At 27.5% G+C, this 115,343-nt stretch carries 117 protein-coding genes (2 of these 117 cut by a window edge); 13 read left to right on the top strand and 104 right to left on the bottom strand.

The window, feature by feature from the left end; translation table 4 throughout:
- The 14 genes from E7Y35_RS00840 to E7Y35_RS00775 form a co-directional block, all read right to left on the bottom strand.
- A protein-coding gene (locus tag E7Y35_RS00840) for a protein translocase SecDF, variant type (protein ID WP_283272460.1) crosses the window boundary here: on the bottom strand, positions 1–917 show its start. 2,230 nt of this gene lie to the left of the window's left edge; the window shows 917 of its 3,147 coding nt (coding positions 1–917); the start codon lies at positions 915–917; its stop codon lies beyond the left edge, outside the window.
- A 68-nt stretch (positions 918–985) separates the two neighbouring features.
- The gene (locus tag E7Y35_RS00835) at positions 986–1,276 is read right to left on the bottom strand and encodes a hypothetical protein (protein WP_283272459.1); all 291 of its coding nucleotides are present in this window, start codon (positions 1,274–1,276) and stop codon (positions 986–988) included.
- A 62-nt stretch (positions 1,277–1,338) separates the two neighbouring features.
- Positions 1,339–2,283, bottom strand: coding sequence for a Holliday junction branch migration DNA helicase RuvB (gene ruvB, locus E7Y35_RS00830; protein WP_283272458.1), 945 nt, complete (start codon positions 2,281–2,283; stop codon positions 1,339–1,341).
- Positions 2,270–2,839, bottom strand: coding sequence for a Holliday junction branch migration protein RuvA (gene ruvA, locus E7Y35_RS00825; protein WP_283272457.1), 570 nt, complete (start codon positions 2,837–2,839; stop codon positions 2,270–2,272). The genes ruvB and ruvA overlap by 14 nt, the downstream gene beginning before the upstream one ends.
- Before the next feature lie 108 nt (positions 2,840–2,947).
- A complete protein-coding gene (locus tag E7Y35_RS00820) occupies positions 2,948–4,291 on the bottom strand; it encodes a hypothetical protein (RefSeq protein WP_283272456.1) in 1,344 nt (447 codons plus the stop codon).
- A gap of 297 nt (positions 4,292–4,588) precedes the next feature.
- Positions 4,589–5,284 carry a spiralin lipoprotein gene (locus tag E7Y35_RS00815; protein ID WP_283272455.1) on the bottom strand — a complete coding sequence of 232 codons (696 nt, stop codon included), beginning with the start codon at positions 5,282–5,284 and terminating at the stop codon, positions 4,589–4,591.
- 339 nt (positions 5,285–5,623) lie between these two features.
- Positions 5,624–7,498: a DEAD/DEAH box helicase gene (locus tag E7Y35_RS00810; protein WP_283272980.1), complete on the bottom strand. Its 1,875-nt coding sequence runs from the start codon at positions 7,496–7,498 to the stop codon at positions 5,624–5,626.
- A 44-nt stretch (positions 7,499–7,542) separates the two neighbouring features.
- Positions 7,543–8,919 carry an SNF2 helicase associated domain-containing protein gene (locus tag E7Y35_RS00805; RefSeq protein WP_283272454.1) on the bottom strand — a complete coding sequence of 459 codons (1,377 nt, stop codon included), beginning with the start codon at positions 8,917–8,919 and terminating at the stop codon, positions 7,543–7,545.
- A 169-nt stretch (positions 8,920–9,088) separates the two neighbouring features.
- The gene (locus E7Y35_RS00800) at positions 9,089–11,818 is read right to left on the bottom strand and encodes a DEAD/DEAH box helicase family protein (RefSeq protein WP_283272453.1); all 2,730 of its coding nucleotides are present in this window, start codon (positions 11,816–11,818) and stop codon (positions 9,089–9,091) included.
- Positions 11,819–11,871: 53 nt separating this feature from the next.
- Positions 11,872–12,120, bottom strand: a complete 249-nt coding sequence (locus E7Y35_RS00795; RefSeq protein ID WP_283272452.1) for a hypothetical protein — start codon at positions 12,118–12,120, stop codon at positions 11,872–11,874.
- Positions 12,121–12,297: 177 nt separating this feature from the next.
- A complete protein-coding gene (locus E7Y35_RS00790) occupies positions 12,298–12,894 on the bottom strand; it encodes a hypothetical protein (RefSeq protein WP_283272451.1) in 597 nt (198 codons plus the stop codon).
- Positions 12,895–12,929: 35 nt separating this feature from the next.
- Positions 12,930–14,222, bottom strand: a complete 1,293-nt coding sequence (locus tag E7Y35_RS00785) for a spiralin repeat-containing protein (RefSeq protein WP_283272450.1) — start codon at positions 14,220–14,222, stop codon at positions 12,930–12,932.
- A 321-nt stretch (positions 14,223–14,543) separates the two neighbouring features.
- A complete protein-coding gene (locus E7Y35_RS00780) occupies positions 14,544–16,199 on the bottom strand; it encodes a lipoprotein (protein WP_283272449.1) in 1,656 nt (551 codons plus the stop codon).
- 383 nt (positions 16,200–16,582) lie between these two features.
- Positions 16,583–17,134: a DJ-1 family glyoxalase III gene (locus E7Y35_RS00775; RefSeq protein ID WP_283272448.1), complete on the bottom strand. Its 552-nt coding sequence runs from the start codon at positions 17,132–17,134 to the stop codon at positions 16,583–16,585.
- 75 nt (positions 17,135–17,209) lie between these two features.
- On the opposite strand from E7Y35_RS00775, the gene E7Y35_RS00770 reads away from it, so the two are divergent.
- Together E7Y35_RS00770 and E7Y35_RS00765 are read left to right on the top strand one after the other, a co-directional pair.
- Entirely contained in the window at positions 17,210–17,629 is a 420-nt protein-coding gene (locus E7Y35_RS00770; RefSeq protein ID WP_283272447.1) for a hypothetical protein, read from the top strand.
- 67 nt (positions 17,630–17,696) lie between these two features.
- On the top strand, positions 17,697–18,140 hold the full coding sequence (locus E7Y35_RS00765) for a hypothetical protein (protein WP_283272446.1): 444 nt from the start codon (positions 17,697–17,699) through the stop codon (positions 18,138–18,140).
- A 62-nt stretch (positions 18,141–18,202) separates the two neighbouring features.
- Here the strand turns inward: E7Y35_RS00765 and hpf are convergent, their stop codons facing one another.
- The 42 genes from hpf to E7Y35_RS00555 form a co-directional block, all read right to left on the bottom strand.
- Positions 18,203–18,583: a ribosome hibernation-promoting factor, HPF/YfiA family gene (gene hpf, locus E7Y35_RS00760; protein WP_283272445.1), complete on the bottom strand. Its 381-nt coding sequence runs from the start codon at positions 18,581–18,583 to the stop codon at positions 18,203–18,205.
- 93 nt (positions 18,584–18,676) lie between these two features.
- Positions 18,677–19,255: a hypothetical protein gene (locus E7Y35_RS00755; RefSeq protein WP_283272444.1), complete on the bottom strand. Its 579-nt coding sequence runs from the start codon at positions 19,253–19,255 to the stop codon at positions 18,677–18,679.
- 151 nt (positions 19,256–19,406) lie between these two features.
- The gene (nadE, locus tag E7Y35_RS00750) at positions 19,407–20,156 is read right to left on the bottom strand and encodes an NAD(+) synthase (protein WP_283272443.1); all 750 of its coding nucleotides are present in this window, start codon (positions 20,154–20,156) and stop codon (positions 19,407–19,409) included.
- Positions 20,157–20,158: 2 nt separating this feature from the next.
- Complete coding sequence (obgE, locus tag E7Y35_RS00745) at positions 20,159–21,463, bottom strand: GTPase ObgE (protein ID WP_283272442.1); 1,305 nt, start codon at positions 21,461–21,463, stop codon at positions 20,159–20,161.
- 70 nt (positions 21,464–21,533) lie between these two features.
- On the bottom strand, positions 21,534–21,782 hold the full coding sequence (locus E7Y35_RS00740; RefSeq protein ID WP_283272441.1) for a hypothetical protein: 249 nt from the start codon (positions 21,780–21,782) through the stop codon (positions 21,534–21,536).
- A gap of 67 nt (positions 21,783–21,849) precedes the next feature.
- A complete protein-coding gene (locus tag E7Y35_RS00735) occupies positions 21,850–22,458 on the bottom strand; it encodes a DnaJ domain-containing protein (protein ID WP_283272440.1) in 609 nt (202 codons plus the stop codon).
- A 137-nt stretch (positions 22,459–22,595) separates the two neighbouring features.
- A complete protein-coding gene (locus E7Y35_RS00730; protein WP_283272439.1) occupies positions 22,596–23,243 on the bottom strand; it encodes a chromate transporter in 648 nt (215 codons plus the stop codon).
- Entirely contained in the window at positions 23,243–24,199 is a 957-nt protein-coding gene (locus E7Y35_RS00725) for a chromate transporter (RefSeq protein WP_283272438.1), read from the bottom strand. The genes E7Y35_RS00730 and E7Y35_RS00725 overlap by 1 nt, the downstream gene beginning before the upstream one ends.
- A gap of 10 nt (positions 24,200–24,209) precedes the next feature.
- Positions 24,210–25,145: a tRNA (adenosine(37)-N6)-dimethylallyltransferase MiaA gene (miaA, locus tag E7Y35_RS00720; protein ID WP_283272437.1), complete on the bottom strand. Its 936-nt coding sequence runs from the start codon at positions 25,143–25,145 to the stop codon at positions 24,210–24,212.
- A gap of 244 nt (positions 25,146–25,389) precedes the next feature.
- Positions 25,390–26,271 (bottom strand): phosphate ABC transporter ATP-binding protein PstB, encoded by an 882-nt coding sequence (gene pstB, locus E7Y35_RS00715; RefSeq protein WP_283272436.1) that lies wholly within the window; start codon positions 26,269–26,271, stop codon positions 25,390–25,392.
- 3 nt (positions 26,272–26,274) lie between these two features.
- Positions 26,275–28,506, bottom strand: a complete 2,232-nt coding sequence (locus tag E7Y35_RS00710) for a phosphate ABC transporter permease (protein ID WP_283272435.1) — start codon at positions 28,504–28,506, stop codon at positions 26,275–26,277.
- Positions 28,507–28,509: 3 nt separating this feature from the next.
- Positions 28,510–29,220 carry a PstS family phosphate ABC transporter substrate-binding protein gene (locus E7Y35_RS00705; RefSeq protein ID WP_283272434.1) on the bottom strand — a complete coding sequence of 237 codons (711 nt, stop codon included), beginning with the start codon at positions 29,218–29,220 and terminating at the stop codon, positions 28,510–28,512.
- Positions 29,198–29,413 (bottom strand): lipoprotein, encoded by a 216-nt coding sequence (locus E7Y35_RS00700; RefSeq protein WP_283272433.1) that lies wholly within the window; start codon positions 29,411–29,413, stop codon positions 29,198–29,200. The genes E7Y35_RS00705 and E7Y35_RS00700 overlap by 23 nt, the downstream gene beginning before the upstream one ends.
- Positions 29,414–29,646: 233 nt before the next feature.
- A complete protein-coding gene (locus E7Y35_RS00695; protein ID WP_283272432.1) occupies positions 29,647–30,321 on the bottom strand; it encodes a hypothetical protein in 675 nt (224 codons plus the stop codon).
- A 725-nt stretch (positions 30,322–31,046) separates the two neighbouring features.
- Positions 31,047–32,051 (bottom strand): hypothetical protein, encoded by a 1,005-nt coding sequence (locus E7Y35_RS00690; protein ID WP_283272431.1) that lies wholly within the window; start codon positions 32,049–32,051, stop codon positions 31,047–31,049.
- 85 nt (positions 32,052–32,136) lie between these two features.
- Positions 32,137–32,547 (bottom strand): hypothetical protein, encoded by a 411-nt coding sequence (locus tag E7Y35_RS00685; protein WP_283272430.1) that lies wholly within the window; start codon positions 32,545–32,547, stop codon positions 32,137–32,139.
- A 184-nt stretch (positions 32,548–32,731) separates the two neighbouring features.
- Positions 32,732–34,183, bottom strand: coding sequence for an MFS transporter (locus E7Y35_RS00680; RefSeq protein ID WP_283272429.1), 1,452 nt, complete (start codon positions 34,181–34,183; stop codon positions 32,732–32,734).
- 419 nt (positions 34,184–34,602) lie between these two features.
- Positions 34,603–35,694: a hypothetical protein gene (locus E7Y35_RS00675; protein ID WP_283272428.1), complete on the bottom strand. Its 1,092-nt coding sequence runs from the start codon at positions 35,692–35,694 to the stop codon at positions 34,603–34,605.
- 92 nt (positions 35,695–35,786) lie between these two features.
- Entirely contained in the window at positions 35,787–36,221 is a 435-nt protein-coding gene (locus E7Y35_RS00670; protein WP_283272427.1) for a helix-turn-helix domain-containing protein, read from the bottom strand.
- A 24-nt stretch (positions 36,222–36,245) separates the two neighbouring features.
- Positions 36,246–37,670: a hypothetical protein gene (locus E7Y35_RS00665; RefSeq protein ID WP_283272426.1), complete on the bottom strand. Its 1,425-nt coding sequence runs from the start codon at positions 37,668–37,670 to the stop codon at positions 36,246–36,248.
- Entirely contained in the window at positions 37,627–38,622 is a 996-nt protein-coding gene (locus tag E7Y35_RS00660; RefSeq protein ID WP_283272425.1) for an ATP-binding cassette domain-containing protein, read from the bottom strand. The genes E7Y35_RS00665 and E7Y35_RS00660 overlap by 44 nt, the downstream gene beginning before the upstream one ends.
- 15 nt (positions 38,623–38,637) lie before the next feature.
- The gene (locus E7Y35_RS00655) at positions 38,638–39,039 is read right to left on the bottom strand and encodes a hypothetical protein (protein ID WP_283272424.1); all 402 of its coding nucleotides are present in this window, start codon (positions 39,037–39,039) and stop codon (positions 38,638–38,640) included.
- A 20-nt stretch (positions 39,040–39,059) separates the two neighbouring features.
- Positions 39,060–39,746: a hypothetical protein gene (locus E7Y35_RS00650; protein WP_283272423.1), complete on the bottom strand. Its 687-nt coding sequence runs from the start codon at positions 39,744–39,746 to the stop codon at positions 39,060–39,062.
- A 68-nt stretch (positions 39,747–39,814) separates the two neighbouring features.
- Positions 39,815–40,462, bottom strand: a complete 648-nt coding sequence (locus tag E7Y35_RS00645; protein ID WP_283272422.1) for a hypothetical protein — start codon at positions 40,460–40,462, stop codon at positions 39,815–39,817.
- An 11-nt stretch (positions 40,463–40,473) separates the two neighbouring features.
- The gene (locus E7Y35_RS00640; RefSeq protein WP_283272421.1) at positions 40,474–42,294 is read right to left on the bottom strand and encodes a lipoprotein; all 1,821 of its coding nucleotides are present in this window, start codon (positions 42,292–42,294) and stop codon (positions 40,474–40,476) included.
- 21 nt (positions 42,295–42,315) lie between these two features.
- Positions 42,316–44,121, bottom strand: coding sequence for a hypothetical protein (locus E7Y35_RS00635; protein WP_283272420.1), 1,806 nt, complete (start codon positions 44,119–44,121; stop codon positions 42,316–42,318).
- A gap of 110 nt (positions 44,122–44,231) precedes the next feature.
- Complete coding sequence (locus tag E7Y35_RS00630) at positions 44,232–45,863, bottom strand: beta propeller repeat protein (protein ID WP_283272419.1); 1,632 nt, start codon at positions 45,861–45,863, stop codon at positions 44,232–44,234.
- Positions 45,864–46,127: 264 nt separating this feature from the next.
- Entirely contained in the window at positions 46,128–46,760 is a 633-nt protein-coding gene (locus E7Y35_RS00625) for a hypothetical protein (protein ID WP_283272418.1), read from the bottom strand.
- Between the two features lie 41 nt (positions 46,761–46,801).
- Positions 46,802–47,299 (bottom strand): hypothetical protein, encoded by a 498-nt coding sequence (locus E7Y35_RS00620; RefSeq protein WP_283272417.1) that lies wholly within the window; start codon positions 47,297–47,299, stop codon positions 46,802–46,804.
- 5 nt (positions 47,300–47,304) lie between these two features.
- On the bottom strand, positions 47,305–48,147 hold the full coding sequence (locus tag E7Y35_RS00615; RefSeq protein ID WP_283272416.1) for an ETX/MTX2 family pore-forming toxin: 843 nt from the start codon (positions 48,145–48,147) through the stop codon (positions 47,305–47,307).
- Positions 48,148–48,164: 17 nt separating this feature from the next.
- Complete coding sequence (locus tag E7Y35_RS00610) at positions 48,165–48,998, bottom strand: ETX/MTX2 family pore-forming toxin (RefSeq protein ID WP_283272415.1); 834 nt, start codon at positions 48,996–48,998, stop codon at positions 48,165–48,167.
- Positions 48,999–49,153: 155 nt separating this feature from the next.
- On the bottom strand, positions 49,154–50,479 hold the full coding sequence (locus E7Y35_RS00605; RefSeq protein ID WP_283272414.1) for a DEAD/DEAH box helicase: 1,326 nt from the start codon (positions 50,477–50,479) through the stop codon (positions 49,154–49,156).
- Positions 50,480–50,782: 303 nt separating this feature from the next.
- Entirely contained in the window at positions 50,783–52,060 is a 1,278-nt protein-coding gene (locus tag E7Y35_RS00600; RefSeq protein WP_283272413.1) for a spiralin lipoprotein, read from the bottom strand.
- A gap of 135 nt (positions 52,061–52,195) precedes the next feature.
- Entirely contained in the window at positions 52,196–52,462 is a 267-nt protein-coding gene (gene rpsO / locus E7Y35_RS00595) for a 30S ribosomal protein S15 (RefSeq protein ID WP_283272412.1), read from the bottom strand.
- A gap of 98 nt (positions 52,463–52,560) precedes the next feature.
- Positions 52,561–53,448, bottom strand: coding sequence for a riboflavin kinase (locus E7Y35_RS00590; RefSeq protein ID WP_283272411.1), 888 nt, complete (start codon positions 53,446–53,448; stop codon positions 52,561–52,563).
- A complete protein-coding gene (gene truB, locus E7Y35_RS00585) occupies positions 53,448–54,359 on the bottom strand; it encodes a tRNA pseudouridine(55) synthase TruB (protein ID WP_283272410.1) in 912 nt (303 codons plus the stop codon). Before truB ends, E7Y35_RS00590 begins: the two co-directional genes overlap by 1 nt.
- Positions 54,360–54,934: 575 nt before the next feature.
- Positions 54,935–55,699 carry a type III pantothenate kinase gene (locus E7Y35_RS00580; protein ID WP_283272409.1) on the bottom strand — a complete coding sequence of 255 codons (765 nt, stop codon included), beginning with the start codon at positions 55,697–55,699 and terminating at the stop codon, positions 54,935–54,937.
- A 2-nt stretch (positions 55,700–55,701) separates the two neighbouring features.
- Positions 55,702–56,868: a bifunctional phosphopantothenoylcysteine decarboxylase/phosphopantothenate--cysteine ligase CoaBC gene (coaBC, locus tag E7Y35_RS00575; RefSeq protein ID WP_283272408.1), complete on the bottom strand. Its 1,167-nt coding sequence runs from the start codon at positions 56,866–56,868 to the stop codon at positions 55,702–55,704.
- A gap of 89 nt (positions 56,869–56,957) precedes the next feature.
- Positions 56,958–57,443 carry a hypothetical protein gene (locus E7Y35_RS00570; RefSeq protein ID WP_283272407.1) on the bottom strand — a complete coding sequence of 162 codons (486 nt, stop codon included), beginning with the start codon at positions 57,441–57,443 and terminating at the stop codon, positions 56,958–56,960.
- A 127-nt stretch (positions 57,444–57,570) separates the two neighbouring features.
- Positions 57,571–58,914: a hypothetical protein gene (locus E7Y35_RS00565; protein ID WP_283272406.1), complete on the bottom strand. Its 1,344-nt coding sequence runs from the start codon at positions 58,912–58,914 to the stop codon at positions 57,571–57,573.
- 43 nt (positions 58,915–58,957) lie between these two features.
- The gene (locus tag E7Y35_RS00560) at positions 58,958–60,565 is read right to left on the bottom strand and encodes a formate--tetrahydrofolate ligase (protein ID WP_283272405.1); all 1,608 of its coding nucleotides are present in this window, start codon (positions 60,563–60,565) and stop codon (positions 58,958–58,960) included.
- A 15-nt stretch (positions 60,566–60,580) separates the two neighbouring features.
- Positions 60,581–61,033, bottom strand: coding sequence for a GNAT family N-acetyltransferase (locus tag E7Y35_RS00555; RefSeq protein WP_283272404.1), 453 nt, complete (start codon positions 61,031–61,033; stop codon positions 60,581–60,583).
- Positions 61,034–61,104: 71 nt separating this feature from the next.
- Between E7Y35_RS00555 and E7Y35_RS00550 the strand changes: the two genes are divergently transcribed.
- Positions 61,105–61,965 (top strand): bifunctional 5,10-methylenetetrahydrofolate dehydrogenase/5,10-methenyltetrahydrofolate cyclohydrolase, encoded by an 861-nt coding sequence (locus tag E7Y35_RS00550; RefSeq protein WP_283272403.1) that lies wholly within the window; start codon positions 61,105–61,107, stop codon positions 61,963–61,965.
- Between the two features lie 43 nt (positions 61,966–62,008).
- On the opposite strand, the gene rbfA is transcribed toward E7Y35_RS00550, so the two are convergent.
- On the bottom strand, positions 62,009–62,347 hold the full coding sequence (gene rbfA, locus E7Y35_RS00545; RefSeq protein ID WP_283272402.1) for a 30S ribosome-binding factor RbfA: 339 nt from the start codon (positions 62,345–62,347) through the stop codon (positions 62,009–62,011).
- Positions 62,348–62,417: 70 nt separating this feature from the next.
- Entirely contained in the window at positions 62,418–64,535 is a 2,118-nt protein-coding gene (locus tag E7Y35_RS00540) for a hypothetical protein (RefSeq protein WP_283272400.1), read from the bottom strand.
- Between the two features lie 400 nt (positions 64,536–64,935).
- Here E7Y35_RS00540 and E7Y35_RS00535 point away from each other — a divergent pair, with 400 nt between their 5' ends.
- Complete coding sequence (locus E7Y35_RS00535; protein ID WP_283272399.1) at positions 64,936–65,775, top strand: Pr6Pr family membrane protein; 840 nt, start codon at positions 64,936–64,938, stop codon at positions 65,773–65,775.
- Positions 65,776–65,816: 41 nt separating this feature from the next.
- Here E7Y35_RS00535 and E7Y35_RS00530 read toward each other — a convergent pair whose 3' ends face one another.
- From E7Y35_RS00530 to E7Y35_RS00485, 10 genes are all read right to left on the bottom strand, one after another.
- Positions 65,817–66,902 (bottom strand): alpha/beta hydrolase, encoded by a 1,086-nt coding sequence (locus tag E7Y35_RS00530; RefSeq protein ID WP_283272398.1) that lies wholly within the window; start codon positions 66,900–66,902, stop codon positions 65,817–65,819.
- 4 nt (positions 66,903–66,906) lie between these two features.
- Entirely contained in the window at positions 66,907–67,302 is a 396-nt protein-coding gene (gene cdd, locus E7Y35_RS00525; protein WP_283272397.1) for a cytidine deaminase, read from the bottom strand.
- Between the two features lie 14 nt (positions 67,303–67,316).
- Positions 67,317–67,745 (bottom strand): diacylglycerol kinase family protein, encoded by a 429-nt coding sequence (locus tag E7Y35_RS00520; RefSeq protein WP_283272396.1) that lies wholly within the window; start codon positions 67,743–67,745, stop codon positions 67,317–67,319.
- Between the two features lie 27 nt (positions 67,746–67,772).
- Positions 67,773–68,249: an rRNA maturation RNase YbeY gene (gene ybeY / locus E7Y35_RS00515; RefSeq protein WP_283272395.1), complete on the bottom strand. Its 477-nt coding sequence runs from the start codon at positions 68,247–68,249 to the stop codon at positions 67,773–67,775.
- Between the two features lie 45 nt (positions 68,250–68,294).
- Positions 68,295–68,669 (bottom strand): hypothetical protein, encoded by a 375-nt coding sequence (locus E7Y35_RS00510; protein ID WP_283272394.1) that lies wholly within the window; start codon positions 68,667–68,669, stop codon positions 68,295–68,297.
- The gene (locus E7Y35_RS00505) at positions 68,662–70,722 is read right to left on the bottom strand and encodes a cysteine peptidase family C39 domain-containing protein (protein ID WP_349306595.1); all 2,061 of its coding nucleotides are present in this window, start codon (positions 70,720–70,722) and stop codon (positions 68,662–68,664) included. The genes E7Y35_RS00510 and E7Y35_RS00505 overlap by 8 nt, the downstream gene beginning before the upstream one ends.
- 59 nt (positions 70,723–70,781) lie before the next feature.
- The gene (gene mgtA, locus E7Y35_RS00500) at positions 70,782–73,493 is read right to left on the bottom strand and encodes a magnesium-translocating P-type ATPase (RefSeq protein WP_283272391.1); all 2,712 of its coding nucleotides are present in this window, start codon (positions 73,491–73,493) and stop codon (positions 70,782–70,784) included.
- A 102-nt stretch (positions 73,494–73,595) separates the two neighbouring features.
- A complete protein-coding gene (locus tag E7Y35_RS00495; protein WP_283272389.1) occupies positions 73,596–75,551 on the bottom strand; it encodes an ABC transporter ATP-binding protein in 1,956 nt (651 codons plus the stop codon).
- A gap of 106 nt (positions 75,552–75,657) precedes the next feature.
- Positions 75,658–76,137, bottom strand: a complete 480-nt coding sequence (locus E7Y35_RS00490) for a MarR family winged helix-turn-helix transcriptional regulator (RefSeq protein ID WP_283272388.1) — start codon at positions 76,135–76,137, stop codon at positions 75,658–75,660.
- A 128-nt stretch (positions 76,138–76,265) separates the two neighbouring features.
- Positions 76,266–77,597 (bottom strand): hemolysin family protein, encoded by a 1,332-nt coding sequence (locus E7Y35_RS00485; protein ID WP_283272385.1) that lies wholly within the window; start codon positions 77,595–77,597, stop codon positions 76,266–76,268.
- A gap of 180 nt (positions 77,598–77,777) precedes the next feature.
- Between E7Y35_RS00485 and E7Y35_RS00480 the strand changes: the two genes are divergently transcribed.
- The gene (locus E7Y35_RS00480) at positions 77,778–78,422 is read left to right on the top strand and encodes a hypothetical protein (protein WP_283272383.1); all 645 of its coding nucleotides are present in this window, start codon (positions 77,778–77,780) and stop codon (positions 78,420–78,422) included.
- Positions 78,423–78,458: 36 nt separating this feature from the next.
- On the opposite strand, the gene E7Y35_RS00475 is transcribed toward E7Y35_RS00480, so the two are convergent.
- From E7Y35_RS00475 to E7Y35_RS00440, 8 genes are all read right to left on the bottom strand, one after another.
- Entirely contained in the window at positions 78,459–79,244 is a 786-nt protein-coding gene (locus E7Y35_RS00475; RefSeq protein ID WP_283272382.1) for a MurR/RpiR family transcriptional regulator, read from the bottom strand.
- Positions 79,245–79,346: 102 nt separating this feature from the next.
- Complete coding sequence (locus E7Y35_RS00470; protein WP_283272381.1) at positions 79,347–79,469, bottom strand: hypothetical protein; 123 nt, start codon at positions 79,467–79,469, stop codon at positions 79,347–79,349.
- An 82-nt stretch (positions 79,470–79,551) separates the two neighbouring features.
- Entirely contained in the window at positions 79,552–80,304 is a 753-nt protein-coding gene (locus tag E7Y35_RS00465) for a DeoR/GlpR family DNA-binding transcription regulator (protein ID WP_283272379.1), read from the bottom strand.
- A gap of 61 nt (positions 80,305–80,365) precedes the next feature.
- Positions 80,366–82,147, bottom strand: coding sequence for an excinuclease ABC subunit UvrC (uvrC, locus tag E7Y35_RS00460; protein ID WP_283272378.1), 1,782 nt, complete (start codon positions 82,145–82,147; stop codon positions 80,366–80,368).
- Positions 82,148–82,270: 123 nt separating this feature from the next.
- Positions 82,271–82,621: a 50S ribosomal protein L20 gene (gene rplT, locus E7Y35_RS00455; RefSeq protein ID WP_283272377.1), complete on the bottom strand. Its 351-nt coding sequence runs from the start codon at positions 82,619–82,621 to the stop codon at positions 82,271–82,273.
- Positions 82,622–82,648: 27 nt separating this feature from the next.
- Entirely contained in the window at positions 82,649–82,843 is a 195-nt protein-coding gene (gene rpmI / locus E7Y35_RS00450; protein WP_283272376.1) for a 50S ribosomal protein L35, read from the bottom strand.
- 43 nt (positions 82,844–82,886) lie between these two features.
- Positions 82,887–83,417, bottom strand: a complete 531-nt coding sequence (gene infC, locus E7Y35_RS00445; protein WP_283272375.1) for a translation initiation factor IF-3 — start codon at positions 83,415–83,417, stop codon at positions 82,887–82,889.
- 403 nt (positions 83,418–83,820) lie between these two features.
- A complete protein-coding gene (locus E7Y35_RS00440) occupies positions 83,821–85,260 on the bottom strand; it encodes an Mbov_0401 family ICE element transposase-like protein (protein ID WP_283272374.1) in 1,440 nt (479 codons plus the stop codon).
- Positions 85,261–85,383: 123 nt separating this feature from the next.
- Between E7Y35_RS00440 and E7Y35_RS00435 the strand changes: the two genes are divergently transcribed.
- Positions 85,384–85,806, top strand: a complete 423-nt coding sequence (locus E7Y35_RS00435; RefSeq protein ID WP_283272373.1) for a hypothetical protein — start codon at positions 85,384–85,386, stop codon at positions 85,804–85,806.
- 6 nt (positions 85,807–85,812) lie between these two features.
- On the opposite strand, the gene E7Y35_RS00430 is transcribed toward E7Y35_RS00435, so the two are convergent.
- The 5 genes from E7Y35_RS00430 to E7Y35_RS00410 all read right to left on the bottom strand — a co-directional run bounded on the left by E7Y35_RS00430 (position 85,813) and on the right by E7Y35_RS00410 (position 91,459).
- On the bottom strand, positions 85,813–88,680 hold the full coding sequence (locus E7Y35_RS00430; RefSeq protein WP_283272372.1) for an Mbov_0399 family ICE element protein: 2,868 nt from the start codon (positions 88,678–88,680) through the stop codon (positions 85,813–85,815).
- A gap of 3 nt (positions 88,681–88,683) precedes the next feature.
- Positions 88,684–90,015 (bottom strand): hypothetical protein, encoded by a 1,332-nt coding sequence (locus tag E7Y35_RS00425; RefSeq protein ID WP_283272371.1) that lies wholly within the window; start codon positions 90,013–90,015, stop codon positions 88,684–88,686.
- On the bottom strand, positions 90,002–90,544 hold the full coding sequence (locus E7Y35_RS00420; RefSeq protein WP_283272979.1) for a toprim domain-containing protein: 543 nt from the start codon (positions 90,542–90,544) through the stop codon (positions 90,002–90,004). Before E7Y35_RS00420 ends, E7Y35_RS00425 begins: the two co-directional genes overlap by 14 nt.
- A gap of 41 nt (positions 90,545–90,585) precedes the next feature.
- A complete protein-coding gene (locus E7Y35_RS00415) occupies positions 90,586–91,041 on the bottom strand; it encodes a CHC2 zinc finger domain-containing protein (RefSeq protein ID WP_283272370.1) in 456 nt (151 codons plus the stop codon).
- A 193-nt stretch (positions 91,042–91,234) separates the two neighbouring features.
- Positions 91,235–91,459 carry a hypothetical protein gene (locus E7Y35_RS00410; protein WP_283272368.1) on the bottom strand — a complete coding sequence of 75 codons (225 nt, stop codon included), beginning with the start codon at positions 91,457–91,459 and terminating at the stop codon, positions 91,235–91,237.
- A 607-nt stretch (positions 91,460–92,066) separates the two neighbouring features.
- Between E7Y35_RS00410 and E7Y35_RS00405 the strand changes: the two genes are divergently transcribed.
- The 4 genes from E7Y35_RS00405 to E7Y35_RS00395 all read left to right on the top strand — a co-directional run bounded on the left by E7Y35_RS00405 (position 92,067) and on the right by E7Y35_RS00395 (position 93,554).
- Positions 92,067–92,387 carry a transposase gene (locus tag E7Y35_RS00405; RefSeq protein ID WP_283272367.1) on the top strand — a complete coding sequence of 107 codons (321 nt, stop codon included), beginning with the start codon at positions 92,067–92,069 and terminating at the stop codon, positions 92,385–92,387.
- Positions 92,333–92,545 (top strand): transposase, encoded by a 213-nt coding sequence (locus tag E7Y35_RS07100; protein ID WP_502957528.1) that lies wholly within the window; start codon positions 92,333–92,335, stop codon positions 92,543–92,545. The genes E7Y35_RS00405 and E7Y35_RS07100 overlap by 55 nt, the downstream gene beginning before the upstream one ends.
- Before the next feature lie 85 nt (positions 92,546–92,630).
- A complete protein-coding gene (locus E7Y35_RS00400) occupies positions 92,631–92,963 on the top strand; it encodes a hypothetical protein (protein WP_283272366.1) in 333 nt (110 codons plus the stop codon).
- The gene (locus E7Y35_RS00395; RefSeq protein ID WP_283272365.1) at positions 92,964–93,554 is read left to right on the top strand and encodes a hypothetical protein; all 591 of its coding nucleotides are present in this window, start codon (positions 92,964–92,966) and stop codon (positions 93,552–93,554) included.
- Positions 93,555–93,725: 171 nt separating this feature from the next.
- Here the strand turns inward: E7Y35_RS00395 and E7Y35_RS00390 are convergent, their stop codons facing one another.
- The 8 genes from E7Y35_RS00390 to E7Y35_RS00355 form a co-directional block, all read right to left on the bottom strand.
- Complete coding sequence (locus E7Y35_RS00390) at positions 93,726–94,304, bottom strand: hypothetical protein (RefSeq protein WP_283272364.1); 579 nt, start codon at positions 94,302–94,304, stop codon at positions 93,726–93,728.
- Positions 94,305–95,027, bottom strand: a complete 723-nt coding sequence (locus E7Y35_RS00385; protein ID WP_283272363.1) for a hypothetical protein — start codon at positions 95,025–95,027, stop codon at positions 94,305–94,307.
- A gap of 122 nt (positions 95,028–95,149) precedes the next feature.
- Complete coding sequence (locus tag E7Y35_RS00380; RefSeq protein ID WP_283271753.1) at positions 95,150–95,638, bottom strand: hypothetical protein; 489 nt, start codon at positions 95,636–95,638, stop codon at positions 95,150–95,152.
- Between the two features lie 409 nt (positions 95,639–96,047).
- Positions 96,048–96,614, bottom strand: a complete 567-nt coding sequence (locus E7Y35_RS00375) for a hypothetical protein (protein WP_283272362.1) — start codon at positions 96,612–96,614, stop codon at positions 96,048–96,050.
- Positions 96,615–96,618: 4 nt separating this feature from the next.
- Entirely contained in the window at positions 96,619–97,725 is a 1,107-nt protein-coding gene (locus E7Y35_RS00370) for a hypothetical protein (protein WP_283272361.1), read from the bottom strand.
- A gap of 100 nt (positions 97,726–97,825) precedes the next feature.
- A complete protein-coding gene (locus E7Y35_RS00365; RefSeq protein ID WP_283272360.1) occupies positions 97,826–99,913 on the bottom strand; it encodes a type IV secretory system conjugative DNA transfer family protein in 2,088 nt (695 codons plus the stop codon).
- A gap of 166 nt (positions 99,914–100,079) precedes the next feature.
- Complete coding sequence (locus tag E7Y35_RS00360; RefSeq protein WP_283272359.1) at positions 100,080–100,373, bottom strand: hypothetical protein; 294 nt, start codon at positions 100,371–100,373, stop codon at positions 100,080–100,082.
- A gap of 129 nt (positions 100,374–100,502) precedes the next feature.
- A complete protein-coding gene (locus E7Y35_RS00355; protein ID WP_283272358.1) occupies positions 100,503–102,041 on the bottom strand; it encodes a two-component regulator propeller domain-containing protein in 1,539 nt (512 codons plus the stop codon).
- Between the two features lie 257 nt (positions 102,042–102,298).
- Here E7Y35_RS00355 and E7Y35_RS00350 point away from each other — a divergent pair, with 257 nt between their 5' ends.
- Positions 102,299–102,517 carry a hypothetical protein gene (locus tag E7Y35_RS00350; RefSeq protein ID WP_283272357.1) on the top strand — a complete coding sequence of 73 codons (219 nt, stop codon included), beginning with the start codon at positions 102,299–102,301 and terminating at the stop codon, positions 102,515–102,517.
- Here the strand turns inward: E7Y35_RS00350 and E7Y35_RS00345 are convergent.
- The 11 genes from E7Y35_RS00345 to topA form a co-directional block, all read right to left on the bottom strand.
- Positions 102,514–102,774, bottom strand: coding sequence for a hypothetical protein (locus tag E7Y35_RS00345; RefSeq protein WP_283272356.1), 261 nt, complete (start codon positions 102,772–102,774; stop codon positions 102,514–102,516). The genes E7Y35_RS00350 and E7Y35_RS00345 overlap by 4 nt on opposite strands.
- A gap of 3 nt (positions 102,775–102,777) precedes the next feature.
- Positions 102,778–103,071: a nucleoside triphosphate pyrophosphohydrolase family protein gene (locus E7Y35_RS00340; RefSeq protein ID WP_283272355.1), complete on the bottom strand. Its 294-nt coding sequence runs from the start codon at positions 103,069–103,071 to the stop codon at positions 102,778–102,780.
- A gap of 21 nt (positions 103,072–103,092) precedes the next feature.
- A complete protein-coding gene (locus tag E7Y35_RS00335; protein ID WP_283272354.1) occupies positions 103,093–103,419 on the bottom strand; it encodes a hypothetical protein in 327 nt (108 codons plus the stop codon).
- 257 nt (positions 103,420–103,676) lie between these two features.
- Entirely contained in the window at positions 103,677–104,135 is a 459-nt protein-coding gene (locus tag E7Y35_RS00330) for a hypothetical protein (protein ID WP_283272353.1), read from the bottom strand.
- A 15-nt stretch (positions 104,136–104,150) separates the two neighbouring features.
- Complete coding sequence (locus tag E7Y35_RS00325; protein WP_283272352.1) at positions 104,151–105,926, bottom strand: DNA cytosine methyltransferase; 1,776 nt, start codon at positions 105,924–105,926, stop codon at positions 104,151–104,153.
- Positions 105,917–106,453 carry a hypothetical protein gene (locus E7Y35_RS00320; protein ID WP_283272351.1) on the bottom strand — a complete coding sequence of 179 codons (537 nt, stop codon included), beginning with the start codon at positions 106,451–106,453 and terminating at the stop codon, positions 105,917–105,919. Before E7Y35_RS00320 ends, E7Y35_RS00325 begins: the two co-directional genes overlap by 10 nt.
- Complete coding sequence (locus tag E7Y35_RS00315; protein WP_283272350.1) at positions 106,443–107,747, bottom strand: DNA-methyltransferase; 1,305 nt, start codon at positions 107,745–107,747, stop codon at positions 106,443–106,445. The genes E7Y35_RS00320 and E7Y35_RS00315 overlap by 11 nt, the downstream gene beginning before the upstream one ends.
- Positions 107,748–107,761: 14 nt before the next feature.
- Positions 107,762–108,544 carry a DNA adenine methylase gene (locus E7Y35_RS00310; protein ID WP_283272349.1) on the bottom strand — a complete coding sequence of 261 codons (783 nt, stop codon included), beginning with the start codon at positions 108,542–108,544 and terminating at the stop codon, positions 107,762–107,764.
- 11 nt (positions 108,545–108,555) lie between these two features.
- Positions 108,556–108,732 carry a hypothetical protein gene (locus E7Y35_RS00305; protein ID WP_283272348.1) on the bottom strand — a complete coding sequence of 59 codons (177 nt, stop codon included), beginning with the start codon at positions 108,730–108,732 and terminating at the stop codon, positions 108,556–108,558.
- 411 nt (positions 108,733–109,143) lie between these two features.
- Positions 109,144–109,281, bottom strand: a complete 138-nt coding sequence (locus E7Y35_RS00300) for a hypothetical protein (RefSeq protein WP_283272347.1) — start codon at positions 109,279–109,281, stop codon at positions 109,144–109,146.
- Between the two features lie 157 nt (positions 109,282–109,438).
- On the bottom strand, positions 109,439–111,229 hold the full coding sequence (gene topA / locus E7Y35_RS00295; RefSeq protein WP_283272346.1) for a type I DNA topoisomerase: 1,791 nt from the start codon (positions 111,227–111,229) through the stop codon (positions 109,439–109,441).
- Positions 111,230–111,285: 56 nt separating this feature from the next.
- On the opposite strand from topA, the gene E7Y35_RS00290 reads away from it, so the two are divergent.
- Complete coding sequence (locus E7Y35_RS00290; RefSeq protein WP_283272345.1) at positions 111,286–111,519, top strand: hypothetical protein; 234 nt, start codon at positions 111,286–111,288, stop codon at positions 111,517–111,519.
- A 49-nt stretch (positions 111,520–111,568) separates the two neighbouring features.
- Entirely contained in the window at positions 111,569–111,760 is a 192-nt protein-coding gene (locus tag E7Y35_RS00285; RefSeq protein ID WP_283272344.1) for a hypothetical protein, read from the top strand.
- A 201-nt stretch (positions 111,761–111,961) separates the two neighbouring features.
- Here the strand turns inward: E7Y35_RS00285 and E7Y35_RS00280 are convergent, their stop codons facing one another.
- The 4 genes from E7Y35_RS00280 to pyrE form a co-directional block, all read right to left on the bottom strand.
- Positions 111,962–112,411, bottom strand: coding sequence for a hypothetical protein (locus tag E7Y35_RS00280; protein WP_283272978.1), 450 nt, complete (start codon positions 112,409–112,411; stop codon positions 111,962–111,964).
- The gene (locus E7Y35_RS00275; RefSeq protein WP_283272343.1) at positions 112,368–112,823 is read right to left on the bottom strand and encodes a hypothetical protein; all 456 of its coding nucleotides are present in this window, start codon (positions 112,821–112,823) and stop codon (positions 112,368–112,370) included. Before E7Y35_RS00275 ends, E7Y35_RS00280 begins: the two co-directional genes overlap by 44 nt.
- A gap of 110 nt (positions 112,824–112,933) precedes the next feature.
- Entirely contained in the window at positions 112,934–113,464 is a 531-nt protein-coding gene (locus tag E7Y35_RS00270; protein ID WP_283272342.1) for a hypothetical protein, read from the bottom strand.
- 1,340 nt (positions 113,465–114,804) lie between these two features.
- Positions 114,805–115,343: the 3' portion of an orotate phosphoribosyltransferase gene (gene pyrE / locus E7Y35_RS00265; RefSeq protein ID WP_283272341.1), read on the bottom strand. 70 nt of this gene lie beyond the right edge of the window; the window shows 539 of its 609 coding nt (coding positions 71–609); its start codon lies off the right edge, out of view — the gene reads right to left on this strand; it ends in the stop codon at positions 114,805–114,807.

The following is a 115,343-nucleotide window of genomic DNA, read 5'->3' as shown; positions in this document are numbered from 1 at the left end:
AACAATCTATCAGTTGGCACAGAAGTAAAACGAAAACGAGCATCTTCCATTCATGTTCGCACCTGAGAAATTGGATAACTTAATGCTAAATCTAATAAGTTACCAGTACGAAGTTGCGAAGTTCCGGCATCATAATATTCAACATTAAAAATTTGATAAATATTAGTTCAATCAGTTGACGAAACTTTACTACGAATTTCAGCGTTAAAAAGAGTCGCAATTGCTTGAATATTATCAGTATCATGACGTAAATCATCAATAAATTGACCAATATCAGTTCAAATATATAGAGGTTGTGCTTGTCCGCCTCCTTCTGATGGTTTTAAACCATTAATAATACTATCTCATTTTGATTGATCTTTAATTTTTAAGGTAATAATTGGGCGACGACTTTGATCAACGCCTGTTGTTGAACCTGAAATAACATCACTTAATGGTGTTCGTTCTTTTGTCCCGTTATTATCGCTAACTAATAAGTCTTTTCCTTTACTATCAGTTAAATAAATTGCCCCTAAACGTTGAATTGTCTTACTTAACGCACTATAAGATTTAAACATATCTTTTCCAACAACAACTTCGACTGCATTACGACCTAATGTTTGTAAATATAAATTTTGATTTGACAATGGATCTAATTTATTACGTAATAATTCTAATCCTTTTTTACTATCACCATTTGGTATATCTGGTGAAAAATTAGGATCACTTTTATCTAAAACATTAACCTGAACTTGATAACCACCCGAATAAGCAATTCCTGTTTTATATGAATAACGAAAACTATCCGCTGAAAAATAAGCGCCAACAATCATTGCAGCAATTAAAACAAGCAAAGTACCAATACGAATAATTAATTTGCTAATTGCCTTTTTGCTTTTTGGTTCTTTAATTGTTTTAATTTGTTCGTTTTTCTTCACGTTTTACACCACTGTTCTATTTTAAAACTTTTCTTTATATATTGTACACTATTCTCTATTTAATTTTATTATTTAATAAACATATCTTTAAAATCCTCTAATGATAAATCAGCAGCGGTAATTTTTTGATTATTCATAAATTCAATCATCCGATTAATCTTTATATTAAAGATATAATAAGCTACTTCACTAACATCAACAATTGTTCTATCCACTAAAATCATTTTTATTAAATAATCTGCCACATCTTGTTCCGTAATATTTGGATTAGATAATTTTAAATCAACTGCTTTTAGACTAATCATTTTCCAGGCATAATTTGCAATTTGTTCTTGTTCCTTTTTATAATTATGGTTCATCTTTACACCTTACCTTAGTTCCAATTATTATTATAACCGACTTCTTAAAAAAATTAAGTAAATTATGCAATATTTTTTAAAAATTCTATTGTTTTACTTGTTAAAACTCGCCCACGAGATGTTTTTATTAAGTACCCCTTTTTTATTAAAAAAGGCTCTAAATTATTTGTGATTGTTAACAATGGCTCATCTAAAATTTGACTTAAAGTGCTTAACCCAACTGGTTGGGTTTCAAAAAGAGCATAAATTTTTTTTAAGTAATTTACTTCTCTTGAATCTAATCCATCTTGATAAATTTTCAAATTAATTAAAATTTCTTGTAAAAAATTTAAATTAACTGGTTGTGATGTAACTAATAAATAATCATATATTCGATAAAATAATTTCAGTGCTGCGCGGGGATTGTTACGACTATAACAAGCTAAAAAATTTAGTTCTGCTGACTGTAGTTTTATTCCTACTTTTAGAAATAAGTTATTTAAAATTTGTTGCATATCATCATTAGTATATTCATCAAAATGAAAAACTGTTGTAAAACAATTTAATAATGGTTGTGGCACTTGGTATAGTAATGTTGTTGCGGCTAATAAAGTAAAGAATGGTAAAGGTAAAACAACATTTTTTGTGTTATAGTCTTTTCCTAATAATAAATTTAAGCAATTATCATCTAAAACAGGATATAAAATTTCAGCAACCTCCCGACTAATAGCATGAATTTCATCAATAAAAACTAAATTAAACGCTTTTACTTGCATTAAACAACTAATTAAATCACTTGGTTTTTGTAAATTTGGACCATGTAACAGCAATAACTTTTGTTGCAGAACTGTTTTAATTAAATGTGCTAAACTAGTTTTCCCAACCCCCGTTGGGCCAACAAATAACATATGTTTTAATGGCTGGTGTTGCTTTTGACTAGCTGCTAACATAACTTTTAAATTCATTTTAATATTTGTTTGACCAATATAACTTTCAAAATTAACTGGGCGAACATTAAACTGCATCATTTTGACTAATTTTAAGCAAAACGATTTTTAGATATTGGTCAAGTTTAGTTGGCACTGGCATAATAGTATTAATTGTAGAATATATCATAGACAACGGATAACCTAATTCTTTTAAACAACTAATTACTTTATTTTGAAGATTATTATAATTCTTTTTAAAATAAATTTTTTGTAAAGTATGTAATAATAACCGAACACTATGGGTTTTTAATCCCTGTAATTTTTCAATTTCAGTAATATTATTTTGTTGCACAAGCATTAGTAAATCTTCAACACTAATTTGTTGTAATACTTTCACAGCCGTTTTAACCCCAATTGTTGGAACAGTTAATAAATCACAAAAAATTTTCTTAGTTGCTAAATCCAAAAAACCAAATCACTGAAAAAAAACATCATTGTCATACTTTAAAAAGGTATACATTTTAATTTGGACTGCTTTTTTAAATGTAAACCTTTTATTTGTAACTAAATAAATTTCATACCCATAATTATTTTGTTCTAAAGAAAGCATATTATCATTAAATTGATAAATAGTTCCATAAATAAAATCATACATATTATCATCCCCTCCATTTTAAGTTAACTTTGTTAGAAAGAAAAATCCTTTCGTAAAATAAAAAAACTCATAATAAATGAGTTTTAATAATAGTTAATGCCTTGTTGGTTATGTTCATTTTACTGTTAAGTTAAAAGTTGCTATATATTTGTAAAGATTAGAACCACTACTTATAACAACTAAATCAACAGCCGTTGGTGTTCCACCTGGACTAACACTCCCATTAATTCATAATGCTAGTCGATTATTTGGGTCTTTTGCATCTTCTAATAATTTTCTCTGTTTAGCATTCAGCGTAATCGCTCCGTTTGCTAAAACAGCTTCTAAAATTTTACGAGAATTATCACTAGTAATTGTTACTTCTGTTCCTCTTAAATCTTGTGACAATTTATTGATATCAATTCGTTTTGATTTTGCTTGGAGGGCAATATTAGTTGTTCCAGTAAAACGGGCTGCTTTCTTAGCATTAATCGTAATTGTTGCTGCATAAGCTTCTTGGTTTTCTTGGAAATTAGGAGATGAAAATGTTATTACTGTATTAGGATCTTTAATTGCTTCTAATAATTTTGGTTCTAATTTACCATCTTTTTTTGAACCAACCTCTAATGTTAATAAAGCGTTATATAACTCACCAGAATTATCTTTATCATCAATTGTAATGACCTGTTGACTTAAATCACCACCTAATAAAGTAATATCAGTTCGACTAATGTCTCCCCCGTTATTTGTCCCTCCATTATTTATATAACGATATAATTGTCAACCACCAATACCAAATCCTGTTAATGAAATAACTAAAATAGCAATCAGGGTTCATATTTTTCATTGGAATTTCCGATTAATCACTTCAACCATTTTCCGCATTGTCATTAATTGGTTTTTTTGCATTTGTTTTACTAAAGCAACTGTTTCTCCATCAGCTGGCTCTGCAGCAACAACTAAACCATTCGATTCTTTATCATTATTAGCATCATTTGTTGTTTCAATTTCAGCAGAAAATGATTGTTCTGGTACATTATTTTGTTGTTCAAGTGGTACAAACGGTGAAGCAACAAGTGTTGCACCATCAACTGGTTCTTCATTAGTAACTGAAGAATTATCACCCGGAAGATTTGTTGTTGAAGGACGTCGACGTAAAAGAATTTTATTAATTGTCTCTTGTGATAACTCAATTGTATGCTTAATAATTGGAACTTTTGGACTGCCTTTATGATCTAATAAATTAGTTTTTCAAAAGAAGGCATATTTGTTCGTAGTACAATTAATTATGGCAATTGGCATTACACCATGATCATCTTGACTTTTTAAATTTGGATTTATTTCACATAAAAACAATGCTAAATTATTAACATCCTTTGTGCGATCATTACGAATTGCTAAAATAATTTTTTTAAAAGTTATTTTACATTTGTCGCACATTTCATCATATATATAGCGAATATGGTTTTGCATAATTTTTTATACCTTCTTTTTTGTCCCAAATATTGTATTATTTTTTTAAATTCTTTATAATTATATCACATTTTTAATAAAAATATTATTTCCTATCTTATTGGAAATTACATGATAATAAGAAATAAAAAAATAAGAGTTCCTCTAAGGATATTTATTTTTATGAATGTTATTTTAAATTTAATATTATATAAAGTTATTTTTTATACTTATTATCGTCTAAAAAAATAAACTTTTATTGCTAATTTTTGCAAATAAAAACATTATTTAAAAATAGTGTTTTTATTGATTTAATTACTATTTTAGAGTAATAGTAAAATTAAATGTTCCAGTAATTTTATTACCTGTAGCAGTTACTGTAATTTTAACAGCTCCAGCCGCTTGTGCAGCATCAGTTGCTTTATCACTTGTTAAAGTGAAATCTGTTGTCACTGCTGTATCAAGACCAGTTTTTGTTTTAATTCCAGCCACAACTGCATCAATTAACGTTTGATCTTTTAACAAATCAGAATATTTCTTACCTGTATCTGCTGTTAATCCTGGATCAGTTACTGTTGTCCCCGCAATATCTTGTTTAACTACTGTTCCCTCTTTTGGCAACGTTACCTTAATATATCCTGTTGAATTAATAACAGTTTTTTTATCTTTCGCTGCTGTAATTTTCACATAAACATCTGCTGTTCCTGTTTTTAAATTAACATTACTATATGCCGTTCCTTTGTTATCTTTAAAAACATCATATGTAAAATCATCTGCTTTTGCTGTTTTTGCAATTCCTTGCACTGCTGCTAAAACATTCGCTGCTAAAGCTGTTTTAACCTCCTCTTTTGTCACACTTTCTGAATTAACAGCAGTAACTGCTGCTGGTGCAGTAATTGATTTAATTTTTGCTAAATCATTATCTGCAACTTTTTTATTGTTACATGCAACTACTGTTGTTGCACCAGTTGCTGTTAATCCAAATGCTCCTAAGATTGCTAATAATCGTTTCATTGTCTACTTCCTTTCCTCATTTTTTAAGGATATTAAATATAATTTTATATTTAATGTTCTCATTATAAAAAAAAAAAAAAAAAAAAAAAGGCAAGTAATTTAAGATAACTTCTTGAAAAACTATTACAGGAGCAGTAATCGCCCTAAAGCGAATAACATAATTTATAATTTTTGATAATAAGATATAATTAAAAATATAAATATACTAAATGCTTTACTATTTCAATTATTTATAATATCACCTTTTATTAAAGTTTTATTGTCGTTTATTTATATATAAAAAGAATTAGGACATAATTTTCTAACTTAATAACTGTAAGGAACGATATACATTAGGCTTTATAATTCTAAAATATCCCGTAATTCTGCTTCGGAAAATTTTGTAAAATTAGCATTTTCCAAATTATTATTTAACACTGCCTCAATTACTGCTTGCTTATCATTTTGAATTGCCAAAATTTTTTCTTCAATGGTTCCTTTTGCAATTAACTTAATTACTTGTACTGTACTTTGTTGGCCAATCCGGTGGGCACGATCAGTTGCTTGATTTTCAATCGAAGGATTTCACCAAGGATCAAAATGAATAACAACATCAGCAGCTGTTAAATTCAAACCAACCCCGCCTGCTCTTAAAGAAATTAGAAAAACATTAATTGTCTTATCTTCATTAAATTTTTGTGTCATCATTACCCGACTTTCTGATCGTGTTTTGCCATCTAAATACAAGTATTTTAAATTTAATTCTTGCGCAAGAATTTCAATTCGTTTTAAAACAGTTGTGAATTGTGAAAAAATTAAGATTTTATGTCCACTACCGGTTAAGTCAGAAAAAATGTCTCGTAAAGCATCTAATTTACCACTTTCATTATGATATTTTTCATCTAAAATACTAGGGTCACAACAAATTTGTCTTAATTTAGTTAACGTTGCAAAAATTTTCAAGCGATTTTGTTGATAGTGTCCAGCTTTTAAAATTTTATTAATTTCATCACGTGCTGCTGTTGCAAAAGCAGCATAAATTTTCTTTTGACGATCAGTCATTTCCACTAAAATTTTGTGTTCAATTTTTGGTGGTAATTCACTCATCACATCTTTCTTTAAACGACGTAAAATAAACGGTGCAATTTTTTGCAATAGTTCTTTTTTAACTATTTCATTTTGTTCACGTATAATTGGGATTTCATATCGTTTTTGAAAATAATGATGATGAAACAAAAATCCTGGCAAAATAAAATTAAAAATTGATCATAATTCTGTTAAATTATTTTCAATTGGCGTTCCTGTTAATACAAAACGAATTGCTATATTTAAACTTCCAACAGTTTTAGCATTAATTGACTGGGGATTTTTAATATGTTGTGCTTCATCTAAAAAGCAATATTGAAATTGAAATTGTTGATAATAGCCAATATCACGACGAAGTAATGGATAAGAAGTAATAATAACTTGTACTTCGTTAATTTTTGCAAATAATAGTTCTCTTGTTTTTCGTTCTCCTGCAATCACTAATGTTTTTAAAACAGGAGCAAACTGATTAATTTCATTCTTTCAATTATAAATTAACGAAGCAGGAACTACAATTAAGACTGGGGTCATTTTTGGATTCAACTCATATTCTTTTAAAATAAAACTAATTGTTTGTAATGTTTTTCCTAATCCCATTTCATCAGCTAAAATCCCACCAAATCCTAATGAAGCAAGTGTCTTTAATCAAAAATAACCTTTCTTTTGAAAATCACACATTACTGTCTCTAGTGAGACAGGGACACTAAACTTATTTTCTTTTAAATGTTTAATTTTAGTAATTAGATGATTAAAATCAAAATTAAAAGAGCAATTAAATTCTGTCCATAAATCCAAATTGTTATAAACTGTTAACGCATGATATTTTGGTAATTGTAATTTCCCTGTTACAAATTGTTCTTCTCGAAAATCAAATTGATTAATTAAGGTTGCAAATTTCTGTAATGTTTGTTCTTGTAAATTAATAATTCCCCCATTTGTTAATTGATGATATTTATTACCATTATTAATAGCCACTAAAATTTCACTTAAATTATGATAATCAATCTCGGCAACTTGAAACTCAAATTCCAATCAATTATTTTTTTGATTAATATTAATACTTGAACGATTGACATTAAAGTCAACTAACCGAACATTTTTAAAATTATCAGTATAAAAAATTTGCGAAAGTGTTTCTAGCGTTGTGATATGTTCAGATAATAATTTAATAACATAATTTAAATCATTTAAAACTAAATAATTATATTTTTAACAAAACCAATTTGCTTTAAAAAAGTTAAATATTGTTGCTCTTGATAAATATTCCGTAACACAATTTTACTATCATCATTAACCTTATTTAGCAAATCAATTGTAATTGTTCCATACCGAAAAATTGGTCGTAAAATAATTTCCTTACCCTTAAAATCAAAATAACTTTCAATAATTAATGGTGTTTTTTCTAATGCTTTTAAAATTACTTTATCAACATTTACAATATTACTAGGATAATCCAATAACGCAACAATTGCTTTAATAACATCATTAGTTTGATGAGCAGTAAAAGTAATTTGGTTTTGACTAGTCATTGCCATTGTTTGGTAAATTGGCCCTAACAAAAAGGTATCTTTTTGTCCCAATAAAAAAATTTGTTCATGATCAAATAAACTTCCTTGATTTGGTGTTAAAACTACTGGTGTTATTTTATTATTAACAATTTGAATTAAATTATCATTTTGCTGAACTTTTAAACTCGGTTGGTACTGATCAGAACTGATCTTAATATTTGGATATTCCTGATCATTAACAATTAATTTAATTGTTTCATCTTGTAAAGCTATTAAAAATTGCTCTGTTTGATAAGCTGAAAACCCAAAACTTTTTGTAATTGAAACTCCATAAAAATCCATTTTTTGGGTTTGCAAAAAACTAGAAACATTAATAAATTCTCGTTGTAAAAACCGAATCACTTTTTCCGCAAATAGTGAAAAAACCACTTTTGCCGGATATAAAACAAATTTTTGGGAAATCTCATAACCTTTTAAATAATCTGGATCAAGTGGATTTTTTGCTAAAAACCTTAAAAAATGATAAATATTTTTAATTTCAAAAAACTGGTCATGTTCATAACCTAATTTTATTTGTACAACAGCAGGTTTTTGAAATGTTGAGTCAATAATCAAACTACATTGACAATCAACAACATTTTCTTTTGTTTCATAATTTTGTTTATTCTTATTAACAAAGGTTGTTAATAAGTGATCAGTTGCGGTAAACAATGCTCGTCACTGTTGAATATTTTCTTTAGATTCATAAAAGGCAAACAGCAAAGTTGCAACAATATGCTGACAAATTTGATGTTGAAAATTATAGTCAATACAATTGCAACTTTGACGAGTTAAAAATGTCATTTCAGCAACAATGGCAAAAACAACATTTACTTCATAATAATCACTATTATTTTTTGCAATAACTTGGCAATTAATAATTAATTCTTTTTCGTTATTTGAAGTTTGCTGCTCATCTATTTTTAATAATGTTATCTTCTTTGTTTGATACAATTGTTCAGCATTATTAAATGTTACTAATCTCGTTAGATTTCGAATAAAATCAAGATTAAAACTTTCCATTTTTATAAGCTCCTTTAATAAAAATAATACTATTCTTTAATTATAATACACTTTTAGAAAACTAAAAAGAGTCAATTACTATATTTTTAGCAATTTATTATAGAAAATGATGACTATAACATAAAAATGTAATTAAATTATTTTAATTACATTTGTTTAAAAACTGGTTTTAACCTTTTTGAACAAAAAATTTAGCTGTAAGATAGTTTTCTGTTAACATTGTCTCATAATGTCCAAACCCAATAAAACAATATAATTTTAAACCTAAATTAGATCACTTTGTATTAATTTTGTTTTGTAAAAATAAATACTTAGCAATATCATTATTTTGGATATCTTTTACTAACTTATTAGCCAAAGTCATTGTCTCAGGAATTGACCAATAAAAAACTTGTTCATCTGGCAGATATTTTGTTAATTTACCATAACCAGTTCCATCCTCATCTGCTAAAATAACTTGTTTAACTTTATCAAATGTTAAATAACCCGCTTGAAACGCAATAATTCGTAATTCACCACGTGTTAATAAAAAATTTGTGCGGCCAATAACAGATAAAACTTGTTTAACGGTATAAGTAATCCCTTTTAACAAGGGATTTGTTTGTTCAGAATGCATTTTTAAAGTCTCATGTTCTAATTTATATTGTAAAATAATTAATAATTCTTCCACAATAAGTTGATGATGATTAATAAAATATGTTACTAAATCGGGAATTGTTTGATAATCTGGAAATAACTCAGTAAAAACAGTCATACTAGTTACTTCATATAACAATGATGTTATTAATAAATTATCATAATCTAAATTAATTTCTTTATTAGAAAGTTTTTGCTTTAAGCGTAAAATAAAATAATTAATAAGGTTATAACTATCTAAAAATAAAAATTGCTTTAACAAGTTTTTATTCCGATTAGTATTATTTTCATCAATTTGATAACGTTCAATATTACGTCCAATTTTAACATAAAAATCATTAACATAATTATAAAATTGATATAGTGATAAATCATAATCATGTAGCAAATGCGCTAAACCTTCATTTTCGTATTTCTGATAATATTCACGAATATGGCTTTTAATTCTGGCACGGTTATCATATCATTTTCGTAAATTATTTAAAATAACTTTTTCTGATCGTTTTTCTAATGTAATCGTACAATTATAAGGTAAACCTTCATTTGCTAATATCCCTTTTATTGACGTTAATTTTGGGTCATACAAATTCTTAATCCCAATTGTAATATCATATTTACTATCAATATTACTAATCAAATCATAAACTTCTAACCGATTTTTTAATTCTGTTTTTCGTAATCCGCGCCCAAGTTGTTGTAAAAAAATTGTTTTTGAATTTGTAGGGCGTAATAAAATAATTGTATTAATTTCTGGAACATCAATTCCTTCATTAAACATGTTAACAACGCATAAATAATTAATTCGGCCAATTTTAAATTCATGTAAAATCCGCGTTCGTTGTTCACGATTTTCAGAAGTTAAATAATCTGCACGAAGATGATTTGCTTGCAAAAAAGTTGCGATGATTTTAGCATGCTCTGTTGTTACACAAAAAATTAATGCTGTTGGTCTTGCATATAAACCCAAATACTTTTCAATCATTTTTAATAACAAATTATTGCGAGCTTTTGTATTTAATTTTTTGAAAAGTTCACTATCTGCATTTAAATCAACCCCTGTTAAATCAACAGTATTATCATCAATACAATAATAATCAAAAGGACATAATAAGCGTTGATTAATGGCATCTCATAGTCTTAATTCTGCCGCATATTCATCTGCAAAATATTTTTTAATTGATTTACCATCTTCACGTTCTGGTGTTGCGGTTAAGCCAAGAACTTGTTGTGGTTGAAAATAATTAAAAACTTGGTCAAAAGTAGCAGCAGCAATATGATGTGCCTCATCAAAAATAATCACATCAAAATGGTTGCGTTTAAACTGACTCAATTTATTCGCCATTGTTTGAATTGTTGCAAATAAATGTACATTGTTTGCACTAGTTTTTCCCTCATACATTACTTCTCCAAAGTTTTTGTCCATTAAAACTCCTCGAAAAGTTTGCAAGGCTTGATCTAAAATTTCTTTTTGGTGAGCTAAAAAAAGCATTTTTAGCGGCTGACCAGCCCTTCTCTGCAATTGATAAAAATAATCAAAAGCAGCAACCACTGTTTTACCAGTTCCAGTCGCCATAATTACTAAATGAGCATTTTTACCTAACTGACGCCGATATTGTAATTTTGCCACAATGTCTTTTTGAAAATCATATAAATATTTTCGAATTGTTAAAAATTCAGTTGGTGTATTATTAAACATTGTTGCAATACGAGTTGATTGATTTTGACTAATCCGTTCTAATAAATGATTTCGTGCAACTTCATCATTAAAATCAACTAAAACTTCATTTCATAACTGTTCAAATTCAGTAATAATTTCTGTAACTAAACTATGATTATTATTTGTTGTTAATTTAATATTTCATTCACGTCCCGTTACCATACCCTTATAAGTTAAATTAGAAGAGCCAATAATTGCTGTTGAGATTCCATGAAAACGTTTAAAAATTGAAGCTTTAATATGAATCCGTTCACTTCGTTTTTCTAAATTATCTTCAACTTTAATTTGAATATTGTCATAGGTTGCTATTAACCGTGCTAATTCTAATAAATTATTATATTCGGCTAAATCATCAAAAGTAGTCGTAATAATCCGAATAGGAATTTTATTCAGACAACAATACTTAATTGATCCTTCAATTTTATTAATAATTGCTTTTGAAATAAAAGGAAAGACAAAACAAACTTCATCAGCAGTTTGCATTTCTTGGTTTAATTCAACTAATAGTTTTTGCTGATTTTGATTTGTAAATAATTTTTCTTGCACTTATTATCATCTCACTTCTGTTTTATCATTAATAAAATTATTATTATAAATTTTTATACTACCATAATCTCAAATTGATTTAATCACACAAGACATTCTTTTAACCAAATAATATCCATTTCAATTTTAGCAATAATATCATCAGTTACACTATTAAAATTTCCTGAAAAATCAACTTGTGTTAACATCATACCTTTGTCATTTCAATTCTTAACTAAATAAGCTTGAAACAAAAATGTTCAAACATTTTGAGTTACATCAATAGCTGGAATTGTTGGTGTTTTAGAGGCCAAAACAAGCAAATTTTTACGAACTTTAGGTGTTAAGATGTTTTTAATTGCCCGATCATGATGGCCACCAACTAAAAAGGTTCCTTCAAATAAATTATCATCAAAATTAACATAGGCTAACGGATTAAAAAACTTGGTTGAAACACCACGTGGTTGAATCGTGAACTCACCAGTTATTTTAGTATCTAGTTACACAGTAAAAACTGGTAAGCGATAAAATTCTTCTTTATCAATTTTACCATTAACTTTATTAATAACATGATGGGTAATGGTTCCAAACGAAATTGTTCCTAATGGATGTGATAAATTAAAAACAGTATCAATTTTTGTATTAGTATTAAGATTAATTAATTCACTTAGTGCAGGTTGAAAATCTTGACTAATATTTTTTAAAATTAATTGTGAACTAAAATATTGGGCTAAACCTAAATTATAAATTTCAACTAAATTAATTTTTTCCATAATTCTATCATATAGTTTTAATAGACGAGTTCATTTAATCATATAATAAACAACAACAACAATTAAACCAAACCCAATTAATAACATTAAAAGTGGTAAAAAAATTAAGTAAATAGCAATACTTTTGACAATAAATAAAATACTAATAAAAATTCCCATTAAGGTTAAAAATGGTCCTAAAAATAACATTCACCGAATTACTAATTGATGACGTTTTGTTGGTGGTTGAAATGAAATATTATCTCGATAATATTCTTGTAACTGTCTATTAATAATTTCCTTACTTATTATTTTTCAATTCATACTTTTATTTTCTTGCTTCATATTAACTTCCTCTTCTATTTTAATAATTGTTAATATTACAGTGATATTTCTTTTAAAGTAATTTTAAAAGTAAATTGGTTAGTAATTAATTTACTAGTTTTACTTGCAGCAATAGTAAAAGTGATAACTGTTTGTGGTTCTTGTTTTTTATCAACTGGTTGATCATTGCTAATAATAAAATCATTATCAGTGACAGTAATCAAAAGTGTGTTATTAATCGCAGTTTTTACTGCTGTAATAATTTCTTTATTTTGATTTAGTTTCTCATAAGAAACATCCGGGTCAGCAACAATGGTCATAGTTGTTCCATCAACCATTACTGGTAATAAACTTAATTTTGCTAACACAACGGTAAAGTTAAATGTTCCTTTAATTAAACTACTGTTTTCAGTTGCTATAACAGTAAATATTACTGTCTGACTTGGTGCTTGTTTTTCATAAGTTTTTTGATCATTTGTTACGATAAAATCTTTGGTTGTAATGTTAATTTGCAACTTATTATTAATTGTTCCAATAATTGCATCAGAAATCTCTTTGTTGTTATTTAATTGACCATAAGTAAATTTAGGATTTGGATCCACTGGCAAATTATTAATTGTAACTTCTGAAATATCTTTTCGTGCTGATAAAGTATTAGTAAAAGTAAATGAGCCTTCAATTAAACTACTATTTTGTGTTGCTGTGACAGTAAAAGTCACAACTGTTCCTGGTACTTGTTTTTCACTCGGATTTTGATCATGGTCATTAGTAATAATAAAATCACTATCCGAAGCTGTAATTGATAAACGATGATTAATTGCATCACGAACTGTTTCTATAACATTAGCATTAGTGTTTAACTTTTGATAACTATCATTTTCGCGAGCTGGAGTTTTTAAATCCGGCACAAAAACTGTCTTAATATTTTGTTTATTAACATCAGTAACTTTAATTTCTACATTATATGTATTTCCTAATGTAAATCCTTCTTGCACTAAATTTTGTTGATCCAACATAATTGTTGGATCAGATGGTGCTAAAGTGATAATAATATGAACAATATCATCACGTTTAACAGTTGTTGTTTGATCAACAGTAATATCCTTACCTTGATAGAAAATCTGATATGTTGCAATTTTTCTTGCCGTAGGGTCTTGCGTTAAACGATAACGAATTTGCATAAAAGTGTGTAAATTAGTTAAAATTTGCGCACCTGTTTGATTTGTATTAATTTGAAATGTTTGTAAAATATTTTTTTCTTGTTTTTGGGGTGGATTACAAGCAATTAAACTAAAACTAGAAGTTACTGTAATTCCTAAACTAGCTAAAATTAATAATATTTTTTTCATCACCCAACTTAGCTCCTTTATTTCTTATAATTTTCTTTTTCTATAATTAATTATAAACAAAAAAAAGAATTTAAAAAGTTTTCCAAGAAAAATTAATGAGAAACTGAATATATTTAAAACCATTTATTTTTTTAGCATAAAAAATGGTTTGAAAGAATAATTAACTATTCTTTCAAACCTAAACTTTCAATATCTTTTTGTTAAATATTTATCATTGTATAAAAATATAAGCACAAGATACTTTTTTATATCTAATTCATCTTGTCTGATAATCATAAATCAAAATTTACATTACCATTTGTTTCATAAACAATTTTATCATTATTTTTTTGGTGTAACTTTAAATTTAACATTCATAAAACTAATTTTTAAATCAGTTGCACCTAAAATTTGAGTTAAATCAGGAGGACCAACCTTCACCTTAACTGGGTTGCCTTCATCATCTGTAACTGGCTTACCATTTTTATCTGTCTTGTCAACTTCTTTTAAAAGCACTTTAAAATTTTCTCACTGATTATTTTTATTTTTAAATTGCAATTTAACGGTTCCAGCACTCATTGTGATATTATTGTTCTCTATTTCAGTACTACTTAAACCTAAGTTTTGTAAAATAAATGAACCACCAAAACTCATAATACTTGGTCCTAAATAAACATTAATATTTGGAATCAGACCCTGCACAAAACTACTCATTCCCAACCATGTTTTTGGTTGTAAAATACTTTCTCCAACAGCATCAATTCCTTGCCCATTGTTTTTGCTAAAAATATCTAACATGCTTGCAATTAACAAGGTTGGATTTAATTCTAATTTAAGAATTAGTTTATGACCTTTGTCACCAATTAAATCTTGGTCAAAAACCTCATCAAGCGGAATTAGATATTTTCCAACAATTTTGAAAACAAAGCGACTATCATCTGTAGTTGGTTTTCCTTTATAACCCGCTAACAAGTGAAAAATCAAACTATCAAAATTAGTTGCGGTAGTTTTATAAAATCATCCATCGTCGCCAAATTCAGTTCTAATATTTTCTTTTACATTTGAATTAACGGGTGACAATAAATACTGAATCAATGGTAAAACAGTATTATGCGTTGTTTCAATCTTTTGTTGACCTTCTTTAAGATATCATTGCAATAACGCAATAAGATCAGGAGCAATGTTGTGTAATAAATCACTAACAGTTCCTTCTTTTTCTTGCATCTTACCATTGTATCCTTTAAGATTAATTCCATCCGTTAATTTAAAATCAAGCGGTATTTTTATTGCTAAAAAATCACCCCCAACAATAGGTTCCAAAGGTTCACTAATCTTTTGTAATACCTGATCAAACTTAGTAACAAAATCTGGACTATCTATTTGTGTTAAATCAATACTATTAATTAATTCTTTTGGTAAATTAATTATGCTCAAAAAACTATATAAATCAGCAAGGGTAAGGTTTACTCCTGGGATAAGTGGTGGCAACGGAAATTTAATATTTTGTGTTGTATCCCCCACATTGTTAATTTTATTAACTGTGCTTGCTAAAAATAGCAATTCATTTGATGATCATTTAATTTTGACACTAAATAGTTCACTATCTTTTTTTAACAAACTAACAACGGCACTTCCACTATTAACAACTAATTCGCCTTGTACTGTTGTTGATATTAATTGTTGTTTAAAGTCCTTTAATGTTTGTGCTTGTAAAGCATTACCATCAGTAATCTTTGGTTGCACAAATGTTGCGTCATTTTTAACGACTAATTTATAACTTCCCATTGTCATTCGACTAGCTAATTCTGATGCTAATTTATCATTTGTTATTTGTGATGAAGAAGCAAAAAATGGTGTATCAGTATATTGTTCTAATTGTTTTTTAATATCATCAACTGATCCTTTTTCACCGGTAGGCGGATGATTACAAGCAACCACCGAAACGGCACTTGTTCCCACTAATGATACTGCTCCTAAAAGAGCCAATATTTTCTTCATAATTCTCCTCCTATTTATTAAATTTTCTATTTCATTAATCTAATTAACATATTTTAATTTTATTTTTCAAAATTTATTATGATAACTTGTTATCATAACTATTAATAAAATTTAATAAATGTAATACATTTTAAATTACTTTTCATTAAAATTTTATAGTTAAAAACATGACTTGTTATTAAAAAACAACAAACACCCTGTCTACCTCAATTAAGTTGAAAATCTTTTTTTAGTCAAAAGAAGTTAATATCTAAATTATTAACAACCAAGCCAAGAATTCTTAACAGTTAATTTTAAATCACTTATGTTCCCTTGAGGTATCTTTATTTTACTCCTTTTTTTAACAAATTATTTGCAAAATTAAAATTATTTTGCAAATAATTTTAGTCTCGAATCACTAACTCATGATGTAATTCCATTACTTTTTCTGGTCCCAACACTCGATCAGCAATTGCCAATGCAAAATTCATTGTTGACCCCACCGAAGCACCTGTAATAACATGACCATCGGTAATCGCTGCCATTTCATCATTGTAAATTGCTTTTTCCATTCCTTTAGTACATCCAGGATAACTTGTTGCTTCTTTATTGTCTAAAATTCCTAAATGCCCTAAAATTTGTGGTGCAGCACATACTGCTGCAATTGTTTTTTGATCACTATTTGCTTTTAATAATCAATCTTTTAACATTTCACTATTTGCTAAATTGTCGACTCCAATACGACCACCCGGTAAAACAAAACCATCATAATCTTCATATTTAACATCTTCAATTAATTTATCAGCTGTTATAACTACATTATGAGCCGAAACAACTTCTAATTTTTTCATAATACTAACTAATTCCAAATTAATGCCACCACGACGTAATACATCAGTCGTAATAATTGCTTCACCTTCTTCAAAACCAGTTGCTAAAAATAATGCAAATTTCATAATAACACCTCTTTCTCTTGGTAATTATAATATAATTTTATATAATTGTTAAGAAAAAAAGAAAAGGGTGTTACTATGGGAATTTTTTCAAATTTAATTTATAAATTTCATCGAACAAAACATAAACGAAATAAAAAATACTACTTATTAAAAGATCGCAAAACATTAACAGTAAATAGTAATCCGCAAGATGTTAACATCCATGTGATTAAGTCTTGACGAGAAAAATTTACTAGTTTAATTCAACCAAAAGATATTACTATGAAAGATGGTTATTTATTACGAAAAGTTCATGGTTTTAATAGTTTTGGGATTTTTTATCAACTTGATATTATTTTTTGCAATAAAAACTTTGAAGTTATTTCAACAATTCAGAATTTTGGTTCCCAAAAAATGAGTCATTATTTTTCTGAATGTTATTTTGTCTATTGTTTAGCACCAGGAATGATTAAATTCTTAAATATTAAAACAAACGATATTTTACGAATTATTTAATTTATCAATAATATTATTAAAACTAAGTTATAATATATCTATTGATATGGTTAAGGAGGAAAAACTTATGGCAAAATTAAAATATGCAACAATCAAGATTAACGTTACTTTTCAAAAAGTGATGATTTGAATTTCTGGGTTGTGATTGTTTATCTTAGCAATTCTGAACTCATTTCCAAATGTTAGAGTTGACACAAGACTATTTGTTCACAACAACACTGGTGATAATGGTGCCATTATCTTAATTACAGCTTTCTTGTTTATTTGTGTCGCAACTTTTGTTCGTCATAAAATTGGCAAATTAATTGCTGGAATTGTTTTTATCATTATTGCAATTGTTGGAATGATTGGTGCTATTATTACTTCAACAAAAGAAATTTCAACTTGAGTAATTGTTGTTGCCGAATTAGTTGCTGTAATTGGGGCTTTAATTTGATTATTAGAAGGAATCGGAGCAATTCGGGTTAATAAGACAAATGCCACACCAAGTGCACCAACCCCAACTAAATAAATGGTAAGTAATAAACAATAAAAAAGTTTAACCAAATCTGGTTAAACTTTTTTTATATTAGATTAAACCATTTCCTCTTCTTGGTCCTCTTCTGCTTCCATTATTGTGGCATAAACTTTTCCGAGTGCTTGATTTTTATTATGGCGGTCTTCTCTTTTACTTTTAATTTTTCGTAACTGTTCTTCAATTTTATGTAAAGCTTGGTCAACTGCTTTATAAAAATCACTATTATGAACTTCTGCTTTTAAGAAATTGTTTTTACCTCTAATATCAATTGAAATATTAATTACAACATTGTTTTCTTTGGTAAACTCAATATCAACATGGACAAGATCATTTTCATTAACTTGTTGATATTTTAATAATTTATTAAAAGTATCCACTAAATGCTGATGCATTGCATCAGTAATAATAATGTTTTTGCTACGAATTTTGTATTCCATTATATTCGCCTCGTTTCTATATTTTTATTATAACAAAACCACGAATAATTCACAGATTAAAACTAAAAAACAAATAAAAATTAATTAAAAATTTTAACCCTCATCATCTAATAAGAAAAAATCAATATATTCATTTATTATTTCTTCTAACGTTATTTTCTCAACTAAAACCTTACTAGCATTAATCTGTGCAAGGTTTTCATTATATTGTTTGACCAAGCCAACCAAAGGAGCATTAACTTCTTTTAACAGTTCTTGTAACTCCAACATTTCTTTTGTTGAATAACGTTGTGGATCCTTAATTTTTACATATAAATTCTTAGCATTTACTTCTGCTGGATTAACAACATTCACAAATTTTTCTTTCGGATTATATTGACGAGCAATTGTATCAATGCGAAATTCAAAACGAGTTAAAATTCCTTCCACATATTTTTCTAATAAAGCATGTTGAATTAAATTTTCAAATTCACTGCGACTTTTAATCTTACTATGATTATGTTTTGATTTTACTAATAAATGTTGCACTGACTGCTTTTTTTGGCTTGCAAGATCATATAAATTAACTACTTCTTGATCAAGTTTAGTTTTTAATTTCTTTAAAATATCTAAATTTTCAAGTGTAAACTTTAACAAAAAATCGGTATTATCTACAATTAATTTATCATCCATCTTATCCTCTCCTTAAAATTTTTTGCCTTTTTCCTATTTTAAATTATACTTTAAAAACGCTCATAAAACAAGGAAAAAGAGCACTGCCCTCTCTTTTTAAATTCTTACATTGGCATTATAATCACTTATTTTGTTATATTAATTATAAAATTTACTTTTTAAATTCATTAATTAAAGAACTAAAAGCAACTGGAGGTGCTTTTGCTAATTGTCGTTTATGCTCAGAAACCTGATGTAAATGTTCAATCCGTTGTGCCACCGCTACTGGTACTTGTTTTCCTTGTAAATAAAAATCTAACTGTTGATAACTAACACCGAGCTCTTGTTCATCAGTTTGAGCTGTTCATAATCCTGCAGTTGGTGGACGCATAATAATTTCAGATGGAACTCCTAGTAAATGGGCTGCTTGTTGAACTTCTCCTTTCACCAAATGAATAAGTGGTACTAAATCAACACCCCCATCGCCATATTTCGTAAAATAACCAACATGTCATTCATCAGCATTATCAGTTCCTAATACTAAATAGTTATGGCTTTGTGCTAAAGCATATAAGGTTGTCATTCGTAACCGTGGTTTAATATTAGCTAATGCTAATTGATGCTGTGGTAACGCTAAAGTTGCCACTAACTGATCATATGTTAATGATAAATCAACAATTTGATGTTTTAATTGATGAGTATTAATTAATAAATTAGCACATTCTTGATCAAATTGATCAGAATAACAAGGCATAACAACTGTTAAGTGCTGCTCAGGAAAAGCCTTTTGGGCTAATAATCCCACAACAGCAGAATCAATTCCACCCGATAAACCAACAACAACTCCATTACAATGTGCTTTTGTTACTTCTTCTTTAATTCAAGTAGTTAAATATGTTAAATATTGTTTTAAATCGTTCATTATTATCCATCCCATTCTAATTCGTAATCAAAAATGCGAACAACATCACCTTGTTGTGCTCCTTTTGCTCGTAACATTTCAAAAACTTTTAAGTCTTGTAATTTTTTATTAAATAATAATAAATTATCATATGTTGTAATTGGTGTTTTCTGATATGCTTGATAAACTGCTTTTCCTGTAACTTTTCAAACACCATTGCCAAGATTATTAACAACCACTTCTGGTTCACTTGGTGCACTATAAGTATATACCTTATAATCATCTTGCTCTGTTGTTTGCTCATCTAATTGTCATAAAGCCTTGTTTTCGTTAATAGTTGCTAATGTGACACCAATCTGATTTACCAATAATGTTAAATTTTCGTTTTTTAACCCACTAACGGCAATAATCTCAGCCGTCGGCATTTGCTCTTTGAACTTTACTAAATTTGCTGATGAAGATTCTAAGTCCATTTTATTTGCCACAATAATTTCTTTTCGTAATTCTAATTTATAATTATAATCTTTTAATTCGGTTTTAATATTTAAATAATTTTGATAAACATCTTCGGTACCATAATTCCCTGACATATCTAAGACATAGACAATTAATTTACATCGTTCAATGTGTCGTAAAAAATCATGTCCTAAACCTTTCCCAGCAGCAGCTCCCGCAATTAAACCCGGTAAGTCTGCAACAACAAAACTGTAATTATTTTGGTCACGAACCACTCCTAATTGGGGTGTTAACGTAGTAAATGGATAATCAGCAATTTGTGGTTTGGCTTTAGAAATTTTCGCTAATAATGTTGATTTTCCAGCATTTGGTAAACCAACAAGACCAACATCAGCTAAAACCTTTAATTCACAACGAATTTCTAATGTTTCACCTAAATCACCAGCTTCGAAAATGGTTGGTGCCTTATTTTTTGCATTTGCAAAACGAGCATTACCACGACCACCTTGCCCCCCTTTCGCAAGAACAATTTCTTGATGATGAGCAATAATATCACCAATAACTTCGTTTGTTTCATTATTATAAATTAATGTTCCTAACGGTACTTTGATATATTTATTCACTGCATTCTTCCCATGCATATTTTTAATTGTTCCGTTTTCACCATCAGGAGCTTTAATTTCGCGCTGATATTTTAAATCTAATAAAGTATTCATTCCTTCTTCACCAACAAAGATAATACTGCCACCATTACCGCCATCGCCACCTGATGGTCCTCCTTTTGGAACATATAATTCACGATGAAAAGCAACCGCTCCATCGCCACCTTTACCTGCAAATAATTTAATTGTTGCAACATCAATAAATTTCATCGTTTATCCTTTTCTACATCCATTATTATCATTATACTAAAAGAAAACGAACAATCTGTTCGTTTTTTTGTTATTTTTGTTTTTTATGTTCAGCTTGTGCTAAAACAGATCCTGCCATTGATTTTTCAATTTGTGAGGCTGCTGGATCACGTAATACTTGAGAAGCAATAGCAGCTTCTTTCTCACCAGTATGTTTCTTAGTACGAAATTGTGCTAAGGCACTCCCTGCTAATTCTTTTGCTATTTTTGATGAGGCCGGATCACGTAATACTTGTGAAGCAACACTAGCTTCTTTTTTACTAGTTTTTTTATCTCCCATAATATTTTTTCCCTCCTTTGTACCCCCAATAATATAATTATATCATTTTATTAAGAATTAACAAAGGCTAAGAGAGAATTAACTTTAAACGCATATCACCACGTTCACCGCCAGCATAACCAGCATGGCCAACACGATGAATTGTTACTTTTTGTTTTGGTTTTGATAAACTTGGTAAATAAACAACAATGGTTTTTGACTCTTCATAGCGCCCAAACCCACCACAAGTTGTACAAAAACATTCAAAACCATTTTCAACATAATAGCCTGTTCCCTGACAACTTTTACAATTTTCTTCAACTAATAAAGTAACATTTGCTTTCCCGACATTAATAACATCAGCTGCTTTTAAAACAACCTTCCCAACTAACAATGGTCCCTTTTTTGGTTTTTTAAAACGCTTTTTTAATCAAGTTTTATTATTGAAATCAAAGAAATAGTCATATTTTACCTTATCAAAACTCGGCACAAAGAAACTTTCATCATATTCTTGCTTTGTTTTAGGATTTGACAAAATTTCATACGCTTCAATAATTTCACGGAACTTGTTTTCAGCATTTTTCTCTTTTGAAATATCTGGATGATATTTTTTAGCTAGACGACGAAAATTTTCTTTTACTTCTTCAATCTCTGCATTTGATGATATTTCTAATATTTTATAGTAATTCTTATTCATTATTGTCCCCTTATAAAAATAACTTATACAAATAAAATTATTACTATGATCATAACTAGTTAAAACTTAAATAGTTTTTAAGTTTTTACAATTTATATTATATAATAATTTAATAGTTTTTTCCAGAAAAAATAAAATTAATGAATAAAATAAAAAATACAGAACCCAATAACACCTGAACCTAAAATTACTCATAATGGATTAACTTTTTTATACTTTAAAAAGATAAAAACAGCCAGACTAAAATCAACAATAAAGTAAACACTTACCTTAACAATTTCAACCCAATTGCCCGTAATAAAATGATAAGGTCCCGCTTTTGCTGTCCCACCATATAAATTAAAATTAGCTACCGCAAAAACTAAATCAATAATCAAATAAAATAGAATAGCAATAACAACAGGTTTTAATAATTTTGAAAGATAGCGAAATTGTTTGCTTTCCATCGCAACATGTTTATCAACGCCAACCATAATTATTGTTGCTGGTAAAGTAATAACAACATAAGAAATAATCATTACTAATAATGATAACCCAATGTTTTGCTTTGAAACTAAAATTGATAAATAGGCTGTTAAATGGGTTGACACTGGGCCTGGAGTTACTGATGAAAAGATTAATCCTCAATTTCAATCTTGAACAGTAACTAGTTCATTTGCAATTGTTGGTGTCAAAATTAAAGTAAACAACGAATTAAAAATAACATAGAAAACTTGTCCACCACCAAAAGTAGTAATACCAACTAAAAAACAAACAATAATATAAAGAATAATATTTAATACCATTATTTTCGTCCTCTTTTTTGCTTATTTTTCCAACTGTAAATAATTAAACTAATAACTAGCATCACAAGAACAACAATGGCAGGAATATTGTAAGGGGACGGTACCGCAACTAAAAAAATAATTCAAAAAATCATAATTGGTAAAGAAACAAATAATGTAATTTCCTTCATTGAAGAACGAAACATTTTAATAATTAGGACAAAAATTAAAGCTAAAATAACTGGCATAATTGCCAATGAAATATATGCTAAATATAATTCAGGAATAGCATTTTGCAAAACAACAGTCAAAACACCAACTAATAACATTAATGGAAAATTAGCACACAAAGAAGCTGCTAATGCTCCTCGTCAACCATAAAGTTGATAACCAATAACAGCAGGAACTTGAATTGTGGCTGGACCTGGTAATGCATTTGATAAAATAACAATTTTATCAAAATATTCTGCACTAATTCACCCTTTCTTTTCAACAATTTCAGAAAAAATAATCGGCAACATCGCATTGCCACCACCAAAACCAATAAAAGCAATCTTAATAAACATTAAAACAATTGTTCAAAATAAATGTGGTTGTAAAATATTTAACTTTTGATAGTTAACTTTATTATTTGCTTGTAATGTTTTAACTTGTGTTTTAACTTCGCTTTTATTAGTCTTGGTAATACTCTTTCTTAAGTTTGTTATTGTCGTAAGATTTAAGTTAATTATTGTTTTTGTTTCTAAAATTTGTTCGTTAAAAAAATGATTCGCATTTAAATAATAACCACGGAGCTCTTCTTGATACTCTTTTTTAAGGTTCTTGCTTTTTTTTCGTCATCCTAGTTCTTTTGTTGTTGTTATTTCTTGTTTTGTTATAATATAACAATCTTTTCGCATTTGTTTATTAGTTTTTATTTGATGACGTTTTGTTTGAACTATCTCAGCAAATAATTGCAAATCTGATGGAATTTTCATATGGGGCCTCCTATTTTAAATAAGTACTATTTTGTAAATCAAGGATAATTTGGTGACAAACATCTTCAAATTGAGCATAGTGAAATGGATATCAATGAACATTTTTTAATTGATGTTTAAACCATGTCATTTGTTTTTTTGCATAAATTTTATTAGCCTGAACCATTGCTGCTAAGGTTGCTTCATATGATACTTCTCCTTTTAAATATTGAATAATCTCTGGACAACCAATAATTTTCATGCTTTGCTTTGTCACATCATAATTACAATATTCATATGCAGTTTTAACTTCGGCAAACAACCCTCGCTCTGTTAAACTTTGAACACGTTCAATAATACGTTGATAAAGTTCTGCTTTATCTGGGAATAACCCAATAATATATGGTTCAACATACCACTTATTGTGGGCTTGATCGTTAATTGACTTTAAAGTACCATTTTGAAAATAATATTCTAATGCTCGCCAAACTCGCTTACGATTATTGGGATGAATTTTAGCACTTTCAAGAGGATCAATTGCGGCTAATTTTTCTCATAAAGCTTGATTTGAATCCTGTTCATATTCTTTTGCTTTTGCTAAATCCCGTCCTTGATTAGAAAACTGATAATTTTTTAATAACGCATTAATATATAGCCCACTGCCACCAACAACAATTGGCAATTTGTTTTTTGCTCAAAGTTGATTTAAAATAACTCGTCCCTCTTTTTGATAACTATTAATGGAATAATTATCATTTAAATCAATTATTGATAATAAATGATGAGGTATCCCCGCTTGTTCAGCAAGTGTTATTTTATTTGTTGCAATATTCAACTCATTAAAAATTTGTGTTGCATCAGCATTAACACATTCTCCCCTAAATTGTTGAGCAACTTTAATTGATAAATCTGTTTTACCACTTGCTGTTGGTCCAACAATTAAAATGACTTTTTTTTCACCCAGCAAACCTCCCTAATCTCATTATAAATATAACTAATTTTTACTAAATAATCTACTTTTTCAAATGAAAAAACTAACAACAAGTGTTAGTTTTGATTTACTTTTAAAATAACTCTGAACCGCTTTAAGTGCTTGGGTGTAGAGTTATTGATTTATATAGCGGTTAATAACCCCAAACACACCTTAACGTTATAATAAACGTAGAAAACTGTCCTTACGGACAATTATATTTTATCATATTCTATCCTTTTTAACCAAAACGTCCTGTAATATAATCTTCTGTTTTTGTTTCTTGCGGATGTGAAAATAATAACGCTGTTTTGTTATATTCAATTAATTGCCCCATTCAAAAGAAAGCAGTATAATCAGAAATTCGAGCTGCTTGTTGCAATGAATGCGTTACAATAATTATTGTAAAATCCTTTTTTAAATCAGAAATTAGTTCTTCAATTTTTGCTGTTGCAATTGGATCTAATGCACTAGTTGGTTCATCCATTAACAAGATTTCTGGTTTCAAGGCAATAGCCCGAGCAATACATAACCGTTGTTGCTGTCCCCCTGATAAACTTAATGCTGAATCACATAAATTATCTTTAACTTCATCTCATAACGCTGCTTGTCGTAATGATGATTCAACAGTTTGGTCAAGAATTCTTTTATCAAAAATTCCTAAACTTTTTAAACCAAAAGCAATATTTTCATAAATTGACTTTGGAAAAGGATTTGGCTTTTGAAAAACCATCCCAACTTTAGTTCGTAATGAGATAATATTTTGCCGATATTGATAAATATTTTTATCATTATACATAATTGCGCCACTCATTTTTGTGCCTTCAATTAAATCATTCATTCGATTTATTGCTCGTAATAAAGTTGATTTTCCACATCCTGATGGACCAATTAAAGCAGTAACTTTATTTTTTAAAATATTTAAATTAATATCAAATAACGCTTGTTTTGTTCCAAAATTATAATAAAAATTAAATTTTTCAATTCCTAAAATAACATTTTTTGGCAAAACAGTTGGTGCTTTTAGTAATTCATGTTGGTGTTGATTTATTAAGCGACGAAAAAACCTTTTGAATCACTGTTTAATTTTATTATTCGAAGGTTGTACTGTTTTTTTCATCATAATTTATTCCATTTCCTCTTGTAAATTTTGAATCTTATGTTCTAACGCAGTAATTGATAGTTGATAATCTTCCTGTCTTTTCTGTTGATTAATATTTTTGACTTGTCTTTTTAATTTTGCTAACCTTGTTTGATATGCTATCAATAATTGTCCATTGTAATTTTTTACTTTTGCTGTAATTTTCACAGTTTTATCTGGGTTACGATAAGCTTTTTGAAGTTGTTTTTTCCATGCATTTTTTCGTCCTAACAAAGAACCACAATAGCATTTAACCAAAGTACTAATTATTGTTCATCATTTTGGTTGACGATTATTTTCAAACGATCCAATGATTTTAACAAAAATATTTAATGCCAAGACAAATAAAATAATAATAAAGGACAAATGATGAATCATATGATTTGTTAATTCGGTTAATGAAACTTGCAGTTGATTAGAAACAACTAGTAACAATCCTGGTTCATTAACTAATTGAAACACTTTTACTGTTAACGTTGTGCCAATATCACTAAAACCAGTCGGCATAAAGGGAGAAGATGTTAAAATAATAAGAACTGGAGCCGTTTCTGTAATAATCTTACTAATTGCAAAAATTACACCCGTTACAATTCCTCCTTTGGCATTTGGTAACGCAACTTTACAAACCATTCCGATCTTACTTGTTCCCAACGCTAAAGCAGCATCACGATATTCTTGAGGAACATTCCGAAGGGCATCTTCAACCACACGAATAATAATTGGCAAAGTTAGCATAAAAAACATTAATCCTGCTGATCAGAAATTGTGACCCAATTGTAATCCAACCACGAGAACAACATATCCAAAAATAGCAAAAACAATTGATGGTGTTGCAACTAATGCATCAGTTGAAAACTGAATTAAAGTTACTAAGCGACTATTCTTACGAGCATATTCACTTAAGTAAATTGCGGTAATAATTCCAATTGGAATTGATAAAAATGTTCCTGTGAAAATCAACATAAAGGTAGACATAATTAATGGTGGCAATTCATAATAGCCCACAAAAGCACTTGCATCAAACTGGGATAAATAAGTTACTGCGGCAAACCCATTAGTAATAATATCTAAAATAATTCAGGCAGTAAAACTAAGTGTTACTAAGCAAGTTATTATCATCCAAAAGATACGACAATAATTCATTGTTTTATTATAATAATTAGTTGTTATTTTTTTATCAATTAAAGCAAGAAAACTTTCTTGTGACAATCCTGGCGAATGTTTTGCCCCTCCTACCGTCTTAACTAAGGGTTGCCAATGTTTTCGCTTTCACCCAGGAATTAAATGTTTTCCCCGTTCTTTTTGGCGTTGAATTTTGTAAGTGGCTAAAATAATAATATTTAAAATTGAAACCATTAATAATAAAATTAATCCTAAGGCAAATAAAGCTGAACGATGTAAACTGGCCACATGCTCAGGTAATTCAATTCCAATTTGTGTAGCCAATGTTGCAATTGGACTAAATAAAAAACTTCAAAAGCCTTCGTTCAAATTAGGAATTTGTGCTGCCATTCCTGTTAATAAAATCATTGCTGTCACTTCACCAATAACACGACACATCCCAAAAATTACAGCCCCAATAATTTTTGTTTTAGCTGCTTTTTTAACTACTTTAAAAGCAGTATATGTTCGCGATGCCCCCATTGCTAAAGCAGCAAAACGATATGATTTGGGAACACTTAAAAAAGCATTTGCTGATAATGCAAAAATTGTTGGTAAAGCTAAGAAAGCTAAAATAACCCCTGCTGTTAATAAATTGGTTGGACCACTAGCCCCCATGCGGACAAATAACATTCCAATTGTTTCTCGTCCAAACACCGCAAATAAAACTGGAGGGATTCCTGCTAATAATTCAATAATAAAAATAATAAAAGTTCTCAGTCGAGGTGATAAAAATTCTGTTACAAAAAGAGCGGTTAAAATTGCTAACGGTGCAGCAATAATAATCGCCAATGTTAAAACTAAAATGGTACCAACAATAAACGCTAAAGCACCAAATTGGTACTCACCGGTTTCATTATTAATAACCCATTTAGTTCCTGTTAAAAAATTTCAAAATCCTTCATAACGCAAAGCAGGAATCGAACTTGCAACAATAAAATAAATAATCAAAAAGACAGCAATAATTCCACATAATGAAAATAAAGTAATTATTACTTTTGCAAAACGATCAGTAATTTGTTTGCGTTTAAAGATACTACTATTAATCTGCTGCATAAATTAATCTAGTGTTGGTAAATCAGAAAAAGGATTTGTACCATATCATTCTCAGACTGGAACTAATTCATCAGCTTGAATTGCTTGTTGACCCTTTTCATTATCTTTTAAGAACAACAGAAAATCTTTGACTAATGATAAATTTTTATTATCCTTTAAACGGAATGTTAACTCAAAATAACGTTTTAAATCATAATTTGTTTGTAAAGTCGCCGGTGATGCTTCAACGCCCTTATATTTTAAAATACTCAATTTAGCTTCATTAACTAATTTTTTAGCACCATATGAAACATATCCTATTGCCCCTTGAATATTTTTAACTTCTTGAATTGCCGCAGCAGTATTATTTACTGTTCTTAACTGTGAACTAAATTCATTAATATTCAATTTGTCTTGGAAAACATCACGTGTCCCTGAATTTTGTTCACGATTAATTGGAATAACTTTTGTTGTTGATTGACATCCTAACAAATCACCTCAGTTTTTGTCTGTACCTTGATAAATTTGCTTTAAAACATCAACTTTACTGCTAACAAGATCTAAGTCCGAAGGTGATATCACCTTACAATCTGTCGGTAAATTAGCAATTATTAAAATACCATCAATAGCAAATTTTAAACCAACATACGGCTCTTTTGTAAATTCTGTTTTTAAAGCTCGTGAAGTAAAACCAAGAACTAAGGTATTATCTTTAATCCCTGTTTCCCCCCCCACTAGAACCACTACTATTATAAGCAATTCTAATATCACGTTCTTGACTAAATTTTTTTAAAACAGAGTTCATTAAACCTTGAACCGAAGTTGATCCACCAAACAAATAAGTTGGTTTTTGCTTACAACTAATAACACTAATAGCACTAGTGCTAGCCAACGTTATTGCTGTTAATAATCCTAAAATTTTTTTCAAATCATTATCCTCCAAATGATTCTGGTAATTTAATTAGTATTACCTAGTATTAAACGATCAAATTGTAAACTGGAAAACTGTTTACAAGGTAATTTTTATGTAAAACTAGAAAAATTGCAACAAAATCAGATTTTTATCAAATTTGTTTCCATCTTAAAATAACTCACAACAAAAAATTTGCTTAAAATAAAAAGCATTAAAATAAATTTAATGCTTAAAAAATTATTCTAATTTTAGTTATAATATATGTTAATATTCCCAACAACATATACTGTCGCAATTCCTTTTGTTGATGTTCAAGAAGTTGATACTTCTAATGTTACAGCAATATTTAAAATGAGATCATTATAATTATCTTTTTCTCATGTATATAAAACATAACTAGATGCATAATGTCGTGCTAAATCTCAGTTAATAGTATTGTTTCAGTTATTATTGCCATATGTTTTAATGGCCATAGCATTTAATAAAACTTGTTTACCATCTCTGTCAACAATAAAGTTGTTGCGTTTTTCATAAAAATAATCTTTAAAATCTTCAAGATGATTAATACCTGCTTGGCAACTAGCATTACCTCTATTTTCTCAACTAGGGACATGATGTTCAGCATATGTGTCTCCATAGTTTGTAATAGCAACATCTGTGACTTGTTCTGGATTCATTGCTCCCAAATTAAGAGTAAGCATTGCTTTTTCCAATCTTGAAGTCCATCAGTCACCAGCAGTTACTAAGATTTTTTCTGGGACCTCATTTGGGACCGGAACTACTTTTATTTTTCCATTATCATAATTTTGTTTAGTAGTGTTAAACTTAGGTTTTACTTGGCTTAAAATAATATTGGCAACAACAACAGAGACACTACCACCAACAATTGCCATTGTGCCTAATAAACTTATTAATTTTCTCATTGCATTTTCCTTCCTTCATTTTAATTTTTGACTATGTTTTTTAAATTAAAATGCTGGTGGATAACACCTTTTTCCAAACTAAGAAAGTCATTTTTTTCACAAAAAATTAATACAATGCATTACCTCTTGTCATTTATTTTTATGAAATTCGTAATATATGAAATCCATAATAACCACACCTTTTAATAATTAATAGGTTTGATATAATGATATTTAATACAAAAAAAGAGTTTCAACTATAAACTCTCATAAAGCAACAAAAAAATGTAAATTAATGAAAGCATAGTTGTATATGTATATTCGCGATCAGGAGTATACTTTCATATTAAGATTTATGTCCTCACTATAACATTATATATTTAAAAATACAGTAAACAAAAAACAAAAAAAGATAAAAAGTGTTATAATAAAAGTGGTTATAAATAAAAAAATGAGAGCTAACCACTCCTAATGCAAGTTAAACTATCCTATTTGGATAGTTTTTTTATTAGATAAAAAATTTGCAGTAGTAGAGTGATTAATTGCAGAATGTCACAAATAACTTGTAACCATTCCATTAAAACCACCACCTAACTACTTTTAAAATAATTAAGGAATGGTTATAACTCTCACTTTGATTATAGCACTTTGAATTCACCCTTGTAAAAAATTTTGATTTTAATTAAAAAAGAAACAAAGTATTTTTTTGCATTTTATTAAATAATTTATGATATATTTAAAAACTATTAATTACTGTGTAAACCTAATAAACTAGAAATAACAAAGTTTCCAATAAGATAACTTGAAATTGAACCATAAATATCAGCAACAACTAATTTGACACCAATTGTCTGTTCGATTGGTAAAATTGGTAAGTTTTCAAAAATATTATCATTGCTCTCAACAATTGGATGACCATCAACAAAGTGTTTTGTCCATTTGTTTGTATCTCATGCTGTAAAAGCAAATGTAATTCCCGCAATATCTGGACTAATAATATTTTGACTATCAGTTTCATTTCAAATTTTTCTTAATTTAACATTATATTCAGTGTTAACTTCTTTTAAAAATGTATTAAGTAAAATATGATAAAAAATTCCTTGATCAAATCTAGTATTTTCATTATAATCAAAGCTGTTTGGATTTAATGATCATGCATGAGCATCTTTAAATCAGTCAGCTGGATTGTTACTACGAAGTTGGTCAACATATAATCAACGCTTTTTATCAATTAAACTTGCATTTCATGTACTACCATCAAAATACTTCACTAATTCATTTAAATCAATCACAGTTTGATTTTTACTTTTGTCATTTAAATATCAATTATATTTTTCAACAACTTTTGGTCACGGCTGACTAATCATATCACGTGAAGATAACAAACTTTTTTGCATATATTCCAAAGTATCTTTTTTATTTGCTTTATTATTAGCCATCTTCTGTTGCATTACTAAATATTCCTGTGCTTGATTAAATAAATTATATGAATCCATCTTTACCGTCATAATATTTTTAACTGGATTAAAATTAGGATTTCATCATTCATCAAGATTATAATCAAATAATGACTTAATTTTAGCATCTTTGGCATTACTCAAAACAGCGGCATTAATTGCTTTCTGTGTGTTTTCTGAAATTTTATTATTTGAAATATAAGGTAGTTCAAGGACTGGACTGCAGCCAGCAACTCATGTTACTGGAGTAGCTAAAATGCTAATTGCAGTAAAAACACTTAACAATTTTTTCATTCCCATTATCTCCTTTACCAAAATTAATATTTTTGGCATTGCGTAATTAATATTATATTATTTTTTCCATAAATACAAGATTAATTTATCTTTTTTCTCAAATTGGACTTGCTTCAGCAACTTTCATCATTGTTGCCTTAATAATTTTGTCACTTTTAATATTAACAGGTTTTTGAAATTCTTTTTTGTTATCTGTTTTTGTCACCCCATGTACTGCTGCTTTTCAATCATTTAATGACCCACGACGAGCTTTCGCATTTTTTCAATGCATTGCAAAGCAATTATTAACTTCTAATTTACCACCTTTTTCTAATGGCAATAATGGTTCAATAACTCACCCAAATTCCGTTTCTTTGTTTAATTCTCCAAGTTTAATAAATGCACCGGCAATATCACGACGAAATAATAAATTATTACGTCCCCCACCACGAGCAGTGTTATCTCAAATTGCTCGAATTTCTGGTTCTGATAATTTTGTTGAATGTTGTTTTCCCATAAATAGTCCCCTTTAAATTAATAATTTTATTTTAATCAATATAGTAATTATACACTATTTTATGATATTTTAAAACCCTTTACCGAATGCTAAACAAGCAGGATGGTAAGAAATTCTTAATAGAACAAAAAACAAACTAGTTAAAATTTGTCTTAGTTTTAAAGTTAATCAACTTATTATTTAATTAAATATTTCCTAATTCTCGTCAACGGAACGAAGTTTTATTAAGTTTTTTTACTTCCCTTTTATTTAAGTAATAAAGTATGATACCACATATTAAACCAATTAAAACACAGCCAATGGCAATCATCAATAAGATTTGAATTCCTTCCAAATTATAACCTTTTGTTTGCTGATCAGTAAATGATTTACCAATCGCTCCGGCAACATAATTAAACCAAGCGTCAGGAGTAAAGGCTAAAAACGAAATAACAGCTAAGGTATTTGCATAACTATTTTTTTCCATTGGTAGTTCTCCAATTTGGACAAAACGTAAAGTTAATAAGGCTCACCCAATACAACCAATAAAAATGAATAAAGCACACATTATAACATGAAATAACACCTTAATTGTTTTACCTTGATTATTAAATCATACTGCACCCCAACCAGGAATTAAGGTAAACAATAAACATGCTAGCATTCCCACTAATAAAATGAAAACTAACCCTAAAACATACGATTTTCATCTATCTGATAAACGTCCAATTGGATTTGCCACTAAAAATCGCAATCCATATGATCTAATTCCGCCTAAAACCGTCACAATTGTGACATTTATCCCAATTACAGTTAACGCATCTTTCATATAATAAGAAAATACGGACTGAAACATATACATTCCAAAGACAAAAATTCCGCAAAGTCAAACTCGTAAAAATTTAAATGGCTGTAGCAAATTTAAAAAATGCTTACTAAACTTAATTGTCTCTTTTTCTGTTCGTTTTTTATTAGGAATAAATAATAAAGATAATATTCCCATTAATAACACCATTCCACAAATACAATACGCAAAAATTAAAAATGGTAATGTTCTAATATTTGCGCTACTATTTGCTAAATTTTTAGTAACCTCCGTAACACCTGTTGCTGCCCCAGCAACAACAATTATCCCAAAAAAACCAAGAATACTACCTTGTAAACCATAAGCTGCTCCCTGCTTTTCCTTTGGCACATTTTGAGAAACTAATTTTCATAACGGATTCCAAAATAATCCTGCAATTGAAATTCCTCATAAAAAATAAATAACATATAATTGTGTTAACCGAATTGTTTTATCCATATTTAAATTTGTTAAAGTTGTTCATCACATCCCAACGATACCTGTCATTAATAAGGCAATCACAAACATAATTTTAGCATTTAATTTATCGGCAAGATAACCCCCTGGTATTCTTGAAACTAACGCCGTAAAACCATAGATTGAAATTGCAATATCAAATTCAGATTGGGATAATTGCAAATAATTATGAAAATTAGGCATAATGTATCTTAAATATAAGACACCACTAAAAACAAATAAATCAGCTAACGCTAAAATGGTAATAATCCCAATTGTTTTTTTATTTAAACCATGTGTAAAATAATTAACAAACTTTTGCTTTCTCCGAAGCGGCTCTTTTTTGATCTCTTCCATTTATTTTTATTCCTTCCTTTATAAATATTAAACAATATGTTTACAAATAATTTGTTAAGAATTATTAACAAACATTTTAATCAATATTATTTTTGCTAATTTTTGATAGAGTTCTTTAACTTAATTATAATGTAATTTTGTTTTAAAAATATATTTGTATTTCTATCAAGTTATTTGTTAAATAAAATATAATATGTAAATAATTTGATATTACTAAATGGTACCAAATACTTTAACACCCTAGAATCTTGACCTTAAAATAACATAACAAAAGCCAAATAAAAAAACTACCTAAGTAGTTATTAATAATTCTATTAATGAGCATTTTTGTTAAAAAGTTACTACCATTTTAATGCCTACTGCTAGTTACATATTTTGTTCTTTTCAATAAAATTATAGTTTGCTATCCACTATTTATTTTATTTTTTAAAATCACTTTTTAATGTTAATTGCAATAAAGCTTCAATTTTATGTTTTTTATTAATCTTACTATCTAATATTTTTTGAATTAACATTTTAATGTTACTGTTTGTTTGAAAATCATTAAAAATAAAGTTATTTAAGTTTAGTTGTTCAATATTGTCATCAACCATTTCTAAACTAAAATATATGCCAGCATTACTAGTTAAAAAATCTTTATTATCACTAATAATTAAATAATCGTGATATTTTTCTTTATCTTTGTTAAATTTTAGCAATGGAACAATTTCAATGATAGTTAATGTTGGAAATGCTTCAATTGCTCTTGCTTTTAATAAGTTAATTAAATTTCCTTGGAGATTAGTAACTAAAATTGCTTTTTGAATTACGGGTTGATTAACAATTGGTCAAGTATAAACATACGATAACAAAACAAGAGTGAATTCCAAATAATTTCGTGGTAATAACTTCTTATCAATACAGCATTCAATATTTTCAAGGTTGTCATAACATAACTTAAATAAATTTTGATACTCCACTTTATGGTTAATAAAATCTTGTTTAAAAATAATTGACGCATCATCAAATAAAAAATAATTTCATTGTTGTTTAAAGAACAAAACATGACTTAATAAATCAGAAAGGGCTAATTGTTTGTCTGTTAAATAACCAAGATTATTCATATTATCTAGCATTTCTGACAAAACCTTTTTGACCTGTTCGATTTCAGCATCACCAACTTTTTCTTCTGGCAAAATATCATAACGATTTAACATTAACATTCCTAAAAAGGTTTTTTCAAATTGAGTGTTATTAAATGTAATGCTAAATGTTTCTTGCAATTCATTAATAATTTGAGCTGCAATTTGAAATGAGTTCAAATCAAAGTACGGATGGTTTTTAATAAAATTATCTTCCATATTAAAATCTTTTCTATCACTTTTAATTGATAACATTAAAAAATACAAAATTAAACTATATGTATTAAAATCTAAGTCCATTACTAAAATTTGACCATAATATTTTGTTAAAATATCGTAAATCTTGTGATATGTTTCCTCACCATAACCTAAGTTTAATTTTGAAAACATAGAGTTTAATATTAAATTTTTACTCTTATGATTATTATTAATATAAATTGCTAAGTTAACAATTAACTTTCGAATTGCTAATAAATTACCATCTAAATAATAACCTTCCCTTTATTACGAATTACGATATCAGTATGATGTTCACTTAAAATATGATTTAGTTTTGCCACATTTTTAAAAACACTACTAACACTAATTTCAAAAATTTTACGTAATTCACTAATTTTGGTGTATTTATTAATTACAAATAGAACCATAAAAATAATAAGTTGATTTTTTGCCGTAATAAAAACCTTTGTTTCATTAACAATAATATTATAAATGTCAAGAAACTCATCTTTTTGTAAATTATTAATATCTAACATTAAGTTTTTTGTGGCCAAATAATTATTAATATGTCTTAAATGATAATAAAAATAACCCTTTGACATTTTATTATCATTTAAAAAATCTTTAACTTTTTTATATGGTGTATCAATTCGAAGTTTAATTAATTCTAATATTTCTAGGTCTTTATAGTCAAGCATAATTCTGTCCCTCCCTAATTGATATTAAGTAAAAATTACTTGTCAAGTACAATAACCTTTTATCCGTGCATTGGGATTTTGATCATTTTTATTACCAGAAAATTTTATTGTCACTTGATTAGATGGCAACATATGTCCTGGTTCAATATCATTTACCGCAATTGTATAATCATTTTTCATATTTGTTGTACCTTGTTTAGCATAATATACCTTCTGCGAAATAAAAATACTTTGGGCAATGTCATCAAAAAATTGATAAATTAGTTGACATTCTTGACCTGTTAATGGTTTTGCTACATCAACTCCATAAAAATGAATAGTATCGCCATAGCCATTTAAGGTTCCATCATTCTTATTATCTGCACTATATAAAACAATTGTCAGATGTTTACTGTTAGTTGTTCGTCATGTTAACGGCTTTAAATAAACTGATAAAAATGTATCTGTTAAATTACCAGGTAATAAATTTGGAACAGTAACAGAATAATCAATTCCCGCTTGTAAATAACTATCTTTTCATTCTAAAGCAACCGTTTTTGTTATTATTAATAATAATTCTTGATATTTTGCTGTTATTTCCTGACTTGTCACATGCGTTGAATCATTCACTTTAAAATCATAATAATCAAGTAATGCTATATTGTTTAAATCATACGTTGTTTGACTGTTTATTAATCAAATTTTTATCTCTTTTGTTCCTGTTAAATTACTATTAATCCCTTTAATTTTAACATCTAAATACTTTCTATTTGTTTGATTTTTGACTAAAGTTACAAATGTTATTTTATAATCAGTATTAAGTTGATACACAATATTACCTCAATTATTTTTAATTGTTGCTTGTAAATATTGACTTAATTTAATCTTAATTTGTTCTAAAACTGATGGATCAATATCATCAATTGTGTTAATTTGATCAATATTTTGAACATATTCAGAATAATCATCGAGTTTTAACTTATTAAAATCAATAACTGGTAACTGACATTTAATTGTGGTTGTATAAAACAATTGACAAGCATTATAATCTCAATCATACATATTATTTGAACTTAGTTTTGGAAAAATTTTATAAAGCATAATTTTAAAATCACCACTTTTACTTGTTTGTTTTTCCGTTCCTAATTCAATTAAAACCATTTTTGTCGTTGGTGATACTATCGGATCTGTTACTAACAATTTATCAGACAAGTTATTAAATTGAAAAAGTTGATTAACCGCAATATTATTATTTAGACTAACTTTTACTGCATCCATTGTAAAAACATCATTTTGATAAAAAATATCATTATTAAAAGTTTGATTTCAGTTGTCAATAGAATCCTTTGTTTTTAATTGAGAGACAATAATATTATTGTTGTTATTATTACCCGGATGACAACTAACCATCATCATTCCTAATGGACTAGCTAGTGCGATGGCGCCGAAAATGTTTAATAATCTTTTCATTTCTTTTCTCCTTTTTGGCTTGCGGCTGTTTAATATGTGGTTTTTCTTGAAAATATCCTAATCGTGCTAATTTTAATTTTAATTGCGCTAAATCATTTTTAATCTCTTTTAAATAAATTACAAGCAGTTTATTTTGTAGCGTATATAAAAAGAAATCATTCATATTCATATTATATTCCATTGTGGCAATAAATTCCTCGCTTTCAGCATTATAGATAAACGAAATATTATTTGTTTGAAAATATTTAATCAATAACTCATTATTTGAAACTCTAATTCGGTAATCCGAATGTTGACGAAAAAGGTCATACGAACCACTATAAAGCATTTGACCATCACTAATAATTGTACAATCATCAATAATTGCTTCAAGTTCATCAATCATATGCGTTGTTAAGAAAATTGTTTTGCCAAGTTGTTTTTGTAACATTAAAAACTGATAGAAGCGAACACGATTTTTATAATCTAAGTTTGCTCCTGGTTCGTCAAAAATCATAATTGCGGGGTTATTAATCATTGAGTGAATAATCATAATTCGATTTTTCATCCCTGATGAATAAGATTTTAATTTTTTATGACGATGTTCTCACAATCCGAAATATAACATTAAATTTTTAATATTATATTGTAAATAACTTTTCGGAATTGATGATAAATCTCCTAACAAATTTAAAAATTTATAAGCTGTTAATTCACTTGGAAATTCTTCAAGATTCGTTGAAAATCCTAATTTCAATTTTGCCTTTGATCTTGTTGCTTTATAATTATCAATTAAAATTTTACCCTTATAATTTGGCAATGCCCCAATAATTGACTTAATAATAACTGACTTTCCACTTCCCGATTCTCCAATTAAAGCGTGTAAAGTTCCACTATTAACTTTAAAATTGACATTTTTAAGTGAAAAGTTTTTAAACTTTTGTTGATAATTTTTTACTTCAATTGTTACCATTATATTCACCTCACTTTAAGAAATTTTTTTATATCGTCAAACTACTAACGAACTTAGATAAAAGCAACAACTTAAAGCTAAGTATGCATAAATAACACCAACATTATTTTGAACTGTTTTTAAATTACTAAACTGAATCTTTTGTTCCTTATTAATTGTTAAGACATCCATTGGATAACTAAAAAAGGAATTTAATTCTTGGTCAAAATCAATTTCACCAATTAAATTAGGGTCAAAGTAATAATCACCATAATAACCTAACAGAAATGTTCATAATTGGCAGAAATGTTCAAAAACATTAAATTTGTTAATAATTTGATACTCTTGCATAATATTCTGATATTTTTGAAATGATGGTACATTACCATCAAGGTCTTGCTTTAATGAATCATTTTTTAAATAATCTAAATTAAGCACAATTTCTCTAATTGAATCTTCTAATGAACGAATTGCAAAAAAAAAAAAAAAAAAACAGGATCTAAAAATAAATTATCAAATTCGTTTCGTTCTTTTTGAGTAAAAATATAATCATTTGGGCGTAGAAAAACTTGAGTAATATCAGTTGTATCAAGAACTAAATATTTAGGAACTCCACTTGCTGATGTATATGAAACATATGACGAATCAACTGGTTTAACTGATGGTGGGTCATTTGGATCAGTAATAAAATCCATTAGTTCATTTACTTTAATATTAATTGTATTCATAAACCCCGTTAAACCATCACGATATTGCTTTGTATAATCATTAAGCATTGCTAATAAATCAGTTTCTACCGGAACATTACCAATGTTTTGACTAATTTGTTGCTTTAATTGGTCTAATGAAATAAACCGATGATTTTGAATTAGATAAATTGTTGCTGGGCCAACAATATCATTATGATCAAACCATGACGTAATATTTGTATTAAAACTTTTTGTTAATTTATTTTGATCAATTAATCCCAAATCTTGATATAATTGTCAACGATTCTCCTGGTTATTTTGACTATGAAAATTTTTAATTTCATTAAAATCTCATTTATTGTAAAAATCATCAAAAATAGCTTTTGTTAAATTGGGATATTTGATTAAATTATCTTCCAGAAAATTTTTAAACTGTATCGCTTGATTAACTTTCATCAAATTAAGCGAAACATTTTCATCCGAATCATTAAAATTAAAACTAATATTTTCAGTTTTATATTTAATTAAAGTATAAGGTAATCCCCTAGAATAAATAAACTACAAAAAATTGAAAAGATTAAGAAAACAATTCTTGTATTAAATAAGGTAACTAAAAATACAACACTATTAATTAATAAGAAACTAAATAATAAACTAAATAAGAATAATTTTAAACATAACTTGTTAAAAAAAATTGCTAAATTTAATTTTTTACTAGCAATAAAAATATTCCCTAACACTAAAAAAATAATAACCGACAACATAATTAGAAATAATGTTGAAAAATAAATTACTAAATATTGAATTAAAATAATTGTTCGACGAGCATACGGTTTTGTCAACACTAGCAAAAAACTATTATCCTCAATTTGATTACCAAATAATTTAATTGAAATTAATAAGATATATAAGTACAGAAAAATACAATAAAATAGCAAAACAAAAAACTGTAAATTATTAATTGTACTATAAACATCAGTCGAAATTAGAAACAAAACAATTGGGCTAATTACAACAAAAGCTATTGTTAAAAAAAGAATTAAAATAGTAGAAAGAGAAGCAAATATTTTGTTAAATAAATAACGATATAATTTAAAAATATTTGCTTTCTTTAGTTTTCCTTTTTTATTAGTCTTAACAGACCCTAATAATATTTTAGTTTTTGCAATCATATCATTTAAACTTAAATTTCTCCATAATAAATTCCAGAAAAAATATAACCAATTCCTGGTGCTGATGAAAGATTAAACGTAAAGCCACCAACATTATACTCAATGTGTGGTCACATTCTTGCTTTTAAGGCATAATAATTAAAATGAAGTGCAACTTTACTTGTATCTAAATCGGGAAAAATTGTATTAAAAATATGATCTTCTCATTTTGCAGAATCTGAAATTGAATAATCATATAATGTTGGAACTGTTGAATTAAATGCAATACTATTTAGAATATTTTGATTAATCTGAGGATATGTTAAATTAATTTTCTTAATAATTTTATTTGTCATATTATCAATAGCATTTGTAAATGTTTTATTGCCATCTTCTATATAATTATTAAATTCATTTTGATCACTCATTTTAACTAAAAACCCTGTTATTCCAAATCCTAAAACAGCAGCTTCTCTAATTGCAGCATTGTTTCAAAAGGCACCATTTTCAGCAAAAGTTTCAGCAGCAATTTTAGTAATATTATTTTCATAATCAGTAACTGTTGTATCATGAATAATAATAAACGGAATTTTTCATCTTGGTAATAAAACATTTTTATCTTCTCATTTTGTTAGCTCAACGCGACCAAAACTATAAATTTTATTAAAATCATAATCTTTTGCAAAAGTTTTATTATTTCAAACAAGATTATCTCCTTGTGGGTCAACTCAACTATGTTCAACATTATTAGTTAACGTTTTTTGAAAACCACTGTTTCTTGTGCTAAAATCATTAGTAATATTGCTTTGAAAATCATTGGTGTTATATTTTCCTGAATCATTTCCCATTGCATCTGTAGGGTGACTAAAATAATTTTTTGCGAAATCATAATTATTAGATTCTCAATTCCCTAATTCATTTACTTCTTCTGGATATGTGACATCATCTAATTTAATTTCGTCTTCCTCTTGTTGTGCTGCTTTAGCTAATTTTGAAGTAAATTCCTCACCCAGTGTCTTTGATAAGGCTTTCTCATTATTATTAAAAGTAAAATTATAAATTGGATTTGGACCTTTTTGTGGATCATAAGTTAAAGTCATTGTTTCAATAAAATCTTTTACTTTATCAGCAGCATGGCTCACTAGTGAGTAAAAAGGCGCATAACCCTCATGATTAACTAAATAAAACTGTGTTGAATTTGTTGTAACCTTAATTGTTGTATTTTTTGATGTAACTAAATCATTATAAGTTAAATTAAAACTAAAATTAGAAATTTGCATTGAGAATCAATATTTTAATTTATTAATATCAGTTGTAGCAACAAAATGATTTTTGTAATCTTGAACATTATCATAACCAAATAAAACATTTGGTGTTTTTGTTTGTGTTGGATCTCATCATAATGGTAATTTTTTATAAACTGTTTGATTATCAACAACAATTGCTGCTTCAGGTTTAATCCCTTTAAAATATTGCCCAATTGATTTGTCATTAACTATTTTTGGAAAAACAACCGTTTTCAAAATACTATTAATATATGCATTTAATGGATTAATAAATTCTTTTTGGGTAATTGTCTCTGGTTTGTCATCATTATAACTAAAAGTTTTTTGTAAATCTGCTAAATATGTACTAGTCGCAGAAATTAAATTACTGTCTGTTAAATATGGTCCATCATTATTTCCAAGCTTTAAATATTGTTGAAGATAATATTGAACTTTATTTTTAATTAAATTTTGGATTACTGTTGAATCATCAGAAGGATTATTGGCCTTATGATTACAAGCAACAACTGTCGATGTTGATACTCCTATTAAAGTAAATGATCCTAACAAACATAGTAGTTTTTTCATATTTCTCTCTCCTTTATTAAATTAATAATATACTCGTGTTTTTGCAAACGAGACTGGATTTAATTGAAAATTAAAACCAGCAATGTCTAAATAAATATATGCCTGAAATCAATGTTTAACTGCTTCAAACAAAAGATGTTTAGCTTGATGATCATCATCTTGGCTATATCAAGCATTATGATATTTTGCAATATTATAATCAAAAATGCTATTATAATTGCCATAAAAATCAAGAATATTTGTGGACTTTAAATCAATATTTTTTGCTTCTAAATCTGCTGTTAAACTATCCTTTAAAAAATCCAAGGCATTTAAGAATGTTTTTGAAGAACCATTTTCAGTATAACTATCAAATGTGTTAGTACTTTTTAGGTTAACCGAAAACATTAAGTGGTCATGGTCAATTAAAGCAATATCTTCATTTGTTTCAATTTCAGCATTATTTCAAAATACACCATCTTGAGCAAATAAATTTGCCATTGTTGCTGTTAAAGCTGAATATTCTGCTGGTCGTGTTAAAGTACGAACAATAACAAAAGGAAGCTTGATTTTTGGTAAGATAATATTATATAAAGACCAATTTTGCAGAACAATTGTCCCAAATTCAAAGGTATGATTCTGAATATCAGTAGTTAATGCATAACTACTTGATGGATTTCATTTAAAATTTAAAACATCCGAATTTTTTCAATTACTAATATCATCTGTTAACTTTGTAGTAAAAGTTTTATCCATTGTTAAAAAATCATTATTAAATTTTTCTGAAAACTGTGTAATTGAACCAATTGGCATTACTTTTGTTTTATAATCATAATTTAAATATGCTTTTGAAAAATAATCATTATCAGCTGTTAAAGAATTACTGCCTGGTAATTTGTCTTCACCAATATCATAATTATCATTATTATCAACAGTCGGATTATTAATTTTAAAATCATCAACATCATAATGCAATGTGGTAGACAAATAAGTTTTTAAATCATCAATTGAATTTCGAATGAATTTATTTTGACTATTACGAAATGAAAAATTATCTCCTAAATTATTTTGAATAATTGTATACTCTCCTAATGCTTTTGAAATTGGTTGAAAACTAGCATCAATTAAACGTTCCAAAAATTTCTTTCCAACACCATCGACAACATATAAATTAGTTGTTCATAAGTTAATTTGTCTAGTTTCAATTTTATTTGTAAATTGATTATAAAATGACAAATTAATAATTAAGTTTAACGCAAGATATCCTAATTTTGTAAAATGATCTTGAACTGAATTATAATATTTAGCTCAGTCTTCGCGGGTATTATAACCAAAAAGTTGTAAAGTCTTATCATTGTTTCAACCATGAGGACCAGTTACATCTGGCGATCAATGGTATGGTAATTGATAGATGCGTGATTCGGAAGTGTTTACCTTTAAAACATCACTGGGATTAACGCCATTAATAAAACCGTGAATATCGGGATCAGTTAAAAGTGCTTTTGTAACAACTTGATTTTTTAATTGAACATTAACATAATCAGCAATTTTATTAATAACTTTTTGATTTTGTAATTCAATTTTATTAGCTTCGCGATAATTTTGATCTAAAGTATCTAACACAATACTACCACCAGGGCCAAAATTGCTATCCCCATCAATAACAGAATATTGATCTCCCAGTGAAAGTGTATTATTAGTAATTGTTTGAATCTTATTTTTAAATTCATTAATAATTTCAGAATTATCATCTACTGGTGAATTAGTTTTTGTTGTGCAAGAAATAATTGTTGTAAAACCAGTACAAGCTAACGACATTGTTCCTAATATACTAAGTATTTTTTTCATTATTGCCTCCTTTTGCTAAAGTAATTGCTTCTATTTTAATTTACTAAATAAATTAACCAGCAAATATTCCCACCCCTCCGATAAATAAATTATCTTAACCCTTAGTTTATTTAGATGTTACCTTCATAAACCTTGCCATCAAATGTTCCAGCATATCATGAATTGCAATTAAAATCTGCTGTTAATAATGATAGTCTTTGTTTTAAATTAACTAATTCAATAATTTGACCATTATTTGTAACCTTATAAATAATTCCATCTAAGGAACTAACAAGTATTTCTGATGTTGATAAATTAATTGTCATCATATTAACCGCTGTTGGAAAAGAAACCAACAGTGTTGGCTTATTATTTGCAACAGTTGCAATATTTCCTGTTCATAATTTATTATCTTTTGTTAAAGCAATTCATGTTCAATTATTTTTAACAACTAAGGAAAAAATCGGTGACCCTAGATTTATTAAAAAATCAACACTATAATTATTATTAATATTTTTACTTAAACGATAAATTTCGCCACTAGCAGTTGTCACTAAAAATTCATTATCATTATAAACAATAAGATTATTAGCACCAGCAATCGATGCGATTGGTTTAATGGTCACTATCCCATTATAATTTGTTGTTCCTAAATTAATATTATTTTTTGTATCAATAAAATATCAATTATTTTGTGAATCCAGTACAATATTGTTTCCATTATAATTTTCACACTTAGTAATAAATGATGCTTTACTATCATTTAACCCATGATAAATATTACCGCTTCTTGTTCCAACATATCATTGGCCATTTGGGTTAACAGTCATATTAGTAATTTGATCACTAATTGTGCCAAGAGTTTTTAAATTATTTGAAATGTTTTGATCATTAGTATAATATATTTCGCCATTATCTTGTGACAAATATAAGTCACCACTTGGCAATACATTTAAGCTATCAACCCCAGCCTTAGTTAATTGTAAACTTTGGATACCCTCAGCCCCACTTTTAGGAATTAATTTAGCACAAATAACACTAGCTAAAGTAATAATTAGAATTACAAAAAATAAAATAACAATTAATATTCATAATCGAATTTTACCAACTAATAAATTTCAATTTCACCTAATTGGATTTAATTTTGACCATCCTAAGGTATTTGTTTTAACAATTGAAAATGGCACTAAAGGCATTTCATTTTTAGCAATAGAAGAAAAGAAATTGTCTTCTTCTATTGTTTTTAGTTTATGAAAAGAAGAATTAACTCCTTCTTGTTTAATAACCGAAGGTTTTTGTAACACGTTTGAAAAAGGTTGTGGTTGTAGAACCGCATCACGGAATAATAAATCATATGTCAAAGGTTTTTGGTTCAAGTCCAAATTTAAGTCAGCTGGTGTGCAACTACCAAATTTATGTTCTGTATTATTTTTAAGATCCTTTGAATATTTCTTATGAAAATTTCGAATAAAATTACCTGAAACATATAAAATATTATTCTGATATTTGTAATTTGGCATTTTAGTAATTAAATCACGATAAAATTGCTGCTTACCAAAAATACCAAACATCAAATTATTACAATTAAAAATAATTAATGGTCGAATGGTATCATAGCGTTCACTAATACTACTATCCATTTTAATTTTAATAAAAAGAACATCTTCTAATGCAAGATTAGTTTCTTTTTGAATTAATGGAATAAGTTGCTGTTTCAATCTTTGCCGACATTTCAAACAAATTTCAGAAAATAAAAATTTCATAATTGTTACCCTTTCGTGCTAATATAGCCAAAATAAGAACACTAAAAACTAGTTTTTTCATCAAAACTGTTTTTTCCTAGTTTACCTACCTTTATCTCTACATTTAAATATTATCATTAAAATAATTTATTATTTTTATAATTAAATATAATATTTGTACTAAAAAATAGTTTTATTTTTTACATTTTAAAATTAAATTTAATTAAAAAAAAGAATAAAAACATTTATATTTGTTTTTATTCTTTTTCTAAACCTAATTATTAACTAGTTACTTAAAAAATCTACTTTATTAATATTTGTGTCAGCACTCGCATAAACAAATTGACTAAATGGCCCCGCATTTCCTTTCGCAACTGAAGTACAAAACATTGTTAAAAATGTTTTTCCAGCAATTGTAGTTATTCCTGTTGCAATCTCTGACATTGAAGTAGCGCTTGTTGATGTATCTGAATAAGTATAATTTCCAATCGTAGTATAAACACTTTGCCCCATTTTAAATAAATCAGCAGTATTTAAAACAATTGGTGTACTATTAAAATTTCCTTGATTATGTGGTGATGGATAAATTGGATTTGAATATCCAATGTAGTTTTGTGTAATATTCCCAACCGTAGTTGAAATTTTAAGTTTTGGAAATAATGTTATAAAATCATTTATACTTGTTGCATAATCATCAATGTTAATTAATTCAACTGTTGCACTAGACTCACTATCACTGGTGTATCATCATTTGAAGGTAATTCCCGCATGTGAACTAATATTCATATTTTGCACATTAACAGATAAATTGTGGTTTGAATATTGTTTCTGAGTTGTTGACATAGATTGGTTGCTAACAACAGCAACCGGAGTTGCAATTAAGCTAACTGCAACTAAATTTGTAAGTAATGTTTTCATGTTGTTTTCTCCTTTATTTAATAATTGTAATTACTATAATTTTAATAAATAATAACACTACCAATTTGTAAGGTAGCTCATATCTTAGCATTTGAATCATTATCAGTCAAGATTTGTGCAATTGCAAAAACATCACTATTAATTTCTTGAAATTTTAACGAAATACTAACATCTTGTTGATTATAAATATAATGGCAAATAATACTTGAATATGTCATTATACGGTTTGTTGCAATCTTAAAACTATTATTATCATATGGTGACCCGCTGCCACCTCCAATAGCATCAAAATTTAAGAAAGAAAGTGTTTTATAATGCTCAATAAAATCAGTTCAATTATTACTATATGGCGCATAAGAAAATAGGTTAATTTCTACAAGAGTATTTGTTTTACCATTACTATTATCTTTGTGAAAATTATAATGAATTGAATTAAAAATTGTATTAGGTAAATTAGAGTTATCTAATTTTAGTGTTGTTGAAGTAACAGTAGCTACGGTAATACTTGTTATTCCAAATAATAACAGAAATTTTTTCATAATGACTACATCTCCTCAATTAAAACAGAATAAATATTACTCTCCGAAACATTTTCAGCATCAGCAAGACCATGAAAGGTAACTAATTGATTAGTCATATCAACTAAAATTCCGCTTGGTAATTGATTATTAATACTATATTGTTCATATGCTAATGCAAGAGGCAAATCAAAATCATAAACAATATTTGAATTATCAACTGTATAATTACCAATAATTGCCCCACTAATTGTTGCATTAAGATCTAAATTTACTTTTGTATCATTTTGCCCTAAATAAGTTTTTACTAACACTTTTTTATGTGCTGGGACAATAACTTGTTGAGCAGGTGAATTGACCGTAATTGTTGTCGACTGTGTTTCTGTTTTAGCATTACTAAAATTGTAATCAAGATTAATATTAAAAATATTAACAGTTGCTTTCGCATCAAGTGTTATTCCATGTGTTACAGTATGTGTAATTGTATTAGTAACATCTTTTTGATATGATGCGGTTTTTAATGTTTGGTCGGTATCACCCTCACTATTATCTAAAACATTTTCACCCATAAAAATTGCTTGTGGCTGTTCTGTACTCGTTGTTCTAACAACTGTTCCTGTAACATTAGAAACATTTAAATTTGTTACCCCAATATTTGTAACACTACTAATTGTTTGATCAGGAAAATCTTGTTTTAACACAACTAATGCTACTTTTTGATTTAAAGTATTAAAATCAATTATCTGTTGATCATTATTCATTTGCGCTGTCTGAATTTTATTTGTTACATTTAAAATAGGATGACTCACCATTGGAATTGTTCCTCCTAAAATCACAGAAATTGCTGTTAATATTAATGGTTTCTTCATTTTAATCATCTCTTTTCTTAACCAATGGGTGTATCTTTAATAGTTACAAAATAATTAGTTTTAGTTACAAATCCATTAATACTTCCTAAACCATTAAAGTGAACAACATTATTGGCTTGTATGCTAATTGCATCAGGTAATGAACTCAATGTTTGCAGTGATTTAAAAGCGTCAACAATATTTGCCTCATAAATAACTCCGATTCCATTAATTTTATTAATTTCACATTTAACTGTTCCACTAATATCGGCATCTAAATTAAGATAGGCATTCCCTTTTGAAGTTCCTAAATAAACCGATGCTGTTGTTATCGTGTGTGGTTTTACTTTAATTGATTGACTTGGTGCCGTAAGAGTTACAGTATTTGTTGTTGTATCAATATCCGTTTTACTATAATTAACTTTATAATTAAAATCTAAATATGTAAATTCAAGTTCAATTCCAGCAGAAATCCCAGTAATAGTTTGATAAGTATAGATTGTTGTTACTTTTTGAATAAATTCTGGTGTCTGAAATGTTTGGATAGAATCAGTTTTATTTGTAAAGGTTGCTTTTCCAAAATAAAGTCCTGGCTCAATTTCATTTGAGAACATACTATTTTTAATTGAAACATTTGTATTAGAATAAGTTAAATTTTTAGAAATTATATTAAGATTTCTAATAAAAACTGATGGATGATGAATTTTAAAATCACTATATAAGGCAGCGATTATATAATCATCTAAGTTAATAATTTGTGGAATTTGTGAATCAGTAGTATTATCTTTCAATAAATTATTATGATATGCTAAAGGCATAGCAAAAGAATTAATACTAAAGACAGCAGTTAATAATTTTAACATCTTAATCATAATTTACACCTCTTTTTAATATTAATTAAGTTTTGTTGCATATTAAAATATCATATTATAAATTTTTATAATAGCATAATTTGTCCATAAAAATAAGATTAACAATAGTTAACAAAAATTAATTTAAGAACTACTTAAAGTTAATAACAAATAATTTAATTAAATCTAAATTTGTTCTTTGCAAATTTTTTATTTTTTCTTTTGGTTTTTTTCTCAAATGGTGTTGAATTATTTTTATTAAAGTTACTACGATCAGTTTTATATGAACCATGAGAATTATTATATTTAATATTATTATTTTGCCTAGAATCTAATTTCTTATAATTCCCACCAATTTTTTTTGCTATTTTTATTTTTTCTTTTAAATCATAATTAATAATATTAAATTGTTCAATTGTTTTCTTTTGATATTGTGCTAAATGTTTAATTTCATTTAAATCATTACGATTAGAAACAATAGTTATTGCAACACCAGTCGCACCTGCTCGTGCTGTTCTTCCAATTCGGTGAATATAACTTTCCCGTTCATTTGGAATATCATAATTAAAAACATAATCAATCTGATCAATATCAATTCCTCGCGCAGCAACATCAGTCGCAACCAATACCATTGCTTTTCCTTCTCGAAATAACCGCATTGCTTGTAAACGTTCACGTTGACGTTTGTCACCATTAATAACACAACTAGTAACACCAATGGACGCAAGCATTTTAGCAATTTTGTCAGTAAAAGCCTTTGTATTAGAAAAAATAATACTTCGTTTTGGTTGCAAATTTTTATATAACGCAATTAAAACATCTTCTTTATGATAGGAAGTCGCATCAACATAGTACTGCGTAATATTATTTTGTTCTGCTGCATTTTTTGTCACAACAATTTCAACAGGATTATTTTGATACTTATTAGCAATTTCCAACACTTGTTTTGGCATTGTTGCAGAAAATAATAATGTCTGATATTTTTTAGGTGCATTCTCAAACACCTTATCAAGTTCATTTTTAAAACCCATTTTTAGCATTTCATCTGCTTCATCTAAAACAATTGTTTTAATTGTATTTAGTCGTAATGTATTACGGTTAATATGATCAGCAATTCGTCCTGGTGTTCCAACAACAATGTTACTTTTTCGTAATGAGTAAATTTGTTGTTGTAAATGAGAACCACCACATAATAGTGTTGCATTTACGCCTTCTAAATAAGTAGCAAATTTTCGAACCTGATTAATTACTTGCATTGCCAATTCTCTTGTTGGACATAAAATAATAGCTTGTGGTCGTTTTAATTGCGGATCTAGTCTTTGCAAAATTGGTAAAATAAAAGCTGCTGTCTTTCCAGTCCCAGTATGACTTTTCCCAATAATATCGTGATTATTTAATGCAACTGGAATAGCTTTTTCTTGGATTTCAGTTAGATTAGTGTATCCCATCTTAGTAATCATGCGTTCTAATGCTGGGGATAAATTTAGTGTATTAAAATTCATTTAGTCTCCTTTAAATAATTAATATAAAATAGTTTGGTTGTTTTTTAACATTACGACTGTTGAATTCACATATTGGCATTATTTTGGATCACAGAATAAATTAAAGTTTAACAACTTATTAAGTATATCCTAAAATAGTAGAAAAACCAAGTATTTTATATTAGATGTTAAAATAAATTACTTTTTCTAAGTGTTATTTTACTTAAATATCTATATTAAAATTTTAAATATTCTTTATTTTTTATTTCTTTTTTTGCAAATAAAAAACACTATTAGAAAATAGTGTTTTTCTTGGTTTAATTACTAAGTTAATGTAATATCAAAGGTAAATGTTCCTTCAATTTTATTACCTTTAGCAGTTACTGTAATTGTAACAGTTCCAGCCGCTTGATTATCAGTACCCGCTTTATTACTTCCTAAAGTGAAATCTGTTGTCACTGTTGTATCAAGACCAGTTTCGGTTTTAATTCCAGCCACAACTGCATCAATTAACGTTTGATCTTTTAACAAATCAGCATATGTTTGACCTGTATTTGCTGCTAACTTTAGATCAGTTACTGTTGCTCCCGCAATACTTTTTTTACTTGGTGCTGGTAATTCTAATGTAATATCAAAGGTAAATGTTCCTTCAATTTTATTACCTTTAGCAGTTACTGTAATTGTAACAGTTCCAGCCGCTTGATTATCAGTACCCGCTTTATTACTTCCTAAAGTGAAATCTGTTGTCACTGTTGTATCAAGACCAGTTTCGGTTTTAATTCCAGCCACAACTGCATCAATTAACGTTTGATCTTTTAACAAATCAGCATATGTTTGACCTGTATTTGCTGCTAACTTTAGATCAGTTACTGTTGCTCCCGCAATACTTTTTTTACTTGGTGCTGGTAATTCTAATGTAATATCAAAGGTAAATGTTCCTTCAATTTTATTACCTTTAGCAGTTACTGTAATTGTAACAGTTCCAGCCGCTTGATTATCAGTACCCGCTTTATTACTTCCTAAAGTGAAATCTGTTGTCACTGTTGTATCAAGACCAGTTTCGGTTTTAATTCCAGCCACAACTGCATCAATTAACGTTTGATCTTTTAACAAATCAGCATATGTTTGACCTGTATTTGCTGCTAACTTTAGATCAGTTACTGTTGCTCCCGCAATACTTTGTTTAACTACTGTCCCCTCTTTTGGCAATGTTACCTTAATATATCCTGTTGAATTAATAACAACTTTTTTATCTTTTGCTGCTGTAATTTTAACATAAACATCTGCTGTCCCTGTTTTTAAATTAACATTACTATATGCCGTTCCTTTGCTATCTTTAAAAACATCATATGTAAAATCATCTGCTTTTGCTGTTTTTGCAATTCCTTGCACTGCTGATAAAACATTGGCTGCTAAAGCTGTTTTAACTTCCTCTTTTGTTACACTTTCTGAATTAGCGGCAGTAACTGCTGCTGGTGCAGTAATTGATTTAATTTTTGCTAAATCATTATCTGCAACTTTATTATTGTTACATGCAACTACTGTTGTTGCACCAGTTGCTGTCAATCCAAATGCTCCTAAGATTGCTAATAATCGTTTCATTTTTTTGTTTCCTTTCTTCATTTTTTGACAATATTAAATATTTTTTATATTTAATGTTCTCATTATAAAAAAAAAAAAAAAAAAATCAAGGAATTGCAAAAAAAAAAAAAAAAAAAAGGTTAAAAACCTTAAACTTTATTTTCTAATTCCTAATTCTTCAATGATTGCTTTATACTCATTAAAATCAGTTTTAGTTAAGTAAGCAAGCAAGTGTTTTCTTTGTGCTACTTTTTGTAATAAACTTCTTCTTGAAACAATATCTTTACGATGAATTTTCAAGTGTGCAGTTAAATTGTTAATATCTTCTGTTAAAATAGCAATTTGTACTTTTGTTGAACCAGTATCTTTAGCATTTTGACCAAATTTTGATACTAATTCTGCTTTTCTATTTTTTGAAACCATTAATAAATTTCTCCCTTCGTTGTGGTGGCGCATAACGTTAAATCAAAGAATTTAAGAAAGGGTTATCTTAAATCAACGAAATAACAACCTTATTAATATTATGCTTTATTTGCAAAAAAAGCAAGTGTATCAACTAAATCTTGCTCTAAAAGATTAACTAATTCAGTTAAATTATTTATTTTAATATTTTCACGTAAATACTTTTTAAAATAAACAATAATTTCTTGATCATATAAATCTAAAGTAACATCCAGCAGATACGTTTCAACAACCTCTTTGCCCTCAAATAATCGATATGAAGTCATTGATGGATAAAGATGCCCTTTAACGCAAGTTTCTGTGACATAAACACCATAAGGTAAAATTACCTTTTGTGGTAAATAGATATTGGCCGTTGGGAAATTAATTGTTCGACCAATTTGTTTGCCAGGTTTTACTTTACCGCGTAAATGATAATCTTCATATAATAATTTGTTTACAGTCGGTAAATCATGATTTAATAATAAATTACGAATTGTTGTTGAAGAAAAAGTATCATCTTGCCGGGTAATTAAATAAACATTTTCTTGCCCAAAAAAAGAAATAATTTGTTTAAAATCCCCTTCGCGATTTTTTCCAAAGCGAAAATCAGAGCCAATAACAATCTTAACAACATTAAATCGTTCCTTTAATATTGTCAAAAATTGTTGCGCAGATAAGCTCATAAATTCTCTTGTTAATGGAACCTCTAAATAATAATCAAAATTTAATTTTGCTGCTATTTGTTGTTTTGATTTATTATCTACTAATTTGGTATCAGTTTGATGCAAAAAATCAGTGACACTTTGTGACATTGTAAAAAATAATGCCGCTAAATTTTGTTCTATTTTAATTTGCATTAATCGAGTAATTAGCTTTAAATGTCCCAAATGAAAACCATCAAATAGACCTAAACAAACAATTTTTGTTTCGTTATTAGCTGGTTTATTTCATGTTAAAATTTTCATTAATAATGATCATCCTTATCTATTTTTTGTTGTTGGTTACTATCCATATTTGCCCATAACCCCCGCTGACAAGCATAAACATGTTTGCCAATATGTTTATAAATTGCTAAAACATTTTTATTTTTATCAATAATAAAAATTATGGGATCAGTATGATTAATAATAACAATTGGTTTTCCTTGTTTAATTTCCTCATCGTGGTGATAAAGTAATAACTGTTTTTTATTCGTAAACAAGGCATCATACATTGAAATTAATTGATTAAAATTCACTTCTTCTGGGGCAATTGCTTTTGACAGCAAAAAATTCCCCGATTGAGTTCGACATAAACTTTTAACCGTTGCAATTATATTTAGTTTTGCGGCAAGATCAATAACTAAACTACGAATATATGTTCCTTTTGTACATAATACACTAAATGTAATGGTATAGTTATGATGATTATATTTTTTTAACTTAATTTCTTTAATTGTAACTGTTCGTGGCTTGATTTCAACTTCTTCATCACGACGAGCATATTCATAAAGTTTTTTGCCATTAACTTTAATAGCAGAATATTTAGGGGGATATTGTTCATACATAAATCCATTAAATTCACTAAAAATTTTTTTTAGTTGTTTCTTACGAAGTTTAAAGGGAGTTACTTCTTTAATAACATTGCCAGTGATATCACCAGTATCTGTTTCCACAAATAACTGCATTTCAACATCATAGGCTTTATCTGCTGTTAATAAATATTCGCTCATTTTCGTAGCATTATTCACCAACACTACCAAAAGACCGGTTGCCAAAGGGTCTAATGTTCCAGCATGGCCAACTTTTTTAATCATCAAGGTTTTTTTAATATCTTGAATAATTTGATGACTTGTTTTCCCAGCTGGTTTATTAATTAAAAAAATACCGTCATGCATATGTTAAAATCACCCACTTCTTGATTCATTATATCATTTTTTAGATTATTCCCAACATTGATTAAGATGCCTTTTAATGCTTTTTTATAATATTTTTTTATAAAATAATTGATTATTAATAAAATATAGTTTAAGATATTTATGTATGAAAAATAAATATTGTTACATTTATATCTTTCTTAAATTATTCTAGCCTTTCCTTTTGTGCTAAAATTTGTATTTTGTGACAATATTTAAATATAAAATAATCTTAAAAGTTTGTTTTTCATACATTTTTAAAAATTAATTGAAGTTTCTTAATAGGCTGTTCATTTTTCTTCAATTAATTTTTTTTTTTTTTTTTGCCAAAAATAAGAAAATAGTGAAGAAAATGTTGAAATTTTTAAAATCTATGCTATTATTAAATTGTCTTAAGTAGACAAATAAGTAAATCAAAATAAAAAATGGACATGTTAGGTAATCTTTATTTTATTTAAAATAAGGGAACGAACAACAAAATGTATAAATACCTAAATGGACTTTAAAGTAAAAAATATCTCAAAAATGAAAAAATAGGATAATTTGTCCTATTTTTTTTATATTAATTTATTATCTTGTAAAATGGCTACTAACCCTTTAAAAAGTAGATTCTTATCATATTGATAAGAAACTAACGCTTTAATATAAGTTGCATTTCCTCCTGTTAATATCACTTGCGGTGAGATTGCTAGTGTAGTAAGTTGTTTCACAAAAGCCGTAACAGTTAATAAATGCCCATTCACTAATCCAATATTAATTGCTTGCTTAGTATTTTTCCCTAAAATTGCATTTTCATAAGAATAGTCAAATGTTTGTAATAACTGTGCCCGATTAAATAATGCTTCACCAGCAGCTTCTAATCCAGGCATAATAATTGTTCCTAATAATGTCCCTTGTTTTAATAATGAAATTGTTGTAGCTGTCCCCATATTAACTAAAATAACATTTTGTCCCGGACATAAATCCAATGTCGCATATGAACCAACAATTAAATCAGCACCAAGATTACGAGGATTAGGAATATCAATTATTAAACGATCAATTATTAAATTTTTTTTAACTTGATAAAATGGGATTTTTAGATCAGATGCTAATTGATAAAATAAATCATCTCACATTGGACGAACTGATGATAAACATAGCAACGTCAAATTTGATAAAGTTAGATTTATCTTATTTAAAGCTATTATTATTTTTTGTCGAAAATTCTTTTCCGCAATTAATTCCCGGCTAGCAATTGTTAAAAAAGGTGTAATTTCTTGACTGGGATTAAGAATTGCAAATTTAATTGCTGTATTACCAATATCTACTAATAATTTCATTCTTATTTATCTCTCTCTTCTATAATTTCACTAACTGCTGTTAAAATTGCTTGAGCAACAATAATTTTACTTTGGTTTGGAATTTGACGATGCATTTTCTTGGTTAACAAAATAACTTCATTTTGATCAGATCCCATCGTATTGATTTGATTAATAACAATTAAATCTAAATTTTTTTCAATTAATTTCTGTTTACCATAAGCTAAATTAAAATCAGTTTGGGCACTAAAACCAATTAAAATTTGGTGCTGTTTTAACTTCCCCAATTCAAATAAAACATCAACATTTGAAGTCAATGTTACATCAAGTTGGGAGTGAGTCCGCTTCTTGATTTTCCCTGTGACCGGTGCCGCAACTTGATAATCATTTAAAGCGGCACAAGCAATAACGACATCTTGTTGTTCATATTGTGTTAACATTGCTGTTAACATTTCTTGATTGGTTTTTACTTTATGATGATCATAATAAATTGGAAAATCACAATCACCAACAATTGTTGTTAAAGCGCATTTTGTTCAAGATAAAACAGTATGTAAGGCGTCCCCCATTTTACCACTTGAATTGTTTGTCAGATAGCGTATATCATCAAGGAATGTTTTTGTGCGACCAAAATTAAGCATTACTTTTTTATCTTGTCATATTTTTTTTCAATGCAAAAATTGGTTAATTTCAGTTAAAACATCTGCTCATTCTCAAGCCCGTCCAATTCCTATTGTATTGCATGCTAACATTCCTGATCGTGGCTCATAAACCTGCACCCCATCAATTGTTAACTGTCTTAAATTACGTAAATTAGCTGGAGAAAGATACATTCCACTATTCATTGCCGGAAAAACCATTTTATGACTTTGTACAACACTATAAACCAAACTTCCCAAACTGTCAGTAAAACCATGCGTCATTTGAGCAATAAAATTTTGGGTTGCCGGGTATACAATAAATAAATCAGCTTCAGCCGCAATTGTGATATGTTCAGAAGGAACATTTTTATCATAATATTGTTGGGTAAAGATTTCTGTTTTAGCCGTTGGTGGAATTGTTTTTAAAAACTTTACGGCCCCTTGCGTTAAAATTAATTCAACATGATGGTCTTTTTTTAATGTTTCATATAAAGCAAGTCCCTTATAAGCAGCAACGCTCCCCGTAATAACTAATATGATTTTTGCCATCAAATCCACCTGTCTTTCTTGTCTTTTGTTAATTATACAAATAAAAATCGATATATTAAAATATTAATATATCGATTTTTATTATTATCTTATTGCTGTTCTTTAGTAAAAAAAGCAGCTTGCATTCTTCGTTGTGACTCTGCAATAATGTCATCTACTAATTCAACTCATTGTCCACATTCTAAATAACGACAATAAAAATTACGAATAATGTTTAAACGATCACCATAACGTTCTTGCACAAAATATTTTACTTTTTTCAAAATTGAAATATAAGCATATTGTAAATCTAATGGTTTTTGATAAAGTTTTTGATAAACTTGCGCATATTCTTTAATTAACTCAGTAACCTTATGTTCTAATGTTTTTGTTCGTTCATTAATCATTTGCTTTAATATTTCATCTTTTTGTCCTGAATTATATTTTGCACTTTTCATTACATAATATAACTTGATTTCTAATGCTAAAACAGGATTATCATGTGAAATAATTTTCTCATTATTTACAATCAATGATAACTCCCTAATTACATTATCATAAAACTGACTACAATTATTGCTTCCTAAAACTGACACTTTTTTCACCCCATATAATAACTTTTTTAATCCTTGTAAGAAACAAAATATTATTACACCTTATATTTACTGGTTTTTACCAAAAAAAATCTACAAAAACTAATAACTATAGTAAGAAAACACAGAACTAATTATCGTTTCCAGTAATATAATCATCATTTTTTAAACTGTCAACAGAAGTCATAATTGCTTGCAACCGCATATAATAGTTTGATGAAGAAATAATCGGGTATTTTTTATCAAAATAAACCTTAATATAAGTTAATTTTTTGCGATATGTTGTCAGTCACTTATGAGCAATTAGATTTAACTCTTCCATAATTTCACGTTGATTAACACTCATAGCATCTTTCCGTTTAGCAGGATCTAATTTTTTAAACAATGCTGTTGCTTTTTTCTTAAAATTAATTGCATAAGTAATAAATCCAACAACGCCACTAATTTTAACTGGTGTTACATAAATTCCCAAGTCATGATTACGACAATAATCATATTGAATTCGTGAAAAATCAGCGTTCTTTAATTCTCCTTGAACATAATTTAAGTCATTAAATTCTTTAATATTATAAATTTTAAAATCAACATAATAATCATATGGTGTTAAAAAACAATTATTGGTATATCAACTATAACGTGAAATTGATTCAAAAATTTCTTCTTCAATAAATTCAAATTCACGAAAATAATAAGTTTCTGTTTTTCAATAACGTTCTAAAATATAAAAAATTAATTCTTCACCATCAATATTATTTAAAAATCAAGTTTTTTGAAAATTAATATTTCGATATTTTATTAAATCTTCTTTTTCAATTCGTTTGCTTACATCAATTTTTTGCAAATAGTTGTCATATTTTTTAACAAAATACTCATAAAATCACCGTAATGTTAATGTATATAAAATATAATAATAGGTAAAATCAGTTTTAAGAACATATTTAATCATTTTTATTAATGTTCGTAATAAGTTATTTGAAATTTTATTTGCCTTATTAAAACCTTGTACTACTTGAATTACATTATCACTTTTTTCAATCCCATTTCGTCAAAAAATATATGTCAATTCCCCTTCAGCATTTTTTTTATAACAAAAGGGAATAATACGAACAATAAGATTTATTTCATCATCTATTTGATATTCTAAGTATCCCTCATTTTGGGTGTCTTTAATAACTGTCCCTTTTTTAACATTTTTGCGCATTTCAGCTAGCACAGTTTGAAACATCCGTTCTCGTAACCCGTTACTACTTTTAGGGCCATATTTCACAACTGCTAATTCCAATTCAAGTTTATCGTACTTTGTTAAAGTTTTAAGGCCATATTCACCAAGGGCAATGGTTTGATAGCCTATTTTTTGAAAACCTTTTTTATAAATAGTAAAAATCTCATACATTTTTTTACGAATATTACTTGCTAAATTAAGTTGCTTACTAACAATACTATTTAATTCTAAAAATTTTGCTTTTTTCTGCATTAAATTCGCCCCTAATTTTAATTCCATTTAATTATAACAAAAATTATTTAATATTTATAATCTGATTATCAACAACATCAATCACAAGTGCATTAGGATTTTTATTTAAACCCGGCATTGTAATAATATCTGCCAAATATACAATAAAATATTCTGCTCCCGAATTAATTTTAAGATCACGAATCGTAATGTGATCATCAGTTGCAGCTTTATTACCAAAAATTGTTTGATGATTCTTAGCCATACAAACTGGTCAACTTTTATATTTATTGTCTTGTTGAAAAAAAGCAATTTTCTCTTGTGCAACAGCACTGAAGGCAATTTTAGTTGTCTGATAAATTTTTTCACAAATAATTTTAATTTTGTCTAATAATGAAGTTGTTGCTGGATTAAACAATAATTGATATTGTTGTGGTTGTGTTGTTTGTTTAATAATAGTTTTAACTAACATTGGATTATCTTTAATACCAAGATGATAAGTATTATTAATCCCAAAAGGAATTTTTTGTTCTGTCAACCAATTTGTTACTAATGTAATTTCTTCAGTACTATCTGTTGCAAATTGATTTAAACAAACAACAAAATTTAAATGATAATTCTGAATAATTTTAATATGACGTTCTAAATGAAATAATCCATTTTGCAAACTAGCAAGATCAACTGTTGTTAATTCTTTTTCATCAGCACCACCATGTAATTTCAAAGCCCGAATGGTTGCTACTAACACCGTACAGTCGGGGGTATATTCCTCTTGTAAATTAATAATATCATTGAACTTTTCAAACCCTAAATCACTGCCAAAACCAACTTCACTAACAACATAATCACTTAATTTTAGCGCTAGATCAGTTGCAATTAAAGAGTTTGCACCATGTGAAATATTTGCAAAAGGACCACAATGCACCAATAATGGTGTTCCATATTTTGTTTGCACTAAATTTGGTAATAAAGCATCTTTCAACAAGGCTAATAAAGAGCCCGTAATTTGTAACTGATGTAAATAAACTGGTTCATTCTTAAAATTATAAGCAACAATTGCTTGGTCTAAGCGGCGACGTAAATCATTAAAATCTTTACTTAGCCCTAAAATAGCCATGATTTCACTAGCAGCAGTAATTTGAAAGTGCTCATTTCGCTGAATTTTATCATTAATTTTAATTTCAACATTTCGTAAAGCACGATCATTAACGTCCAAACAGCGTTGTCAAACCACTTTTGCTGGATTAATTTGTAAAGTATTACCCCAATAAAGAATATTATCAATAATAGCACTAACCATATTATTTGCTGTGGTAATTGCATGAAAATCACCAGTATAATGTAAATTAATTTCATTTTCTGGTTGCATAACACATTCACCTCCACCAGTTGCTGATCCTTTTAATCCAAAAACTGGACCCAACGATGGTTCTCGTAATGCAAGAGTTGTTTGATAACCTAAATGATTTAACATATCGGCAATTCCAATTGAACATGTTGTTTTTCCTTCACCTGCCTTGGTTGGGTTAATTGCTGTTACTAAAATAAATTTCGCTTTTTTTGGCAAATGACTAAAATTAAAAGGTTTTACTTTCGCAATATAATCTCCATAACTAATTAAATCATCTGCTGTTAAACCAATTTTTGTCCCAATTGTTGTAATTTTTTCCATTTTTGTCAACTCCTTTTAATTGTTATTATAATAATAAACCATTGGAAAGTGTATAATATTTGCATCAATAAAACTTTCCCCATTTTTAATAAAACCTAATTTTTCGTAAAAACCCACAACTTGACTTTGAGCAAATAAATAGACAGCAATAGGTTGATGCTTGGTTTGGACATAATTTAATAAGGTTTGTAACAATAAAGTTCCCACTTGGTGTTGACGATAATTTTTAAGAACAGCAATCCGCCCTAAAAACCATTTTCCGTCTTGTTGCAAAATACGAGCACAGCATATTGGTTCATTATCATAGTATCCAACAACATGATAAGCAGTTTGATCATATTGATCAACTTCCTCTGCTAAGGGGACCTGTTGTTCATCAACAAAAACAATTTTTCTAATTATTATCGCATTGTCATAAATTGAATTATTATTTCCAACTATGCTTTTAAAAATGATTGCATTTTGCATTTAATTTTATGGTCCTTTCATATACAATACTTATATAAAAACATTTTAACATAGAAAAGAGGGAAACCTTAATGGATAAAACCAAAATAATTGACGGAAAAATGGTTAGTGAACTAATTAAAGCAAAAGTCACAACAGAAGTTATTGAAATTAAAAAAAAGAACCATCGTGTTCCTAGTTTAACAATTATTCAAATTGGGAATAATAAAGCAAGTAGTACTTACATTAAAAATAAAAAAATTGCTTGTGAAAAAGTTGGTATTATTTGTAATGTTCTAACATATCCTGAAGCAATGACTGAATCAGATTTGCTTAACCTTATTAATCAATTGAATCAGGACTCAACAATTGATGCTATTCTTGTCCAACTTCCTTTACCAATGCATATTAATAGTGAAAAAATTATTAATAGTATTACAATAACAAAAGATGTTGATGGTTTTACTCCCCAAATATTAGGTAATCTAATGCTTGGCCATTATCAATTATTACCCGGAACACCAAAAGGAATTATGTTCCTATTAAAGCACTATCAAATTGAACTAAAAGGACAACATGTTGTTGTGATTGGCCGTAGTAATATTGTTGGAAAACCTCTTGCTAACTTATTAATCAACGCTTCAGCCACCGTTACTGTTTGTCATTCTCAAACAAAAAATCTAAGTTTTTTTACAAAACAAGCTGATATTTTGATTTCCGCGGTTGGACAACCAAAAATGATAACTTCGGAAATGATAAAAGAAAATGCCATTATTATTGATGTTGGAATTAACCGCGACCAAGATAATAAACTATGTGGCGATGTTGATTTTGAAAATGTGTTGTCAAAAGTTAAAATGATTACCCCCGTTCCTGGTGGGGTTGGACCAATGACAATCGCAGCTTTATTAGAAAATATTTTATATCTTTATTATCAAAACAATAATTTATAATAAAAAAAATCTCATAATTAAGTTATTAATTATGAGATTTTTTTTATTTTAGTTTCTGCAAAATTGTTTCAATATTATTTGCATTATCTAATGAATGATCATAAATAAATTCCAAATCTGGACAACGATAAATTTCTAATTTATGTGCTAACTTACTACGAATTTCACCTTTATATTCTTGTACCACATTAGTTAATTCTAATTCTGGCTTTGTTAATAATGAAGAATAGTAAACTTTCGCATGACCTAAATCATTTGATAATTTAACAGCATTAACTGATAAAGTATTTAAAATTTCATCACGAATTTCACGCTGCATAATAAGTGTTAAATCACGGGCAATCAATGATTGCATTTTTTCAATTTTAATTTTATTTGCCATATATATCACCTTATTTCTAACTTTATTAACATTATAACAAAGCATTTTAATAAAGGCGAATACTTTTAGATTATTCTGTATTTAATTGATATATTCTTCAATTTTCACCAGTTGCTAAAGCTAATATTCTTCCATCTTGCAGTTGAATTAAGGAAGTAATAATACTATCATCAATAAATGGTTTATTATAATCAGTATGGTAAGTTTGAATATTTCCTTCAATACTTAGAACATACATATCATATTTTTTATTACCACCGCCCTCTCAAGGCACACCAGCAAGTAAAACGGTACCATCTTGTAAAGGGACAATAGCACTAATTTCCATTGAAGATAAAAATGAAGTATTTTTAGTATCTAAAATTTTTGTCAATTTTTTATTAAAGAAATCAATTTCATAAATCATCCGTTCAGTTTGCAACCAAATTTTTCCGTTTGCTAATTGAATAACATTTTGAATACTATTATTAAAATAATTTCCTGCAATAGCATCAATTTTTTCTCCCGTTGAAGATAAACGATAAAGATTTTTACCTCAAGTAACTAATACTGTACCATCCTGTAACCGCGTTAGTGTTGAACGATAATCATAATCGGGGTTTGGGTCAGTAAAAACAGTTCTTTCTTCCCTTAATATATCTGTACCTATTTGCTTATATTCATAGATTTTATTTGTATTTTGTCCTCAAAAAATATTATCCTGCATTTGAATAATTGAATTTGAAAAAAAGCTAGAGCTTCTTCGATTTAATATTTTTGTTTCTAAATTAATTTGTGATAAAATACCATTTTCATTTGGTACTAAAATTTCACCATTATCTAATTGGACAATTTTATTATTAACAGAAAAATTAAATAAAGATGATCCCCATCCTGTCTCTTTTCGAAATAAAATATCTTTAATTTGACCAAGTTGCAGATTTAATAAAGAGTAATTAACAATAACAGAACTAGTTGCGATATATTTTAAACTTTCTGTTTTAACAATAATAGTTGCTTGTCGACTATTAATTGAGTTAAGATCAACAGTAACCTCATTAATAAGAAGACTTGGATTTTTTGCTTTTACAGCAGTTAAAATTGTAGTTGGTTTTTTATCTTCAATTTTACCTAAATTAACATTTGACAAATCAGCAGACAATAATTTTTTCCCACTTGTGTTAAAATAGATTGTAATCATATCATTATCAACATAAGTAGTACTATTAACTTTTGTGACAATACTAGCTTGATTTGGCATAATATTTTTAACCATTATTTGACTAATAACTAACTTTGGATTACTTTTTTTAGTAACTATTAAAATGTTTTTTTCTGTTAATTGATCAACTTTTTCTCATAAGACTAAATTAGAAAGGTGTGTATTAATAGTTAGTCGATCAGGAAGAAAATAAACATCAATATAAGAATTATCAACATAATAAATACTAGAAGACTTTACATAAACACGGGCTTTTGTTTCTAGAATATCTTGAATAAAAACATCCTCTGTTTTTAAATCTGGATTTTTTGCTTTAACAGCGGCTAAAATAGTTGTGTTAGTATTATTTTTAATATTACCTAGCATTGAATTTTTAACTACGGTATCTAAAGAAACTCGTGATCATTTTTTGGGACTAGCAACAGTACTTGGATTAGACCCTGTTTGTGAAAAATAAAGACCCAAAGTTGTTCCTAAACCAGCTGCAATTAACAAAATTACTAATAGACCAATAATTAATATATGGCGTTTCATTTGGGTTACACAGCAAAGTCGATGATAAGGAGTTACAGCTAAATGACGATTTTGTAAATAACCTTTTTTAAGTACTGCAACAGAATGTTGTTTTACTGAAACAGGTAAATTTACTTCTTTTTTAACAATACTGTGTTCTTTAGGAAAATTAGTTTGAATTTCATTTTCTTCATTAGAATCAAATAAACATCCTTTAACAATTGCTTTAATATCGTCTTTTTCATCAAATAAACTTTCTTTAACAAAAAGACCAAAACGACGTTTTGCACATTGCAAATAAATCAAAATGTTAACATTATATTCTTTTCGTTTTTTAATAATTTCTAAATTTTTAATTTCCAATAAAATTGGATTTTTAAAAAATTCTTTTTTTTCATGTTTTACAATCATTAATTTTTGTTTTAGCTTAGTTTGACATCTATCACATAAGGTTTTTACACTAACAGCTTTCATAAGTAAAACCTCCAAGTTTTATAACAAAATGAAATATATATGTAATAAATACTCAAGGTATAGGGAGTTCAAAACAATAAAAATGAGATAATTTTAAAATTTTCACAAAAAAATGAGAATTTTAAAACTAAAACTCTCATAAATTTACAGCAAAATGCTATAATTATTTATGAGAGCATAGTTGTGGTTTCGCGATCTTGAGTATGCTCTCACATATATATTTTTAAATTAGTGAGTTATTACAACTCACTTTTTTATTATAACACTAAAAAATAAAATAACACTGTCATAATTTGGAAATTTTTTTATCTTGCCTTAGCAAAAATTATAAAATTATAAAAATTTTCTTTTTAACAAAGTATTCCTATGATAATATTTAAAAGATTATCAAGGAGGAATTATGAAACGTTGAACTTATCGAATTTGATATAAAGATTATCTTTGATATTATAAAGTAATAATCGCTAGTTTAGCTTTTGCCTTTTTAGCTTATGGCTTTTATGCTGATATTTTTAAAGAATTCTGATATGTCAATAAATATTCATATCGATCTAGTTTACAAAATTATGATATATTATTAAGTTTTTATTCCGTGCAAGTTAATATTATTACGATTGTTTGATTATTGCTAGCCATTTTTAACCATCATCGTGAGCAAAAGAGTTGGTTTTTTTCAACAAACTTTAAATTAAGCATCTTAAATTGAAACTTATTAATGTTTTTTATTTTTTGAATTGGAATTATTATTGGTTATAAGAATGGTCAAGTAACTATTGCTGAATATACTAAGGCCCAAATTGCTTGTACGGTTGTGACGCACTTTATTATGCCCATCTTATTTTTTATTTATACCTTATTATCGTTTGGTGATCATCGTCTTAGTTGAAAAAAAGAATTTTTAACAAAAGATTGATGAATTAGTTTAAGTTATCCCATTTTTTATTTAATATATGTTTTAATTCGTGCCGCTGCTTGAAACCGTGATGGCGCTACTGTTTGAGCTTATCCCTACCCTTTTTTAGATATTGATAATCCAATAATAGCCGGATTAACAAAAGTTCAAGCAACTTTCTTTATCATCTTTATTTTTACAGTGGTCTTTACTACTTTCCATGTTCTCTTACAAAGTTTTAACAATGGAATGTATCGAGTATTTAATAAGTATCAAGATAAAACTTTATGATATGAAACTATTTATCAAAACATTAAAACAAAAATGACAACCAAAAAAAACAAATAAAAAGCAAAATAGTAATAAAATAACTAACGCGTTATTGATCACTATTTTCGTTTTGCATTAGTAATAAATGTTGTAATTGCTGCGATATACTGTGCCGGATTGTAATAAATACCTCGCACATGGTCACAATTAAAAACAACACGATTACTAATTTTTTTTCGTTCATATCTTCGTTTGTTTTGATAAGCTTCTCGCCCCATAACATAAGGTGTTGCATGATCTTTTTTATTTAAAAGATATAGAACCGGTAATTTTGCCAATTGCCTTAAGTTTTCACCAGGATTAATTTGTTCTGGATCATAGCCCCGGGTATCAATAGCATAGCGCCGAATTGCATAATAATGTTCATCATAATTAACTTTAATCTTTAACATATAATAACGATATAAAGCATTTAAATTACTAATTGTTGAATCTAAAATCGCACTTTTAATTACTTTGTTTTTAACAAATGCTAATTTTAAATATTCCATAATTACAAAGGTGCCCATTGACCATCCGTGAAAATTAAGTTCTTTTAGTTTTGGATCAATCGTTGTTTGTAAAAATTTAACAACTGCAGCTAAATCATACTTTTCATAATATCCCATTGTTGTTATTTTTGACGTTGATTCACCATGATTTCGTTGGTCAAAGACAAGAATGTTATAACCCAGGCGCAAATAAATTAAACCAAAAAAGATGGCTCGAAACTTGTGTGAATTAAGACCATGTACTACTATGACTCATTTTCTATTGTTATCATTTTTTACTCACGACCGAATAGCAACCGCTTTTAAGCGGACATCTTCATAACCAGGAATGTCATATTCTTGTAAATCTCATTTTTGATTTAATTCAGCTGCTGTTAATGTCATTTCCTCAATTCGTAATCGTTTTGTTAAATCAGTAATATATTTTTTACAATATGCTTCTAAATCATTATCAGTTTTCTTTCACCAAGTATGATGTGTTAGTAAAATGCGCTTATCATGAAAGGCATAAAATAATTTAATATAAAGGGCATTATTACTCATATAATCTTTTAAATGTTCATCATCAACAATACGATAACTATGATCAGTAACTAATTCACGGTCATGAGCTAAATCATATAAATCTAGTTCGTCATTATGTTTTTTCGCCATAATCCTATTGTAAATCCTCTTTCGTGAAACCATATGGTAATAAATCACCAATTGTTACAACATATGATTCACCCTTTTGATTATAAATTTCTAATGGAACATCATGAGCAATTAACTCTCATAAAAATTGCCGGCATGTTCCACATGGTGACCCTTTTTGGTTACTATCAGTATATAAAAAAAGTTTAACAATATCTGCTTTTTGATAACCCAAGGTATAAACTTGTGCTAAACATGTTCGTTCCGCACATATTGTTACAGAATAGGCTGCATTTTCAATATTAACACCACTGACTTCTGTACCATCTTTTAAAAGACAAATTGCACTAACATGAAACTTAGAATATGGAGCATATGCTTTTGTACTTAATAATTTTAATTTTTCAAAATAGTTCGCCATTGTTCTAACTCCTTTTAATTAATTTTTAAATATAATTTAATAACATCAACTAGTGGTGGCAACATAATCAATAATCCGATGGCAATTGCCAAAATTGAATTAATTAAAGTTGCCGCGGCACAAATATCTTTAATTTTTTTAGCTTTAATATTATATTCAAATGATAATAAATCAACAAAGTTTTCAACCATTGTATTAATTAATTCAAACCCAATCACAATTCCAATTGTTAATAATAAAATTGCTCATTGAACATAACCAAATTCATGCGGAACCATTTTTTGCAATCAGATTCCTAATCCAATCACAACTAATGATACAATAATATGAATAATTAAACTTGACTCTTCTTTAATTGCTGTATAAATTCCACGAAAAGCATTTGAAAACTTGTTTCGTAATTTAAAAAATATTTTTTTCTTTGGTGGTGATCCTTTTGCCATTATGTCTATCCCTTTCTTTTTCTCTTCTTATTCTATTGGAATTCGATGAATTTGTAAATCATTTAAAACTTTTCGTTGTAAATTAAACATTGTTTCTTCTTCAATTGGTGTTTGATGATCATAACCCAAAATATGTAACATTCCATGGGTAAATAAAAATGCAAATTCACGTCGCGGCGAATGATTATATGTTTGAGCTTGTTCTAATGCTTTTTCATAGCAAATAAAAATATCCCCCAAACTGCGTAGTCCTGTTAATTGCAATAAATCAACACTATTTTCTTCTTCTAAAGCAAATGTGATAACATCAGCAATATAATCTTTTTGACGATATTTTTGATTTAACTCTAATTGCTCTTCGGCATTGACAATAATTAATGATAGTTCCAATGGATCAGTAATATTTAAGATTGTTTTAATTTTCTGAAAAATTGCCATAAAATCAGCTTGATATGGTTTAATATCAAATTTTGTTTCGTTATAAATGGCAAAATCATCTTTCATTACCACGAATTGTCACCTTACACTTTCTTTTTTTATTATAACAAATTAAATGATTATCTTCAGTAAATAATCTAATGTTGCTTGTTGACCAAAATAAATTTTTGCTGGCAAATATCAAAAATCAATAGTAAGGTCAGTTTGATTTAAAATTAAATAATAATTATTTTCTCGTTTAATTTGAACTACCATTGTTTGCCAATAATTTTGCATAAAATATTCTAATTTAACTTTTTTAATTATTTCACCACCATTTGGCATTTCCGTTGGAACAAAAACATAATTTAAGTCTTCCGCAGTATTTTTTAAAATTGTTAAATAACCATTATAATATAATCGAAGCGGATAATACGCAAGTAACATAAAAAAAGAAATTAAGAAACAACAGGACGCCAATACTGAGATAATAACTTTCTTACTCATTTTCAACCACCATTAAATTAAGTTTTGTCAAATCAATAACATTTGCAAAAAATTGTTCAACAATATGATCATGACCTGCATAAATAATTATTTGATCAGATTTTAAACTAAATAATAATTTTAATAAAATAATTTTGCTCTCATAATCAACATTACTTAATACTTCATCAATAAGATAAACATCACAAGATTGTAATAAGAGATTTAAAAATAAAATAATTTGGCGCTGACCTTTTGATAAGTTCTCTCCATTATTACAAACCAATTGATCAAGACTCAAACGATTTTGTTTTAATAATTGTTTGACCGATGGTAATGTTAAAATCTGATAATTACAATTCTGCTTAAAATTAAGAATATTATCATAAACACTACCAGTAAATAAAAAATCATCTTGATGAAACAGTAATATTCTTGTGCGAATTGTCCCTTCGCTCAGCATCGCTAAATCAAACTGATTATTAAGCATTATTTCACCACTTGTAATTGGTCGCAATTTTGCTAAGATTTCTAAAAAAGTTGTTTTACCCGAGCCACTACGTCCTTTAATAAAACAATGGTTTTGTAAAGTTAAAGTTATTTTTTTTAAAATAAAATTATCATTCAGAAGATAACTTAATTTTGTAATAGTAAAAGATTTAATAAGTGGCAAATCTAACTGCTGCTGCTCTTTTTGCGGTTCTGGAAATAATAAAAATACTGTTTGTTGAAACGCTTTTTCCAATTTTCCTTTTTCTACAATTAATCCTGATAACTGTGTTGTAAAATCATTAATAAAACTAGTTAAAGCACTATAAAACATTAAATTTCCAATTGTTAAAGTTTGTTTTGATATAAAACTAATTGCTAAGTAAAAAATTAAGAAAGTAGCACACTGGGAAATAAAACTTAAAATTAATTTTTGAATAATATTATTTTTTTCAAATCCATAAGTTTCTACTAAAAAAGCAGCAAGTTTTTTTGTTCATTGATAATTAAAATAGTTTTCTAAATGACGACTCTTCTGAAATTTAAAACTTTGATATAATTCTAATGTAATATTTTCAAATTCTAGTCCTTGTTGATATCATCGGTAATATCAAAACTTATTAATTTGTAAAAATAAAAATGATAGAAAAAAAATAATGACATTTTCTAATAAAACAATTGTTAAAATTAATCCATTTAAATTAAGTAAGAAAACAACTCCAATAATTAACATTAAAAAGCTAAATAAAAGTTGCGGAAAAGTTGTTCCTAAAAAAGTTGCTAAAATGATAACATCTCCTTGGCGTTTTAATCATTCACTTGTGCTAAACCGTTCAAATTCAACAACAGAAAGCTGTGATAAATTATTAACAAATGTTGCTACCATTTTTTTTGTTAATTTTTGTTGAAACTGAGTAAGTATTTTTTGGAAAAAATAACTAAAAAGAACCCGAAAACAATAAATAATTAAGAAAATAGCAAAGAAAATTAAGACTTCTTGGTGAATTGTTGTTGTTAAACGATCAAAATAAACCTTAATAAAACTTTTCCCAAATAAAATTAAAAAATTTACCACAACACTAAGAAAAACAGTTCATAATAAAAAACCAATTTGCTCTTTTAAAAAAAGAAAACTTAAATAAAAGGTTTTTGTCTTATAAATAAACTTTTTGTTTTTCTTAGTGAAAATAATTACTGCTTGAAATTTTTCCATAAAGTCATTAATTAAAACTCAATGTCCTTTTTCAGCACTTGGATCCGCAACAAAAAACCGTTTACCACGGCGATGATAAATAACAACATAGTGATAATAACCAGTTTCATTTAAAACATAAGCAATTAAAGGTTGTTCAAAGTTAAGTGTTAATAATTCTTGCTTGCTAACTTCAAAAGCAGTTAAAACTAAATTATATTCATTAGCAATTTGACTTAAACTATAAACGCTTAAAGCCCCTTGATAATTTTGAAAATGATGTTTTAATTCACTAATTGTTAACTTTTGCTGATGATAATATTCAATTAGCATTGCTAAACAAGCATAACCACAGTCATCACTTTGTTCTTGTTTCACAAAGGGATACCACATAAAAACACCTCTTTTTCTAGTTATTTCTAACCAAAAAAGTGGTGTTTTCCTGTTTAAAATTATAATCAACAATGATAAACTTTACGATAACCCGCTTTTAAAGCAATACTTAAAAATGCAAACAGCAGGACTCCACCCCCTAAAAAGGCATATCAAATTGGTGGTGGTGGTGATAATTGTAATCAAACGTGAACATCAGGAATGTATGGCAAAGCAAAAACTACCATTAAAATAAATAAAATTGGTAAAATCAACTGCAATGGCGGACGGTCTTTCCAAAATGCTAATTTATCAGTACGCATAAAGAAAATCATTAGCATATGTAATAAGGCTCCTTCAGTAAACATTGTAGTTTGAAACTGCGAAATCAATTGTGCATTATCACCTTGGCTTGGATCAACACTTCATGTTAACGCTAACGATGTTAATATAATTCCCATCACGATAAAATTTAAAACACTCATGACAGTTACCGAAGGACCATTTCACAAGGTAAAGGAAAAAATTCCTTTCGTATCTCAACTTCGTGGTTTTTTAATATATTCAGAATTAACATTATCAAAAACAACAGCAACTTGAGAAAAATCAAATAATAAATTCTGGAATAAAATTTGAATCGGCGCCATTGGTGCAAATGATAACCAAGCCGAAGCAATTAATAGACTTAACATTAACCCAAAATTAGCGGCGACTGTTACTTTTAAATACTTAATAATATTAGCAAAAATACTACGGCCCTCAATGATTCCTTGTTCTAAAACCAATAATGACTTTTCTAATAAAATAATATCTGATGCTTCTTTGGCGATATCAGTCGCATTATTAACAGAAATTGCCACATTACTTTTACGTAATGCTAACGCATCATTAATCCCATCACCCATATAGCCAACTTTATGCTTATTACTCTGCAACGCTTCAATAATACGTGCTTTTTGTAATGGGGTTAATTTTGCAAAAATATCATGGTTTTCAACCGCAACTAGTAACTGGTCATGCGTCATATTTTCAACTTCTTCGCCAACTAAAACCCCCCGTGATTTTAGACTAATTTTATCACAAACAACTAATGTTGTTTGAGGAGCATCCCCTGTTAAAATTTTCATAGTAACACCATATTTGTTAATTAATTTCAATGTTCCTTGCACATCTTTTTTAATAACATCTGTGAATGATAAAAAACCAAGAAAAATTAAGTCATTTTCATCATCTAAACTGATTTGGTTTTTACTAATTGGTTTATAAGCGACAGCAATTAATCGAACCCCTTGTTGATTTAATAATAACAAGTTTTCAATAATTTTTAATTTTGCCGGTTTATCAAGCGGGAAAATTTTTTCGTTAACCTCATATTGTTGACAAAGATCTAGCATTTCTTCTGCCGCCCCTTTGGTAATTATTATTTGCTCTGATTGTGGCTTTGAAGTCAATAAAATTGAAACACGTCGACGCATAAAATCAAATGGTAATTCATCTAACAGTTGATAATGTGATGCTAAAGTTTTAGTATAATTAACTTTTCGATACCCAATAATAGCTTCATCAATTTGATTTTTCATTCCTAATTGAAAATAACTATTTAAATAACCATATGATAAAACCTTTGGATCATTAATTTTATTAATATTATAATAATTTTGTAACTCAATTTTGTCCTCCGTTAAAGTTCCTGTTTTATCAGTACATAAAATATCAATCGCCCCTAAATTTTGGACAGCATCAAGTTGTTTAATAACAACTTTTTGTTTTGCTAAATTTTTACTGCCCCGGGTTAAATTTGCCGCAACAATAACTGGCAATGATTCTGGTGTTAATCCGACGGCAACCGAAAAAGCTAAAATTAAAGCTTCTAATCATTGCCCTGTTCGAACTCCATTTAAAACTAAAACAATCGGAACCATAATTAAAATAATTAAAATAATTAATTTAGTAATTTTTTTAATCCCAAAGTTAAAACTATTTTCTGATTCAACACTTGCTAATTGCGCATTAAGTGTTCCTAAATAAGTATTTGTGCCTGTTTTTAAAACAACGGCAATTGCACTTCCAGCAACAACACTACTCCCCATAAAACATAAATTTGATAAATCAAAGATTTGTTGTGGCTCAGCATTTGCAACAATTGTCTTATAAATCGGTTCTCCTTCGCCATTTAAAACAGCTTGGTTAACTGATAAATTTTTAGTATAAATAATTCGCACATCACTAGGAACAATATCACCTGTTGAAAGATAAATTAAATCCCCTGGAATCAATGTTTTTGATTCAACTTTTTGGGCCTTTGCCACTAAACTTGGCAACATTGTCTCATTTACAGTTGTTAAGTTTAATTTCCCCTCCCGAATTACCATTGAAGTTTTTTTCACCAATTGTTGAAGTTCCTTTGTTGTTCGAAAGGCTTTATAATCTTGGACTAAAGAAATTGTTGCACTTAAAGTCATCATAATTGCAATAATAATAGCACTAGCTAATGCTAAACTATCATTCATATTTTTTACAAAAAAAGTCCCTAATTCAAAAGCAAAAATAAAAATTAACAGCAAATTAAAAGGATTAACAAGCGTTAAAACAATATTTTTTAGTCATTTAAATTGTTGCGGTTTAATTTCAGATTGATTAACATTAGAATGATACTCTTTAACTTCATTATTATAATACCCAATTTTTTGTGCAGGAAGTTCTGTTATTACTGTTGTTAAATTACTTTGTGCCAAAGTTTTATAGTCAGTAAAGATTTTAGTCTCATCAAATTGTTGTTTTGATTTTTTCATTTGACATAGCCTCCATTTGTCATTTTAATCATATCATATTTTTAAAAATCCCCTTTTAAAATATAAAAACAGGATAGTGATCCTGTTTTTATCTTATTAATATTATGTCATTAACCCCGCTTCATATAATCGTTTAAAGCGCCCCTCAACTTTTTTCAATTCATCAAAGGTTCCACTTTGCACAACCCCGTTCCCTTTTTCTAGAACTAAAATTTGGTCAACATTTTTAATTGTACTTAAACGATGGGCAATAATAATTGTTGTACGACCCGCCATTAATTTATCTAATTCACCTTGAATTTCTTTTTCTACAATATTATCTAACGCACTTGTTGCTTCATCTAGAATCAAAATTTCTGGATTTCGTAAAAACATTCGAGCAATTACTAATCGTTGTTTTTGCCCACCTGATAAAATAAAACCACGTTCTCCTAGAACTGTTGCAAATCCTTCTGGTAATTCCGTAATAAAATCATACAATTCCGCCTTTTTCGCTGCTGCTTCACATTCGGCATCAGTAGCCGCAAAAGTTCCATAACGAATATTATCATAAAATGTACCATAAAGAATTTGTGGTTCTTGTTCCACATAACCAACATGATCTAAATATGATTTTAAATTAATTGTCTTTAAATTTTGATTATTATTAACATAAATTTCCCCTTTTGATGGGTCATAATAACGTAATAATAATTTTGAAATAGTTGATTTTCCAACGCCAGTTTCACCAACAAAAGCATAACTTTTACCTTGTTTAAAATGGAAACTAAAATCTTCTAAAATATATGGTTCATCTTCATCTTCAACATCATATTTAAATCAAACTTGATCAAAAACAATATCACCATTAATATTTGTTAATGGTTTTGCTGTTGGATTAATATTAATTTTAGGAACTTGATCAAAGATTTCTGCCACCCGTGTTGCTGAAGTGGAAGCTGTTGCTAAATTAGCTAATAAACGAACTACTTGAATAATTGGAAAAATTAGTGAATTAATACTCATCGTAATTGATAGCATTACGGTTGGATCTAACCGATTATCATTAACAAACACAATCCCAACAATCAAAGCAATTGTATTCATACTAGTTAATGTTGTCACCACAAAAGCAATCACAATTGATTGAACTTTAATTGCACGCATACTTACTTTATAATATTCTTTATGAATATCATTAAAACGATTTTTTTCATATTCATTCGTTCCAGTCGCTTTAATTAAACGAATAGAATTAATCCGGTCATTAACATCACCATTAACATCAGAAACTACTTTACGTTGCTTATACATTAATCGACGAATAAAAGTAAAACCAAACGAAGTTAATAACAAAATCCCAAATGAAACTCCTAAAATAATTCCTGCTAACTCAGCAACAGTTGCTGTCCCATCAATATAAACAGGGTTCCCATTAGCATCAATAACTGGTTCAATTCCCTTTGGACCATCTTGATATTGTAATACTCGGTTATCCAAGGTAAACATAACTGCAATACTTCCAATAAAAGTAAAGAATGCATTTAGAAAGTTTTGTGGCACTTGAAACGCTTGATCACCTAAAATTTGGGTGTCAGAAATTAATTTTGTTAAAATATCACCCATTTTTTTATCATGATAATAATTCATATCTAAATCAACTAATTTATTTAAAACTTTAATTCGAATATCAATTTCAATTTTACGAGAAATTGATCCCCCAACTAAACTTTGTAAATACAAGAAAAAACCAGAAACAATAAATGTTGCGCCAAAACCAATTGCTCAATATAATAATGTTATCCACGGCATTGCAGGATCATTAATACTTGAACGAGCTAACATCCCACTTGATAGCTGCGTCATAACAATATTTGTTAATTTTGGTAATGCAACTGTAATCCCACATGTAATAATGACAAAAACAATTAAACATAATCAACGCAATCAAAATTGTTTGTAATAAATTGATAATAATTTAAAAAACCCCATTGGATTTGTTTTTTTCTTTTTCTCTTTAACCAATCCTTGTTCGAGCTGAACATCAGATAAATTTGTACTATCATTTTTTTTGCTCATAACTAACTCCTTTTGTTTAATGATTGTTAAACACTTAACAAAATTATTATACGAATTTGAAAAAAAATTACAAGATATTTTTCGAAATTTGTTAAATATTTAACATTTATTTACTAAATAATTTGATATCACTCTTAAAAAACGCCACAATTTTTTCTAAATCAGCTAATAATATTTCATAATTTGGTTCGGATAATGCTTGTCTAATTTTTTGATCTAACTCATCAACCAACATAAAAACAATTGGTTTTAATGTTAACCACTTTTCTGTTGGCGTTAAATAAATTACTTTCTTATTATTTTCTGGGTGCACTTTAACAATATACCCCTTTTGAACTAATTTTTTAGAAATAATACTAATATTAGCTCGTGATTGATTAACAACTTGGGCTAATTCATTCATTGTGTGGGTTGGATATCGCTCAATTAAAATTAATAATCAAATATTTGAAATTTGAAAATCATCATAACCTTGTTTTTGTAATTCATTTTCAATTTGTTGGGAGAAAGCTTTATTAATATAGCCAAGATAACGGAACAGTCTTCCTTGGCATAATTCCCCTTCTAAGCCCATTTTATCCGCCATAACTCTCCGCTCCTTTCTCCGTTTGCTAAGTTTGTTCCTTCTTATTATCTTAACACAGAATAAAATAATGTTAAATATTTAACAAATATTAATAAAAAATGTGCTTCGCGTTAAACCGGAAAGCACTCTTAATCTTCTAAATCATGAATTGGATTATTATTTGTTAAAATTTCAATTTCAAAAACAATATTTTTTGTTGTTAATTTCCCTTCTTTTTCATCATTTACCCGAAAGGCATAATTATTATAAACAAATTCCTTGATTTCATTTTTGGGTTTTGTCAAATCATATCCCGTTTGTTGGGCAAACCATTGACACAATGTTTGTCCAGCACTTGCTGGTGGGGCCGCTAAATGCAAGTACTTTTGAAAAACTTTCTTAACCGCAGTACTCCCATGAATTCAAAACATATGATGGCCAATTTCTTTTACTTGCCCTGTTTCATCATCTTCATCATAAATTTCCCCAACAAGTTCTTCTAAAATATCTTCCATGGTAACAACACCAAGAAAATCATTACTATCGGTATTAGTACTTACAATTGCCATATGTAATTGTTCTTGTTGAAATAATTCTAGAGCATCATCTAATTTTAAATAACGAGAAAAAAAGATTGGTTCTGAAACTAACTTTTTAATTTCAACTTCCTGATGATCAATTACCGCAATAAAAACATCCTTAATATTTAAAATACCAATTACTTTTTCTGTTTCTGGTGTTAGAACTGGCATTCTCGTAAAACGTTCTTCTTTATAAAAACGTTGTAATTCTCGCCATGTTGTATTACTATAAATTGCCTTGACTTTTTCTTTTGGCCGCATAATTGATCCAATCGTTTTTTCATCAAAGGTAATTGCTGATTCAATCAGTTCTTTCTCGTTTTTTTCTAACACCCCTTCTGATTCAATCGTTGAAATTAATTCTAATAATTCATTTTCTGTCGTTGAAACCCCTTCTTTTTGTTTTCGTAAAATTAACACCCATGTAAATGGATAAAACAAAATTTTTCAAATTCATAAAATATAAGCTGAAAAAATTGAAAACTTTTCCGGAAAAGTTTTTGCAATTGTTTTTGGAACTAATTCACCAAAAATTAACACCGTAAAACCAATCACAATGGTTGAAACTCATGTTGCTGTTTCAGTATTACTAATTAAGGTTGCAAAAAACAAGGTTCCAATTGTTGCTAAAGCAGTATTAATTAAAGTATTAGCAATTAATATTGTTGCTAAAGTACGATCATAATCTTTTACTAATTTATAAACGCGTTTTGCTTTACGAATATTTTTATTTGTGGTCTTGTTTTTACGCCTACTAACATTATTTTTCGCCATTTGTTTCAAGCGGATTACATTAATTGAAGTAATTGCGGTTTCAGATGCGGAAAAAAAACTCGAAAAAATTAACAAAATAATCATTATTGGAAGTAATACAGCAAGCGCGGTGGCCGTATCCATCATCAGTTTTACACCCCTTTATAACTTTTACTGTTATTTATACATTGTATATATTATATCCTTTTCGTGAGAATTTTCTACCTGTAATTCAACAAAATATTTAATATTTTCTGTCAAAATCAAAGAAACTAATGTATAGTTATAAATAGACAACATTATAAATAATTCTTAGGAGGAATAGAAATGAGAAAACTGCTAAGCACAATGGCAGCCCTAATGATTGTATCGACCACAGCAACAACAGTAATTGCTTGTTCTGATAAAAATATGGTATATTACACTCAATTTATGGATGGAATCAAAAAAAAGGAAAACTTTATTTTTATGGTATCAGCACAAAATTGTATTCATTGTCAAAATACACATGACACTACTATTGCTGATTTATATACTAATGGTAAAGGTAATCAGAAATTTGATGACTACTTAGCAGGAAAATATGGATCACAATATGCTCTAAATAGTTACCCCGTTAGTGCAGAAGACCAAGCAAAAATTAAGAATACACGTTTAATTGTTACTAGTGATGTGAAAGATTTCAATGGAATTTGACAACAAAAATGAGCTAAAAAAATTGCGGACTGAATTGTGACCCAAGAACGTAACGCTCATAAAATAAATGGTGAAATTGACAAAAGTATTACTGCTGATTCATTAGGATTAAATGGAACACCAACTTATGTTTATATTAAAAATGGTAATTATGTTGGTTTTGAAACTGGTGAAATTGGTAATTTAGAAACTGGTTCAAATCCTAACTTATGAATGCAACGTTTTATTAAACACATGGTTTCAGAAGATTGAGATACTGATCATAATAAACAATAATAAAAAATACTCAGATTAATAAGTCTGGGTATTTTTTTAATTAAGCATTGTTAAAACTGCATTAAAGATAATAAATAAATGGTTATAAATTATTTGGTGGGTATACATTTTGCGCCGATCATTAATAATGATTGGCGCTCTTGTTGTTAAATTTGTCTCTAAGATCGGTGAGTTTTCTTTTAAAATAAATTTAATATTATCGCAAGGTAATGGTTTATCTGTATGTTTCAAAACATTGAATAAATAAGTTTGATTACTATCAATCACAATTCAAAGAACAAGATCATCTTTTGTTATTTTTTCTAAAAACTTTTTTGCAATAAAATCATGGGTTGTCATACTTGTATCAAACCCTAACCCTAATAATTGATGATAAAAATTAATTAATAAATCTAAATGTGTGTGTTCACCAATTAAGTAAACTTTCTTTGTTGCTTTTAGCATTGTTTTTAATTCTAAAATTGATGTTAAATTTTCATTTAATAATTTTGTCATCATAATTGTATGATTTGACACTAAGTCTTTAACTGTATTTTCTAACGGATTAATACGATGTAATTGATTAAGTTTTCGCACATTATCTAATTCATAACGAAAGAAAATATAAAATTCTTTCCAACCAGTAAAACCTAGCATTTTACAAAACTTTGTTACCGACGAGACACTTGTATGTGATGTTTCTGCAACATCATTAATAATAAAACTTTCGTTTTGTAACTTAGCAAAATTTAAAATAGTTTGTGCAATAATACCATTAACAGTATCATCATTACGATTAACAATTTCCTCTAACTTCTCAAGAATATTAGTTCTCAATTGCATGTTCCCCACCCAATCATTCCATGTTTTAATTCCTCAACTTTCAATTGTGATTATAATAAAATTGGAATGAAAAAAATTTGAGAGTTTATTGAAAATATTTTCCTAATCGACGCTGTCTGTTCGATCCTTTACAACTGCTTCAATTTTTGCTAGAATAGTGAATAATTCGTTAAATTCAAACTTTTCAATTTGGTTACATACATGTTGGACATTATTTAATTCCATTTTAACCTCCTTTCAACCACAAAATTACCAGTCCTAAAACCTTTTTCCTTGCAAAGAAAAAACTTTGTCCGATGACAAAGTCTTAGATAATACTAACATTTAAATTATATTGTTTAGGAACTTCAGGTTTATCTGTGACCAAATATGTCACATCTTTTGTTTCATAAAATTTAAAAAATCCCACTTTATCAAATTTAGTACTATCTGCTAATAAAATTTTTGTTTGTACTCGTGCTAAGGCAGCTAATTCAACCCGCGCCTCTTCTTCATTACTTTTATAAACTGCTCCTGTTGTATCAATTGTATTTGCTGAAAAAATCACTTTTGAAAATTGAATTAATGATAGACTTTCTTCACAAAGTGAGCCATAAAAAGCCTGTGATTTATCTCGTAATTTACCACCAATTAAAACATTATATTGGACATTAACATTGTCTTTTGCTAATTGTAAAATTCGAAATGAATTAGTAACAATTTTAACTGGCTTATTAATTAAAGTAACAAACACTTCACAAGTCGACCCAGCGCCCACAAAAATAACATCATTTTTTTCTAAAAGATTTAAAATCTTGTTAGCAATAATCATCTTTTTATCAAAATTAATGCTACTTGCACGAACATCAATACTACAAGACTTATTGTGAACCCCTAAAAAATTAATCCCCCCATAAGACATTGTAATGATACTTTCATTTTCAAGTTCTTTCAAATCACGACGGGCTGTTGTTGCAGAAATATCAAACTTTGAAACATACTCAAGAACATGATTCATTTCGTGGAAAGGTTTTTGGCATAGATATTCTAATAATAAGTCTTTTCTTTGGACTCTATGCATAATATTCTTTACTCCTTTTTATTATTTAATTTTGTCCATTATAATTATAACTAAAAAACCTCTATTTACCAAAATTCTCCAAAAAATTTCGTAATGTTTGAACAAGTTTTCAATTATGTAAAACTTGATATAATTCATCAGAAGTTGCTTTTTGCATTGCTCCGATACTATCAAAATGAAGATTTAAGGTTTTAATCCGTTGTGGTCCCAATCCGGGAACTGCTTCTAAAATACTTGTTGTTAATGCCTTTGTTTGACGCCGACGAAAACTACTAATTGCAAAGTGATGAACATCATCTTGCATTCTTGTTAAAAATAAAAATAAGCGACTACTTTTATCTAAATAAAGTTTTTCTTTTGCTAAATTAAGAAGATGATCTGTTTTATGTTGATTATTTTTAACTAACCCAATAACAGGAATTGTTAAATTTAATTTTGCCAATTCATTACAACAAGCATTAACTTGTTGAATTCCCCCATCCATAATAATTAAATTTGGTAAGGGTTGCTCAGTTTCAATAATTTTTTGATATCGGCGGGCAACAACCGCTGCAATCCGATGAGCATCATCTTGCTCAGCAATATTAAGATTATATTTGCGATAATCATTTCGTGATGGGCGGCCATTTTTATAAACAATTACCCCACCAGTTACAAATTCATCATTAATATTGGCAATATCAATCATTTCAATTAAATACGGTAATTCGTTTAAATGTAGAACCTTTTGTAATTCTTGTAATACTTCAACACTATTTAGTTGTCGCTGTGCTGTTGATTGTAACTGCAAATAAGACTCATAACTGTTATCAGTTGCTAACCGCATAATCGTTTTTTCAGCTTTCGTTTGGGGATGAAAAACACGATTATCAAATAGTAAATTTAATTCTGGTAATGCAATTGTCTCATTAACAATAATCTTAGTTGGCAAAATATTCTTTTGATAAATATTTTGCAAATACAATCGATATAGTTCTTGGTAGTTATCTTCCATTGTCACTTGATAATATTCATAATCCTTATAACTTAATTTTCCAGCCCGATAAAACAATGTTGTTAATAATAAATTATGATCAGTTTGATATAAACTAATTACATCTAAATCGTCATCTTGGTTTAACATTTCAACTGTTTGTGAAGATAAAGTTCAATCTAAATTACGAAGTAATAATTTTAACTTTTGTGCTTCTTCAAATTGCAAGTTATCTGCTGCTTGCAGCATTCGTTTTTCTAATAGTTCTTTTGTTTCATTAAAATTTCCTTTAAAAAAAGCATGAACCTTTTTAATCATTGCCGTATAGTATTCTTTTGGGACGGTTTTAAAACAAGCTCCAGAACATTGGTTAATATGATAATATAAGCACGGTTTACCAAGATTCCCTTTACAACGACGTAACGGGTATAATCGTTCTAACACTTTAATAATCTCACGTGCATGACTTCCTTCGGGAAACGGGCCATAACAACGTGCATACTTGTTATGAACATTCCGAACATATAAATATTGCGGGTCTTGTTCTTTTGTAATCACAATATAAGGATAATGTTTGTCATCATTTAATAAAATATTATATTTTGGTTTATACTGTTTAATTAAATTATGTTCTAAAATTAAAGCTTCTTTTTCTGTTTTGGTAATAATTGTTTCTAAGCGTGTAATTTCTTGGACTAACCGTGTTGTTTTATAATTATAAACTTTATTAAAGTAGGAACTAACCCGACTACGTAAATTTTTTGCTTTACCAACATATAACACTTGATTATAAGTATTAAAAAATAAATAGCATCCTGGCTTTGCTGGTAAAATCTCAACTTGTTCTTTTAATGATAACTTTGTTGCCATATTTTGTTTTTTCCCCTTATATTACATTAATATTTTATGCTTAATTACCCTAATTAGCAACTAAGAATAAATTGTCAAAAAAAAAAAAAAAAACTACTTTGTAAAAATAGTTTTGTTAATTCTTTAACGCTTTTTTGATTCATCCACTAACATTTTAAATTCGCTTGGATTATGAATTGCCAATTCTGATAACATCTTACGGTTTACTTCAATATTAGCCTTATTTAAACCATTCATAAATTGTGAATATGACATATCATGTTCGCGCACAGCGGCGTTAATTCTTTGAATTCATAATGAACGAAAATCTCTTTTACGTTGTTTACGATCACGAAAGGCATATGCCAATGATTTCATCACTTGCTCTTTTGCTTTTTTGTAATGGGTTGATTTAGTCCCAAAATATCCTTTTGCTTGTTTAATAATTTTTTTACGACGTTTTCTTGTTGTTGGTCCACCTTTAACTCTTGCCATTTTTTAATACTTCCTTTCTTACTTAAATTAATCTTGTATTAATTGTTTTAATCGACTTTGATCAGTATGATCCATTACGCCAGCCTTACGTAAGTGACGCTTTTGTTTTGTTGACTTATTTTGTGCTAAATGTGAAGTATAAGCGTGGGCAATTTTTCATTTTCCTGTTCCAGTCACTTTTACTCGTTTTGCTAAAGATTTTTTTGTCTTCATTTTTGGCATAAATTTTCCTCCTTTTCTTATTTTAAATAGTTAATTTAATTAATTATTTTTTTGGCACAACATACATATCTAAAAACAAACCATTTAATTGGGGTTCTTTCTCCACTTTTGCTAAATCTTCAATATAACTAAAGAATTTTTCTAATGTTTCTTTCCCAAATTCAGGTCGAGCAACTTCACGGCCACGAAACTTTAATGAAATTTTAACACGATTACCTTCCATTAAAAATTCCCGTACTTTTTTTGCTTTAAATTCTAAATCATGATCACCAATACCAGTTCGTAACCGCATTTCTTTATTTTCAGTTACATGTTGATTTTTCTTATTTTCTTTTTCTTTCTTTTTTTGTTCATACTTATATTTGCCATAATCAACTAGTTTTGCTACTGGTGGATTTGAAACTGCTGATACTAGTAATAAATCAAAGCCTTTTTCTTCAGCAAAACGGATTGCTTCATTACGTCCCAATGGCCCAATTCTGCTACCATCATCCATAATAATCAAAACTTCTCGTGCTCTAATATCATAATTCACTTGTTCAATATTCTTATTGTTTTTAGTAGGTTGATTCATCCAATTCCTCCATTTTAATTAATTAAAAAAACGCTCAAAAGTAGCGCTTTAATTAACAAGAATTATTTTTTAACTGATTAATCATTAACCGTTACAAACCTAATTTAATCTTGTAAAACCTATTAACCACACTAAAGGGGATAGGTGAGCATTAGCTACTTTAACATTTTCCAAAGATTATTATATGTTTTTTTTATAGGTTAGTCAAGATAATTCTTATTTTTGTTGTAAAAGATGGTAAGAAATAATTGGAACTTTTAACGATAAATTTTATTTGGGATAACAACAATTATCTCCTCAAACAAAAGACTAAACGTCTTTTTCTTATTTAGTTATTTTTATTTTACCGATTTTATAACTTTATGCAACACCAAAAGAGAAATATTTTTAAAATATTTCTTTATTATTTTTGTTTATTAAGTAAATTCCTAATTATATCTTGGATTTGAGTTTTCTTATATCGTAAAACTGGAAGTTCAATATTTCGTTCATAAGATTTATGATAATCTTTTTTCCAATGCTGATATCATTTTCAAATATTTTGCCGATAATATTTAATTTCTTGCTCATGATAAGCAATAATATTATCTTTTAATACTTTTAATGGATCCAACCCATTGGTTTGGGCCATTGCCAAATCTAAAATAACATTAAAAGATTCATATTTATAAATTTTTGCTCCATAACCCATATATGCTTTAATAGAATGCGAAATCATTGCTTCTGAACAAGAACCAATATAACCCTGGTGTTGATAGCTCTCAATCCCTTTTTGATGATTCTTTAAATAACGAATTAACTTATTATAATGCTCTAAATCAATTTTAAATTCTTCTGTATATTTTGTAATATTTTTAAAATCATTTAAAAAAGTAATTATTTTATTTACATTACCCTTGATAATTTCTGTTTTAATTTCGGTTATTATTTTATCAAATAAACTTCTATATGCCGGGTTTAAATGACGTTTTTTATTAAATGCTTTGTGAATATACTGTGATAAATGAAAATAATCTAAAACATAATTGGATTTTAATTCTTGCGCAGTAATTTTAATTCAACCTGCACCATCACCACATAAAAATAATTCTTTTTCTTTATACGATATCCCATAAAATTTCAACAATTGGTTAGTAATTTCATGCACAAATTTCTTCGTATTTATTTTAGCTCCCTTTGGAACTGATCAATAAAATTGTCGTTTATTCAATAATCGACCATTATGATCTTTACCAGTATGAAAGGTTACTAAACGATAACGACACTCATTAGATTTATTTTTAACTAATAAATCTTCTCAGGTATCATCGGTTAAAATATAAATATATTCATATTTACTACTATCTGGTACTTCGTATTGTAACTTAAATGATTCATTAATTAATTCTTTAATATTATATTTTTTAATAATATTGGAAATTGTTCGTTCTGAAATATCCATATTTGGGAAAACTGCTAAAATATTTTTATATGTTTGTTTAGAGGTAATATGGTCTAAAATGGCAATAATAAAATCTAATGATAATCGTTGTCATTTGTCTAATTGAATGTAATCGTCTAACAAATATTTGTAATGTCAACGGCCATCTGCACCAATATATTTATACTTTGTCCGGCGAAATGTAACAGGTCCTTCTTGTGTTAAAATCGTGCGCGGTACTAATGTATTACGAATATAACCATTTTTTAAACGCCACTTCTCATTACTAATCTGGTAATCCAATTCTTCTAATTGTTGTTTAATACTTTGTAATAACAGTTGATTATGCTTTTTCTTTTCATCTGTTACATACTTAACCATATTAAAATTAAGTAAATTAATACCTTCTTTATTGTTGCCCATTTTAATACTGCCCCTCAATTTATTTTTGTTAAATTAATAATTGTTGATACAGTGAATTTTAAATCTATACTATAATTATAACATAAAAATATCGCCTTTTTAATAGAAAGATTTAGACTTGAAATGAAGCACCTATACTTTAATGATGAATTATATGATTTATTTAATTCAGAAGCTACTGTTTTAAAGCTTCCAGCACGAGTATTTAACATTTTTCACAAAAAGTTTGCCAGAATATCTTTTTTATATTCGCAATATGCTGAAGTTAGACATATTATTCAATCAATTTATATTTTTACTGAAAGTGTGCGCAATGTGGGCAATAAAACTATGACAGAATTTATGGAGATATTAAAAAAATATAACTTAAAAATATTCACATACAAAGAAATCCTTGAAATTTATAATTATGAATATGTTAATAATAAATGATTTCTTTTTAAAAGCAAAGAAGATACACAATATTTTGACCCATATAAAAATTGACGCCAATTACTTTTAACTGTTGATGCCCAATTAAAACTGCAGCGTCACAAAAAGAATTAAGTAAATTTACTTAATTCTTTTTCTTTTTCGAATTATCAACCATATCATCCCAATGCTAACCACTATTAATGGACATAAAATTACAGGTAACAATCATGATAAATATTTTTTACTATGTGGGCTTTCTGGATTAGCATCCGGATTAGGTGGTAATGGTGGTGTTGGTGGAACTGGTTTACTTTCTGGGTCATTAATTAATTGATGATATGAATACCCTGTTGTTTTATCACTAGCATTATCAGCATAAATAATTAAAGTTAATGTTTTAATCCCACTAATATTATTTAAAAAGTTATTTAGTAAAACATCATTCAAATCACCAGGAGTATTATGATGGGTAACAGGATCTGCCCTTGGAATTTTATTGCCCGAAACACCATAATCTTGATTTAAAATAATATCATTGTAACCATATATTTTCATATAATTATCAACATCTTGGTAAATTCAGTTTCGTAATTCTTCAGCAGTAAAACTATTAAAATTATATTTATATTGATTGAATTTAATTTTACTTAAATCCCTTACTGTCACAGGATCATAAGAAACTGAATTTCTAACTTGAACACTAGCTGTTCCAATTAACAATGTTGAAGTGGGGCTTGCCTTTACCCTTAATTCTAAATATTGTGGTGTTGTTTTGTTTTGTAATAAAACCTTTAATCCCCTTTTATCAACAGTAATATCTTTGCCATCAAGGGAATAAACATTGTAATCAGAATTTAACTTTACTTTCGGTGCTTTCAACATCATATATTTATTTACCGCTTCGATTATATTATTTGCAATAACGTTTATTTCTGTCTCGTTCATTTTAATGATGGGTAGATTCCCGGTGATATCAACATAATTTGCCGGATTGGGATCAGGGGGAATCCGTTGGGCAATAACATCCGAGGTATATTCTTTTCAATAACTCATTACTTGCTCATAACTTAATTGACCAATATCAGTCGAATTTAAATTTTTTCATTTAGCTAAATAGTTTTTCAAATGTACCCCATGAATTGTTGTTCAAAAATCAACAGCAATATTAGAATTATTTAACACATCTAAAAACCGCGGATATTTTTCCGAATAATCCGCCCCAATAATCATAAATTTTTGCGCTGTTGATTGATCATATAACTTTTCAACATAATGTCAAATCCCACTATCACTTCAATACTGGTTTACCCCATCAGACGTTATCTCCTTATCTTTTTGTCTTGGCGTTGGATTAGAAAAAGGTAGTAAATTAGGATCAACTCCCTTGCGATAAACTGCTGTAATATTTGGGTTACTAAAAGTTTGGTTAACACCCTTTCCAGCAACCGCTCCTTCGGCAATGAATCCTAAATCATAATCCTGCGGATTTATATTGGGATTAATCACTTCGCCAAATTGATTTAACGGATCTAAGGCAAACGGCACTGATGATTTATTTTTAACTCAAATTATTTGAGTTTTAGTTCCTGTTTCAGAATTAATTTCTTTATCATATTTTGGATTGGGTTTTCCATCTGCTAAATTTGGTGTAATTAAAATATTTTGTCCGGGATTTTTAGTAGGATCTCATGCATATCATTTCAATTTTAAATCAGGAATTAAAGTTTCAATCACAATTTTTATTTGATACTGGGTTTTGGATTGGTCATCATCATGATGAACAATAATATCATATGTATTAATCGTTTGACCAGCAACTCTCTTATCTAATAATGTTGTAATAAATTTATTGTCTAAAACATCAACTTTTACCCCATTTATTTCTAATCATTCACTATTATTTAAAGCACCATCAAATTCCAACGACACTGTCGTATGATATCTTAATGTTCCACCATAATTGTCAGTTACTTTACTAGGTTCTAACTGAATACCGCTATCAGGAATCATCCCTTTGGTTGAATCAATTGGATTGACAATTTGCCCAGGCATAATATGCAATCTTTCATTTAATGATTTTCTTCAATAACTTGCAGACAATGTGATTTTAATTTGTGTTGAAAATGTTCACACTTCTTGCTGTTGTGAAGTTGGATTAACAAATTTGATAACTACCGTTGCTTGTCTGGTTGAATTATTGAAGGAATACGGTTGAATATATTGTTTTCAAAGATAATATTCATCTCCTAAAACATTGGTAATAATTGTATTTATCTTTGCTGTTAAATCATTTCCTTTTCCCGTTGGATCTGTGATATTTCTTTTATCATCAATTGCTCCCGAATAGTCTGAAATAAAATTGATTGGTCGCGATAAATTTGTTTGCAAATTATTTTTAATTGTCAATAAATTTTGATTTGAATTAATCGTTATTTTTGATACAGATAAGCGACTTGTTGAATCAGTTCATGCTGAATTACCCCCTTGGTATAACCAACATAAAACATAAAAATTAATGTTTAAAGTAGTTAAGCGGTCAGGAACTGGTCAAGTTCAATTAAGACTTACCTTTGCTTGGTTCGATGCTTGGTTTTGTCTGCCCTTTTGTGATCAATTAAAAAACGAATAACTTGAATCATTATTTGATAAAGCAATTGTAATCGGACCAGTATAACTTTGATTTCTACCAAAACCAGATGAACCTGATACTGCCTTAAATTCAAAAGTAATTGACTTGTAATATTTTAGAAAGGTTGCTTGGTCTTTAGCATATTTTGGAATTTGAATATTAGTATTAGTATGACCATTAATATCATTCAATTCTGTTCATCAGGAATTTGTTCCTTTATAAACACTCAAATTAATATTAGGATGTAAAATAATATTTGGATAAAATGGTGAGTTATTATTTGCATAAAAGATATTAGATAATGTTTGGCCTGAAAATGACATTATTGGTGTTGTTATCAATGTATTACCTAATAATATTGATAATAAAATTTTCAAAGTTTATTCCCCCTTTGCTTTAACTTCATCATTTTTAAATTTATAATTATTGGCATTATGAATTTCATTTTGCAACTGTTTAAAATTATTCATTGCGTTTTGCATTGCTAAACCAAATTGCTGTGATAATTCATAAGTTAGTTTTGATAATGAATTATATTTTCAATCAAAAGGTTTATTTATTCCCTCATATAAATATGGAGGATATTTAGGTTTTTGGGTTTTCTTGGGTTTATAATGCAAAGTATTTAAAAAAGTATTAGCTAATCTTCGATATAACCCATCACCATAAATTTCTCTTCAATATCATTTATTTGCCTTATCAATCCCTAACTTATTTTTTTCACTATCCTTAATAAGTTGATCACGATGAGTTTGCAAGTTAATTAAATAATCATCAAACTGGAATTTAAGATTGTCAGCATCTTGAACCATATAGTCAACAATATTCTGAAGTTGCAATTGTTTTTCCGGTGCCGCTTGATATAATTCTCCATATTTAAAATGCTTCCCGTTTTTATGCATCGGTAAATCTGTTAAATAAGTTTTAATTAAGTTATCCAGTTCATGTGATCTATTTTTTATATCATGATGAACTTGTTTACGAAACTGAGCATTAATATCCCTCCGTTTTAGGCGAAGGTTATTAAAGAATTCTCTTCTGTTCTCAACATATTGTTGTGTTGTAAACCGCATAAAGTTATTAGCTGCTTCAGCAATTTTCCCCATTTCGCGAAATTTAGTTTTTTTATTATTTGTTAAAGTTTGAGGTGCTTTTTCCATAAAACCAATATGCGCATGAATATTATCCGTATTGTCATGGACCACAAACCAGTAATCTAAATTGTCCGGATTTAATCCCGCTTTGCGAAAATATTGTTTAATATTTCCATTGATCACTTCTGCTACTTTTTCTTTATTATGCAAATGATATTCACTTTCAAAGTCTTTTGAAAAAGACAAGACACAGTCTCATAATAATTGGTCTTCTGCTAAATTTTTGATTTTATTACTCATTTCTGTTGCTTTATTTTCTGATAATTCTTGTCCATTCGCATATATTCCCGTTGCTTTTGATTTGGTAGATAGTTCCTTTATTTGTTGGGAATATTCTTTTAAACTATTAGCATTTTTCAGATTTTTCAGTTTATTATCATCCACACAACATTTACATAACGCTTCTTTGCGCGTAATATAACGTCAATAATCACCACTCGTATAATATTTTCGCTTTGATTGATAAATTTTTGTGTTTTTAGAAAAACGAATTATTTTTCAAATAACCGGAACCGCTTGATCGGCATGTTCATAATCACTGTGTTTATCCAAGTTCATATTCCGTTTCCTCATAGTATAAATCTTTTAACAAAGCGGGGTTTTGACTCTGACAAATTTCATCAGGATCTTTGTATTGAGTATTATTGTTAATATTTCTGACAATTACATTTCTATTAGATAATAAAACGGTAATTTTCTGACTAGCTACTTTACCCGGGTCATCATTATCAAGAAAAACATTAATTTTATTAAACCGTCTAGTTAAAATTTCAATTTGGGTTTTCGATAAATTTGTTCCCATTAAAGCGATCGCTGGAATTTGTTTTTGAAATAATGATATTACATCCATATATCCTTCCACTAAGGTAATTTCTTTGTGTTCTTTTGTTATTTTATTTAAATTAAACAAAATATTACTTTTAGTAAATACTGGTGTTTCAGCAGTGTTTAGATATTTGATTGAACTTTCATTTGTCATATCACGACCAGAAAAACCAACTACTTGGTGATTTGCATTTTTAATTGGAATCATAATCCGATTTTTAAAAACACTAATTAACTCATTGTGGTAATTATATCTAGCTAAATTCGCTGTAATTAACTCTGTTTTACTATACCCTTTTCGAATTAAAAATTAAGTAAATCATCATTATTTGCATATCCTAAATCAAATTCATTAATTGTATGATCAACATAGCCTCTGTGATGCAAATAATCTTTCGCTTCTTTCCCTGGTAAAGTATTTAAAGTATTTTTAAAAAATAACATGGTTAAATAATTTAATTGATATAACTTGTCTTTCTCGGTTTGTGGGATTGCCTTTACTTCTTTTGCAATAAAAGTTTGCTCTAAATTATATTTTGTAGAAAGTAGCTCTTTTGCAACATTAATTTGAATATTTTCCATTTTAGCAACAAAATATTCAACAGAACCACCAATATTACAAACAAAACAACGTCAAACTTGTTTTTCAACTGAAACTGATAAACTAGGATGTGAATCACTATGAAAAGGACAAATTGCGACATAATTCCGTCCTCTTTTTGACAATTTTAAATAATCTCTAAAAACCTCTAACATCATTATTGTTCCTTATTATGATTGTCATATACCAATATAAAAAACACACGCAAGACATCATAAAATGTCTGACATGTGTCATTGGTCATCTACATAAACATTATACTATGAAAAAGAAAAAGAAAATCTTTCGATTTTCTTTTTTAAAAAATATGTCTGGCTGTTGTTCCCTGACAAATTGGAGAAAACTAATATTTTAATCTTGTGACAATCTTTCAATAATTTCTCTAACATGAGGTAATTTTATAGATTTTTGAAACATTTTTTCACTCAAATCTGAAAACTCTTCCGATTCTATGCTAGAAAAAGTAGTTTTTAATACTGATTTACAATTATTATCCAATGCTTTATCTAATTCAATATTAATAAATAACTCCATATTATTTAATCATTGTTTCATTTCTTTTAAATCTTTCCCCATAATAGCACTCTCCTAATTAATTTTATGTATAAATTATAGCATATTATTTTTATTATTGTTATTTATTTTTTTAATATATTTTTGTTCATAATTTTTAAATGAATTTAAGCACATTTCTTGATAGTCAATATTTATAGTAACATTATTTAAAATAAAATTTTTGGCATTTGTCCAAATATTGTAGGTAGATAAAAATATATTGAAAAAAGCAATTTCTATTGCTTTTTTTTTTTTTTTTTTATATGATTAGGAAGATGGGAGGAATTTGAATAATGAAAAGTAATACATCAATTAATGAGTTCTGAAATTTATTTCCAGATAGTAAAACATGCTATCAATATATTTTTAATAAAAATTTGGTAATTTAAAAAAATGTTTAAAATGTCATAAGGATTTTAAATATTATTTTATTGAAAAACAAAAACGATATGATTGTCAATATTGTGGGAATTCTATATATCCTACTAAAGGGACAATATTTTATAAATCAAAAATTTGTTTATGAAATTGATTATATATAATTCATAAGTTCTCAACTAGTAAAAATGGTCTTAGTTCTAAAGAAATACAAAGAGAATTAAATGTTAATTATAAAACAGCATGAAAAATGGGGCAAAAAATTAGAAATCTTATGAAAGAAAATTATAAATTTGATCAAAATTCAATAATTGAAATAGATGAAACATTTGTTGGTGGATTAGAACAAAATAAACATTATAATAAAAAATGAAAAAATAATAAGAAACCAAAAGAATATGGTCCATGAGGTAAGCAAGTTCTTATAGGAATAATTGATAGAAACAATAAAAAAGTAAAGGTTTTTCACACTAAAGATAGAAAAACAAAAACAATTAAAAAACTTATAAAAGCAGAATTAAACAAAAAAATCTTATATATACTGATGATTATAAATCATATAAATTTTTAAAAAAATCTCGTTATAGTCATAGCATAGTTAATCATAGTAATAAACAATATGTTAATAATACTGTTCATACAAATACTATTGAGAATTTTTGAAGTTTACTAAAACGAACTTTAAAAACATATATCCATGTATCAAAAAATATTTACAAAATTATGTAGAAGAAGTTGTTTTTAAATATAATCATAAAAATCAAAATATATTTATTGAATTAATAAATAGAATATAAAAAAGGAAAAAAATAAAATGAATTGAATGATAACTCTTATGTTAAAAACAACAAGAATTTTATTAAAAGGTTTACTTAAACGATTGATTTTAATACAAATTTTATATAAAAAGCAGAAAATTAAAAATGTAATAAATTTTATAAAAATTAAAAAAATTATTTTTCGAATAAACGAAAATTTTAAATTATTATCTATATCTGATGCTGAAAATACAGAATTCATAATTAGTAGAATTAAATATTTAACATACTATGCTGACCATAATTTTGAAACTTATGATCCTAGAATTGTTAACGAACTTTTAGTAAAAACATTATATGAGTATAAAATGATGGGAGGCACGATTTAAATGAAAACTATTAATTCAATAATTATAAAGCAGAAAATTACAGTACCTCCAAAAAGTATATTTGTAAATGATGAAATTACTTTGTCTGTGATAAAATCTATGCCGATTGATGCAAAGTTAGAATTTTTTTGATATCATAATAATTCTTTGCAAGAAGAAATTATTAAAACAGGAACTAATGAATGAATTTCAGAAATATACGGTAAGAAAACAGATGAACAAACATATGAAACTGTAGGTTTTTTTCTGTATCTTAAAAATGAAGATAAGATTTATGATGGTAAATATATCTTATATAGAAATAAAAAGTGATCAATACAATATGATAAAATTCAATTAACAATCCAAAATTTACAATTTTCTATGTTGAATACAACATTTGAATATGATTCAAATATGTTCGGACATTTTGTTCATAGTAAATATAAAAAAAGAATCGTAGAACCTTTGAATAATATGAGATTTCTTTGAGAACAAGAAAGAAACCCAGATAATAAATTTACTGATGAAAGAATGGTAGAACTTTATAATCAAGTTAATGGATATAATCCAAAATTTACTTTAGATTATTATAAAAAAATAAAAGAATAGATTTATAATTATATTATAAAGAATATTTATAAAGGAGTGATATTTTGAAAAAGAAAAACCTAATTGAAATGATCTTACACCAAAAGAAAGATTTGATAGTCTTTTAGAAAAAGCATTAAATATTGAAGAAAAAAATAAAAAAGATAATAAGAAATAATATTATCTTTTTTATTAAATATATCTACCTATAATATTTGGATAAATGCCATTTATGTTTTTATTTAAATTATAAGGCTTATCTAACTTAACTAAACTAATTTGACAGTTAATTAAACGAAATACTTCACTTAACTGGTTTAGTCGTAACTCTTGTTCTGAATAATCTAATGTTGTAATATTAAAACCCTTAATTTCAATTGCACCAACAAATCATTTTTTACCACCCTCTAAAATTGAAGTTTCCAAACATGTTTCATGTAACTTACCATAAGGCATTAAAAGTGATGTATTATTATTTTTACTATCAATTGTAAACTTTTTCTTTTTCGCTAAAAAAATGAAACCACGAATAATAATCATATAAATTCGACCATTATATTTCTCAGAATTAATTAATGACAACATTAAAAACATAAAAATTGTAACACCAATGATGATTCGTACTAAAGTACTAAAAACAGTTAAATTATATCCAATAACAAATGAAATGATTGCATAACCAACCGCAAAAGCTAAATCTAAAAGGGAAAAATTATCTTTTAATTTTAACTTTTGTTTTTTCAACTGTGGCGGAATAATACTTTGATTCATTTATTCAATTTCCATTTCATCATCTTGGCTTACTTCAATTGCTAATTTGTTTTGTAAATCAATAATTTCAGATTGTTGTGCTTTAACTTGCTGTTCTAAATGTTGAATCTTTTTATGGGTTTTTGCTAACTCATTTTGATAATATGGTAATTCTTCAAATGCTTTGTTAAGTATATTAAAACTTTTGTGATCAAGTGTAATTGTATTATCACTTGCAACATATTTTTGATTAAATTGATCTAACAAATTTTCTGATGCCTTATATGCTTCATTAATATTTTGATCAATCCCTTTAACTAAACTATTAGCTTGATAGTTATAGTCAATATTTTCTAATTGATCTAATGAATAAAAATTAAACTCATTTCTTTTTCGATATTTTTGTAATTTAAAATGCTCAATAATAATTTTCTTATGATTGGATGTAATATTAATATAACCATTTTGATTTTTAAATGGTCTTTTTAAATGAGAATTATAAATTCTGACTAAATTATTAGGCAATAACTTATTAGTTTTTTTATTTTTTAACAAATCATTAATTATTAACTCACCATCTATTTGATTATTTTTATATGAAGTTGTTGCTAATAATCCATAAGTTTGATAAGGATTATGACCTTGTCCTAATGCAATAAAAGCTCGTGGTTTTCGTTTTCCTGTTTGATCTAAATCACCTGGATTTTGCACCTCATAAACTCTCCATGTTTGTATTTTTTTCATTTTCTTCCTCGTTTCTATTGTTTTTTACTATTTGTATGATATTATTTACTTATCTTAGTGTTATGAATTTTTTTCATAAGATGAGAGCTATTCCCACTTGCTAGACGAGTGGGCTTTTATTTTTATAGTTCTAACTCTTCATCTTCCAATTCATAATCTTCACTATAATTAAAAGCACCTGTTTCTTTACTATAACCAAATGTCTCTGTAAAACCCATATTAGGTTCTTTAGAATAACATTTAAAATCAATATTATATTTCTCAGCTAAATTTTGCGCATTTTGTATAAAGGTACTATCCATTTGTCCTGTTCAAGACCAAGCAGCTTCGCCACATACTTCAATAGTAATCATTTTTGTTGTATCTTCTAAAAAATCAGCAAAAATTTCATTACTATATAAAAATGCTCTTGCTGAATTAAATGTTGGATCTGTAATATGTCCTAATTTTTCTTCTGCCGCAATATTTAATAATCGCCCATTCGGTGATATTTTAATACCATTTTCAATTTCTTCAATTTTAATATCATTACTTAATCAATTTTTTAAAAATTGAACTAAATCTTGTTTTAGACCTTTTATATTAAATTCTCCCATTGCTCAATTTGGCATATATCTGCATTTCTCCATAATTTTTATTTTGTCATATACCAATATAAAAAACACATGTCAGACATTTAAAAATGTCTGACATGTGTCATTGGTCATCTACAGAAATATTATACCCCATATTCTTCCAAAATTACGTAGTAATTTCAGAAGCAGTATAAGGAGCATGCGCACACATCAATTTTATACGGTGTGTACCATAAAAATTGAGTGCGCTTTTGCTCATCAAGAGGGCGTAAATGTGCGCGCTAACAGCAAAAAAATACGGTGTTGACCGCATTTTTTGAGCGCCCAAAAGTGCGCGCCCTTTTTTACCCCCTCTTCCTCGGACAGCCGAGGATTATTTCCCTAATTTATAAATAAAGCAAATATAAAAACTTCTTTAAAAATAAAGAAGTCTTGTTCTAAAAAATTAGTTATTAAATTTATCTAACCGTTCTTTTCATAAAATTATCATTTCTTTTAAATCATCTAAAAAGACAATCTCATTTTTTTCTTCTAAATGTTTTTTTAAACTATAGTCATATTTAAATCCGGCACCAGTTGCGTTTTTTCTACCAGCGCCTCTTTGGTGGGTTTCTAAAAAATTAATTTCACTATATAAAATACCTTTAATAAATATTTTATTAGGTGCTATATCTAAAAATATTAATAAATCATAATTTGCAGTATTATGAACTGCTTCATGTTGAAATCTATTATTAACATCTAATGTTGCAGTTTTAACCTCAACTCGATAATTTTCTAATTTAATATCTCAATCCTTGTTTTTATCATTATCGTTACTAGCTTTGAATCCACTTTTCTTAAATGCATTTACTAAAAATCTTTGACCAAAACTTCCTCTAGCATCAATAGAAAGCTCTTTAATTTTATAATATAAGTCACTTGCGTTAAACTTTGGAGGTTTTTTAAGATTTTTTATGGTTTCATCATATATTTCATCAAAAAAAGTAGTTATAGAAATTTTATTATTCATTTTATTATTTAACCTCCATATCGTAAAAACCTGCATCAGTTATAATTTTTGTTATTAAACTCATACGTAAATTTAATGCACAATTTGTTGATAAAAATGCAACATTTTCTCAATTAGTATTTACTATTATTGTTTTTATATCTCTTTTATTTTTTAAAATTTTAATACCATAACCTCTTTTATTTGGTAATTCACTAAAAGATTTATATACTTTCATCCCTTTAAAACAAGTACTTGGCAAATAAATATCACATTTATCAATCATTTCTTTATTTCTTGTACTTCCAGGGGTACCCCCATCTGATAAAGAATAAATTTTTATAAAACTATTAGCAGTTTTAAATTTAACTTTTTTTATTAAATGCGTATTGATTTTTGTTCAAATTTGAAAATAAGTTGATACTTTAACTTTTTTACCATTAGGATACTCAAACGATTCTAATGGCAGTTTCTCCGAATGCATTAGTTCATAACCTTCTACTCTTTTTTTTGGACTTCCTTTTCCATCAGAGTCAAATAAAGGTGGTAATATAAATGCCACAATATCAGCAAATTCATAAGAATGGTTAATAAAGCGTAATGCTAAATTCCCTCTTAGACCAAATGGCGGATTACCTAAAACTATATATTTTTTATTCTTTTTAGGGAAAAAATCTAAATAATTTGAAACTATATATTTTTCATTAATATTTGGATTAATCTCAATACCTATTCTTTTGTTTTTTGGCATAACATTATAAAAACTGCCAGCTCCAGCAGATGGTTCTATAAAATTATAGTTATTTATATCTAACTCTAATTCTTTTAGTTTATTAATTAAAACATTAAAACAATATTTAGCTGTTTTAGTAGTAGTATAAAATTCGTCATATTTTCTTTCATTTGTTAAATCACTACTTTTTATTCTAACTAAATCAACATTTGAATAATTAAATTCAATTTTAGCAATTAACTTAGATAAATCAAGATCATAATTTTTAGGTATAGATTTTTGTTGTTCTCAACGTTTAATTGTACCCTTATGTACGCTTAATTCATTAACAAGATTTTCTAAACCAATCATATTTTTTATAACAAGAAATGCCTCATATGATGATATAGTTTTTTCCATTACTTTCACCTCAAAATATATTTTATATGTTTTTAATACTGAGCACAATACTTTTAATAAAAATGTTTATATAATTTTATTTTACACATAAAAACAAGATTTATTTTAAATCTTGTTTGTTTTTTGCCACGATTAAGTTTTTGGTTTGTTCTTTATTTAATTTTGTTTTAATATTGCGATATTTTTCAACAATTTCACGTTCTTCTGGTGTACGATCAAGCGGTGATTTAGTTAAAAGATTATTAATATTTGGAATATTGATTTCATTTTTTGCTTCAGTAATTTCTCGTTTAGTTTCTTGTTCAATTAAAGCATCATATTTAGAATCAAATTTACCAGGGATATATGAAAATAAATCAAAATAATAATCTGTTAAAAAATTAACGGTATTAATTGTTTTTGGTTTTTGTTCTTTTCCCAAATTAAATTCCTTAGCAAATTTTCAACTAGATTCCATATAAACTTTAGCCGGGTTTTCTCTTGCTGAGAAAACAACACCATATGGATTTTTCAATTTAAATAAATCACTCGCTTTAATTAACTCCATCCCTTCTAAACGAGTTTGGGGTGGATTTTTAATTATTTTTTTTGTTTTTGGATCACGAGAAGTTGAATAAGTTATTACTTCAACGGTTTGAATTCCTAACATTTCACTATATTCTTTTGCTGTCGTAATTTCGCCACTTGAAATATAAATGTTTAAACTACAGTTGGATTTAATCACACTACCATCTTCTTGGCCATACTTTTTATATAGTTGTTTAAAATCTTGTAAAATAATTAAAAAATACATTCCCCGACTTCGCGCCACTGTAACAAACCCTTGAAAATTCGGAATTGTTGGCATATTTCCAAATTCATCTAAATAAAACTGAATATCGCGTGGTAAGCGCTTATTTTTGTTTTCGTTAGCAATCGCAACATTTGCTTTATATAATTGTGTTACTAATAAACTGGCAAAAATATGTCGATTTGTTTTTTCATCAGGAACAATTAGAAACAAAGCTTTTGGCTTTTCGGTAAAGCGAAATAAATCAATGTCATTTTTACAAACAATCGATTGAATTCCAATATCTTGATAAATTTGTAAGCCTTTATCTAACGTTGAAAAGATTGACCCCTGCTCTTTGTCACCTGTTCCTAAGGCGTTTGCCCCAACTATTCGAGCAAAAGATTTTATTGGCAACTTACTAAACCATGTTTTTAAGCGTTTACGATCGCTACATAAAACAGCAATTGTTGGTAAATTAAACATTTCTAATGGTAAAGCATCTAAATCATTATCTAATAATTCTAACATTCCGAGCATTACACATTTAGCAACACTACCGGCCATTGCTGAAAAATGATCATTTTCATGTCCTTTTAATGGTCAAATTGTTGTGATTAAATCATTAATTTCATCAATTGCTTTATCCCGATACTCTAATTGCAATGCTTCACAAAACTTGTTTGCTTTAACTTCATCATAAAATCACATCTTCTCAAAGACAATTACTTTATTACTAACATTATTGAAGCAGTTATCACAAGATTGTTCATCATGCTCATAGCATTGGTAATTATCTAACTTTATTTTTAAATTCGCAATTGAATTAAATGTAATCAATCTAATTTGTTGTTCAATCGTAACTGCATCATAATAATATTTATAAGCAATGGCCAATGGATTTCATGACGAAGAGGATTTAGCATCACGTAAATCAAGCGTTAAAACTTCATAGCCATTTGCCGCTAATGGTTTTGATAAATTACTATATAACTCACCTTTTGGATCCGTAAAAACCATACACGGTTTTTGATCATATTCTACTTTTGAATTATAAATCGCACTGGGCATTACTACTTTTTGCGACTTTCCACTATTTGTTGCTCCTAAAACTAAAGAATGAGTATTAGATTTGGTATTAAAAATAAAATTATTTTTTTCTTTAACAAAGCGAACTACTCATCCCGGTATATTTATTTCCAAATTGGCAGGATATAATTCGTTAAAAGCAGTAACATTGCCTTTTTTCTCTAATTCATCTACGATTCATTTCGCTGTTCCATATTCAGTAGAATTGCTGTCTTTAACTTGCACTTTCCGATATTCTTTTAAACATAGAATTCATAAAATCATTCCTGTTCAAAATAGTAATGTTGATACTAAACTTAAGACAACAATAAATAATATATTTGATTGCATAAAAATTCACAAAAATTGAAAATACTTTAAAAACTTAAATCCCTCCATTTTAAATACTTTAAAACAAGGAATTAAAATAATTACTAAGGTAAGAAAAAATGGAAAGATAATTAAGCCATATGTTAAATGTTCCTTTCGAATTTTAGTTCAAAATTGTTTTTTTTCATTAAGAAACATAAACTAAGACCCCAAAAAGAATGGTTCCAACAGTTGCTAATGATAAAACAACAAGATTAAATATTAATCGCATTCTAATTTCCTTTTTCGCTTTTAAAGTATCATCATCATTTAATTTTGAAATTTCAGTTAATTGTTCATTTTTGTTTTTTAGTCATTTGCCAAGATATTTTGATCAAATGCGTCGACAAGTTTTATCTCATTTAACAAAAACAATAATCTCATAAATTAGTAACATAATTGATAAACAACATAATGCTGACATTCCTGTTTGTAAACTCATTTACCCCTCCTTAAATCTTAATTTGTCATATACCAATATAAAAAACACATCGGTACACAAAAACATGAAACCGATGTGTCATTGGTCATCTACATAACCATTATACTACATATTTATAAAATTATTATCTTAATTAATTACAGCAATTCGTCACACACGCGAATTCTCAGTACCCACATACAACAAACCATCAGACGACAACACCATCGAAGAAATTAAACTTTCATCCAAATAAGCAACCTTCATTAGCTTCTTTCCATCAGAAGCAAGCCACCACACATTCAAATTCCCAGTACCCATATATAACGAATTATCAGAGGACAACACCATTGAATGAATGCCACCATCAGACAAACGAACAAACTTCGTCATCACTCGATCAACAGCAACCCGCCACACATTCGAATTAGCAGTACCCACATATAACATACCATTAGACAAGAGAACAATAGAATGAATAAAACTATCATCCAAACTAACAAACTTCATTAACGTCTTCTCATCAACAGCAACCCGCCACACATTCGAATTATAAGTACCTACATACAACAAACCATCAGACGACAACACCATCGAAGAAATTTCATCATCCTTCAAACTAACAAACTTCGTCACCACCCGATCAGCAGCAATTCGTCACACATTTGAATTATCAGTACCCACATACAATGAACCATCAGAGGAACGCACCATCGAACGAATGGAACCATCAGACAAACTAACAATCTTTTTATGTGTTCGCAAAGTAACTTTAATCGGCACTGTATATCCAGTAATTAGCTTACTTGCAAACTTTGCTGTAATGACAATTCAAACCTCAGCAACATTACCACTAACTAAATTAACCGGCTGATATCGTCCTTCATTTTCATCAGCATACAAATCATAGGAATAATCATCATTTAATTTTGCTTTATCATTAATTTCCTTAACAACCGTTTGCACAACCACATCATAAACTCGTCGAATATCGCTTTCCGTCACTTTGGCTGGAGTTGGTACTACTAGCAATTCTGGACCATCTAATGTTTTAATATTAGCAATACTGACTTTTCTTTCTTCTAAAACAGGATAAGTTACACGATGCGAGTACACGTACAATTGTCATCCCCCAACACCAACCACTATAAAAAGCAACATTAAAACAACACCTAACAAAACCAAAATTCTTGTTATTTTCTGATGACGTTGTTTCAATCTTACAGATGTTGTTGTTAAACCCTGGATAATTTGTTTTTGATTAGCATTCAACTGGGCAATTGCTTGTGTTACATCGTGACTATCATCATTAATCATCATTTCATTGTTTTGTTGCAACGCTACTGGCGTTAATTGTTGTTCAAAATTAATTGTTTGTTTTTGAACAGCAGTTAAAACACTTGATGGTAATTTAATTATTCCAGCTTGTAACAACTGTTTTGCATCATAATTTAAATAATTTAAATCACGATGAAGAAAAAAACCATATAGTTCATTATCATGTTTAATTAAAGAAAATGGCAAAACATCAGGTGCAACAGTTATTTTTTCATCAATTATAATTTGATAAAATTCAACGGTTTTTAACATTTCCGGATTTCTTCTCTTAATTGTTAACATTATTTTTTGAAAAATATTTTTACACTTTTCACACAACTTATTATAGTTTAAAATAACTTTATCATTCATTTTTTTGCCTCTTTTCAATTAGTAAAATAATGCTAATTCGCTTGCCTAATTGTTGTTTAAAAAATTCATTCTGCCTATGATATTGTAATAAATAATAGTTTTATGGCTAACTTATATTTTATAAAAAAAAAAAAAAAAAAAAAAAAGTGGCCCTAATAATCAAAATTACAAATTATTGCCCCCTTACTAAAAGGGATGTGTACCCTTAAATGAGGACAGAAAAAAAGATAAAATACTATTTAGAAGGAGTTTACACAATGGCACAAAAAGGACAAAAATTTAATAAATATGATCAAGACTTAAAAAATCAAATTATACAAGATTTCTATCTTAGTCATCATTCATACAAACTAATATCAATAAAATATTCGATTCCAATTGGAACATTAGCAACATGAATTAGTCATTCAAAACAAACAGATTACTTAAAAGATGAAAATGTGTCTAATAAGACAGTAAAAACTATTAATAATTAGTTAAAATTAATTATTTTCTGTAAAATTTCATATTCATAATGCTTGAACAAAGTATTTCTAACTCACCAATAATGTTTTCGTTCTAATTCTGTATCATTAACTCATGATAGAATTTCTTGATTCTTTTTTTCCTTTTCAATTGCAACATTTATTTTATAAAATGCATCTAAAATTTGTTTTTTTGAATAATGGCGAAAAAGAGTATTTTTTATTCATCAATAATGTTTATGCTCTAATTTATTATTTAAATTTACCATAACTTAATTACTCTCCTTCTTTACTTTTTGGGTTAATTCTTGATCAATAATATTCAATGTTCTTTTAATTTTATTAAACATTATTGCTTCTATTTCTTGACTGTTAAATTCAAACAACATTTTTAACTGTTCTAACATAATATAACAATCAGCCATTTCTTCTTTAATTTGCTTTTTATTTGCTTTTCCTTTGCTGTTTTTGCATAACTCTTTAATTAATTCTGAAAATTCTTCAATAGCTTGTATAACTTGCTTTTTTTGATAATGCAAAACAATTGGTTCTAATAATTTGTTCATATTCATTATTTCCTTTCTACTTTATTTAAATTTAGTTAATTCATGTAAATATCATAATTCTTTAGTATGACATCGTTTACAAAAACCACATTTAAAACAGTAATTTACATTTCCTAACTTCATTATTAAAATTACATATATTCCAAAAATAGCTAATAAAACTAAATCTAAAGCCAATAATATAAATATATTAAATTTAAATGTAACATAAAGAACTGAAACAGTACTAATTAATAGATTTGTTAAAAACATACCTGAAAGAATAAAACTTAAATAATATTTATCAAAAATTTTAATAATTTTATGTTTATCTATTCGTTGATTATGTTGTTTATATATTTCTTTCATTTATGTTATTTTCTCCACTTCATCATATTGAGTCTTATTTTTTATTGTGCTTTTGTTATTTTCTTTAAACTTTTTACGATATTTTTTAGGCGGTATAAAAAGAAAATCAAATATCATAAATAATGCAAGAAAATTAATGCTCATTAGTGGAATTCCTAACCCAATATAAATAAAAATCTGAATTCATATAGCAGGTTGAAAATTAATAAAAATATAGATATAGGGGAAATCTAATACAGCAGTAATTACAAGAATGATTAATTTCAATATAAAAGCACCGAATCATGAACTAAAAACTTATCTATTTTTTTATTACTATTCTGTCTTGTTTCTCATTTTTTAGTTAATTTTTTTGCTTCAGAATTAATTTTTGAATCAGCTAATTGATAATCAAATGGAACTAATTCTTGTTTATTTATATTATTATTAAGGCAAGGTTTTAAATTACCATATAATTTATTTGTTCAATTAGTAAAAATTGCATTAGTAATTATTCCTGTTGAAGATGCCATTATTAATCAAATTATCCCTATCGTGAATAATGCTCAACTTGGAATTAGATAATAAATAATGCTTAGAATGGGTACAAAAATAATCAATAAAATAATTGGAATTAATAACAAATAACATCATGCAATGATTGTTAATAAAATTTTAAGGTGGGTTTTATCTTTGTTTTTTTCACATCATTTATAAAATTTTGATTTCTTTTTCATTTTAATTCTCCTTAGTTAATTTAAAAGCTCTTTAAAAATTGCCTCTAAAACTTGAATTACAATCGCATTTCCTGCTAAAAAATACATTTTAGATTTTGGTAATTTAACTTTATTAATATCTTCATCTTGTCATCCCATTAACCGCCAGTATTCAATATGCGATAGATGTCTAATTGCATATAATTTATTTTCAATATTAAAGATGGCAATATTATTCTTAACACAAAATTCAATAGTTAATTCATTATCAAGTTCTTTTGCAATTTTTTGACTTCATCCATGATTTTCGGTTAAAGTTGGTGTAATGCCATCTTCATTTACAACAGTATCTACTTGCGAATAATTTTGATGGGGAATTTTAATTCTACCTTGATTATTAAAATTTTTTAAAGAAATCAGAAAAGCAATTTTAGAACTTTTTAAATTCGTCGTTAATGTATCAATAAAAGTTTTGTAATTTGAACTATCATAAACTCTTGATTCTTGATTATAATTATTTTCAATATTAATTTCTGTTTTCCCGCGATCATTAAAATTATTAACCTTGATAGGTACTAAAATATTTTGAATTTTACTTGCAGGTAAAGTCCCAATTATTTTTTCATATTTTCAATACCGATTATATGCCCCATTCGCATTATCGATTGCCTTAGCTTTCCCATCTAATTCCCGCGGGAATTGCCAATAATTAGAATATTCCTCAAACTCCAATGGTACTAACACTTTTACATTAGGGGAAGTAGTTAACGTTGAAGCAGTTGTAACCCCTATTTTATTATTTGAGTGGACATTAGATATTGGAATCGTAACTTTCCCTTCCTTATTTATTTTGCCAATTGGTCTTGGTGATCCATCTGACATTTTATACTCTTTCGTCTTGTCAATTTCATAAATTGATACTAACACTTGGGCTGGCGATTTATAATCTCTTGCACATAACGTTCTAACTTCGTTTAAAGCAATATCATTAGCACTTTTAAAATTAGTTAAGGGGATTAAAACCTTTGTTTGATTATTATGTGCTTGTAAAGGTGCTGTAACATTTTTTCCAACTTTATTATCAGATTGCCGACCACTTAATGGTAAATAACAAAACCCGTTATCATTAAATTCTCACTCTGTTGTTTTATAATATCCTTTTTCAATCGCTTTAGCTAATTTATCTTTAGTAAATCATAACTTAATATCGGTTTCATTAATACTATGCAAAAAACTTTTTAATGGTTTACAATTAATTGTTTTCAAATTATCTCAATCAAAATTATTTTCTTGATTGTTTTTAATTGAAATAACAAATACTCGCTCGCGACTCTGCGGAATCCCAAAAGCTTTTGAATTTAAAACTTTTCAAGTTGATTTATATCCTAATTCTTCCAGTTTAGTTAGATAATAATCAAAATATGGTTTAAATTTTTTAGATATTAAATTTTTAACATTCTCTCAAATGATATATTTTGGCCTTATCTTAAAAGGCAAATCTTGAATCAGACGTAATACTTCCATATATAAGATACTACGTCCTTTACTAATATCTTGTTTACCAGCATTAGAAAAATCCGTGCAAGGTGACCCATGAGCAAAAACATCAACCGTTCAATCATATTCTTTAATATCTTTTGTAATTTGGTCATTATTATGCAAAGCATTGTATGCATCAACTGCATATTTCCATCATTCAATATAGTCTCTTGTTTCAACTTCAAAACCAACATTTTCTAATGCTTTGCGAAAAGTGCCAATTCCACCAAAGGCTTCGATTAATTTAATCTTTTTCTTTTCTGTTAAATTCATTGAACTTGGCCACCATTTAAACTTAATTTATATGTAATTCAGACACAACCTTGATTAAAAGATCCTGTGCATCCTTTGAATTTAATCCGTTTTTTAAAAATTAGAATCTGTAAATCATCTTTAAATTTCTCAAATAAATTAGCTCTGACAGGTGTTTCTAAGGTCCTCAAAGGTAATAACATCGCAAATGGAATATCTAAATTAAATAATCGTTTTAAGATTTCATTTTGAATACTAAATGGTGGATTAGAAATAATTAAATCACAATTATTCGGTGGTGGTGTAATAAAGAAATCATTTTGCAAATCATCAAAAATATGCGTTGCCTTGAAATTCGATAAATTATTGTTTAAAGCTTCTTGACGAAATTCTGATTCTAAATGATTAAATGGTAACCAAATATTTCGATATTGTTTAATATTGATGCGATTGTACATATCTTGGACAACTCATTTTGGGGTTTCAATATGATTTTTATCTTTGATTTTTCATTCCAATGATGTAATTTTAAATTCTTTAGTCTTCATTTAATACTGACTCCAATGCTAATTGTGTATAAGATTTTTGCTCTATATTCCTTAGTGCTAAATTTTTTAATTCAGATTCCTTATTTATTTGATAATTCATTACATATTCAATTCTTTTCGATGCAATTGTAAAATATTCTTCTGAAAGTTCATAACCAATAAAACTATAATTCATATCTTTAATCCTATTAATGAATGCAACAGCTTTTCCTGTTGAACCAGAACCTAAGAATGGATCTAAAATAATGGCATTCTTAGGAGCAAATAAACTAATTAAATGTGTCATCAATTTCATTGGTTTTACTGTTATATGAGTATTTTTACGTTTATTTAGACCATCAGATTTCTCTAACCCTTCTTCGCGGTCAATTAAAGACGCTTTAGCACAATAGAAAAAACGGGAAGCACTACCACTATCTCCAATAGTTTCAATATTATTATTAATATTATATTTACCATAAATCCCTATTTTTGAACCACTCATAGTAATATTATGGATATTACTATTCATATAGCCACTCTTTGTATTAGGAAATAATTTTAAAACATCTTCAGAACCATCATGAATAAAATTACTTGGAAATCTACCCTTTAAATTTGGATTTATAGCATCAAGGTTCTTATACCCATATCCTTCTGTTCTTTGGCCTGTTCTTCCTCCGATGACTGGTGTTTCATTTCCATAACTAATTCTATTATCATCAATATTCATTGCTCCAATTCCTCATTTTAATAAATTATTTGCATAATTTTTATCCAATGGTTTTTGAGCAAGAATTATTGGTTCATAGGCTGGTTTTAAATTTAATGTCTTTCATCCCTTTCATTTTTTAGCTAATTCAGTAATTGGTTCATATTCTTGAATATTAATGCCCTTTTTTAACATTTTGCCATTATACTTAAATTTACTTGCAAATGATGTTTCTCTACCACGATGAGGCACTTGTGCTATTTTTTTATCAATAATCATGGAAACATCCTGTGCTTTTGGAAAACCTGAGCCATATACTCAACTAATAGTATCTCTTAAAATAAAGCCGGCATCTTCAATTGCACAAGCAACTCTATGATATTTAGTTGGATGGCCAAATACGAGTAAAATTCCACCCGGTTTTAAAACTCTTAACATTTCAATTCATGTTGCAATGTTAAATACAATTTTAGTTTTATCTCATTTTTTATTCATCATACCAATTTCATATGGCGGATCAGTACATATAATATCAATTGAATTACTATCTAAATCTTTGATCATATCCAAACAATTTCCAACTTCTAAAATAAAATTATTCATTTTACACCTCATTCCTAGTAATTAGTTATTATTATTTCTTGACCAATCTTTGGTTTACGATTATGACAGTTAGTAGAACTGTATCCTCACTCAAACTCAGAAATATTAAATTCTTTAAACAAATCTTTAATAAATTCAGAATTATCAATACTTAAAATTCACTTTCCTTTAATTTTTAATATATTGTCTTTTAACTCTTGAAAATCAATTTTCGAATGTTTATATGGTTTTCCTTTGTTGTAATAATATGGTGGGTCTAAATACCAGACAATATTTTCATCATTACCATATCTATTAATAATCTCTTTGTAGTCTGAATTAAAAAACTTAATATTATATTTAGGATTAACCAATAATTCTCTAACATTTTCAACTCTTATTAATTTATTAATATTAAAATTTTGTTGTAGCCTCTTATCTGTTCAAACACCTCATTCTTTACTATTGAAAGTTAAAGCATTTTTCATCAAAAACTCTTCACCTTGATTTGAACAAGAAACATCTAACATTTTTGCTTTCATTTCACTAATGGTTTTTGAATTAGGATAGGCTAATTTTTGTAAATAATCTAATTCAATTAAATGGATTCCTTTTTGTCAAAAATAAATTAAATCACTGTATAAATCATTGAAAATTACTTTTGTACATAACTGTTGATCTAACACATTTAAACCAACTGAAGCACCGCCACAAAATAGATCAATAAACATATCAAATTTACCCGGTAAAAATGCTTTTATTTTATTAAAGTGTTTAGCTTTTCCGCCAGGTCAAGATAAAGGACTAATAAATCGCATAAAGAATAATCCTAACAATTTCTAAAGAAAAAATATTTATTTTCTTCATCTTCTTCACCATATTTAGTTTTATAAACATTTTTACACATTCTTTTGTATTCATTTCAAGAAATATCATAGTGAATATTTTCATCATAATTTGCTAATGCGTCTTTCATTCACCAATAAAATACATAATCACTATCCATTTTATATCAAGCTCTGACTTCATGAATATCAAATTGGTTTTTAAATTCATAAATAAAATCCTCTGAATATTTAGAATACTCTTCATTTTCTCAATCATATTTAAAATTATTATTATAATAAATAATAAGATCATTTATTCTTTGCTCAATTAAATATTCTTTTTTAGTTCATTTTTATAATCATCATTTTTTCCCCATAAAATATCAGGATATGAATATAAGAAGTCTAAGTACTTCCTTGTTTCACTAAATCAAATAAATTTAGATTCTTCCATTGCTTCTATTTCTTTTTTAAATAATTTTTTAAATTTACTTTATAATTTTCATCAATACGTAATTTAAATTTTTCTTCCTCTCAATTTTTTTTTGAATTCTTCATTAACTCGTTCATAAATCTTATCATTTATTAAACTATATCGTCCTTTCAAAAGGATTCTTTTTTAATATTATTTCACCATCATTTAATAAAAAAATATCTTTATATTTTTTTACTATTTGGCATGTAATTATCATTTTTCTTTTATCTAAAATTAAACTATGATTTGCCATTAAATCACTCCTCTGCATTCTTTACATTTATAGAATTTATTCATTGCTAATCATTCAGATTTTGTAATTTTAAACTCTTTATCACATCTAATACAGTCAATGAGAATAACACCATTAATACAAGCTTTGGGTTTTGAATAATCTTTTTTTGTCATATTTAGCTCACGATGTTTTTACAATCTGGATAATTATTACAAGCTTTAAACAAATTTCCTTTATAACTTTTCTGTTGAATAATATAACCTATCTGACATTTACTGCATTTTATAGAATCTTTAAAAATAACATTTGTGGCATTACTATAATCTAAAATAAAATTCTTATAAAATAATTTTAAATATTCCGTTTTATTAATTTTATTATCAGCAATATGATCTAAGATGTCTTCCATTTCCGAAGTATATTTTTCATTAATAATGTTTGCAAAATATTTTTGTAAAATAGTATAGGCTTTTATCCCATTATCGGTAGGAACAATACTTTTTTTCTCAAATTTGATGTACTCTCTATTAATCAAAGTTTTCATAACAGTTGCATAGGTTGAAGGGCGTCCTACTCCTTCTATTTCTAATTTCTTAATTAAATTTGGTTCAGTGTATCTAGCGTTAGGTTTTGTAAAATTTTGTTCTGCTAATCATTTTGTAGTTAAATTTAGGATTTGGCCAACTTGAAATTGATAATCAAAACTATCTAAAGCTATTTCTTGGAGATCATAATAACTAGTAAAAGTATATTTTTTATAATCCATTTTACAGATATAACCATTATTCTCAAAAAGAACTTGGTATTTTTTCCCCACTTCGTTTGCCATTAAAGCAAATAACGTATTATTATAAATTAATTCATATAGCATAAATTCACTATGATTGCCAATTTCTCTTTTAGTTTGCTCAACTGTTAACGTAATATTTGTTGGGCGGATTGCTTCATGGGCATCTTGAGCATTTTCTCCTAATTTCTTTGTTTTATAACTGCCAACATACTCTTTGCCATAATTATTTTCAATATATTCATATGTATCTAAAATAAAATCATCATTTATTCGAACGGAATCAGTTCTTGGATATGTAATATAACCCGTTTCAAATAAATGCTGTAGTAAACTTGTTGTTTTTTCACTTGGGAAATTTAACATTACACTAGCATATTGTAAAATACTTGATGTTGTAAAAGGAGTGTATCTATTTTTGCTAAAATTTTCTATCATAATTTCTTTTACAACCAATTTATTTGATAACTCATTTAATATTTGATTTGCTAATGTTTTTGAATTAATTACTTTTTCTTTCACAATTTCTTGTTTTGCTTTATTTAAAAATAATTTGATATCATTACCATTTTGATATTCTTGTTTAATTGTCCAATATTCTAACTTGTTATGTTCTTTTCGCTCTAATTCACGTTCAACAACTAATTTTAATGCTACCGATTGTACACGCCCTGCTGATTTTAAATTAACTGCTTTTTGTAACAACCCAGATAATTTAAAACCCATTATCCGGTCAATCATTTGGCGGGCTTGTTGGGCATTAACCAAACTATAATTTATCGCACTTTGTTTTGCAAAAGCTTCCTTAACTGCTTTCTCCGTAATTTCATTAAATGTTAAACGAACTGCTTTATTTTTACAGTTTAATTGTTCTTGTAAATGCCAAGCAATTGCTTCGCCTTCGCGGTCAGGGTCAGTCGCTAAAATAACCTTATCAACTTTTTTCGATAGTTCATGTAATTGTTTAACTGTATCTTTTTTAGTTTCTAATAAATTATAAACGGGGGTCATTGTTTCTAAATCAATTCCTAATGCATATTTTTGATTCTTAATAGCTAACTCAGTTATATGTCCCATCGAAGCTTTTACAATAAAATTATGGTTAGGAAAGGCTTGTTCCAAATAAGCTTTAACTTTTGTTATTTTGTTTGGCGATTCTAAAACTACTAAATACTTCAATTTAGCACCTTCTTTCTATCTGATTGCTATAATTTATATATGAAAGGAAATTGTATATGCCAATAGATTATTCAAATGATATGTGAAATAGAATTTTAATTTATTTTAAAAATAAACCACTCGGTAGAATATTACAAAATTTTATAGACGGTTCATTTAGAGATTTTTATAATGATAAATATCTCAGAACAAATAATGAAATTATTTTATTTTATTTTCTAATTAGAAATAACAAAGATGAATTTCATGATGTAAATCAGCATAATTCTAATATTTTAATAAAAATATAAATGATAAAAATAAACGCGGAGTTTTTATACCAAAGATAATAAGGAATTTATGAGTTTAGATTTACTTAAAAATAAAGTTAATAATTTTAATGAAAATAGAAGAATTAAAATTATTTTTTATGGTTACAATACAGTTGCATTATTAAAACTTAAAAAATATGAAAAACGATTATTTTTAGTAGCAGATTTAAATAAGTTAGATCAATTTGAAAAATATATAAGCTCTTGACTAGGAATCTAGGTGAACAAACAAGCAACTGTTTTGTATCTGACATTTTTTTGAACAAACTTGTCTATTTATTTTAATACCTTCATAGGTATCAAATTTATCAAATATTGGTACTTTAATCCAATATTTTTTAATTTCTATACTTTTATTACAAACAAAACATGATTTTCAAATTTCTCTATTTATTTTTAGAAACCTTTTTTTAGTCATATATTAGTTTATTCCTCCTCTTACAAATTGATCATCTTTATTTGATAATAAAACTTGTAATTCTTTTGCTTGTTGTAAATATTGCTTACTATTATTTTTTTTAAGACTTTCAAAAGCTTCATAAAGTTTTTTGCCATTGATGGGAATTATTTCTTCAACCCCTTTTTCTGTATAAATAATTTGTTCATAATCTTTATTAAAAAGACAAGCTGTCGCAAAATACCCGATTGGGCAATACTCATGGTTAGGATTATTTTCACCAACGCCCAAGCATGTTTCATCAAATTTACAAGGTCACTTTTTACTAACTCGAAATCATTCCCGTGATCATCAAATCACAGCTTGGGGATTAACTGGGGATTGTACCGCAAAAGCTGTTTTCTTTTCAGTTCATTTTATTAAATAACGCTTATTTAGAAAAACTTGTTCCTTGATTTGTTCCAAGATATACACCATCCTTTCAACAATCTGGTTCATCAATATGTTTTAAATCTTCTAACAACTTTTGTATATCAATATCTTCATCATTATTTATTGTGGTTAACTCTTGGTGACTATTATTTGTTTTTTTATTTAACTTACTAATAAAAGCCGCAATTATTTCTGAACCATTAATGTAATCAACCATTGTAGTCAAATCATCTTTGTTAAAAACTGGATATAAGTTTTGTGAAATTCCAACCTTAAAGCAATTAATAAAAGCTTCATCGTTATATACTCAACTCTTTTGCACATAAAATACTTTATTATCGGTATTTGGAATATTAATAAAATAACCTAATAGTTTATTTTGATTGTTTTTATCATATATTTTTGAATGTATTTCAGATGTTAAAATATATAAATCCGTTATATTCTTTGCCATTTTATTTTGATTTCCTTTCTACCATAATTAACTAAGGTTTATTTTTCTTATTTGTTTCAATTAAGAATCTATTATCTGAGCGCTGTTTTTTCTTTTTATGTAACTGCTTTTTACTCAATTTTTTTCAAGATTTCTTCATTAGCATGTTCTCCTTCCGGTAAGTTATCGATTTTTGCCAAGGCATCACTCTTCACTATTCACTCGTACATATGGAAACTATTACTATCTAGTCTCGTTTCTGCATCCTGAAATTCTTTCGGACTTCGACAGTTTTCACAAATAAATTGTCCTGGTAACTTTTCAATATCACTATATGGACATGCTTTAAAAAAATCTGCTTTAGATAATTGAGATTTTGATTGTTGATATTCTTTATTAGATAATTCAATATATTTAACATTAACTTTATTAAACTTATCAAATCAATACCTTTCTGTTGAAACATAATTGCCAATTATTTTATCTTGTGTTGCAATTAACTCATCTTTTTCTGTTATTTCTTGTTCACAAATTTTTAGTGCTCGATATAACATTGAATTTAAACACACGCAGTTTTGAATATCATCTGCTGTACAAACTCCATCTTCACAATAATGTTTATCGACATATTCTTTTAATCGTTCTTTAACTGTTTTCTTCACCTTTTATTTCTCCTTTCAAAATCACTGTATTGCATTCTCAGTGTTGTATTCATTGAGAATAATCATTGATTTTTTTAACCGCCTCTCCTCATTGTTTTTTAAGCAATCTCTAAATCTTTGTTTTAATCAATGATGTGTCTGCAAAATTAATTAATTTTACGCACTTAAAATAACTTTTCATAACTAACTTGTTTTTTCTCTTAGTTTTAAAAGCTAAATGTTATGTAATTAAGTTGCGCGCTTGATATGATTTTGACAAATAAGTTTTGATATTTTAATAAAATTTGAAATAAGTCTGTAGATTGACTTTTGACACATTATTTAATTATATTTAAGTTATGTATAATATTTGTGTAGATGACCAATGACACATGTCAGACATTTAAAAATGTCTGACATGTGTTTTTTATATTGGTATATGACAAATTATTTTGAAATGAGGTGAAATATTTATGAATACTTGGTTTATTGATATTTTAATTGTTTTGATTATGTTCTACCAAACATACTTAACAATTTTAATAATTCTGATTCCATATATAATGTAATAACTTTTACTAAGATAGTTAACAACCATTAACTATCTTTTCATTTGTCACAATACCTTTTCTGATCATTTACATTTATTTTTCTTGCAATGAAATAATCTTTATCCCCTTTTATCGCTTCCTTTCACCAAACACATATGCATAACTCTTGAGACTAATCGCTAATTATATTATCAACAACTATTTAGAAAGGAGGCTCTCGTAGGGTTTAGAGAACTTTTTATACGAAGTTTGACTAATCCCAAGAATTATGCATATGTGTTCCTAAATAAGTAAAAAAGACTGATTTTTCAGTCTTTTTGTTGATTGTTATAAAATTAGTCTTGGTTCCAATTATTTCATCCTATCTTGTAAAATATTGTTTAGCGCAGATTATTATAATAAGTGCAAGTTTATATATAATAAATATGAATTATAAACATTTTTTCATAAAAGAATGAACATTACTTGAAAGTTATAAAATTCAAAGATGAAAAAATCGTGAATGTGACCTAACGGTTAAATTGGAATTCCTTCAGTTGGAACAAATTAAAACGCTGTAAAGTTAACAAATACATTGTAAAACAAACAATATTACATTATAAATATCAACTTTAAAAATCCAACAATTATGAAATATGTTAAATCATTAGTATTGGATAATTGTTCCGAATTTACCGTGTGAGAAAAATTTGAACAAATTATTCGCATTCCAGTTTGCTTTACAACAGGTTTAAAATGTTTAGTCTTTATTTTGATTTAGGAAAACTTGCACTTAAGTTGACAATCTACCCTAGATCTTTTGAGATTTTGCTACTGGTTTAACTGTTCATGAAACTGTTGTAACATTATTTGTTGTTCACTTGTTAAAATATCGGTATTAGCAATTAATGTATCAAAATTAGTTAAAATATATAATGGAATTTGTAATCTATTAAATTTGGTTATCGCTTTTTGTAATTGATAACTAAAAATCGCTAAGACGGCAACAACTTCCATTCCTGCTTGCTGCAATGTTTTAACAACTTCAAGCACTGACCCACCCGTTGAAATCAAGTCTTCAATCACAATTACGCGTTGACCGTGTTGATAAACACCTTCAATTTGATTTTGTTTACCATGCCCTTTTTTACTACTACGAACATATCCAAATGGTAATTGCAATAAATGCCCCAGCAAAGTAGCGTGTGGAATTCCTGCTGTGGCGGTGCCAAAAATATTTTCAATCTTAATTCCTGCTAATTTAGAATGAATAATATGAGCAAATTCCTGAGCAATTGCCCATCGCAACTGTGGATAACCCATAATTAACCGATTATCAATGTAAACTGGCGATTTAATGCCTGATGCTC

Source organism: Spiroplasma sp. SV19 (genome assembly GCF_030060925.1).
GTDB lineage: Bacteria > Bacillota_I > Bacilli_A > Mycoplasmatales > Mycoplasmataceae > Spiroplasma.
Note: the sequence above shows the minus strand (reverse complement) of the source record. Positions and strands in the feature narration are given on the sequence as shown.